The following is a 115,343-nucleotide window of genomic DNA, read 5'->3' as shown; positions in this document are numbered from 1 at the left end:
GCATTCGCCTCCCGCCGCGAGCCGAAGGAGCGAGAACGAGTCGCCCTGGGGGGAATGCAGCAGCTCCTTCGTCCAGGCTCGGGGCACCTGCTCGGCGGCCCCCGAGGTCTTCGCAACCCACCTGACAGGGCCGAAAGTTGACCTGTGGCTGGGCATTCATCTCCCTGCGGTGGTCAGAACATGCGCGGTTGACCGTTGGAAGCACCGAGCCCGCCGTCCACGGGAATGTGGGCGCCGTTGACGAAGCGGGCGTCGGAGCCGGCCAGGAAGGCGATGACATCGGCGACTTCGGACGGTTCGGCGGGGCGCTGCATGGGGATGCGTCGGCGGAATGCGGCGATCACGTCCTCGTTGTCGATGACGGGCGCGGCGATCGGGGTGCGGGTGAGGCTCGGGTGCACGGCGTTGACCCGTACGCCCTCGTGGCCGTGATCGAGAGCCATCGCGTTGGTCAGGTTGACCAGTGCCCCTTTGGCCGTGTTGTACGCAGCCAGGCCCCAGTCCGCGCCGAGACCGGACACCGAGCCGACGTTGACGATGCAGCCGCCGACGCGGCGCAGATGGGGAAGCGCGGCTCTGGAGGCGAAGAAGACACCGTCGACGTCGACTGCCAGGACGTGGCGCCAGGTGGCGGTGTCGGTGTGCTCGACGGTTCCTGCCATGCCGATGGCCGCGTTGTTGACCAGCACGTCCAGCCGGCCGTATTCCTCGGCCACATCCGCGATCAGCGTGCTGATCGCGGACTCGTCGGAGACGTCCGCGACACGTGGGACGATCGTCGAACCGGTGGGCGCGCCGGCGGCCGCCTGTTTGAGTTTGTCTTCGGTCCGCCCGACGGTGATCACCGTGGCGCCTTCGCGCCCGAAGCGGTACGCGGTGGCGGCGCCGATACCGGACCCGCCGCCGGTGACGACGACGACCTTGCCGGTGAAGCGGTTCCCGTCCACGGCAACTCCCCTTGGGTGTGCGAGCTCCGGATGTCTTTGCTCAAGGTAAGCCCGGCAACGGAAGAAGACGCAAGGGTTGTTCCACCCCGGTTCTCGTGAAACCGGAGTGGAGCCGGATGAGTTCAGTCGGTTCCGAAGGCGTGGCGCAGGAAGCCGATGGCCTGGGTGAGGGCGGCTTCGGCGGCCCGGGTGCCGCGCAGCGCGTTGAGCATCACGAAGTCGTGGATGATCGCGGGGTAGCGCGTGCTGGTGACGCGGACGCCGGCCTGGCGCAGCTTCGCCGCGTACGCCTCGCCCTCGTCGCGCAGGACGTCGGCCTCCGCGGTGATGACCAACGCCGGTGGCAGGCCCTGAAGTTGGTCGACGGTGGCGCGCAGCGGACTGGCGGTGATCCGGGCGCGCTGGGCCGGGTCGTTCGTGTACTGGTCCCAGAACCACTGCATGGCGTCGCGGCGCAGGAAGTAGCCGGTGGCGAAGCGGTGGTAGGAGGGTGTGTCGAAGGCGGCGTCGGTGACCGGGTAGAAGAGCACCTGCCCGGCGAGCGGGATGCCGCCGCGCTCCTTCGCCATGAGCGTGAGGGCGGCGGCCATGTTGCCGCCGACCGAGTCGCCGGCGACCACGATACGGGTGGCGTCCAGCTCCTCGGCGGCGCCGTCGGTGACGACCCAGCGGGCGACCGCGAAGTTCTGCTCGACGGCGACCGGGTAGCGGGCCTCGGGGGACAGGTCGTACTCCGGGAACACCACCGCGGCCCCCGCGCCGACGGCGAGTTCGCGCACCAGGCGGTCGTGCGTGTGGGCGTTGCCGAACACCCAGCCCGCGCCGTGCAGGTAGACGATCACCGGCAGCGGGCCGGTGGCGCCCTCGGGCCGGACGATCCGGGTGCGTACCGATCCGGTGGGACCGCCGGGGACGGTGAGCCACTCCTCGTCGACGGCGGGCTTGGCGATGTCCCCGGACTGGACCTGGTCGACGGCCTTGCGGCCCTCGACCGGGCCGAGGTCGAAGAGGAAGGGCGGTTCGGCGGTCGCGGCGGCGAACTCGGCCGCGGCCGGCTCCAGAGCCGGTGCGGCATCGGTGTGGTCGGTCATGACTGAACCTCCATGAGGGCGGGGCTGGTTGACGGCTCCGGTGCGGAGACGTGTCAGGCGGGGGAGAGGGTACGGAGAGTACCGACCGGCAGCGGGCGGGCCGTCAGGGCAGGTCGAAGCCGAGGGAGGACAGGGCGGCCTCCGCGGCCTGCCGGTCCTGCTCGTACGTGCCGCCGGAGATGCCCAGGCCACCGATGCACCGGCCGCCAGCAATGATCGGGTAGCCGCCGCCGACCGCCATCAGGCGGGGGTGGTGGGCCAGCGGCGCGATCTGCTGGTCGGCCAGGTATGCGTTCCACACGTGGGTGGCGGTCCGGAACGACGCGGCGGTCCAGGCCTTGTCGACGGCGACCTCGGCGGTGAGGAACGGGGTGTCGTCGGCGCGGTCGAACGCCTTCAGATGACCTCCGGCATCGGTGACGGCGACAGCTGCCTCGAAGCCGGTCCGGGCCGCGGTCGCGTGCACGGCCGCGATCAACGCGCCGGCCGCGGCCCGGGTGATCGAGGAGTCGGCGGACGACATGGCGGGGGCGGTGTCCGTGGTCATGGGAGCTCCTCTACTGCAAGGGGGAGGCGGGCGTGGGGGTGACGCGGGTGACGACGGACCTCTCCGGTATCAGCAGGCCGTACACCACAGGCCCGATCTCCTTCTTCCACCGGTCGCTCTCGTAGACGGCCGCGTACAGCGTCTCGCGCTGGGCCTCGCTCTCGAAGCGCCGTATCCAGACGTAACCGTCCTCGTCCTCCTCGTCGGCGAAGGACGCGGTGACCGTCATCCCGTTGGCGGTCTGGAAGGGGATGACCACGTCCTCCATGTAGCGGATCCATTCCGTGCGGCGGCCGGGCAGGCTCTGGTAGCGCCGGATCTCGTAGAACATGCGGGCGTTCCTTCCGGGTGGGGGTCAGGCCGTGGCACGGAGGACGAGCTTGCCGCGGGTGCGGCCGTTCTCACCCCGGGTGTGGGCCAGGGCGGCCTGCTCCAGCGGGAAGACGCCTTCGACCTCGACGACGACCTCCGTGGCGTCGATCAGCTCGGCAATGCGGGTCAGGGCCGCACCGTCCGGCTCGACCAGGAACGGGGTGACCCGGACCCCGCGGGCCCGTGCGGCATCCGCCAGTTCGGGGGAGACGCCGGCCGGGATGGCGACCAGCAGACCGTCCGGGCGCAGCACCTCCAGCGAACGCATGCTCGTCCTGTCGTGGATGTCGCCGACCAGGTCGATCACGACGTCGACGTCACGGGCGACATCCTCGAAGCGGACCGCGGTGTAGTCGATGACCTCGTCGGCGCCCAGCTCCTCGAGCCAGGCATGGCGGCCGCCGCTGGCGGTGGCGAGGACGTGCGCGCCCAGGTGCTTGGCGAACTGGACCGCGAAGTGGCCGACGCCACCGGCGGCGGCGTGGATCAGCACCCGCTGCCCTGCCCGGAGTTCTGCGGTGTCCACCAGTGCCTGCCAGGCGGTCAGCGCCGCGAGCGGTACGGCCGCGGCCTCCTCGTGTCCCACGGTGGCGGGCTTGCGTGCGAACTGGCGGGCGGGGGCCGTGACGTACTCGGCGTAGCCGCCGGCCGCGCGCGGGAACCACGGCATCCCGTACACCTCGTCGCCCACCTTCAGGGTGGTGACGCCGAAGCCCACCGCGTCCACCACGCCGGAGACGTCCCAGCCGAGCACGAACGGCGGCTGCCCCAGCACCCCCGCCATGCCGCTGCCGGCCCGGGTCTTCCAGTCCACCGGATTGACACCGGCGGCGTGCACCCGCACCAGCACCTCCGTCGGCAGCGGCTCGGGCCGGGGCACCTGCCGGACCCGGAGCACCTCCGTACCGCCGAAACCGTCCTGGACAACTGCGCGCATCATGTCTGCGGACATGGCCATTTCCTCGAACTCCTCGAATTGCAGCATGCGGAGGGCCTTTGGGTGGCCTCCACCGTCGGCGGGAGGGCCGACGGGAATGAAGCTACGTCCGAGGGTGTAGTTACCAGCAAGGGAGACTGCTTCCCTTTGGAAACCATCCTGGTGAATCAGGTGATCCAGGTGAACCTGGTGAGGAGCGCCCTCAGATGACGACCAGCTGCCCGACCGGCCAGCACTCGCACCACGACGTCTATGCCGCGCAGTGTCCCTGCCGAGCCCTGCTCGACCTGCTGGCCAACAAGTGGTCCGCGCTGGCCATCGGTGCACTCGAGGACGGACCGCAACGTTTCGGCGCGCTGCAGCGCCGGCTCCAGGGCATCAGCCCCAAGGTGCTCACCCAGACCCTGCGCCGCCTGGAGGACTCCGGCCTGGTCGACCGCACCGTCTATCCGGCGGTGCCGCTGCACGTCGAGTACGCGCTCACCGCCCTGGGCAAGAGCGCCGCCGTCCCGCTCAATCTGCTGCGCGCCTGGGTCGAGGAGAACATCGACAACACCGGCGGATCGGAGTCGGCCGACCGGTAGGGGAGCTGAACCCATGCCCTGACAGCCACCGGGCGACGGCCACCCGCCGGGGGTCAGGCCGCCCGGTGGGTGGTGAACTGGTCCAGCAGTCCCTGTGGGGCATCGTCGCGGAAGCAGGTGCGGAGGTTGTCGGCGGACATCGCGGCCGCGGCCTGGCTGCGCGGGAAGAGCGCCTGCTCGTAGGCGGCCAGGGCGGCTTCGATGTCGCCGGAACGGGCGGCGATGGCCTGACCGAGTTCGGCGCCGTCGAGCATGGCGAGGTTGGCGCCTTCGCCGGCGAACGGGGACATCACGTGAGCGGCGTCGCCGAGCAGGGTGACGCCGGGAACGCGGTCCCAGCGATGGCCGACGGGCAGGGCGTGGATGGCTCGCGGCACCAGGAGGCCGTCGGCGTCGGCGACGAGCGCTCGCAGGCTCGGGTCCCAGTCTGCGAAGTGCGCCAGGACGGCCGCCTTGGCTGTGGCGGTGTCGGTGAAGTCGATACGGCCCGCCCACTCTTGATGGATGGTCAGCGCGGTGTAGACGTGCAGGCTGCCGTCGGTCTCGCGGTGGGCGAGGAAGCCCTTGCCGTCACCGAGGGCGAAGAGCATGCCGCCGCCGACGACGGCCGCGCTCGCGGGGTGGCGGGCGTCGGCGTCCAGCAGGTCCGACTCGACGAAGGACACACCCGTGTAGGCGGGCGTGGCGTCGGAGACGAGCGGGCGGATCCGGGACCAGGCGCCGTCCGCGCCGACCAGCAGGTCGGTGGTGAAGGCGGTGCCGTCGGCGAGGACCACCTCGTGGCGTCCGTCGCCGAGCGGGTGCGCGCCGGTCACCTTCGAGTCCCAGCGGACGGTGCCCGGCGGCAGCGAGCCGAGCAGCAGGTCGCGCAGGTGGCCGCGGTCGACCTCGGGGCGGCCGCTGCTGCTGTCGTCCTCCTCGGTGAGGTGGACGGTGGCGTGCCGGTCGAGGATCCGCATGGCCTCGCCGCCGGGGTGGACCAGGGCCCGGAACTCCTTGTGCAGGCCGGCGGTGTGCAGGGCGGCCTGGCCGGAGTCCTCGTGGATGTCGAGCATGCCGCCCTGGGTGCGGGCGGCCGGTGAGGCGTCGAGGTCGAACACGGTGGCCTGGATGCCGTTCACGTGCAGGACGCGGGCCAGGGTGAGGCCGCCGAGGCCGGCGCCCACGATCGCGATCGGGTGATGGGTGGTCATACCGGTACTCCTTGCGAATCGATGAGGCCGCTCGGTCAGGCGTCCGGAGTCGGCGTGTGCGTGATGCCGGTGAGCAGCATCTGGAAGCCCCAGGAGAGCCGTTGCCGCGGAGTCCCGGCGAGTAGCCGGGGGCCGAGCGCGGTGATCTGCGGGTGGGTGCTGGGGGAGGCGTCGCGCAGGGCGCGGGTGAGGGCGTTCCAGTCGGCCTCCGCGTCGGCCGACTGGTCTTGGGTGGCGTGTTCGGCGGCGGTCGCGGTGGCGTGCTGCAGTAGGACGTCCACGCCCCAGGCCGCCTGCGCGGCCGGGACGCCGCCCTCGGCCAGCAGTGCCAGCAGCGTCTCGACCAGGTGCAGGTAGTGTTCGCCGCTCGGGCGGGCCACCAGGGCGGCGCGGGCCAGGGCGGGGTGCTCGAAGAGCATCATGGTGTACCCGGTGAGCAGCGCCTCCAGCCGCTCGCGCCAGGTGCCGTCGGCAGGTGCTGGTCCGACCGTGCCGAGCAGCCGGTCCAGGACGGCCGCGTGCAGTTCGTCGGTGCTGGCGAGGTACACGTACAGCGAGGCCGGGCCGGTGTCCAGCTCCTGCGCCAGGCGGCGCATGGTGACCTTATGCAGGCCTTCGGCCCGCATGATCTCCACGGCGGCCGTGACGATGCCCTCCCGGGTCAGCGCGGGCTTGGCGGGGCGTTCCCGGCGGCTTCTCGGGGTGGCGGAGTGGTCTGTCATACCCACCAGGCTAACGAACATGTTCGTTACGAACAAGGTCGTGACAAACGTGTTCGTCAGCGTGAGACTGGACGCCGGGCCCGTCGGCCGGCTCCTGGCCGACGACGGAGCCCTGGTGCTCTCAAGAATCCCGGCAGAAGGGAACGTTGATGCACACTCACCGTCTTCTCCGGCGCACCGGCGCCGGCACCCGCCCACCGGGCAGAGCCCGGCGATTACGCGGGCTCGTGTCCCTCCTGGCGGCCGTCACGGCGCTCGTCGCGGGCATGCTGACCCTCGGCGTCACACAGGCCCAGGCCAAGGCCCTGGAAGAGCACAACCCGGCGTCCTACAACATGGAAGGCGGCCAGGGCGGGAATGTGACCCCGAAGTGGGACAACGACATTCCCAAGCTGACGCGCAGCCACGATGTGCTCGCGCTGCAGGAGGCCGGACCGATTCCGCCGCTGGTCCGGGACGGGGTGTTCCGGTTCCGGGGCGAGATCACCGTCAATGGCCACGTCATCTACCACTTCGTCCGGAACTTCGGCACTCGCTCCCGGCCGATGGAGCGGAACGTGTACTTCATGGAGACCGACCCGAACGGCCACCGGGTCAACCTGGCCATGGTGACCGAGGCGGTGCCGGACACCCTGTGGGCCACGGTTCACCCCAACATCCCCGGCGCACGCCCGTCGTTCGGGGTGCAGTTCGGCGGGACCGTCTTCAACAACATCCACGCCCTGTCCGGCAGCGGTGCCGACGTCCCCGGCATGGTCACCAGGATCGACGCCGGACAGCGTCGCCCCGGACGGGACTGGGTGGTCATGGGCGACTTCAACCGGGATCCGGAAAACTACGACGGCGCCCGGCTGCCCGCCAACACACACATCTACCGCCCCGGCGTCGCGACCCACATCGGCCGCGGCGAGTTCGACTACATGATGTCGAACCGGAGCGTGCCGCTGTACAGCGCACACGCGATGCCCGGGATCTCCGCCGACCACCTACCGGTCGAATTCCGCGTCCTGCGGCCCCGGGGCGGCGCCCTCTTCGAGTTCGGCAACTACCACTCCTACAACCACCGGTACGGAGAGCGGGTCCTGGAGATCCCGGGCGGGAACCCCGCCAACGGCACGCACATCACCCTGTTCGACAATCACCGGGGCGGCAACCAGGCCTTCGAGTTCGTACCGCTGGCCAATGGCAACTACCAGCTCATGAGCCCGGTGACGAAGAAGTGCCTGGACATGTACCGGGGCCTCAGGACCGGCCCCGGGGACTTCCTCAACGAATGGCCCTGCGACAACCTGCCCACCCAGCAGTGGAGGGTGGAATTCTGGCAAGCTGATCCGGGAGCCGCCGCGATCATCAACGGCTACGCCGGCGACTGCCTGGACGTATCCCGCAACGAGAACCGCAACGGCTCCTGGGCCGTGATCCAGACGTGCAACGGCCACGACAGCCAGAAGTGGACGCTGCAGTACTTCGCATCCTGACCCGCCGATCGCACCCCCGGCCCTGACCGTCGGCGGACGGTCGGGGCCTCCCCCCGACGGCATGCCGATCAGCATGACCTGGTCTGCGGCCAGGGGGTCGCATCGGCTTCGGGGGCATCGCCTGGTCGGCAAGCTGTTCGGCGGTGGCGTGCCCGGCGGCCTGTGACCGTCTTCCGGCGGACGGTGCATCCCGGGCCCTGCCTCGGCTCAAGGGCACCCGGGCGCGATGCGTTGGTGGGACCCGAGGCGTCGGTGATCCGCAAGCTCATCGACTTCTGCGTCGCGACGCACGACCGCGAGCAGCAGAGTGGCGCGGCGGTCGTCGGGGTGGGGTGCGCGGCGCAGCAGGCCGGCTTCCCGACCCAAGAATAGCGTGCGCAGCGCACGCAATCTGTAGTACGGTGCGTATGCGTGCTCGGCGCACGCACTTTCTGTCTGCAACGCGAACTCCAAGGGGACCGTCATGACCACCGTCAGTACTCACACCGACGCCCGCGCCGCCCTCACCGACCTGCTCCTCACCCCGGGCCTCGACCTCGACGAGGCCGCCGACCGGCACTTCGCCCCCGACTACCGTCAGCGCACCGACGGAAGCTGGGCGGACCGCACCGAGTTCCTCGCCCACATCGCCCACCTGCGCACGGTCGTCGCCGGCGGCTCGGTCGAGGTGCACGACGAACTCGCCTCCGGCGACCGCTACGCCGACCGCCACACGATGGAGGTCATCAAGACCGACGGCTCCACCGTCCGCATGGAGGTCTACCTCTTCGGCGAGTTCGCCCCCGACGGCCGTTTCCGCCGCATCGAGGAGACCACCCTCATGCTCGAAGGCGCCGACGCCGACCGGAATCTCGGCAGCGCCCGCTGAGCCGCATTGCCCATCCGACGCCACGAGGCCGCCCCTGTGCCGGCGCACCGGGGCGCCGCCGTCATGGCGCATCGTCCCCATAGTGAGAGGAAGTGGTTGTCATGCTCGACGTGCTCGTCGCCGGGGCCGGCCCGGTGGGGCTCTGGCTCGCCGCGGAGTTGCGCCTGCAGGGGGTGGAGGTGACCGTCGTGGAACGCCGGGCGTCGCCGGACGGACGGTCGCGCGCGGTCGGCATGCAGGCCGGCACGCTGGAAACCTTCGCCACCCGCGGCCTGGCGGAGCGGTTCATCGAACGCGGCACCCCGGTGCCGACCGGCCACTTCGGCGCGGCGACCACCCGGCTGGACTTCTCCACAGTCGGGGCGGTGCACCCGTTCATGCTGGCGCTCGGCCAGTCCGTGACCGAACAGCTCCTGGAGGAGCACGCACTCGCCGTGGGCGCCCGGGTCCTGCGCGGGGAGGAGGTCGTCTCGCTCACCCAGGGGCCGGACGCCGTCGAGGTGGTGATCCGCGCCGGCGCCACCCACCGGACCGTGCAGGCCCGCTGGGTGGTGGGCTGCGACGGTACCCGCAGCGCGGTACGCCAGGCGGCCGGCATCGACTTCCCCGGCCAGGACGCCACGCTGACCGGGTGGCTCGCCGACGTCGAACTCGACGATCCTCCCACCGCGCCGCTCGCCGCCACCGGGCCGGCCGGTTCGTTTCTCGCGGCCCCGATCGGCGACGGTGTCCACCGGCTGGCGGGCCTGTCCACGGCCACCATGCATCACGGCACCGGCGAACCGCTGACCCTGGACGAGGTGCGCGAGCAGACCCGGGCGCTTCTGGGACGGGACCTGGGCATCCGCAACCCCCGGTGGCTCTCGCGCTACGGCAACGCCACCCGGCAGGCCGCGCGGTACCGGGCCGGACGGGTGCTCGTGGCCGGGGATGCGGCGCACATGTTCTTCCCAGCGGGTGGGCAGGGTATGAACCTCGGCATCCAGGACGCCACCAACCTGGGCTGGAAGCTGGCCGCCACCCTCCAGGGCCGGGCACCCGACGGACTGCTCGACAGCTACGACACGGAGCGCCGGCCGGCCGCCCGCGCTGTCATCGACAACACCCGCGCGCAGCTCGCTCTGTTCGCGGCGGCGAGCCCGGAGCAGATCGCACTGCGCGAGGTCTGGTCCGCCGCCCTGGCCGAACCGCGGACCAACCGGCAGTGGGCCCGCCGGATCGCCGGCTTCGACGATCCGCTCCCCGCCGACACCACGCCCGGCGCGCACCCGCTCAACGGCACCCGACTGGCCGGCCTCACACTGGACGCGGCCGGCGCACCCACCCCCCACTCGCTGATGCACCACGGCCGGCCACTGCTGCTGGACCTCGGCGGGACGCACACACCATGTTCCGCGGACGGCCTGGAACAGCGGGCGGCCTCCGTCGACACCGCCACGGCAGACCCGATCTGGTGGGACGTCACCGCAGTCCTCATCCGGCCGGACGCCCGGATCGCCTGGGCCAGCACCGACACCGACCCGCAGCGCCGGGCCGCGGACTGCCTCACCATCCTGCGCACCCAGTGCCGCTGAACGCCGCTCGGCGAGCCCACCCGCCGGCCCCGCTCTGTGGCCCTTGCGCACGGATCACGCCGGATCGGCGCACGGAACCCCAGCCTCCAGGGGGGACTGAACACCGCCGTCGCTGCCGCTGAACCTCGGGTGGACTCGACCTGGTGATCCTCAACGCGGCCGCGCGGCATCGCCCGCAGGGCCCTGCGCGCCACACCACTGCGAGCTGCGCCCGAGAGCGGCTCGACCACTTGCCTCCTGCGGCAGGCGCGCAGGTTCTCGTGGTTCCGGGCCATCCGCACACCGAACGCACCGTCGGTGACGTGCAGCGAAAGGCGCTGGAAGGTGGTCGCGGCGACCTGCATCTCCACGGCGCCGGGACCTCGGCACCGGAGAAGCCGTGGCTGTTGAACCTCTGCCTGGGGGGGGAGATCGCACGGCTCCTGTACTGCACCGTCAGGCCCTGGGGACAACGCAGGCCGGTCGGGGCCGGACCGAACCTCGCACCGGCGCAGGGTCCTTGCGACGGCACTGAAACGGCCACCGGTGGCCTGCCGGGAACGGCCGTTTGTGACAACCGTGCTGCACGTGCGCGGCAACGGTGTGTGGGCGGTCATGAAGGCCGGATCGGTGATGCCGCTGCCCGTAGGCTGCCGGGCTGACGCGATCGCCTCTGACGTGTGTCTGCTGTATCCGGTTCCGTGATGAGCGCCACTGTGTTTTCTCGCGCCTGGTGTCGACCGGATGCCCTGGGCCGGGCGTATGCCCAGTGAAGCGAGAGATCCGGGAGTGGCTGTTGACCGTCGAGGAGTTCGAAGAGTTCTATGCCCAGACGGTCGCACGGCTCACGGGACAGCTGTACGTGATGCTCGGCGACCTGCACGAGGCGCAGGACGTCGTGCAGGAGGCGTTCGTCAAGGGCTGGAGCCGGCGGCGGCAGCTGGAGCGCGACGGTCGGCCTGAAGCCTGGATCCGCACGGTCGCCTGGCGGCTGGCGGTGAGCCGGTGGCGGTTCAGGCGGCGCAGTGCGGAGGCGTGGCGGCGCAGCGGTGCGCCGCCGGATGTCGAGGGCCCAGGGCCGGAGCAGGTGGTGCTGGTGGAGGCGTTGCGTGAGCTGCCGCCGCAGCAGCGGCGCACGCTGGCTCTGCACTACCTGTGTGATCTCACCGTCGAGCAGATCGCGCAGGAGACACATCTGTCCGCCAGCACCGTCAAGACGCATCTGGCGCGCGGGCGCGGTGCGCTCGCGCTTCGCCTGCAGGGCCCGTGCCGTGAGGAGGCTTCCGGTGACTGAGCACCACGATCCGCTGCGGTCGCTGTTCCGGCAGGCCGCCGACTACGGGCAGGCCCGTGCCGGCGCGGCCACCGCCGCGCACATCACGGAGCGGGGAAAGCGGTCCCACCGGCGCCGCGTGGCCGTCGCGGCCGTGGGGGCGTGCCTGGTGCTGGCCGGCGGCAGCGCGGCTGCGGCCGTTCTCCTGCCGGAGAAGCCGGCTTCCGTCGTCCCGGCCACCAGCCCCTCACCGAACGCGCCTGTCCCGCCGACGACCCGGCCGCCCGCGAGCGGTGTGCCCACGCCCGGCGGGACGTCCACCCCGCTTCCCCCAGGGGCGACTTTGACGCATGTGCCGGTGACGCCGGGACCGCCTCCGGCCACCACCTCGCCGCCCCGATCCTGACCCCACTCGCCCCGTGACCCGGCGGGCCGCCACCGGGCAGACCCGCACACCCCAATACGCCCGAAAGATCCCCATATGCCCCTCATATGGCCCGAGCTGCGCCAGCATGCTCCCCTGCCCGGACAACGTCCCACGCGGCACGAACCGGCCCCGCAGCGCTTCCGCACACGAGCCGACCCCCCTCCGAAGCCCTCCGGTCGGCGAGTGTTCCGGCTGCCGCCCGACGACCGTGAGGTGCTGTGGCTGTACCTGCTGACCCGGGCAGGTCTGTGGGTCACCGCGTACTGCGCGCGGTGGCTGTTCCCCGCAGCCCCGGACACCCACGAGGCCGGCTCGGTCCTTGCGCCGTTCCAGCAGTGGGACTGGTACCACTACCTGCACATAGCCCGCGACGGCTACTTCCCCGACGGTGCAGGCCCCTGGCTGAGCCACTGGGACAACCGGGAGGCGTTCTTCCCCGGCTTCCCACTCCTGCTGCGCGCCGTGCACGTCGTCGTCCCCCACTGGACGGTGGCCGGACTGCTCATATCCTTCGTCGCGGGGGGAGTCGCCGTCGTGGCACTGGCCCGCATCGCCCGGCTGTATCTGCCCGGCGCGGACGCGGGCCGGCGCACGGTGCTGTTCTTCCTCCTCTCCCCGTGCGCGGTCTTCCTGGCCGTCGGCTACACCGAGGCGCTCTTCCTCGCCCTCGCCCTGCCCGCCTGGCTCGCCGCCCAGCGCCACAACCGGCCCCTCGCCGCCGCCCTGACCGTCCTGGCCACCGCCGTACGCATCAGCGGCCTCTTCCTTGCCGCCGCCATCGCCGCGCACTTCCTCCTCGCCGCGCGCCGGCACTGGCGCGCGCTGCCCTGGCTGGCCCTGCCCGCCCTCCCGGCAGCCCTCTACGCCTGGTACCTGCACGCGTACACCGGCGACTGGCTGGCGTGGAAACACGCCCAGGAACGCGGCTGGTACCGCGACTTCCACGCCCCCTGGGACGCCTGGTCCCGCACCTGGGCCGGCGCTTTCGGCCGGACCCAGACCACCGGATACGCCTTCATGTTCCAGGCCGAACTGCTCGCCATGCTCGTCGGGCTCCTCCTGCTCGCCCTGCTGCTGAAGCAACGCCGCTGGCCCGAAGCCACCTATACCGGCCTCACCTTGTGGGCGCTGGGCACCTCCTACTGGTACACGTCCATTCCCCGTGCCACCCTCCTGTCGTGGCCCCTGTGGATCACCCTGGCCGCCTGGAGCCTGCGCAGACCACGGATCAAGACCGTCTACCTCTGCCTCGCCGCACCCCTGAGCACGCTCTTCGCCCTCACCTTCCTCACGGGGCGATGGGCCGGCTGACAGATCGTCAGGTGACAAGCGTCGGCTCCGCGCGGCTGTACCGGCCGGCGGCCGGAGGGGACGAGAAGTGGCCGCACCTGGCACCGGTGCTGTCGACCAGGACGATCGACTGGGACCTGATCCGCCACCAGCGCGGACTGGAGCAGATGCGGTGAGATCGTTGACTCGTCCTACGGGGCTGTGAGGGTGTCGAGCCGGGCGGCGAGGTCGGGGTGGGCGGCGGTCAGGTGGGGGCGGGTGGCGGCCAGGGGGGCGATGAGGTCGGCGGGGTCGTCGTGGGCGAGGGCCGCGTGGAGTTCGCTGAGCGGGCGGCGGGCGGCGGCGGGCAGGTCGGTGAGTGCGGTGATCTGGCCGGCGAGGCGGCGCAGGTCGGCGGCGTTGGTGCGGGCCCAGGCGGCGGTGGTGCGGTGGGCGGCACGGGCCTGGCGGGTGGCCGTCACGCGCTGTTCGCCGGTGGTGCCGGCCGGGCCGGGGCGGCCGCGCAGGTAGCGGCGCTCGGCTGCCTGGCGGCTGGCGACGCCGAGGGGCGGGGCGAGGTCGGCCCAGCTGGCTCCCGCGTCACGGGCCGTTTCGATCAGCCCGGTCTCCCATCCGGCGAGCCGCTCGCGGACCTGCCGCAGCAGCGACAACGAGGCCAGGGCCTGCTCCGGGCCCGGCCCGGCATCGAAAGCGTTCGGGGCCTCCTGCTGGGCTTCGCGCAAGGCGTGGTCTATGGCGTTGAGGGCTGCCGCGGCGGCGAGGAACGACGCCGGGCTGTGGGCGTCGGTGCCGGTCGTGGACGGCTGGTCGGCCGGGGTCACGGACACCTCCCTGGGGTTGTCATCGAGCTGACGACATTGTGTTTGTCATCCATTGGATGACATGTTACAACGGTGTCAGTGAGGCGCATTGGCAGCAACTGCCTGAACCTGCTGGAGGTGTTTTCACGATGTTGATGCGCACCGACCCCTTCCGTGAGCTGGACCGGCTGACGCAGCAGCTGCTGGGCCCGGGGACCTGGTCCCGCCCGTCGGCGATGCCGATGGACGCCTACCGCGAGGGCGACGAGTACGTGGTGGCCTTCGACCTCCCCGGTGTCACCGCGGACGCGATCGACATCGACGTCGAGCGGAACATGCTCACCGTCAAGGCCGAGCGCCGGCCGGTGGCGAAGGCCGACGACGTGCAGATGGAACTGTCCGAGCGGCCGCTGGGCGTCTTCTCCCGCCAGATCGTGCTCGCCGACACCCTCGACACCGAGCACATCAAGGCCGACTACGACGCGGGTGTGCTCACCCTGCGCATCCCGATCGCCGAGCGCGCCAAGCCCCGCAAGATCTCCATCGGCGTCGGCTCCGGCCACAAGGAGATCTCCGGCTGACACCGGCCGGACAGGTGCGGAGGACGGGCACCTGATCCCCCCTCCATCCCGCCCTCCGCACCCCGTCGGCAGTTTGAAGAACACGAAGGGGTGGCGGCCGAAATGGCTCTGCGACGCGACGCGTTCCTCGACCACGTCAAGGAACGCGGCAAGTACGGCACTGCAGAGGAAGCCGAACGCGTGGCCCGCGTGGTGCTCGCCCTGCTGGGCGCGCATCTGGTCGGCGACGTCCGCGCCCAGCTCGCGGCACGCCTGCCGGAGGAATTCGCCCTGATCCTGCTCAACCCGCTGCCAAGCGCCGAACCGCTGTCGACGGAGCGGTTCGTGCGGGCAACCGCGGCCTGGATCGAGGGCGCCACCGAGCAGACCGCGACCTGGGACGTCAGTGCCGTGCTGTCCACGGTCGCCGACACCGCCGACGACGACCTCCTCAAGGAGATCCTGCTCCAACTCCCCGCAGGCTACGACCTGCTCTTCGGCCACCCCCAGCCCACCTGACCGCCCGTGCCGCACACCGGCACCATCCAACCCCGGCTTGACGAAAGGCATGCACCGCAGTGATCTCCGACGTGCGCGTACCGCTTGAGCACCAGAAGCCGTACGGGACGGCGTATGAGCAGATGCTGGAGAAGGTCCGCTACGAGGGCGTCTACCCCACCCGCGAGCGAGCAGACGAAGCCGTCCGCCTGGTCCTTTCGGGGCTGGGGCGCCAGCTGACCGGCGACGAACGCGTCGACCTGGCTGCCTGCCTGCCCCTGGAGGCCGCACGTGTCCTGACCGCACAGATCCCCGACCCCCAGCCGCTGACCGGCTGGGCCTTCGTCAAGGACCTCGCCGCCCGCTCCGGCGCCTCCCTGGCCACCACCCGCTGGGACACCGGCTCCGTCTTCGCCGCCGTCGCCGTCCACGCCGGCCCCGACCTCATCACCCGCATCCTCCACCAGCTCCCCACCGGCTACGCCCTGCTGTTCGGCCGAGCCGAACTCAACCCGGCCGCGCTCACTGAGGGCCACCAGGTCCCGTGACCTGCGGCCCAACCGGGAGCGCCGCCGCCGTCCTCGGGGCTCCGATCCGGTCGCGGCGGAACGCGAGTTCGGCCATTCGCCGTTCCGGGCCTCGGCGTCGCAGGAGCAGGTGGCCGGCGAAGGCCGCCGGGCCGAAGAACACCTGGGCCGGGATCAGCGCCGCGGCGTGCCCGGTGACCGCGCCGACGATGTGCAGGGTGGCCACCGGGGCCACGGCGCCGAAGAGCACGACCAGCACGATCCCGGTGCGCAGCCCCGCCTTCCCGTACGCCTTGTAGGCGGCGGTGGTGAAGAGGGCGTAGGCCAGCAGGTCGCCCATGCCGAGCACGGCGCCGAGGTCCTCCCCGATGCGCAGCCCGGCCGCGGGGGCGAAGGGGTAGCCCTGGATCGCGTCGGACAGTTCCTCGGTCAGGGGGACGACCCAGGCGAAGAACGCGTCGTAGGCGGTGAGCGCGAGCAGGAACCACGCGACGTTCTTCAGCCGCATCCCGCCCTGGACGTTGATGTTGGTGGCGGAGACGACGACCAGGCCGACGACGCAGCTGTTGGCGATCCAGTACGGCGCGGCGGTGTCGCCGAAGGCGAGGTGGGCGCCGAGCACGGCCGCGATCAGCGCGGCGATCAGCGCCCAGCGCAGCCTTCCGTCGCCGATGACGGGCTGGTAGCCGACGGACAGCCCGCCCGCGAAGGCCACCGCGAGCACCACCGGCAGGACCGCGCCGGGCAACGCCAGGTAGAGGTACGGCAGCGCCAGGACGAAGCCCATCATCAGGAAGATGTCGGCGCCGTTGAAGACGCCGATCGGCGGCCGGGGGGTGCGGACGGTGCGGAAGTAGCCGACGGCGCCGACGCACACCGCGAGGGCCAGGGCGCAGCTGACCGCGAGTTGGAAGAAGACGGTCATGCATGGCTCCGGGTGAAGGTGTGCTCCAGCAGGTCGCAGCGGAGCGGGAAGCGCAGCGCCGCTTCCGCGTCGTCCAGCGGCAGGACGGTGACGTCGGCGTCTATGCCCTCGGCCCGCAGCCGTTCGGTCACGTCGGCCGCGCCGAGTTCCTTGGAGGCGACCTCTACGTGCAGTCGGCGCCGGGCGGTGACCTCGGCCCGGTGGCGCAGCGGCAGCGGCAGGCCGGGGGTGCCGTCCAGTGCTTCCACGATGTCACGCGGGGTGACGACGGCGTCGGCGGTGCGGTACAGCTGTCCGGCCTTGCCGAGGATGTGGGAGACCGCGGGGACCGAGGCGAGTTCGCAGGCGGGCTCGCCGTCCAGGGTGCGGACCACGTCACCGGTGTTGTACCGCAGGACGGGCATGCATTCCCGGTAGGGGAAGTACGGGGTGACCGTCAGCTCGCCGAGGCGGCCGGGCCCGGCGGGCTCGCCCGTCTCCAGGTCGAGGACCTCCGTGTACCCCATGTTGGGGTCGATGTGCAGGTGATGGTGGGTACAGGTACGGCCGCTGACGGGCAGCAGCTCGGTCATCCCGAAGGAGTCACCGACGGTGCGTGCGCCGAAGGTCTCGCGGAAGGCGGCCGCCAGGTTGCGCGACAGCATCTCCCCTCCCGCGTAGACCGCGCGCAGCCCGAAGTCCTGTGGCCCGTATCCGCGTTCACGGGCGACGCTCACCAGGCGGGCGAGGTAGCTGGGATTGCCGGTGAGCACCGTCGGCCGGGGGCCGGAGCGGCCGAGCAGGTGCTCGACGGACTCCTCGGGCGGGACCTGTCCCACGACGTGACAGGCGGCGTTGGCGAGGCGGCACACCTCGACGTCCTCCTGTACGGCGGCGGTTGCCCGCGAGCTGAGGTTGATCTGCATCCGGTCGCCGGGCCCGAGGTCGCCGCGGAGCACCAGGGACAGTGCGATCAGGGCGGGCCACAGCTCCATCTCGTAGCGGGAGAGCCAGATCTGGACCGGCGCGCCGGTGGTGCCGGTGGTCTGCGTCACCAGGTACGGGTCGCTGCAGAGGAAGTCGGCGGGGCGGGCGATCAGGTCGGCCTTGCGTGTCACCGGGATGCGGGTGAGCGTATCGGTCGTGATCCCGGCCGGGTCCACTCCGGCGAGCCGTTCCCGGTAGAAGGGCGAGCGTGTGGCGAGCCTGCGCACGGTGCGCTGGAGCGCCCGGTTCTGCAGGTCGCGGCGCTCGGCCGGATCGGTGAACGGTCCGTCGGCCAGTTCGTCGACGTCGTCGCCGAGCGAGCCGAACTCCTCCAGCGTGACGAGCGCGTCGGCGACCAGCCGTTCCACGGCCCGTACGTTCAGCCGCCGGCCGAACACCATGGCCGTGGCCACCCGCACCTGCCGGACAGCCGTCTCCAGCACTGATGCCTCCCTCGCACCTCGAACAGGACGAAGGGGTGGGGGCGGCGAGCCGCCCCCACCCCGGGGTTTACGTCAGCTGGCCGAACAAGCGCCGAAGAAGACCGCCGTCAGCGCACCCATGACGTACTTGAACTGCTTCGCGCTCGTCTTGATGGCGCTCATATGTGCCTCCCCTGTTTACTGCGAGTGGACGTCCGCTTGACTCCCGCAGGAGTACCGGCGTTCCGTCCCTTGACGAGAGACACAGTGGCGCGATCACTGCGCACGGGCAATGATCCGGTCCACTCAACGGACCGGTGACGGCACGGCCGTGGCGGGCCTTGGCTCGCTGTGCACTTTGTTACCAGTGGGGGGCGTCACTGTGCAGACGTTAACTATTCAACGAGTAGAGGCTGAAGTAGGTTCACCGCTGCCGGTGTTGAGTCCGACGCCGGCGCTTCGCCGCATACGCGTATCGGGAACCGCGTCGGCGAATGCGCCGATGGAGGGGGTGGAAGCTCAAGAACAAGGCGACACAGCGTTACCTGGACAGTAACTGGAACAAGGATGTGTACCTCTCGGACTGGAACGACGGCCCATACCGGCTTTGGCACTGAAGTACGTTGCCCCGGCTGCCTCATGGGTCTGCCCGCCAAGCCGGACGGGCGGCGTGCCTCGTCGACGACCGCCAGGCCGAAGGGTTCAAACGGGGGAATTGTGGGGCCGTCCGATCGACGGCCCGGCATGAGAGGGGGACCCTCATGGCGAGATCCGGCGCTGAGGGACGCGGCGTGCTGGAAGGCGCGTTCGCACTCATGGAGGTACTCGCGCACGATGACGAGGTGGGGCTGACCCGGCTGGCGAGTGACGCCGCGCTGCCGAAGGCCACCGCCCACCGGCTGCTCGGGCAGCTGGTCGCACTGGGCGCGGTGCAGAGTTGTGAAGGCCGCTACCGGCTGGGCCCGCGGACGTTCCGGCTCGGGCAGGCCTGGCATCCGGCGCGCGCACTGCGAGCCGCCTCGGCCCAGCCGTTACGGGAACTCGCGGCGGTCAGCGGTGGGGTGAGCCTGAGCCTGTCGGTGCCCGAAGCCGGACACATCGTCGTCGTCGGGGGCATGCGGGGCGAGGTGGACGAGGTCTTCCCGCTGCGCTCCGGGGTCGTCCTGCCGCCCGGCAGCGCGGCCGAACTGGTCCTGGCGGCGACCGCCCCGGTGCCGGAGCGGCCCGCGGGGTGGACGGAGGCCGCCTGGGCGCGTGAGGTCGCGGGGGTCCGGGAACGGGGGCTCGCGTTCGACTACGAGCAGTGCGTGGAGTCGCTGTCGTGCGTGGCGGCTCCGGTGCACTCGGCGTCCGGCCAGGTGGTGGCCGCCATCGCAGTGACCGCCCTGGACGCGAAGCTGATCCCCCCGCTGTGCGACGCCGTGAGCCGCGCGGCGTCGGCGATCAGCGGGAGGCTGGCCCGGCTGCCGGAGCCCGCGCCCAGGCCCCGCAGGGCCGGGGCGGCCCCGAACCGGACCGTGAGGGGCTTCGCGGGCGCGGCCGACCCGCGCCGCTGAGCCGGCGGCCGGCGCCCGGACCTTGCGGGGCGGGCGCCGGGCGCCGGCCGGACCTTGCGGGGGGATGCCCTGGACGACCGCGCCGGCGACCCCGAGCGCCGCGCCGACCGCGCGCTCGTGAGCAGGCATGCGCCCCTCGGTGTGATTCCGTCCGGACCGCGTCGTCGTATGCGGACTGATCTCCGCATACGACGACAACAGGCCTTGCCGCGGCGGGATCAGGCCGCGCGGCGCCTGCGGCTCAGGTGGAGGACCGCCGCGCCCGACACCGCCAGGACTGCCGCGCCGGAGGCGACCGGGAGCCAGGGGAAGGAGGAGGCGGGGGAGGACCGGTCCTCGGCGAGGGTGTAGCCGCCCGCGAGGCCCTTGCGGTCGTAGTCCGAGCCGGGGAGCTTGTCACCGTAGCGCTTGGCGACGAGTTGCTGGTACGCCGCGAGGGAGACGCTCGGCTTGCCCTGGAGAGCCGTCCGGGCTTCCTTGTTGAGCGGTTCGACCGAGCCGTTGCCGGTCAGCCGGTACCAGCCGTGGATCTGCGGCTCCATGAAGGTCTGCGCCCGGCCCGTGCCGGCTTCGGCGGCGCTGATGTCCACGTCGCCGTCGCGGATGCCGGCCAGTTGCCAGGAGCGGCCGCCCTGTTCGGGGGCGAGCAGGACGGCGGCCTGGCGGCCGTCGGCGGCCGAGACGCGGGAGGCGAGGTAGGACAGCCGCAGGGCCGAGCGGCCGGTGGGCCTGGCCTTGCCGGTGACGAACTCGGGGGAGAGCTCGTAGAAGGGAACCGGCTTCTTGAGGTCGAAGCCGGTAGCGGGGGCGGGTGCAGCTGCGCCGCCCATGCCGCCGTCCGAGCCGCCGGCCGGGGTGCGGCCCTCGGCGGCCTTCAGGAAGCGGGTGACGGTGTCGTGGACGTCACCGGAGCGCAACACCTGCTGAGCGGCGGCCAAGTCGGTTGCCGCAGGGGCGGCGGGTCCGTCGGCGGCGTGTGCGGAATCGATTCCGCAGAGGGTGGCGACGGCAATGGCCGCACACACGGCGGCGGCGCGTCTGGTCGTACGGTGCATGGTGGTCGTCTCCTCTAGCCCTGAATGCCGATGCGCGTGTGGGTCCACCGGAAGGAGTTGTTGTTGACATAGGTGGAGTAGTTCCACCAGGTGTAGGTCTTCGTGGTGGGCCACGGGTCGCCGACCGCGATCATGTTGCTGTTGTTGTCGTAGCCGTAGACGACGTTCATATGGCCGCCGCCGGAGTTCCAGCCGAAACGGACGGCGAACGGGCGCCCGTTCGCGATCTCGTTCCGGGTCTCGCCGAAGGAAGCATTGCGGTACAGGTCGCTGCCGCTGCTGCGGAAGCCCATGTTGCGCAGGGCGTTGGCCATGTCGCCGAGGGTGGCAGGCTGGTTGTTGCAGCTCAGCCGGTTGTTCTGGGCGGCCAGGCGGCAGAAGTCGGCCTGGCTGTAGCGGTTGTAGCCCCAGTAGTTGGCTATGGTCAGGCCGCTGGCGTCCCAGCACCACTGGGACTGGACCTGTTTCTGCATGCTGATGTCGAGGGCCTTCCGGCCGGAGGGATTGCCGGTCGGATTTCCGGTGGGCTTCGTATCGGGCTTGGTGTCGGGCCTGGTGTCGGGCCGGGGGGAGGTGCAGACCGGCAGCGGCCCGGTGTTCTCCCGGATGAACGCGTCGGCGATGTAGTACTTGCCGGACCAGATCCAGCGGGAGTTGTTCTCGACGACGTCCCCGGTGGTACGGCAGGACATGGTGATGCGGTCACCGACCCGCGAGCTTCCGGTGACGCGGGCCGAAAGGGACGGCTGGGACCGCTGGTTGACGTTGCTGAAATTGCCCCGCCCGCCGGTGACCGTGCCGGTGACGGCGGCCTTGGCCTGGGGGGAGATGCTCAGCAGGAGTCCGCCGGACAGGACGACGGCCGTCGTGGTCAGGAGAACTGCCTTGCGCCGCTTCGGCGCAGGAGCAGAGGGCGTGCGCGTTGATCCACGGAATCCGTGCATGGGGGTTCCTTCTTGTGCTGATCAGTACTGGATCGTGTGGCCGTAGAGGATGCTGCGGGCCTTCGATCCGCTGTCCAGGCCGTACGCGGGCCGGTCGGTGAGGAAGTACTCACGGAAGGTGGACTGGCGCTCGCGGGACATCATGGTGTTGCTCTTCGTCCAGCCGCCGTCGACCTGGTTCCACAGGTCGACCAGCGAGGTGGCGACCCGCGCCTCGACGGCGTCGCCCCAGTCCATGCCGCGCGTGCCGCGGTCGTTGCCGAGGTCCATGGAGCTGCCGTTGCCCCACGTCATGACGGTGTCCTTGAAGGCGCGGAACGCCACGGCATTGGCGTAGCCCTCGGTCCAGCCGCAGGTGGTGGAGGAGGTGCGGTTGACGTAGTGGGGCGAGCAGTTGGTGACGTTCGGCCACCATCCGTTGTAGAGCTTGCCCATGAGGGAGTGCCCGGCCTCGTGGACGGTGGTGTGGCCGGAGTCGGGGTCGCTGTCCGCGAGGTGGACCTTGTCGTCGCGGTTCGTCCAGTACGTACCGTCCTGGGAGCCCGGGTACCACTGGACGGTGATCGGGGTGCAGCGGCCGTCCTGCTGGTTGCTCGTCCAGCAGGTGCTGGTCGAACCCCGGTCCCACCACAGCTTGTTGAGGGTGTCGAACGCGTGCCAGGCGCGGCTCTGGCCGCTGTTGGCGTAGACGGTGCCCAGGCTTCTGTTGCCCGAGACGTTGCCCAGGGCGTTCGAGGTGGTCGAGTAGCGGCGGTTGTACCCGTCGACGACCGACCACATGCTGCCGGCCTGGGTCTCGAACTCCGCCCAGACCTGGGAGGTGACGGACGTGCTCGGCGTGTAGCAGAGCTTGAACGTGCCGTCCCCGTTGCCGGTCAGACCCGCGGCGAGCCTCTGCGTGCCGCTGCCTGCGGTCGCCCTGCCCCAGAGGGTGACGTTGGCGTTGCTGACCGGCAGGTCCCGGTCGGCCTTGCGGTTCCAGCTGCCGCCCTCGGAGGACTGGAAGCGGTTGCGCAGCGTGCCGGTGACGCAGACCGGGGCGTAGGGCCTGCCGGGGGCGGCGGCCCGCGGGGGAGTGCTCGGTGCGGCCGGGGCGGCGGCGCCCGGGCGGGCCGGACGGTCGTGCGCCGTGGGCCCGCCGGCCGTGGGTCCGTCGACCGGGGAGGCCGGGGTCGCGTCGGCCTTGGTGACGGACATGCCCTTGGCGGTGGAGCCCTTGGCCTTGCCGATGGTCAGTTCCACCGAGGCGTGACCGGCGCGGCGCGGGTCGGGGCGGTCGATGTCGCTGATGTCCGCCTGGATCTGGGCCGGGCCTGCGGCGACGGCCTCGACCTTGAGCTTGACGGTGCGGGTGCCCGGGGTGAGGGCCAGCGTCCGGCTGGTGCGCTGGCCGAAGGGGTCCGTCGTGGGCGCGGCGAGGGCCGGGTTCCGGTCGACGATCCGGAGGGCGGGCGGCAGTTGGAGGGCGAGGCCGGCGCGCTTGACGTCGGTCTGCGCCGTGACGGCCACGGTGAGGGTGGTCCGTTCGCCGACGGCGGGGAGGCGGTCGAGGGAGGCGGTGACGCCGAGACAGCTCAGCGGCGCTTCGGAGTTCTTGTCCGCGGTGCGGACCGTGCAGGTGCCTGCCGGGGCGGCGGGGGTGGCCGCGTAGGCGGGCGGTACGGCGACGGTGGCGATACAGGCGCCTATGCCGCCCGCTGCGACCAGCGCAGCGGGTCTCGGCAACCGTATTCGGAACATGGGCATGCCTTTCTGCGGCGTGCACGACCGATCCGGTGCACGCCGATGCGAACCATGGGGGGTGGGCGCTGCCGCGAGCGTTCGTCGCTCGTGAACGGCAGTTCCTTGAGCAACAACTCACCGGAACTTTACGTCACATGGATTGTGTACGTCGCACTGATCGATGTAATGACGCGGCTCGGAAGGTGGATAGAGGTGGTGTCACATGCGGGTTTGCGGTAAACCCGCAAAAATAAAGGGCGTTGGGGCGTGTCCCTTTTCGTCAGGATTTCTTCTCGGCCGCCATGTAGCGCGTCCACAGTTCGATCGGCAGTGAACTGCCCGCCGTGCCCTCGGGTGTTCCGCCGATGCCGTCCAGCGGAAGCAGCTCCTGCGACGTGGGGTCGATACGGGCGAGCGAGACGGCGGTCGACAGGGAATCGCGGTAACCGACGTACCAGGCAGACTTGTTGTCCTGCGCAGTGCCGGTCTTGCCGGCCGTGCCGGGTCCGGCGGCCTGCGCCGGCTGCGCCGTGCCCTTGCGGACCGCCTCGCGCAGCGCGTCGTCCACGGCCCCCGCCACCCGCGGCGGCAGGGCCTGCTCGGTCTCCGGCCTCTCCACGGGCACGTCGTCGCCGTTGCGCCGGAGCCCGGCGACCGAATACGGCTCGGTGTGCCGGCCCTTGGCGGCGAACGTGGCGTAGGCGTCGGCCATGCGGATGGCGCTGGGCGTGGCGGTGCCGAGTGAGAACGCCGGCAGCTTTTCCCCGAGGCTGCTCTCCAGCAGGCCCGCCTGCACACCGACCGCGCCGACCCGGTCCAGCCCCACGTCCATGCCGAGCTGCATCATGGCGGTGTTGACCGACTGCGCGACCGCGTCCTTGAGCGGGATCCTCCCCCAGGACTCGTCGCCCTCGTTGACCGCCCGGACGATCTTCCCCGACCGGTCCCAGTAGGGGCCCTCCGGGGTCTGCAGCGAGACCTTGTCGTCGCCGTCGTAGAGCGTCGCCGGGGTCACGGCCGTGCGGGGCTTGCCGCGCTCGCGCTGCGCCCCGTCGCGCAGGGCCGCCGCGTAGACGAAAGGGGTGAAGGCGCTGCCCGCCGGCACGACGGACGAATTGGCGTCGTTGAAGCCCTGCTTGAGGTAGTCCGGCCCGCCGGACAGGGCGACGATGCGCCCGTCGGTGGTCACCGACGCGGCCCCGATGCGCACATCGCGGTCGGCCGCGCGCCGGTCCGGGTCCAGACCGTTCCGCGCCTGCTCGACCGCCCGGGTGAGCGCTGCCATCCGTTTCTTCTCGAAGGTGGTGCGGATCTGGTAGCCGCCGAGCGCGAACTCCCGCTCGGAGACGTCGGAGTGCGCCAGCAGATAGGCGCGGGCCGTCTCGACGAGGTAGCCGGTCTGGCCGGCCAGACCGGTGACCTTGGGCGGGGCGATCGGCTCGGGGAAGCGTGTGTACTGCGCGCGCTCGCGCTGGGAGAGTTTGCCGGTGGCCACCATCCGGTCCAGGACCCACTTCCAGCGCTCCACCGCGCGCTTGTGGTTCTCGGCGCCGGACGCCGGGTCGTAGAGCGCGGCCCCCTTGAGCAGGGACGCCAGAAAGGCACCCTCGCTCGCGTTCAGCTGCGAGACGTCCTTGCCGTAGTAGGCGCGGGCGGCCCGCTGGATGCCGTAGGTGCCGCGCCCGTACCAGCTGGTGTTGAGGTACTGCTCGAGGATCTCGTCCTTGCTCATCCTGTTGTCGAGCTTGATCGCGATGAACATCTCGGTGAGCTTGCGCGTGAAGGTCTGCTCCTGGTTGAGGTAGGCGTTCTTCACGTACTGCTGAGTGATGGTCGAACCGCCCTGGGTGTCGCCCCCGGTGAGCATCCTGGAGACCGCGCGGACCATGCCGCTGGGGGAGACCCCGCTGTCGGAGTAGAACGTCTCGTTCTCCGCGGCCAGCGTCGCCCAGCGGACCTTCTCGGGCACCTGATGCAGTGGTGTGTCCTGCCGGTCGACCTCGCCGGTGCGGGCCATCTCGCTGCCGTCGGCCCAGTAGTAGACGTTGTCCTGCTGGGTGGCGAAGGCGTTGAGGCCGGCGGGTATCCCGGTGCGCAGGTACATGACGGTCAGCAGCCCGGCCACGACGGTGACGGCGGAGCCGAGCAGCCCCAGCGTCTGGCGCCACGACGGTACCCAGCGCCGCGGCCCCGTCCGGCCCGGGCGGGGATAGGCGGGGCGGAATCGTGACCGGACGGGCCGGGCGTCCCGTGTCCGGGGCAGGAGTTCGTACAGGCGGGGGAGATTGATCACTGGACCGTCCGGCAACAGGGCCAACAGGGCAGGGGCCCGGCCGCCGTGCTGCGGCGGCCGGGCCGGTACGGAGGGCGTCAGGTGTCAGCTGACGGCGGACTTGCAGGTGGTGGGGGTCGCGTGGGCCGGGTCGAGCGCGTTGGCCACCTCGTGGAAGGCGATCGTGTCGATCGTCCCGATCGCGGCGTGCTCGGAGATGTCGAGCTTGCACAGGTCCTGGAGGACGACGTTGCGCACGTCCGGGCCGTCCAGGAACTGGGACGTGTACGGGGTGGCGATCTCGTCGTACTTGGTCGAGATGACCGTGTACTGCACCCCCGGCACGGTGTCCGGCTTGGAGTTCAGCTTCTTCAGGAACTCCGAACCCACCAGCTGGTCCTCCACCCCGGGCAGGGTGAGGGAGAAGACCTTGCGCGCGCCGGGGACGGTGTCCACGAGCTTGGTCATTCCCAAGACGGTGGTCCCGTGGTTGTCGGGGGCGATGCCCACGAGCTTGCCGACCTTGCCGGCGCCGTCCAGGAAGTTGAGGTAGTAGCGCGGCAGGGGGCCGCCGCCCTGGGAGTGGCCGACCAGGTCCACCTTCTCGACGCCGGTCGACTGCCGGACCTTGTCCACGAACGCGGACAGTTGCCCGGCCGACTTCTCGATCGATCCGAGGCCGTTGACGAGCGGCACCCCGGCCTTCTGCCCGTAGTCGAGCGAGTAGACGCAGTAGCCGCGCTTGACCAGGTACGGGGCCAGCACGAGCCAGTTGTCCCAGGAGTTGCCGAAGGTGCCGTGCATCAGGACGACGGGATCGGGGTGGGCGGCGGACGGCTTGCAGGACCAGTCGTTCCAGCCGCTGGTGACGGTCTTCTCGGCCTTGCCCGTCTTCGTATCGGCCGCGGAAGCGGAGGGGGCGCCGAAGGACAGGGCCAGGGCCAGCGCCGAGACGGCACCGGCGAGGACGCGGAGCGTTCTTCTGCGGATGGAGCTTCTGTGTACGGACATGGAGCTACCTCGCAAGTGGGGGATGAGGAAACCGACTTCGTGACGGAAGAAGGGGCCGGCCGGCGGGGTCAGCTGACGGCGGACTTGCAGGTGGTGGGGGTTGCATGCGCAGGGTCGAGCGCGTTCTTCACCTCGTGGAAGGCGATGCGGTCGACCAGACCCAGCGCGATGTGCTCGGAGACGTCGAGCTTGCACAGGTCCTGGACCACGACGTTGCGCACGTTCGGGCCCGAGAGCTGCTGCGACTTGTAGGGCGTGGCGATCTCGTCGTACTTGGTCGAGATGACCGTGTACGCCACTCCGGGCACGGTGTCCGGCTTGGAATTCAGCTTCTTCATGAACTCGGAGCCGACCCTCTGGTCCTCCACGCCGGGGACGGAGAGGGACAGCACCGTGCTCACGCCGGGCACCTTGCGGCCGAGGGTGCTCAGCCCGGAGGCGGTCGCGCCGTGGTTGTCCGGGGCCAGGCCGATGAGCTTGTCGACCTTGGAGGCGCCGTTCATGAACTCCATGTAGTAACGGGGCAGGGGGCCGCCGCCCTGGGAGTGACCGACGATGTCCACCTTCTTCGTGCCCGTGGACGTGAGGACCTTGTCCACGAACGCGGACACCTCTCCGGCCGACTTGACGATCGGTCCCTGGCCGTTGAGCCCCGGCATGTAGGGCAGCTTGCCGTAGTCGAGGGAGTAGACGCAGTAGCCCTGGGCGGCCAGTTCCGGAGCCAGGACGAACCAGGTGTCCAGCTGGTTGGCCCAGGTGCCGTGGAGGAGGACGACGGGGTCGGGGTGGGCGGCGGACGGCTTGCAGGACCAGTTGTTCCAGCCACTGGTGACGGTCTTGCCGGCCTTGCCGGTCTTCGCGTCGGCCGGGCTGGCGGACGCGGAGGCGGCACCGGCGGACACGGTCAGCGCCAGCGCCGAGGCGACGACGGCGACGCCGCGGAACGATCTCTTGTGCGGGGGCATGGGGGTACGTACCTCACAGGGTGGGGGTGGGGCAGGGGATGGGGAGTTACTTGACCAGGGACTTCCAGTCCGGTGACTGCGCCGGGTCCAACCGGCGCATCTTCTCCAGGACCTGGGGATCCTGGACGTCCAGCCAGTCGGCGAGCTGCTTGAAGGTCACGCAGCGCACGCCGTCGCGTCTGCACACCGACTTCACGACGTCCTCGACGGCCTTCATATAGATGCCGCCGTTCCAGTCCTCGAAGTGGTTGCCGATGAACAGCGGGGCTCGGCTGCCGTTGTAGACGCGCTCGAAGCCGTTGAGATAGCTGTCCCGGGTCAGCTTGCGCCACTGCTCGTACTTGGCCGGATCGCCCTTGGTGCTGTCACCGGACTGGTTGTAGAGGAAGTTGAAGTCCATGGAGAGGACCTGCTGCTCGGTCCCGGGGTAAGGAACCAGCTGCAGCGGGAAGTTCCAGATGCCGTCGTTCTTGGACGGCCAGAGCTGGAAGTCGCCGGGTGAGCTCGCGTCGTAGCGCCAGCCGAACGACTTGGCGGCCTTCAGCAGGTTCTTCTGGCCTTCAAGGCAGGGAGCCCGGCCGCCTGCCAGCTCCTTGCGGTAGTCGAAGGGCAGTTGGGGAAGGTCCTTGTATCCGGTATTGGTCTTCCAGTTCTCGACGAAGGAGTAGGACTGCTCGATCTCGCTCTTCCACTCGGCGACGCTCCAGTCGCCGCCGCCCTTGGCGCCGCAGAAGTGCCCGTTGAAGTGCGTGCCGATCTCATTGCCCTCCAGCCAGGCGCCGCGCACCTGTTCCAGGGTGTCCCGGATGTGCTGGTCGGTCGCGTACGAGATGGCCATCTCACCGGGTTTGTGCTGCGGCGGCTTGTACAGCGACGCCTTCGACTTGGGCAGCAGATAAGTGCCGGTGAGGAAGAACGTCATCTGCGCGTTGTTCTCCTTGGCGACCTCACGGAAGTGCGAGAACTGCTCGTCGTCGCCCTGGAGCGCGCCGTCCCAGGAGAACACCACGAACTGCGGCGGCCTCTCGCCCGGTTTGAGCTTCTCCGGCTTGGGCTGGTGCGGCTGCGGGCCGGTGAAGGACGTCGAACCGTCGCCCAGGACCCGTACCTTTCCGTCCCACTTCTCCTCCTTCTTCTCCTTCTCCTCCGGGTCCGCCGTCTTCGACCCCGACGGAGTGGGAGCCGGCGAAACGGACGGGGGAGCGGACGAGGCGCCGGCGGAGGGAGAGAGCGCGGCCCTCTCCCCGTCCCCACCGGATCCGCAGCCCGACAGCAGCCCGAGCATGAGGGCGGTCCCGGTCACCAGGACCACCGCGCCGCGCGCCGTACGCATCAGGTGCGGTACGCGTACCACTTGGTGAACGGCAGCGTCACCGAGAGGCTCAGCATCGACCGCCGGTAGGTGTCGAAGGAGTGGTACGTCAGATACGGGGTGCCGAGAGCGTCGCGGTACGTCACCAGCATCGTGTGGTCCTTGGAGCCGTCACGGTCGAAGTCCGCCTGGAGGACGTCGCCGACCTCCATCTGGTAGACGTACTTCAGCGGCTTCACCCGGCCCGAGTTCTGCGCGAACCAGGACCACTCGTTGACGCCGGTCCAGGAATCCGACTGGGCGTCCGACCCGTACCACCACTTCGTGTAGTCACCGGCCTTGCCGGGGGCGTGCTTCCAGCCGCCCGCCTTCAACGCCTGGCTGACGAAGTTCGTGCAGTCGCCGCCGGTCCCCAGCGGGTAGGCCCGGTAGTCCGGGTTGTAGTTCTTCCAGTACTTCTCGGCGTAGTCGGCCATCGCCTTGTAGTCGAGGCCGGTGTTCGTGTCCTTCGGCAGCCGCTTGGGGAACGGCCAGACACTCGCCTCGGGCGCGTTCGGCATGTCGCTCGCGCCCGCTGCGGCCTTCACCTCGGGCGCCTTCGGTGCGGGGGCGTTGATCTGCGGTATCTCGTCCAGATTCTTGACGTCGGTCAGCTCCCACGCCCCGTTGCCGGCGGCGGCGAAGTCCAGCTCGTGGTGGGCCTGGAAGCCGGTGGTGCCCGGCTCGTCACCGCGGATCTTCCGGTAGGTCAGCTGCGTGGTCTCGGTCACCCGCACCGTGGCCTTCTTGCCGTCGACGGCGGTCCGGTCCACCGAGACCCGGGTGTCGCCTGCGGAGTACGCCTCGCCCAGGGCCTTGAGCTGCGTCCTGCGCTGGTGCAGCGAGGACACGACGGACTTCTCCGAACGCGCCGTCGCGGACGAGACGCGCGCCTTCTTCGTGGACGGCGCAGTGGCGTGCCCGGTCACCTTGCCGTCGACGATCGCCGCCGTCCGGTCGGTGAGCACGACACCCGCTATGCGGCCGAGGGATTCGGCCGTCGTCTTGTCCACGCCCCCGGGCCGGGCCTCCGCCCCCGCGGGGGACGCCGGCACCAGCGCGGCCGAGACCGCCAGGCAGGCGACCGCTCCGGCAGCGGATCTGAGCGTCAATGATTTCACAGGACCCCTTTTCTCCGTCCGGCCCTTTTCGAGCCGGGCGGAAGGAATCTTCGCACAAGGATCCGGAATGGCAACCTCGGGGCGGGGGAAATTTTCCGGCGGAATTCGACTCGGATCTGATGCTCAGTCAATTCACAACGATGATGGCCTGGTTGAGGCTCTCGCCGCAGTTGGTACGGACTTATTCTGCGGCAATTCCGTACCCGCTGCGGGCTTGCCGCAATTCCCTTGCGGGTTTCCCGCAACCAGCATGGATGTGACGTACAACATTCACGGGACAACGCTGAACGGGGTATTCCATTCACACCCTGCCATGCAATGATCCAGCCAGGCCCGCCGGGGAAGTGGGCCGCATTCTCTTCGTGCTCTCTCCGTGACGATCTCTGACCGTCACGCACCTCTCGACCCACCTCACCGGCAACGACGCCGACAGCGGCACCGACAGCGGCGTCCCTCCGGCCTGGGGCGTCCGACGCTCCCGCGTGTCCCCGGTGCTCCCGAACGACCCTCTTGCCTCTCTCCTGCCTCACGGAGTGCTCGTGTCCACAGAAACCATCCTGGGCGTCAGCCCGTTCGGCGAACCCGATCCGCGCCTGGTGGCGGCGGTCTGCCGTGCCGGCGGGCTGGGCGTGCTCGACCTCGGAAGGGGCCGGCGCCGCGTGGCCCGCGCGGCCCTCCAGCTGGTGCGGCAATGGGTGCCGGGCCCCTTCGGGGTGCGGGTCGGGGCGGGGTGCGCGCTCGGGCCGGACGACCTGGCAGCCGATGGAGGCGTCCACACCGTACTGCTCGGCGCGGACGCCGAGTTGGCCCCGGGCGATCTCGCCGCCGGCCGGCACCGCGTCCTGGTCGAGGTCACCGACTACGAGGCGGCCCTGGCGGCCGCGCGCGCCGGGGCGCACGGTCTCGTCGCCCGGGGGAACGAGGCCGGTGGCCGGGTCGGCGAGCTGAGCACCTTCGTCCTCCTCCAGCAGCTGGTGGCGGACCCCGGACCCGGCCTGCCGGTCTGGGCCTGCGGGGGCATCGGGCCGCACACCGCGGCGGCCGCCGTCGTCGGCGGCGCGGCAGGCGTCGTCCTGGACACCCAGCTCGCACTGCTCGACGAATCCGGCGTCCCGGAGGAAGCGGCGGCCGCCGTCCGGACCATGGACGGCTCCGAGACCGTGACGGCCGCCGGATACCGGGTGCTGCGCCGCCGGGGGCCGGACGCGCCGCCCCTGCCGGACGCCCCCGGCGAAGTCGCCCGGCTGCTGGGCACGGACGACCCCCGGACCCGGCTGCTCCCCGTGGGCCAGGACGGCTTCCTGGCCTCCTCGTTCGCGCGGCGCTGGGGCGATGTGGGCGCGGCCGTCCGCGGTGTCACCGCCGCCATCGGGGAGGCCGTGCGCGACGACGCCGCCGCGGACGCACTGCTCCGCGGCTCCCCGATGAGCCGGGCGCTGGGCACTGCGCTGCCCGTCGCCCAGGGGCCCATGACCAGGGTCAGCGACCAGGCGCGGTTCGCGTCCGCCGTCGCCGGCCACGGCGGGATGCCCTTCCTCGCGCTGGCCCTCGCCGGGCCGCTGGAGGCGCGGACCCTGCTGGAGCAGACCCGCGACGAACTGGGCGAACGCCCTTGGGGCGTGGGCATCCTCGGCTTCGCGCCCGCGCACATCAAGGCCGTGCAGCTGGAACTCGTCCGGGAGATCCGGCCCTCCTGCGCCGTCGTCGCGGGCGGCCGTCCCGCGCAGGCGGCCGAGCTGGAGGCGGCAGGCGTCGACGCCTTCCTGCACGTGCCCTCGCCCGGGCTGCTCCGGCAGTTCCTGGACGCGGGCGCGCGCAAGTTCGTCTTCGAGGGCTCGGAGTGCGGCGGCCACGTCGGACCGCGGAGCAGCTTCGCGCTGTGGGAGGCGCAGGCCGAGGTGCTGGAGGAATTCCTGGACACCGCGGAGGGTGCGGACCCCGCGGAGTTGAGGGTCTTCTTCGCCGGGGGCGTGCACGACAAGCGGTCGGCCGCGATGGTGGCCGCGCTCGCCGCGCCGCTGACCGCCCGCGGAGTGGCCGTCGGACTGCTCATGGGCACCGCCTACCTGTTCACCGAGGAGGCGGTGGACCGGGGTGCCGTGCGGCCGCCGTTCCAGCGGCAGGTCCTGGCGGCGCGGCGGACCGAGCTGCTGGAGACCGCACCCGGGCACGCCACGCGCTGCGTGAGCAGCCCGTTCACGGACGAATTCCGCGGCGCCAAGGAGCAGTTGCGGGAGCGGGGCGTCCCGGAGCGGCAGGCGTGGGAGCGGTTGGAACAGCTCAACGTGGGGCGGCTGAGGATCGCCAGCAAGGGCGTGGAGCGGACCGGCGAGTCGCTCACGGAGGTGGACGAGTCCCGGCAGCTGACCGAGGGCATGTTCATGGCCGGCCAGGTGGCCGTGCTGCGGTCCGCGGTCACCACCGTCCCCGCACTGCACGCCGCGGTCAGCGCGGAGGCCGCCGGCTTCTTCGCCGCGCGTGCCCGGCGGCTGCGCGAGGGCTTCCGGCAGGAGGCCCCGGAGCCCGTCCCGGCCCCGCTCGACATCGCCGTGGTCGGCATGGCCTGCATGTTCCCCGGCGCCCCGGACCTGGCCGCCTACTGGGCGAACGTGGTCGCGGGCACCGACGCGGTCGGCGAGGTGCCGCCGGAGCGCTGGGACCCGGAACTGCACTACGCGCCCGAAGCGGACGGCGCCCGCACGGAGTCCGCCCGCACGGAGTCGAAGTGGGGCGGCTTCCTGCCCGACATCCCCTTCGACCCGCTGCGCTACGGCATCCCGCCGTCCTCGCTCGGCAGCATCGAGCCGGTGCAGCTGCTCGCACTGGAGGCCGCGCGGCGCGCGCTGCGCGACGCCGGCTACGAGGAGCGCCCCTTCGACCGCTCCAGGACCTCGGTCGTGTTCGGGGCCGAGGCGGGCAGCGACCTGTCGAACGCCACCACCGTGCGCACCGTGCTCCCCGCCTACCTGGGGAAACTGCCGCCCGGGCTGGACGAGCAACTCCCGCGACTGACGGAGGACTCGTTCCCGGGCATGCTGGCCAACGTCATCGCCGGACGGATCGCCAACCGGCTCGACCTCGGCGGCACGAACTTCACCGTGGACGCGGCCTGCGCCTCCTCGCTCGCCGCCGTGGACGTGGCGTGCAAGGAACTGTCCGCCGGCACCAGCGACCTCGTCCTGTGCGGAGGTGCGGACCTGCACAACGGGATCAACGACTATCTGCTGTTCTCCTCGGTGCACGCGCTGTCCCCGACCGGCCGCTCCCGCACCTTCGACAGCGCGGCGGACGGCATCGCGCTCGGCGAGGGCGTCGCCTGCGTCGTCCTCAAGCGGCTGGCGGACGCCGAGCGGGACGGCGACCGCGTCTACGCGGTCGTCAAGGGCATCGGCAGTTCGAGCGACGGCAGGTCCCTGGGGCTGACGGCCCCCCGCCCGGAGGGCCAGCGCGCCGCGTTGGAACGGGCCTACCGCCACGCCGGGATCCCGCCGGCCGAGGTGGGCCTGCTGGAGGCGCACGGCACCGGGACGGTGGTCGGCGACCGCACCGAACTCGCCACGCTCACCTCGGTGTTCACCGAGGCCGGGGCGGCGCCGGGCGGATGCGCGCTCGGCTCGGTGAAGTCCCAGATCGGGCACACCAAGTGCGCCGCCGGACTCGCCGGCCTGATCAAGACGGCCCTGGCCCTGCACACCGGCGTCAGGCCGCCCACGGCACAGCTGACCCGGCCCGACCCGGCCTGGGAGGCGGAGAGCAGCCCGTTCGCCTTCCACACCGTCGCACGCCCGTGGCCGGCCGCGCCCGGTGAACGGGTCGCCGGGGTCAGCGCGTTCGGCTTCGGCGGCACCAATTTCCACGTGGTGCTGCGCGGGCACGAGGCGGGGCCGCCGCCCCGGCACGGGCTCGACGCCTGGCCGGCGGAGCTGTTCGTCTTCCACGGCGCCGACCGGGCGGAGGCCGCCCGGGAGATCGGCCGGCTGCTGGAACTGGTCGCGGAGAACGACCGGAAGGGCCGTTCCTGGCGGCTGCGCGACCTGGCGCTGAGCGCCGCCCGGCGCGCCGACGCATCCCGGAAACCGGCCTGGGCGGCGGTCGTGGCCCGTGACCTGGACGAGCTGCCCGGGCTGCTGGAACGGGCCCGGGAGGGCGAGCACGATCCCCGGGCGGGGGTCTTCGGCGCGGAGCCGGACGGGTCGGAGGGGCCTGGGGGTGACGTGGCGTTCCTCTTCCCCGGCCAGGGCAGTCAACGGCCGGACATGCTCGCCGAGTTGTTCATCGCCTTCCCGGAGGTCCAGCGGTATCTGCGGACCGGTGACGAGTGGGCGGACATCATCTTCCCGCCGACCGCCTTCGACCCCGCCGCCGAGGAGGCGCGGCGTGCCCGGGTCACCGACACCAGGATTGCCCAGCCCGCGCTGGGCATCATGGGGCTGACCGTGTGCGAACTGCTGGGCCGGGCCGGCGTCCGGCCCGCGACGGTGGCCGGGCACAGCTACGGCGAACTGGTCGCGCTGTGCGCGGCCGGGGCGTTCGACCCGGAGACGCTGCTGGAGCTGAGCACGGCACGCGCGGAGGCGATCCTGGCCGCCGCCGGTGCGGAGCCGGGGACCATGGCCGCCGTGGCGGCCGGGCACGAGGACGTCGTCGAGGAACTGCGGGCGGCCGGACTGGCCGACCGGGTGGTCGTCGCGAACCACAACGCGCCTCGGCAGAGCGTGATTTCCGGTCCCGTAGAGGACGTCGGGGCGGCGGTGCTCCGGCTGCGCGAGCGGGGTCTGGGCGCCACGCCCGTGCCGGTGGCGTGTGCCTTCCACAGCCCCCTGGTGGCCCCGGCCGGCGAACGGTTCGCCGAAGCTCTCGCCGCCCGGCAGGTGACGGCACCGGAGATTCCGGTGTGGGCGAACCGGACGGCTGCCGTCCATACCGGCGAACCGGACGACATCCGGGCCGAGTTGGCGGCCCAGATCGGTTCCCCCGTGCGCTTCGTGCAGCAGATCGAGCGGATGTACGAGGCCGGTGCCCGGGTCTTCGTGGAGGCCGGGCCGGGTGCGGTGCTGACGGGCCTGGTGGGCCGGATCCTCGGCGACCGCCCGCACACCGCGGTGGCGTGCGAGGGGCCCGAAGGCCCGGGGCTGCGCGGCTTCCTGGTCCTGCTCGCCCGGCTCGCCGTCGCCGGCGTTCCCGTCCGTACCGGCTGGACGCACCGGGGGCGCGACAGCGTCGAAGCCGTCCCCGGGACCTGCCCCGCGGCACCCGGCTGGATCGTCAACGGGCAGCTGACCCGCACCCGCGACGGTGGCCTGCTGCCCGGCTCGCTCGCACCCGCCCGACGCATTCCGATGGAGGAGATGACAGTGATACGTGCCCAGGACGGTGGCACGGCGGACGACCGTGACCGGATGGTCCATGAATTCCTGCGCACCAGCAGGGAGTTGGTCGCCGCACAGCGTGACGTGCTGCTGACCTACCTCGGCGGGGCGGCGGACGTGCCGCCGGTCGCGCCTGTGCCTGTGCCTGTGCCGGAAACGTTCCGGTCGGCCGTGCCCGAGCCCGCTCCCGTTGCCGTCCCCGCGGTGTCCCCGGCTGCGCCGCCCGCGGTACCGGCGGACGTGCACGTGCTGGCCGTTGTCCTGGACATCATCAGCGAACGCACCGGCTATCCCCTCGACATGATCGAGCCCGGTCTCGACCTGGAGGCCGACCTGAGCATCGACTCCATCAAGCGGGTCGAGATCGTCGGCGAGCTGGCCGCCCGGCTGGGCTTCGGCACCGACCGGACCTCCCTGCCCCGGCTCGACGACGCGGAGCTGGAGGCGGTCTCCAAGGCCCGCACGGCGTCCGGCATCGCCGAGCTGCTGGAGGCGCGGCTGCCCGGCGGGGGAACGGCCTCCGGGGGAGCGGCTTCCGCGCAGCGAACCCTTGCCCCCGCGGAGGACCCCGGCCCGGCCGTCACCGGCGAGGCGCCGGGCAGGCTCGTCCTGCGCAGTGTCCGTCTCCCGTCCCCCGACGGGGACTTCGCGGTACTGCAGGGAACCCGGTTCGCCCTGATCGGCGGTGCCGGACCGGTGCCGGAGGCGCTGGCCGCCCGGCTGGGCGCCAACGGTGCGGAGGCGGTCGTCCTGCCGCCGGACCACCTGCTCACGGACGAGGACGGCCCGCTGGACGGGGTGTTCCACCTGGAGGCGCTGTCGCAGGACGGCGGCGGGCCGCTCCTGCCCGATTCCTTCCCGGTGTTCCAGGCCGCGCTGCGGCGCGCGCCGCGCTGGCTGCTCGCGGCCGCACCCGCCGCGTCCGCCGATCCCGACGGGCGGGCGGACGGGCTGCGGGGCCTGTTCCGGACCGTCGCGCGGGAGTACCCGGACACCCTCGCCCGGTTCGTCGAGCTGGCCCCGCAGCTGACCGTCGACGAGGTGGCGGCCGCACTGGTGGGCGAGTTGACGGCCGAGGAACCGGCCCCGGTGGTGCTGTGGTCGCCGGACGGCGTTCGGTTCGGCATCGAAACCGCGGCCGCCGGCCTGGGTGCCCTGGGCGACCGCGGCGCGGGCCCGGCCGGGGACGGTACGGCCGAGGCGGCCGCCCTCGGTCTGGACCGGGACGCGGTGGTGCTGCTGATCGGCGGGGCCCGGGGCATCTCCGCGCGGATCGCCGCGACGCTCGCGGCGGCTTCCCGCTGCCGTATCGAACTGGCCGGCCGGACCGCCCTGTCGGACGCTCCCGAAGACGAGGCAATCCTGCGGGCCCCGGACCGGGCCGCGCTGCGGGCCGCCCTGGCCGCAAAGGGCGAACGCTCCCCGGCCGGGATCGAACGGGAGGTCTCGGAGATCCTGGCCCGGCGGGAGGTCCGCCGCACCCTCGACACACTGCGGGACCTGGGCAGCCCGGTGCGCTACCACACGGCGGACGTCCGGGACCCCGAGGCGGTGCGCCGCCTGGTGGCGGACGTCCACGCCGAACACGGCCGGCTGGACGGCGTGCTGTACGCGGCCGGGATCATCGAGGACAAGGTCCTGGCCGAGAAGGACCCCGACTCCTTCCGCCGGGTCTACTCCACCAAGGTCGACGGCGCGCACACCCTGCTGGCGGCGCTGGACGGCCTGCCGCAGGCCCCCAGGTTCGCCGTGTTCTTCGGCAGCATCGCGGCCGTCCTCGGCAACCGCGGCCAGGCCGACTACGCGGCCGCCAACGACGCCCTGCAGTCCCTCGGCGGCCGGTGGGCGGAGCAGTCGAAGTGCCGCACGCTGACGGTGCATTGGGGACCCTGGGCGCCGGACGCGGAGCACGCGGGCATGGTGACCCCCGAGCTCGCCCGGGAGTACGCGCGGCGCGGCATCGGACTCGTCGACCCCGAGGAGGGGGCGCTGTGCCTGCTGCGCGAGCTCGCCTGGGGCGAGGAATCGGCCGACGCCGTGGTCTACACCGCAGCGGGCTGGTGAGGATGAGCACGCTTCACACACCAACGGGCCGTCCCCCCGTCGCCATCGTCGGCATGGCCGTCCTCTTCCCCGGCGCGCCGGACCTCGCGACGTACTGGCGCAACCTGACGGCGGGTCTCGACGCGATCACCGAGGTCCCGTCCGGGCGTTGGGACCCCTCCTTCTACGACCCGGCGGCCGCCGCAGGCCGCGCGGACCGGGTGTACTGCCGCCGCGGCGGATTCGTCGACGAGCTGGCCGAGGTGGAGGCGACCCGGTTCGGGATCATGCCCAGCTCGGTGCCGGGCACCGAACCGGAGCAGCTCATCGCGCTGCACGTGGCCGCCGAGGCGATCGCGGACGCGGGCGGCGAGGCCCGGCTGCCCGACCGGGACCGGATCGGGGTGATCCTGGGCCGGGGCGGCTATCTGTCCCCCGGGATGGCGCGCGGCACCCAGTCCGTCCAGACGTCCAACCAATTGCTGCGCACCCTCACGGAGTTGCTGCCCGAGCTGGACGCCGGGCTGCTGGAGCGGGTCCGGCGGGCGTACACGGAGCAGTTGGGGCCGGACGAGCCCGAGCAGGCGATCAACCTGGTGCCCAACCTGACCGCCTCCCGGGTGGCCAACCGGCTCGACCTGCGCGGCCCCGCGTACACGGTGGACGCCGCCTGCGCGTCCTCGCTCGTCGCGGTCGACCAGGCGGTCGGCGAACTGGCCGCGGGCCGCTGCGATCTGGTGCTGGCGGGCGGGGTCCACCACTGCCACGACATCACGCTGTGGTCCCTGTTCTCCCGGCTGCGTGCGATGTCGCCGAGCCAGCGCATCCGCCCGTTCCACCGGGACGCGGACGGGCTGCTGATCGGCGAGGGCACCGGTGTGGTGGCCCTCAAGCGCCTCTCCGACGCGCTGCGCGACGGCGACCGCGTCTACGCCGTCATTCGCGGCACCGGAGTGGCCGGCGACGGCCGCAGTGGCAGCCTCGTCGCCCCCGACCCCTCGGGCCAGGTGAAGGCGGTACGGGCGGCCTGGCGCGAGGCGGGGCTGGACCCCGCGACACCGGGGTCGGTCGGGCTGCTGGAGGCGCACGGAACCGCCACCCCCACGGGGGACGCGGCCGAACTGGCCACGCTGGCCGAGGTGTTCGGCCCGGGCGGCGAGGGGGACCGGCCGGTGCTCGGGTCCGTGAAGTCGATGATCGGGCACACCATGCCGGCCGCCGGCGTGGCCGGTCTGGTCAAGGCGGCGCTCGCGGTGCACCACGGTGTCCTGCCGCCGACCCTGCACTGCGACGAGCCCCACCCGGCCCTGGCCCGCACCCGCTTCCGGACGATCGCCGCGGCACAGGACTGGGAGAGCGGCGACGGGCGGACCCGGCGGGCGGGCGTCAACGCGTTCGGCTTCGGCGGGATCAACGCCCATGTGGTGCTGGAAGCACCTCCTGGTTCGCACCGTTCACCGGCAACGGTCCGGGAGCCGGAACAGGTGCTGCGGCTGGCCGCCGACACCCCGGAGGAGCTCGCCGCGCTGCTGGATGCCGAGGACGCCGCCGTCCGCGCGCGACGGTCCGTACACGACGGACGCACCCGGCTGGGCGTCGTCGCCCCGACGGCCGAGCGCCTCGCCCTGGCACGGAAAGCTGTGGCCAAGGGCTCGCCCTGGCATGGGCGCGGCGACGTGTGGTTCTCCCCGGAGCCGCTGCTCGGCGGTCCCGCGGGCGGGAAGCTGGCCTTCGTCTTCCCGGGCCTGGAGGCCGAGTTCAGACCCCGGATCGGCGACGTCGTCGAACGGTTCGGCCTCTCGGCCCTGCTGCCCGCGGGGTTCGGCGGGACCGGGGCCGACGTGGCGGACGTCGGACGGCACGGGGCCGGAGTCATCGCCGTGGGGCGGGTGCTGGACGCCGCGCTGCGCCGGACGGGCATCGTGCCCGACGCCGTCGCGGGCCACAGCATCGGCGAGTGGACGGCCATGGCCACCGCCGGGCTGTACGCCGGGGACGCGGTCGACGCGTTCACCCGCTCCTTCGACCCGGACCAGGTGCGGGTGGCCGGGCTGTCCTTCGCCGCGCTGGGCGCACCGGCCGAGCAGGTCTCCGCCGCGCTCGCCGACCGTCCCAGGGTGGTGCTGTCGCACGACAACGCTCCGGAGCAGTCGATGGTCTGCGGTCCGCCCGCCCAAGTGGAGGACCTGGTACGGCACTTCCGGGCGCGCGGCGTCATCGGACGGGTCCTGCCGTTCCGTTCGGGCTTCCACACGCCGATGCTCGCCCCCTACCTCGACCAGATCCGGCACTACGCGGACCTGTTCGCGCTGCACCGGCCGACCGTGCCCGTCTGGTCGGCGACCACGGCCGCGGAGTACCCCGGCGACGAGGCCGAGGTGCGGGACCTCTTCGTGCGCCACCTGCTGGAGCCCGTCCGCTTCCGCCCGCTGATCGAGGCCATGTACGCGGCCGGCTTCCGGGTCTTCGTCCAGGCCGGTACGGGCCAGGTGGGCTCGCTCGTCGAGAGCACCCTGCGCGGCCGCCCGCACCTGGTGGTGGCCGCCGACTCCCCGCACCGGGACGGGACGGCGCAGCTGCTCCGGGTCGCCACGGCGCTGTGGACGGCCGGCGGCGACCCGGACCTCGGGGGCGGTCCGGCCCCCGTGGGCCCGGCCGCCGCCGCTGCCCGCCGGATGCCGCCCTCGCGGCTGGACCTGGGCGGGCGACTGGTGTCCCTGGACCGGGAGACGGTGGCCGCGGTGCGCTCGGCCCTCGCCGTCCGGCAGGGCACGGACCCCGGTGCGGCGCCGCCCGCCCCGGACGCCTCCCCGCTGGACGCCGAGCTGCGGGCCCTGTTGAAGGACACCGCCGACACGGCCGTCGCGGTGTCCCGCGCCGCCGCGGTACGTACGGTCCCCACGGTGAGCACCGTGCTGCGGGTGTCCACGGACACCATGCCGTACCTGCGCGACCACTGCTTCTTCGCGCAGCGCCCCGGCTGGCCGGACGAGGCCGACCGGTGGCCGGTGGTCCCGGCCACGACGCTGCTGCACCACATGATGGAGCACGCCGGACGGGCCCGGCCCGGGACGACCGCGGTGGCGGTGCACGAGCTGCGGCTGAACCGCTGGGTGGCCGCGGCCCCCGCCGTCGATGTCCCCGTGACGGTCGAGGTGCGCGGGGCCGGCCGGGCCGGTGTGACGTTCGGCGCGTACGCGCAGGGCGAGGTGGAACTCGCCGACCGGTACCCGGATGGCGCGCCCCGGCCCTGGCGCTGGACGCCCGCGGAGGAACGGTCCCCTGAGATCACGGCCGGGCAACTGTACGAGGACCGCTGGATGTTCCACGGCCCGGCGTTCCAGGGCGTCACCGAGCTGACGGCGGTCGGCGACGCGCACGTGCGCGGCGTGCTCACCGCCCCGTCCGCGCCGGGTGCCCTGCTCGACAACGTGGGGCAGCTGCTGGGGTATTGGATCCTCGCCACCCTGACCGAGCGGACCCTGGTGTTCCCCGTCCGCGTGCGGCACATCCGGTTCTTCGGCCCGCACCCGGCGCCCGGCACCCGGGTCGAGTGCCTCATCAGGATCGTCTCGGTCACGGACGCCACGGTGGAGGCGGACGTGCAGCTGCTCGTGGACGGTCGCGTCCGGGTGGAGATCGGCGGCTGGCAGGACCACCGGTTCGACAGCCGCACGGACACCAAGGCGCAGGAACGGTTCCCCGGGCGGCACACCCTCTCCGCGGTCCAACCGGGCGGCTGGGTGCTCCTGTTCGACGGGTGCCGCGACCTCGCGTCCCGCGACCTCGTGCTGCGGCGGCACCTCGGCACCGCCGAGCGCGAGGACCACGAGCGGCGCCCGCCGGGCGGCCGCCGCCAGTGGCTGCTCGGCCGGATCGCGGCCAAGGACGCGGTCCGCCGGTGGCTGTGGGAGCACGGCGAAGGGCCGGTCTTCCCCGCCGAGCTCCGGGTGGCCAACGACGCGTCCGGCCGTCCGCGGGTCACCGGCGTGCACGGCCGGGTCCTCCCCGCCCTCGACGTCTCGCTGGCACACCGGGCCGAGGCCGCGGTCGCCCTGGTCCGGCCGCGCGGCACGGACGGGCGCCCGGCGCCGGTCGGCATCGACGTCGAGGAGGTCACCCACCGGCCGCCGGGAACCCTGGCCGCCGCCCTCGGCCAGGCCGAGCGCGAACTCCTCATCGCTGTCTGCTTCCGGACCGGTGAACCGCAACCCCTGTGGTTCACCCGGTTCTGGGCGGCGAAGGAGGCGGTGGCCAAGGCCGAGGGCACCGGGCTGCGGGGCCGCCCGAAGGACTTCGCCGTCGTCGAGGCCCGGCCGGACGACCTGGTGGTGGCCGCGGGCGGCCGCCGGTACCCGGTGCGCTGCCGCACCGTCACCAACCCGCAGGGACTGCCGGAGAGGGAGTACGTGGTCGCGTGGACCACCGGGCCGACGGCCGGGCACCCGGAAGACGATCGACAGGAGAAGCAGCAGTGCTGCGTTTCCCCGGGGGACGCCGCCTCTCACAGCAGCTGCGCTGCGGGCCGGACCCCCGGCCGGAACCACAGGTCCACGGAGTGCGCTGGACCGGCAACCCAAGGAGATTCCAAGTGAGCAGCAGCCAGGCGGCGCCCGCCGCCGAGGCCCGGCAGGCCGTGTTCGAGGAGGCTGTGTTCGAGGAGGTAGGCGGCATGCTCCGCGCCGTCCTCGGCGACTACGGCGACCTGGACGACGTCGGGATCACCATGGGCACCCGGTTCCACGACGACCTGGACCTGGAGAGCATCGACCTGGTCACCCTCGGCGGCCATCTCCAGGCGCGGTACGGCGAGTCGGTGAACTTCGCCGAGTACCTGGCAGGGCTCGGGCTGGAGGAGATCATCGGCCTGACGGTCGGACAGCTCGTCGAGCACATCGCCGGCTGCCTGCGGGCCCCCGGAGAGCGGTGACCCATGGCCATGATCGACGCCAACGGCCTTGCGGTGCACGTGGAACGGATGCCCGCGCGTACGACGAACGGCACGGCACCGCCGCCCACCGTGGTGCTCGTCCACGGGATGCTCATCGACAGCCTCATCAGCTACTACTTCACCCTGGCGCCCAGGTTCGCCGCGGCCGGGCTCGACGTGATCATGTACGACCTGCGGGGGCAGGGCCGCAGCGAACAGCCGCCGGCCGGCTACCGGCTGGACGACCACCTCGACGACCTGGAGGCCCTGCTCGACCGCCTGGCCCCCGCGGGCCCCGTGCACCTGGTGGGCAACTCCTACGGCGGCACCATCGCGTTCGGATACGCGGAGCTGCACCCCGGCCGGGTGGCCAGCGTCTCGCTGATCGAGTCGGAGCCGGCCACCGGCGCCTGGTCCCGCAAGATGGCGGCCAACCTCGCGCGCGGGGCGGAGGAACTCGCCCGCGACGGGCTCTTCGCGGAACTCACCGAGAAGCACGGCAAGCACGTGACCAAACGCATCCGGTCGGCCGCCCGGCTGCTGCACTCCACCACCACGGTGCGGGACGTCCCCGCCAGCCGGGTCCTCGACGAGGACGCCATCCGTGCGGTGGGCTGCCCGGTGCTGGCCCTCTACGGGGCCGAGTCCGAACTCGCCGTACAGGCCGACTGGTTGGGGTCACTGCTGCCGCGCTGCTGCACCGTGGTGGTGCCGGACCAGGAGCACTGGGTCCTGGTCGGCGCCACGGAGCTGACCGGCGACCTGATCCTGGAGTGGATCCGCGCGCACGCGCCCGCGCCGGCGGCCGGGGACGTGAGCCGGTGAGCCGCTTCCTCTTCGTGGTGCCGCCCCTGGCCGGGCACGTCAACCCCACGGTCGGCGTCGCCGCCGAACTGGCCCGGCGCGGGCACCAGGTGGCCTGGGCCGGACTGCCGGAGGTCGTGGGACCGCTGGTGGGCGACGGCGCGACCGTGTTCCGGTGCGCCTCCCCGGACCTGGCCGACCCCGCCCTGCTGCGGCCGCCCTCGCTCCGCGGCCCGGCGGCGCTGAAGTTCCTGTGGGAACGGTTCCTCGGGCCGCTCGCCGAGCACATGGCGCCCGGAGTGCGGTCGGCCGTGGGGGAGTTCCGGCCGGACGTCCTGGTGGCCGACCAACAGGCCGTCGCAGGCGGCCTCGTGGCCGAGCGGCTGGGGCTGGTGTGGGCCACCTCGGCGACCACCACGGCGGGCTTCACCTCGCTGTCCGGCCTGCCGAAGGTCGACGCCTGGATCACCGGGCTGATCGGGGAGCTGCGGCGGCGGATCGGCGACCCCCGGAGCACCGCGGACCCCCGGCTGTCCGACCGGCTGGTGCTGGCCTTCAGCACCGAGGCCCTGGCCGGGCCGGTCCCGTCCATCGGCCAACAGGTCCGGTTCGTCGGCCCGTCGCTCGCCGCCCGCCCGGCCGCGGACGACTTCCCCTGGCACCGGCTCGACCCCCGGACGCCCACCGTGCTGATCACCCTCGGCACGGCCAACGCCGAGGCGGCGCCCCGCTTCCTCGCCGCGTGCGCCGAGGCGCTGCGCGGACGGCCGGACCGGGCGCAGGCGGTGATCGTCGACCCGACGGGCACGGTGCCGGAGTTCGCCGACCGGGTGCTGGTCCGGGCGCACGTTCCCCAACTGGCCCTGCTGGAACGGTGCGACGCGGTGATCTGCCATGCCGGGCACAACACGGTGTGCGAGGCGCTGTGGAACGGCCTCCCGCTGGTCGTCGCGCCCATCCGGGACGACCAGCCCGCCGTCGCCGCCCAGGTGACGGACGCCGGGGCGGGCGTACGGGTCCGGTTCAACCGGGCGACCGCCGACGTGCTGGGCGCGGCGCTGGACACCGTCCTCCGCGAGCCCGGCTGCCGCGAGGCGGCCGGGAGGGTGCGCGCGTCGTTCCGCGCCGCGGGGGGCGCCGCGGCCGCGGCAGGGCACCTCGAAGCCCTGGCGACGGGGGCGAACTGACCCGCCGGCCCTGCCGGTTCTGCCGAACGAGAGGTTCCGCCCATGCCCTGAGGTGACATGTTCCCGCCACCACTCGTGCGGGGAAATCCGACATCCCTCACACCCATCCACGAGGATCCCCTATGCGTAACTTCCGCAGACGAGCGGCACTGACACCAGTGCTGCTCACCTCCTTCTCACTCGCCCTGGCCGGCTGCTCGCCTTTCGGAGACGACTCGACCAACGCCTCGGGCGAGGCACCGAGCAGCATCGAGACCAGTGCCTTCCCCAAGCCCGACCTCAGCCAGGACAAATCCTCTTCCGGGGGATCCGGGCCCAGCGCGGTGTCCATTCCGGCGGGCGGTGGCATCAAGGCGCAGAAGTCGCCGGTGAAGGTCGACTCCATCGAACGGGACAGCGGCCGCGCCGTCATCTCCCGGACCGTCACGCAGCCCACCCCGAGCGCGTCCGCCATGCCGGGGCAGTCGGCGACGCCTGAGACTTCTGCGACTCCGGCAACTCCGGCAGCGGAGAAGCCCGTCGCCGTGGGCGACATCGTCGCCAGCAAGCCCGTGCCCGGCGCGCCCCAGGGCGTCCTGGCCAAGGTCACGAAGGTGGAGAAGAAAACCTCGAAGGGCACGGAGGTCCGTACGGCCCCGGTCGATCTCTCCACGGTGCTGGGCGACACCAAGGTCGAGAACAAGCTGCCCGTCGACCCGTCCGGCTTCACGGCCGATTCGCTCGTTCCAGGGGTGAAGGTCTCCTGGGCCAAGCGCGGCAACGTCCACGCCGGACCCGAGGGCCTCAAACTGCCCTTCGGCAGCCTGCGCGTCGACGTCGACACCGCGCTCGATACGGAGAAGAGCGCGAAGGGGGAAGGGGTGGAAAGCCCCACCAAGGCGTCGCTCAAGGGCTTCGTGCAGCTCGCACCCGAGGTCGACTTCACCTACAACGGCCGCGGTTCCGGCGACGGCCCGTCGGGGGCCGGCCTGCGGCTGAGCGGCGACTGGTCCTCGGGATTCCACTTCAAGGGGCGGACGTCCCCCACGACCAACGGCAAGCCGGTGCGGGTGCCGTTCGTCGTCCTGCACGCCAACCCGACCTTCTACATCGGTGAACTTCCGGTCACCGTCAACATCGACCTCACCTGCTACGCCCTGATCGACGCCGATGGCAGGGCGACCCTGGACATCGAACAGGACCCGGTGAAGGGCGACTTCGCCCTCGGCTCCGCGTTCAGCCTGCGCGAGGGCTGGCAGCCGGAGGCCAAGGCGGACTTCACCCCCGGCACGCTGAAGGCGAGCGCCTCGGCCGCCGTCAACGCGAAGGTCCGCTTCGGCACCGAGGCGAACCTCGGCCTCTACGGCAGCGTGGGCGTGAAGGGCGACGTCGCCGCACCGTACGTGCGCACCGAGGTCAAGGGCGGGGCCCGCGGGTCGACCGAGGGCAAGGCCGCGGCCAACGCCGACTGGAAGCTGTTCGCGGGAGTCGACCTGGAGGGATGGGCCATGCCGTACCTGAAGATCGGCGGAGTGCAGGTGCTCGCGGTGCGCCTGCCGATGCCCAAGGTGCAGCGCGAGGTGCAACTCGCCCACGGCAAGGGATCCATACAGATCCCCCAGCCGCGCACTCCGCAGGACGACACACCACCGGCTGACAAGGACCAGTCCGGCGGCTGGAAGCCCTGGCGCCGCTGACACACCGCCGCTCTGCCCCACCGGGCAACGCCGGGGAGACCGGGCGTCGTCCGTGTGGGGCAGAGCCGTCGAGTGCGGGCTCGTCGTGGCCGACTCCGCCTGGCGGCTCGGCAACAACCTCCTCGGCGCCGCCATCACCCTCCTCTCCGCCACCTTCCTCTGGCCCCACCACACCCAGCGCCGCCCTGCGCGGACCCGCAGTGAGTGACTCCGGCAGCGGAAACCCCGAGTTTCCGGACGCAGGACCACAGGACCAAGGGTTCCCGCTGTTCTGCCGTGCGCATGCCTTCGCTACCATCCGGTAAGTCGATCAACCATGCGCCGTGGAAGGACAGATGATGGGCACTCGCGATCGTCTGCCCCGGGAGCAGGACGAAGCCACGGTTCCGGTTACCGACGCCGGGATCGGCCGTCGGCGGTTCCTCGGCTATGTCCTGGCGGCGCCGACCCTCGCCGTCGCCGCTCGACTGGGCGAAGAGGCGGTCGGTACCACCGAGGCACACGCCGCGCCTGCCGCACCCGCCTCGCTCCCCGGGCTGCCTGAGCTCACCAAGTTGTTCGACTTCAACGACCTGCTCACGGACGCGGCGCTGCCGACGGCAGGCCTCATCACCATCCAGGTGCACGCCGACGGCACGGCCTCGTTCGCCCTGCCGCGCGCCGAGGTGGGCCAGGGCATCACCACCTCCACGGCGATGCTGATCGCCGAGGAACTGGACCTGCCACTGGAGAAGATCCGCGTCACCCTCGCCGACGCGCGCCCCGAACTGCTCTTCAACCAGCTCACCGGCGGCTCCAACGCCACCATCTCCACGTACACTCCGGTCCGTGTCGCCGCGGCGATCGCCAGAAGGCGTCTCCTGGAGGCTGCGGCCGACGTGCTGGACGCCGGGATATCCACCCTGACCGTCAAGGACGGTGTGGTCACCGCCCGGAACGGCCGGAGCGCGACCTACGGTTCGCTCGCGGAGAAGGCCGCGAGCGTGAGGACCGTACGGGTCGCCGCCGACCTCAAACCACGCTCCGCCTTCTCGGTCATCGGCACCCCGCGCAACCGGGTCGACGCGCTGGCGAGCGTGACGGGCCGCAAGCAGTTCGCCATGGACCTGCAGGTGCCGGGTGCATTCCCGGCCATGGTGTGCCGGCCGCCCACGATCAACGGCACCGTGCGGTCCGTGCAGAACCTCGCGGAGACACGGGCGATGCCCGGCGTCACCGATGTCGTGGCCGTCTCGACGGGCGTGGCGGTCCGCGCACGGACCTTCGGCCAGTGCATCGACGCGGTACGCGCGCTCAAGGTGGCCTGGGGCCCCGGGACGGCGGAGGGGGCGTCCGACGACACGGTCCTGCGGGAACTCAAGGCGGCGGAAATCCCCTTGGCCGTACCGCCGTTGAACCATCTGGCCAAGACCGTCGAGGCCACCTTCACCTTCCACTTCGCCAGCAACAGCGCGCTGGAGCCCAACTGTGCGGTGGCCGACGTACGGCCGGACCGGGCCGAGGTCTGGGCGTCCCTGAAGTCCCCGATCGTCGCCAAGGAGAAGATCGCGGCCAAGCTGGGCCTGCCACTGGGCGCGGTCACGGTGCATGTCACCGAAGGCGGCGGCTCGTTCGGCCGCAAGCTGTTCTCCGACGCCGCGCTCGAAGCCGCCGAGATCTCCCGGGCCATGGGCAAGCCCGTCAAGCTCATGTGGCACCGCACCGACGAGTTCCGCCAGGGACGTACGCACCCGATGGCCACCTCGCGCATACGGGCCACGCATGCGCTGGGCAAGGTGCTCACGTACGAACAGCGGCACACCTCCGTGTCCACCGACTTCGGCCACGGCCTCGGAGAGATCATCACCGCGGCGGCCGCCAAGCTGCCGGTCGGCGATCTCACCTTCTCCGAGACCATCTTCACGCTCACCCAGCAGACGCCCTACGACCTCGGGCTCCACACCCAGTTCCTCAACGAGGTGGACAAGGGCTTCAACACCGGCAGCATGCGCGGCATCTACTCGCCCAACGTCCGGTGCGCGCAGGAGCTCGTTCTCGACCGGCTCGCGGACGAGATGGGCAAGGACCGCCTCCAGCTCCGCCGGCAGCTCATGAAGGACGACCGCTCCAGGGCCGTCCTGGACAAGGTCGCGGACATCGGCAACTGGGGACGGGAATTGCCGGCCGGCATGGCGCAGGGCATCGCCGTACACCCCGAATACCACGGAGCCGTCGCCGTACTCGCCGAGATCGACTGCCGCCCGCAGACCACCGGACGGCACGTTCCCGACGCCTGCACCGGACCGCGCGTCACCAAGGTCGTCTGCGCCGTCGACGTCGGCCTCGCCGTCAATCCGAAGGGCCTGGAGGCCCAGATGACGGGCGGCATCATGGACGGCATCGCCCTCACCCTCACCTCGGGTCTGCACCTCAAGGACGGCGCGTTCCTGGAGGGCAGTTGGGACAACTACTTCTACACCCGCCAGTGGAACACCCCGCCCGAGCTGGAGATCGTGGTCATGCCGCCGACCGGCGAAAAGCCCGGCGGTGCGGGGGAGCTGGCGGTCGGCGCCGCCGCGGCCGCGGTCGCCTGCGCCTACGGGGCCGCCACCGGCACCATGCCGACGACGTTTCCCGTCAACCACTCCGGCCCGCTCGGCTTCGAGCCGCTGCCGACCGTCCCCCCGATCCCGCAATCGCCGACCGACGGCCTGGACCGCGCGTACTAGGACGCGTCTACGAGAAACGAGTGACCGTGCCCGAACACACCTTCATCCTCAACGGCAAGCCCGTCACGGCGGACGTCGAGGACGATGTGCGGCTGCTGTGGGTGCTGCGCGACGTCCTGGGCGTCACCGGGCCGAAGTACGGCTGCGGACTCGGCGTCTGCCAGGCGTGCACCAGCCACATCAACGGCAAGGCGTTCAACCCCTGTTCCGTACCGGTCAAGAGCATCCGGCCGGACGACGAGATCACCACCATCGAGGGGCTGCCCGCCACCGTCGGCAAGGACCTGCACCCCATGCAGGAGGCCTGGCTGAACCGCGACGTCGCCCAGTGCGGCTACTGCCAGCCCGGCCAGATCATGGCCGCGGTCGCCAAGGTCAAGCAGGCCCGCGCCGCCGGCCGTGAGATCACCGAGGCCGACCTCGACGAGATCCGCAACGTCTGCCGCTGCGGCACGTACCACCGCATCCGCGAGGCCATCATGGAGGGCGCACAGCACTTCTAGGGCCTGTCCGGCGGATCTTCGCCCGTGGGCGCAGTGCGCCCCGTCAGGGGCGCGGGGAACTGCGCGAGCAACCACCGTCGGCCTGCAGCCGACGCACTACCCAGGGGTCCGGGGCGAAGCCCCGGGAGCTTCGGCTGCGGGAGCGTCGTGGCCGGTCGCGCAGTTCCCCGCGCCCCTGACGGGGCGCTGCGGTGCCGCGCGACGAAGATCCGCCGGACACGGCCTAGGCCCGCTGTTGCCGGATTGCTGCGGGGGCGTCAAGGCTCGGTCAAGCACGTACGCGCATGCGGAAGCGCAGCGCTACGCTCGGCCGTGTCCGCATGCGCGTCCGCGTTCGCGTGCGCTCAGGTCGGGAGGAGGCGAGAGACATGGATTGCGATCCCAGCAGTCCGGGCCACAGTAGGCCGCGCTTCCGCCTGTCCTCGCTCCGTCCCGGCCTGCGGTAGTCACCTCCCCTGCGCATCCACACGGCACCGCCCTGGCCTCCGTGCGGCCCGGTGCCGTTCCGGGGCATTGCCGCGTCCTCGACAAGCGCACCCCACCACCCCGTGCCGGTGATGAGTGGCCGACCGCCCGCCGCCATCCGATCCGTCCGACGACTCTCCATGGAGAAGGGAGGGCGCATGCGCCTTCTCACGCGCCACACCAGGCTCTCCGCGCCGACCCGCCAGTGCCCGCCTGCCGCAGGCTGCAACGCAAGGTGCAACGCAAGCTGCAAGGGCTGCCCCGAATACGCCTGCCCGCACGTGGACTTGGTGCTGGGCGACGGGCCGGAGCGGACCTACCGGCTCGACGACCCCGGCACCTGCCCCCGGCCCTATGCCGCACACGCCGCGTACGACCCGCGGGTGCACCTCGCCTACATCCTGGCCCAGCAGGGGCACGACGCCCACTGGCTCTCCCGCTTCACCGGCCTGCCCCTGCCCGCCGCCCGCCGCATCGCCGGAGCAGCCGCGCTGTCCCACGCCTGACGGCCTTCCGCACCCTGCAAACAGAAAGGAGACTCCGACATGTTCCTTCCAGCCGGCCTTCTGCAGGAAACCGTCGAGCGTCTCATCGACAGTGCCCCGTATGTGACCGTCAACGCCCCCCTGTGCGGCGTCGCACACGTCATGTGCGACATGGCCGACGAACCCCGGGTACGGGACCGGCTCGCCCGCTCCCTGACCGGCCCCGACGTGTGCCTGACGGAGCTGTCCGGCCGGAGCGAGACACCCGGCTCCGTGCTCCTGGAAGCCGGCTTCGTCACGCAGGGCCCGATCACCACCGTCCTGTCGCAACTGCTCTCCCTCGTCTGGCTGGATCCCGCGGTGAGCGACCTGCACTGGCACCTGGACCACCAGTTGTCGTCGGTTGCCGACGACGTGGAGTCTCCGCACGGGCCGGTACACCGCGTGGGCGGCCTTGTCCTCGACCTTGAACACCGCACGGTCTCGGCGGACGGCCGGCCGGTCAAGCTGACCTGTATGGAGTTCGAGCTCCTCGCCCATCTCGCCACGTACCCTCAACGAACCCATCGCCACGAACAGTTGATGGAGCTGGTGTGGCAGCGGTCCGCCGTCGGCGAGACCCGCACGGTCGACCTGCACGTCGCCCGCCTGCGGCGCAAGCTCGGTACCCGATACGGGGCCGTCATCACGGACGCGGGGCAGGCCGGGTACGCGTTCGAGCCGTCGAAGGCGGCATAGCGTGAGGCGAGCGCGCCTCGAACCGTCCACAGGTTTTGGTGAGCCAGGTCTTCCACGCGGTCCGCGCACCCACCGCACTCATCAGGCCGGGCATCGTCTACGGAACCGTCGCCCGCCTCTGCGCCACCGGATCCTGGCCGCCACCGCACGACGCCGCGGTCCGCGAAGCGGTCGGGACGACGTTCCGCCACCACTCACCCCTGGTGGGGTGGCTGCGCAGCACCACCCGCGACGTCGAGTCGTCCGGCACCACCGTGCCCGCAGGCGCACGACTGCTGCTCCTGCTCGCCTCCGCACACCGCGACCCCGACAGGCCGCCCAACGCCCCCTCCCTCTCCTTCGGCGCGGGCATCCACTACTGCCCCGGCGCCGCCTACACCCGCCGGCTCGTCCACCGCGCCGTCGGCGCACTCGCCGCCGCCTGCCCCGGCCTGGCCCTCGCCGACCCCGCCGGGACCGACCCCGCGCGGTGGGCCGCCAACACCGGTGTCGGCGGCCCGACCCGCCTGACCGTCACCTGGTGACCCACCCCTGTTCACCCGTCTGTTCACCCGTCCGGACGCGCGGCGCGCACCCGCCCCGACGAACGTGTGTTGACTGAGGACATGAGTCCCTCTCGCGTCCGCGTCGGCGCGGGCGGGTCCATGACCGCGGACCGGCCTCGCTGGGAGGCGCTGTGCGTGTGTCTGACGGCCTCGTTCATGACGCTGCTCGACGTGTCGATCGTGAACGTGGCGCTGCCGTCCATTCAGCACGGTCTCGGCGCTGCGCCGGCCGACCTGTCCTGGGTGGTGTCCGGGTACGCGCTCACCTTCGGCCTGGTCCTGGTGCCGGCCGGACGCTTCGGTGACCAGCGGGGCCGCAAGAACGCGTTCGTCCTCGGGATCGCGCTGTTCACCCTGGCCTCGGCGTTCTGCGGGCTGGCCCAGTCACCCGGCTGGCTGGTGGCCTCCCGGCTGGTGCAGGGGGCCGCCGCGGGATGGGTCACGCCGCAGGTGTTCGGACTGATCCAGCAGATGTTCGAGGGAGCGCGGCGCGCCCGGGCGTTCGGCATGCTCGGCAGCGTCGTCGGCATCGCCACGGCGGTCGGGCCGGTCGCGGGCGGGCTGCTCATCGAGGCGTTCGGCACCGGGAGCGGCTGGCGGTGGGTGTTCTACGTGAACCTGCCCATCGGCATCGCGGCGACCGCCCTGGCCCCCGGGATCCTGCCCTCGAAGACCACCGACGAGAGACCGGTGCACACCGGATTCGACCGGGCCGGTGTGCTGCTCCTGGGCGCCGGTGTCGTCTGCGTCATGCTGCCCTTCGTCCAGGAACAGCAGTGGCGAGGGCGCGGCAAGTGGCTGCTGATCCCCCTCGGTGCGCTCGTCCTGGCCGCCTTCTGGCGTTGGGAAGGCAGGCAGGAGCAGCGGGGCCGCACACCTGCGCTCGATCTGCGGCTGTTCCGGCTCCGCTCGTTCTCGCTCGGCGCCCTCCTGGCGACGGTGTACTTCGCCGGATTCACCACCGTCTTCTTCATCTACTCGCTCTTCCTGCAGAGCGGGCTCCGGTACAGCGCCCTGCAGGCAGGTCTGGCGGTGGTGCCCTTTGCCGTCGGTTCGGGGTTCGCAGCCGCTGCGGGCGGGCGACTGGTGGTCCGGTACGGGCGCCGCCTGGTCGTCCACGGGCTGCTGGGGGTCGTCCTCGGACTCGTGGGTGCCCTCGTGGCCGTCCGGCTCGTACCCGGCCACGGCGCGCCGTGGGCGACCGCCCTGCCTCTGCTGCTCGCCGGACTCGGCTCCGGCCTCACCATCGCGCCGAACACCGCGCTCACCCTCACCGAGGTCCCGGTGGAGCTGGCCGGGGCAGCCGCCGGTGTTCTCCAGACCGGGCAGCGCATCGGTACGGCAGCAGGCATTGCCGCCGTGGGCGCGGTCTTCTTCGCCCACGTCGCCAACCACCACGACTGGGCCGGCGCCCTGCGACTGGGCTTCGCCACCGTGGTGTTCTTCGTCCTCGCGGCCCTCGTGGTCGCACTCGCCGACCTGCGGGCCTCGCGGCGGACCGCCGCCAGGTGACTCAGACCGGTTTGGGCTGAGGTTCCGGCTGCGGTTCCGGTTGCCACGTCGGTGCGGCCTGCGGCCGACCAGGCTGCGCCGTGTGGATCCAGGGGCGTGCGATCCGGTCCCGTGAACGGAACGCCTCGATCGAGCCGGCGAGCAGGAGCGTCTCCCCGATGGCATCGAGACCGTCGAGCAGCAGGCGGCGGCCGCGCCGGTCGACGTCGAAGCGGTGGACGGGACCGTGGACGGCCTGCACCTGACACCGCTGCAGGTCCACGTGAACCTCCGGCCGGCTCCCGGTGTCGAAGATCTCCGCGACCAGCTCGCGATGTTCCCGGGACGGGAGGGTCAGCGGGAGCAGGCCGTTGCGGAAGCAGTTGGCTTCGAAGATGGCGCCGAAACCGGGCGCGATCACCACGCGGAAACCGGACTGCCGCAAGGCCCACACCGCCGTTTCGCGGGAGCTGCCGCAGCCGAAGTTGGGGCCGGTGACCAGTACGCAGGCCTGCCGGTACGGCTCCTGGTTGAGGACGAAGCCCGGGACTTCGCGTCCCCGCGCGTCGAAGCGCCAGTTGGCGAACAGCGCCTCGGCGTAGCCGCTCTTGCCCAGCGAGGTGATGCGCACGCGGGACGGCGCGATCGCGTCGGTGTCGATGTCGGCCCGCAGCAGCGGGGCGGCGATACCGCGCACGGTGGTCAGGGGATCGGCGGTCACGGCAACTCCCGGGGATCGGCGATGTGGCCCGCGACGGCGGACGCGGCGACGGTCGCAGGGCTGGCGAGGTGGGTCCGCACGCCGGGTCCCTGGCGGCCCTCGAAGTTCCGGTTGGTCGAGCTGATCGTCCTCGCCCCGGCGGGGAACCCCTCGCCCCCGGCGAAGAAGCAGAAGCCGCAGCCGGGCTCCCGCCATGCGAAGCCGGCCTCGGTGAGGACCTTGTCCAGACCCTCGCGTTCCGCGGCGCGCCGGACCGATCCGGAGCCGGGGATGCAGATCGCGCGCACCCCGTCGGCGACCTTCCGGCCCCGCAGGACCCGGGCCGCGACGCGCAGGTCGTCGATCCGGGAGTTGGTGCACGAGCCGAGGAATGCCACGTCCACCGGCACGTCCTGCATCCTTTGGCCCGGTGCCAGGTCCATGTACGCCAGGGCGCGTTGCGCTGCGGCCGGGTCGGGAAGGAGCCCGGGGTCGGGTATCCGCTCGTCCACCCCCACCGCGAACTGCGGACTCGTACCCCAAGTGACCTGCGGGGCCAGGTCGTCCACGGCGATGTCGACCCTGCGGTCGTAGCGGGCGTCGGCGTCGCTGCGCAGGGACAGCCAGGCCGTGGCCGCCTGCTCCCATGAGCTTCCGGCCGGCGGAGCGTACGGGCGGGCCCGTACGTAGTCCAGCAGGATGCCGTCCGGGGCGACCAGGCCGGTCCAGGCTGCGCATTCCACGGCCATGTTGCACAGGGTCATGCGCCCTTCGACGCCCGTCGCGGCGATCGCGGAGCCGGCGAACTCGATCGCGTGGCCCCGGCCGCCCGCGGCACCGATGCGGGCGATCAGCGCGAGGATCAGATCCTTGGCGTGGACGCCGTCGGGGAGCGGGCCGTCGAAGCGGACGAGCATCGTGGGCGGGCGGCGGACCGCCAACGTCTGGGTGCTCAGCGCGTGTTCCATCTCGGTGACGCCCACGCCCCACGCCAGGCCGCCCACTCCGCCGAGGGTGCAGGTGTGGCTGTCGGCGCACACCATGGTCGCCCCGGGGAGGGCGATGCCGAGTTCGGGGAAGACGACGTGCGATATGCCCTGTTCGACGTCGCCGATGTCGAACAGCGTGATGCCGTGGGTGCGGGCCGCGTCCCGGAAGCCGTGGATGAACAGGTCGCCGGAGGGGACCGGGGTCGCGTCGCCGCGGCCCGGGCGGGTGTCGACCACGTGGTCCATCGTGCCGAACACCAGGCTGTGGTCGTAGAGTTGGCGGCCTTCCTCGCGCAGGCTCCGCAGGGCCGGCGCGCCGCTGCGTTCGTGCAGCAGCACGCGGTCGATGTGCAGCAGGGACGTGCCGTCGTCGAGGTCGGCGACGAGGTGCTGGTCCCAGATCTTGTCGATGACGGATCGTCCGTCACCGGACATGGTGGACATGGTGGAGGGCCTCCAACTGCTCGATCTCCCGGGTGCCGACGAGGTCGTGGGCCTCGTGGAAGGGCATGGTCAGGTCGCCCAGATTCCAGGTGCCGTCGTCGGCCCGCACGCGCGACAGTGCTTCACGCATGCCGTGGAGGGCCGACATCAGCAGCACCCCGGGCAGGCTCACCCGGGCGACGCCGAGTTCCTGCAGTTCGGTGAACGTCAGGCCGTGCGGGGACTTTCCGCCTTCGACGATGTTGACGGCGACGGGCCCGTCGATGCCCTCGACCGCGGCCCTGATCGACTCCCGGGAATCGGCACCGTCGACGAAGACCATCGTGGCGCCGGCCTCCAGGTAGGCGTTCCCGCGGCGCAGGACACCGTCGATGCCTTCGACCGGCAGCGCGTCGGTACGGGCGTTGACGACGAAGTCGGGGTCGCGGCGGGCCGCCGCGGCCGCCCGGACCTTCGCCACCGCCTCGTCGAGGCCGATCACCTGCTTGCCGTCGAGGTGGCCGCAGCGCTTGGGCACGACCTGGTCCTCCAGGTTGATACCCGCGGCCCCGGCCCGTTCGAAGGCCTGGACGGTGTAGTGCACATTGACCGCGTTGCCGAAGCCCGTGTCGGCATCGCCCATCACCGGGATGTCCACGCTGCGCGCGATGCGTTCGGTGTACGTGACCATGTCCGTCATCGACAGCATCGAGTAGTCGGGGTACCCGAGGTGTACGGCCGAGATGCCGAGTCCGGTGCACTGGACGGCGGGGAAGCCGGCCCGTTCGGCGAGCTTGGCGCCGAGCGGGTCGAAGACCCCGGGCATGACGAGCAACTCCGGGCCGGTGACGAGTTCTTTGAGGCGAGCTGCTGGAGTGCCGTGCGACAACGGTCGCTCCTTCCGTTCCGTTCCGAACCCTCCGATGGCATGCCATCCTTCGCCCGCCTTCGGAGAAGCGTCAAGGAAGTTGAGAGATTCGGCCTGAATGGCATGCCATGCGAGCGTGCATCTAGGGTGGCCGCATGACGGGTTCCACCACGACGCAGTCGGTGACCGAACAGCTGCGGGTCAAAGTGCTCGACGGCGAGTTCCCTCTGGGCAGCCGGCTGCAGGAGCGCACCCTTGCGCAGCTGCTGTCCGTCTCCCGCACGCCCGTCCGCGATGCGCTGCAGGTGCTGGCCGGCGAGGGGTTGCTGGACTACTCACCGCACAGCGGGTACGTGGTGCGGCGATTCGGCCTCACCGACGTGCTGCACGCCTTCGACATGCGTATCGCGTTGGAGGGCATGGCCTGCCGCACACTCACCGGCCAGGGCATGTCCACCGGGACCATGGAGTTACTGACGGCCAACCTCGACCGCGCCGCCGAGGTCGTGGAGCAGGGGGAGTGGTCCGCCGAGCGGCAGGGCCGATGGCTCGATCTGAACCTCGACTTCCACAACACCATCCTCGCCGCAGCGGGGAACCCGTACCTCGTCCAGGGGGTGGAACAGGCGCGCCGCGCCGCCCGGATCCATGACGCCGCTGTGCACCGCGGCCGCGGCGAACTGGCCCGGTGGTTCACCCACGACGAGGTCCGGCAGGCCCTCGCCGACCACCGGCGCATCGTCCACGCACTCGTCGAAGGCCCGCCCGACCGGGCGGAGTTCCTCATGCGCGAGCACATCCTCACCAACCGGGAGCAGATCCGGCGGCATGGCGCCCGATCTGCTCCCGGTGCCGGGCCGGAGCGTGTGTGAACGTCCCTGGAAACCGAGGAGCACAATGACCGTGCCCGGGCGTTCTACACCCGCCACGGCTTCGTGACCGAGGACAGGGCATGAATGCGGACCGAGCCGCGACCACGCACCGAAGCACCCCGGGCGCGTTCCCGCCCCGCCGGAGGCAGGTCTTCGTGCCCCTGACCGTCCGCATCAATTCCTGCACGCACCTCGCGCAGGCCCTGGCCACCATCACGATGCCGGAATCGACGAGCTTGGGCAGTCAGGCTCAGCGCCGAGCTGAGGACGCTGAGAACGCCGGCAACAACCGAGAGAAATTCCGTCATGGCGGGTCCTTCGGACACGGCAGTCCGAGCCCTGGATACAGACATGGCGAGGGCGCAGACCACCGATAGGCGTACCCCCCGTCCCCCTGCCATGAGCCGATGGTGTGACGGGCCAACGTGGTTCACGTGGCGCGTTCTTGGTGCTCGGTCGGCTGGCCGCCGACGTCAATGGTGACGCCGACAGGGAACAAGAAAGCCGAGGCTCCCTCTGGCAGTCAGTATGCCTTGCCAGTAGCGGCAGCCACGCGCGAAATCTCGCCAGTTCACAGCAGGCCGGTCTTCCGGCCGGTCCCGTGATGCGGCTGCCGACGGGATGGTCCGCGAAGTCGATGACGACGTCGCACCGCTCGCCGGGTGCCATGTCGATCGTGCGGAGCGGCTGGGGTGCGGCCAGCAGGCCGCCGTCGCTGCCGATCTGGACGAACCGATCATCCCCTCCTCCCAGCCGAGCCGGTAGCGGCGGGCGTTCGAGGCGTTGAGGAGGCGGAAGCGGTAACGGGTGGCGGACACCTCCAGGACGGGCCAGGGCGCGCCGTTGACGAGTTGGACGTCGCCGAGCATGCCGTCGGGGAAGGCGTCGTGGCCGTGGCCCCGGGCGGGGTAGCGGAAGGAACCGTGTGCTGGGCCCGTCTGTACGGAGCCGTGGCGGTCGAGGTCTTCGGCCATCTCGACTTCGCCCTGACCGACCCCCGGCCGCTCTTCGACCACACCGTTCGCGAGGTCCTGACGGCACTGGGCGAGCCGCCGGCCGACCGGCGGTCCGCTGCCGCTCCGTGACCCTGGCGGCGAACAGCCGCCGGGCCGTCTCCAGGCCGCCCCCGATAGGGTCCGGCAGTGGAGATCTTTCACCTGCGCTACTTCGTGGCGGTCGCCGAGAACCTCAGCTTCTCCCGTGCCGCGCGGCAACTGCACATGGCCACCTCACCGTTGAGCCAGCGGATACGGGACCTGGAACGCGAACTCGACCAGCGGCTGTTCGACCGGGATTCGCACCATGTCGCGCTGACCCGCGCCGGCGCGGCCCTGCTGCCGGTCGCGAAGGACGTCCTCGGCCGGTTCGACGACATTCCCTGGCAGCTGCGCCGGGCCCTGGGGCCCGAGCGGCGGGCGGCCTACGTGGGCGTGGTGCCGGCCCTGCATCCGCGGCTGCGGGAGCGGCTCGGGCGGCTCGAAGCGCGCTGCGCCGAGGAATTCGACGTCAAGCGCTGGCCCGGGAACAGCGGGAATCTTCTCAACGCCGTGCAGCGCGGCGACCTCGCCATGGCGCTGGTGCATCTGCCCGTGCACGCCGAGGGGATCGAGGTGCTGGAGCTGCTGCACGAGCCGCTGGGCGCGTTGCTGCCGGCCGCCGCGTTCGCCGGCCGGAAGGCGGTTTCGCTGAGCGAGCTCACCGACTACACATATGTGACGTCCGCGCCCGGCACGCTTCCCACGTATTTCGACCAGCTCAAGGTGCGCCTGAAAGCCGCGGGAATTCACAAGGAGGTCAACCTCAATATCGGGGACTATGCGAGCGTGCGCGAAATCGTGGCGAACGGCTCGGTATTCGGCATCACTCTGCTGAGCGCGGAGGGCCCGGAGGGCGAAAACGGTGCGAGCGTCGTCCTGCCGTTCCGGGACTTCTCGCCCTCGCTGGCGACCGGCCTGGTCTGGCGCCGGGACCGGGCCGAGCCGGACGGTGACCTGCACGGTCTGGTGCGGGAGGCGGGGGCGGTGTTCTCCGCCCCGGCCTGAAGGAGCCTCCCGATCAACGGCGTGACCACTGCGGTCACGCCGTTTTTCGTGCATCGGTGTCACTGATCGCTTGGGTTTCCCCACCGCCCCGGACTAGCGTTTTCCATGCGACCCGAGAACCCATGGGAATCCCCCGGGAATTCTCCTGGAAAAGGAGTGGTGATGGAATCCGCAGCAGAAACAGCCGCGTCCGGCGGCCCGTTGGCCGGCGTCCGCGTCATCGACATGGCCACGGTGGTGATGGGCCCGTACGCCGCGCAGATCCTCGGCGACCTCGGCGCCGACGTCATCAAGATCGAGTCCCCGAACGACACCGTGCGCGTCGGCGCGTTGCACCGCACGCCCGGCATGACGCCCCTGAACCTCAACGTCAACCGCAACAAGCGCAGCGTGACGCTCAACCTCAAGGACGAGGGCGAGCGCGCCCAGGCCCTCGAACTGATCGGCACCGCCGACATTCTGATCACCAACATGCGCATCGACGCCCTGCGCCGCCTGGGCATGGACTACGACAGCCTCGCCGCCTCCAGCCCCCGCCTCGTCTACGCCCATGCGCAGGGCTTCCGTTCGGACTCCGACCGGGCCCGGCTGGCCGCGTACGACGAGACGGTGCAGGCGGCCTCCGGGCTGCTGGACCTCGCGCAGCGCGCCGGCGACGTGGGGGCGCCGGTCGTACTGCCGAGCATCTTCGGCGACAAGGTCGCCGCGCTGACGATCGTGTACGCGGCGCTGGCCGCGCTCGTCCACCAGCGCGCGACCGGCCGCGGACAGCACATCGAAGTGCCCATGGTGGACACGCTATTGGCGTTCAACCTGGTCGAGCACCTCCAGGGCCGCACCTTCGAGCCGCCGATGGGCCCGACCGGCTTCCCGCTGTCGATGAACAAGGGGCACCGGGCCCGTCCGACCAAGGACGGCCTGGCGATGGTCATCCCGTACAGCCCGCAGAACTTCCGCGATCTCTTCGCCGCAGCGGGACGCCCCGACCTGGCCGAGGACCCGCGCGTCAACGGCGAGTTCATCGACTCCACGCGCGACGGCGAAGCCCTGGCCGCACTGCTGGAGACCGTGACGCCCCGGCTGACCACGGCGCAGTGGGCGGAGGTGTGCACCAAGCACAGCATCCCCTTCGGCCCCGTGCTGCGGCTCGACGAGGCCGCCGAGGACCCGTACGTCCAGGGCGGCCACCTGCTGGACGTCGCCGAACACCCCAGCGAGGGCGCCTACCGGGTGGTCGGCATCCCGCTCGCGTTCTCCGCCACCCCGGCCTCGGTGCGCCGGCACGCGCCGCTGCCCGGCCAGCACACCGCCGACGTGCTCGGCGAGCTCGCCCGCAGCGAGGTGCGGCGATGAACGACTCGACCCGCACCCATGTCACCGGCACCGTCCTCGTCATCACGATCGACCGCCCGCAGGCCCGCAACGCCGTGAACGCCGAGGTTGCCCAGGGCATCGCCGCCGCCGTCGACCGCCTGGAGACCGACCCCGCCCTGCGGGTGGGCGTCCTCACCGGCGCGGACGGCACCTTCTGCGCGGGCATGGACCTCAAGGCCGCCGCCCGCGGCGAGCAGGTGACCGTCCCCGGCAAGGGCTTCGCCGGGCTCACCGAGGCCCGTACCGCCAAGCCGCTCGTCGCGGCCGTCGAGGGCCACGCCCTGGGCGGCGGCTTCGAACTGGCCCTGGCCTGTGACCTGGTGGTCGCTGCCGAGGGCGCCCGCTTCGCCCTCCCCGAGGTCAAGCGCGGACTGATCGCCGGCGGCGGGGGAGTCGTACGCCTCCCCAAGCGCATCCCGCACCACCTGGCGATGGAACTCCTCCTCACCGGCCGCACGGTCACCGCCCAACGCGCCTGTGACCTCGGCGTCGTGAACCGCATCGCCCCCGACGGCCAAGCCCTTCCGGCAGCCCTGGAACTCGCCGAGGAGATCGCGGCCAACGCTCCACTGGCCCTGGCCGCGGTGAAGCGAACCGTCCGACAGGCGGACGGGGCACCGGAGTCGGAGGCGTTCGCCGCGCAGGCCACCGAGATCGGCGCACTGCTGCGCTCGGCCGACTTCGCCGAAGGGGTCCGCGCCTTCGCCGAGAAGCGCGCGCCGGAGTGGAGCGGACGATGAACCGCGCACAGATCCTGCGGACCCTCGACACACCCGCCACAGCGCCCGCCTACGCCCCCGCCGCCGTCCGCTTCACGGACCGCGAGTACCTCAGCATCGTCTACCGCACCGACCCCGAGGCGCTGCGGGCCGTGGTGCCCGAGCCGCTGACGGTCGACGCCGGCGAACCGCTGGTGCGGTTCGAGGTCATGAAGATGGGCGACGTCACGAGCTACGGCCCGTACGTCGAGGCCGGACAGGCGATCCCCGTGCGGTACGGGGACGAGCGCGGCGAGTACCTGCACGCCATGTACCTGGACAGCTTCGCGGCCACCGCCGCGGGCCGCGAAGTGAGCGCCTACCCGAAGGCGATGGGCACCCCGGCCCTGTACACCGACCACGCCGCACTCGTCGGGACACTGGACTACGGGAGCGTACGGGTGGCCACCGCCACGATGGGCTACAAGCACCACCCGCTCGACCCGGAGCTCGCCCGCGAGCAGATCGCCGTGCCCACGTACATGCTCAAGACCGTTCCGGACTACGACGGTTCGCCGCGCGTCTGCGAGCTCGTCCGCACGCAGATCACCGACCTGGTGGTCAAGGAGGCCCATACCGGGCCCGCGCGGCTCCAGCTCTTCGCGCACGTGCTGGCGCCGCTGGCCGATCTGCCGGTGCGCGAGGTCGTCTCGGCGAGCCACATCGTCACGGATCTCACGCTGGACCGGGCCGTTCCCGTCCACGACTACCTCTCCCTGACCGAGGAGGAACTCTCATGACCACTGCCGTCGTCGGCGCCGGCACCATCGGCCTCGCGTGGGCCGCGCTCTTCGCCGCATACGGAAACGACGTGATCGTCACCGACCCGCGCGACGACCTGGACGCGGCCGTGGACGAGGCCCTGCCCATGCTCGCCGCCGGCCTGCCCGGCACCGACGCGGCGGGTCTGCGCGACCGTATCCGCACCACACACGACCTGGCCGAGGCCGTGGCCGAGGCACAGCTCGTCCAGGAAAACGGCCCGGAGCAGCTGGAGTTCAAGCAGCGGCTGTTCGCCGACATCGCCCGCCACGCCCCGGCCGACGCGCTGCTCGCCACCTCCAGCTCCGGCATCGTCGCCACCCGGATCGCGGAACGGCTGCCGGACGACGCCGCCGCGCGACTGCTGGTCGCGCACCCCTTCAACCCGCCGCACATCGTCCCGCTCGTGGAGATCGTGCCGGGTGAACGCACGGCGGAGACGACTGTCGAGGCAGCCATGGCCCGCTACGCGGCGCTCGGCAGGACACCGGTGCGTCTGCACAGGGAACTCCCCGGGTTCGCGGCCAACCGGTTGCAGAGCGCGGTGCTCCAGGAGGCGATCCACCTCGTCCTCGGCGGCGTGGTCGACGCCGGGGAGCTCGACACGGTGATGAAGGCGTCTCTGGGCGGCCGTTACGCCGCCGTCGGCCCCTTCGAGAGCTTCCACCTCGGCGGCGGCCCCGGCGGCATCCGGCACATGATGCAGCACCTGGGCCCCGGCCTCGCCGAGGGCTGGCAGCGCCTCGGCCACCCGGAGCTGGACGCCGATGCCGTCGCCGTGCTCGTCGGCCAGACGGAGGCCGCGTACGGCAGCGGGCCGGAGGCGTACCGGCAGCGGGCCGTGCTCCGCGACCGCAAACAGCTGGCGCTGAACGCGGCGCTGCGCCAGGCCGACCACGTCTGAATCCCACGTAAGGAGAGACTCATGCCCAAGCCCGCCAACCCCACTCCAGACTTCTTCGGATACGCCGACCTGCTCAGCGATGCCGAACGGGCCGAACTGGCCTCCATCCGCGACTACCTGGAAAGCGAGATCAAGCCGCTGGCCAACGCCGCCTGGGAGCGTGCGGAATTCCCCTTCGAAGTGATCGGGAAGATGGCCAAGCTCCGCCTGGCCGGATACGCCTACCCCGAGTACGGCGACGGCCGCAGCCGCAGTGAGCTGTTCTCCGGATTCCTCAACCTGGAACTCAACCGCATCGACCCGTCGTTCGCGGTCTTCTCCGGCGTCCACACCGGACTGGCCATGGGCAGCATCTACGGCGGCGGCAGCCAGGAACAGCGCGACCGCTGGCTGCCGGACATGGCCGCGATGAAGAAGATCGGCGCCTTCGCCCTGACCGAGCCCGACGGCGGCTCCGACGTCGCGGGCGGCATGCGCACCACCGCCCGGCGCGAGGGCGACACCTGGGTCCTCAACGGCGCCAAGCGGTGGATCGGCAACGGCACCTTCGCCGATCTCGTCGTGGTCTGGGCCCGCGACACGGCCGACGGCAACGTCAAGGGCTTCGTGGTGGAGAAGGGCACCCCCGGTTTCACCGCCACCAGGATCGAAGGCAAGATCGCGCTGCGGACCGTGCAGAACGCCGACATCACCCTCGACGAGGTACGGGTCCCCGAGACCGACCGGCTGCAGCGGGTCGACAGTTTTCGTGACACCGCCGCCGTCCTGGCACGCACGCGCGGCGGGGTGGCCTGGCAGGCGCTGGCGGTCGCGGTACGCGCCTACGAACTCGCCCGCGAGTACGCATCGACCCGCGTGCAGTTCGGCAAGCCCATCGGCTCCTTCCAGCTGATCCAGGACCTGCTGGTGAAGATGCTCGGCAATATCACCGCCATGTTCGGCATGGTCGTCCGCCTCAACCAGCTCGCCGCGGCCGGCCGGGACAGCGCCGAACAGGCCGCCCTCGCCAAGGCGTTCACCACCACGCGCATGCGGGAATGCGTCGCCTGGGCCCGTGAACTCTTCGGCGGCAACGGCATCGTTCTCGAGTACGAGATCGCCAAGTTCTTCGCCGACGCCGAGGCGGTCTACTCGTTCGAGGGCACCCGGGAGATGAACACCCTCATCGTCGGCAAGTCGATCACCGGGCACAGCGCGTTTGCGTGACGGGCGTTTCGTGGCTGCGATGCCGGCATCCGGGTGATATCAACGTGCCACTGTCTCCAAGGGGGTTGATCATGCGCGTCCTGATCATCGGCGCCGGACTGGCAGGCCCGTGCCTCGCGCACGGCCTGCGCCGGCACGGCCACGACGTACAGCTCTTCGAGCGGGATCCCGCCGTCGACGCCCGTGCGCAGGGATACCGGATCCACATCAACGACGACGGGGATGCGGCGCTGCGCACGTGGCTGCCCGCCGAAGCGTACGAGCAGGCCGTCGCCACGTCCTGCATACCCGGCGGCGTCAGCATGGCCGGCCCCGACCTGCGGGACGTCACCGGGATCGAACTCCCCCCGGGTGTCGCGGGCATCACCGTCGACCGGCTCACCCTGCGCCGGATCATGCTGCGGGACCTGATGGACTCGACCCGGTTCGGTGCCGGATTCTCCCGCTACGAGCTGCCGGCCGACGGAACCGTACGGGTCTTCCTCACCGACGGCTCCACCGCCGAGGGCGACCTGCTGATCGCCACCGACGGGGCCAACTCCGGCGTCCGGCGCCAGCTGCTGCCCGACTTCCACGTGACCGTGCAGGGCAGCCGACTGATCTACGGCCGTACGCCGCTGACCGCCCGGGCGCGGGAGTCGACGCCGAGGCCGGCGCTCGAAGGCTTCCTGGGCGTCAACGGTCCGGACGGCCGCGGCCTCGCGCTGGCCGCGCAGCGGTTCCGCCGCAGCCCGGCCGACTTCGGGCTGCCTGCGGCCGACGACTACGTCATGTGGGGCCTGACGGTCCCGTCCCGTGTCTGCGGTCCCCGATTCTTCGAGCTCGGTGCCGCGGACCTGCTGGAGCTGGCGGCGACGACCGTCGCGGACTGGGACCCCTCGCTGAGCACGCTGATCCGGCTGGGGGACGCCGGGTACGTCGTCCCCGCGAGCATCCAGACCTCCGAACGCCCGGATTCGTGGCCGCAGGTGCCGGTGACCCTGGTCGGTGACGCGGCACATCCGATGCCTCCGGTGGGGACCAGTGCCGGAGTCGCGATCCATGACGCGGGCCTGCTGGCTTCCCACTTGGTCTCGGGCGCACCCCTGAGCGACGCCGTCCGGTCGTACGAGACGGCCATGCTCGACCACGGCTTCGCCGCGGTCGCCGCTGCCACGCGGAACCATGCGGGTGACTTCTAGCAAGGGGCTGTACAGAGCCTGTACAGAGTCTGTGCGGAGCGGCTCGCTGTGCACTGCGGCACGGTAGTCGTCCAGCGTGAGCATGCTCCGGCCGCCGGAACCAGGGGAGTTGTCCACCGACATGGCGATCGCTGCATCAGGCCCGTCGGCCGGGGACAAGCCCGCATCCGGCCAGGCGCGGCCGTGGAATATTCGCTGGCGTGCGTTCCGGGGATCTTGTTACGGTGACGGAGACCGCAGATCGCGGATCGTTGACCGGGCCCGTGTGCCCTGGGAAGAGTGTTTGATGCCCCGGACCGCGCCGAGCGCGCCTCGCCGTACCGCGTAACCGTCCGTTTTCTCACGCCGCCGTTCCCGTGCGGCGACCGGACGCGAGTTCCGGTGCCCTGAACCGTCATGCAGCACCATGCCCAACTCATGGGGCGTGGTGTACGCGTGGCTTCCACGTCGAGGATCGCTCGGCCTGCTCTTGCTGCCATCACCAAGCCTTTTCAGCAAGGAGCACCCCGGGTGTCCAGCACCAACAACACTCTCACCATCGACACCTTCGCCTGCGCGTGGTGCGGTCTGACCGTGTCCGCCGTCGCCGCCGACGGCGCGCGGCGCAACCACTGCCCGTCGTGCCTGCACTCCCAGCACGTCACCGACCACGTCGAGGGCGGTCCGAGCCGGTGCCACGGCCGGATGTCCCCGATCGCCATCGCCGTGCTGCGCACCGGTGACTGGATGGTCATCCACCGCTGCGTGCGCTGCGACGAGCTCACCTCCAACTCCGTGTGCACGGACGACAACCAGCTCATCCTGATGCGCATGGCCGTCCGCCCGCTCGCACAGCCGCCGTTCCCGCTCGAAGCGCTCGGCAGCCTCTGACGGCCGGAAGGAGGTAATCGACCATGCCACGACGTAAACACGTGCGCGGCCGGGACCGGTCGGCACGGCGTCCGCAGCGGCACAAGGACGTCCTGCACGGCCACGGCGGCCACCGCGCCAACGACTTCCGGTGCGTCGGCTGCCGTCTGGACGTGTCCTTGGACGCCCCGGGCACCGCCCATCGCAACCACTGCCCGAGCTGTCTGGTCAGCCTGCACGTCGACCGCCGCATCCCCGGCGATCGCGCTGCGGACTGCCGCGGGCGGATGGAGGCGCTGTGCATGTTCACGCGGCCGGACGGGGAGTGGATGATCGTCCATCAATGCCTGACGTGCGGTGAACTCAGTGCGAACCGCATCGCCGGTGACGACAACCCGCTCGCCTTGGTGCGCCTGGCGCTGAAACCGCTCCAGGACACCGCCATGGCCGGCCGGGCCATGCTCACCTTGTAGGCAAGGAAAGGGGGTGCCGGTGCCCGGCACCCCCTTTTCCGATTGTCAACTCCGCGCGGGCGCCCGGCCCTCGGTGTCGATGCGGGGCAGGATCCGGTCGAGCCAACGGGGCGTCCACCAATTGCTGTTGCCGAGCAGGGTCATGGTCGCGGGGACCAGGAGGAGCCGGATGACGGTGGCGTCGATGAGGACGCTGACGGCCAGGCCGAGGCCGAGCATCTTCACGACGATGTTCTGGCTCGCGATGAAGGCGGCGAAGACGCCGGCCATGATGAGCGCCGCGCAGGTGATCACGCGTGCGGTGATCTCCAGGGCGTGGGCGACGCTGTCGCGCGGGTTCGCCGTGCGCAGCCAGGCCTCGCGGACGCGGGAGAGCAGGAAGATCTCGTAGTCCATGCTGAGGCCGAAGACGATGGCGAACATCATCATCGGTACGAAGCTCTCGACGGGCACCTTCCCGTTGACGCCGAGAGCGGGTCCGCCCCAGCCCCACTGGAAGACGGCGACGACGACACCGTAAGAGGCCGCGATCGAGGCGACGTTGAGCACCGCGGCCTTGAGCGCCACCGGCACGCCGCGGAAGACGCAGAGGATGACGACGAACGCCAGGGCGACGACGATGGCGACGATGAGCGGGAGGCGGTCGGAGAGGAGGTCGACGAAGTCGACCTGGACGGCCGTGGTGCCCGTGACGTAGCCGTGGGCGGGGGTGCCGGCGACGGCCTTCGGCAGGACCGTGTCCCTGAGCCGGTCGACCAGGGCCGCGGTGCTCCCGGACTGGGGCGAGGCCACGGGGATGACGGTGGCGGTCAGGACGTCGCCGTCGGGGGTGGTGTGCAAGGGGCTCACGCCGGCTGCTCCGGGCAGGTGGGCGAGGGCTCCGCGGGCCTGTCCGACGAGGGCCGGCCAGTCGGCGGGCCGTACCGCGGTGCCGTCGATGACGATCGTCAGCGGCCCGTTGGAGCCGGGACCGAAGGCCGAGGACATCAGGTCGAAGGCGCGGCGGTCGGTGAAGGACGTCGGGTCCGCCTCGTCGCCGATGTGGCCGATCCGCATGGAGAACAGCGGGATCGCGAGGACGCCGACGATGACGGCGCCGACGGCCAGGAACCACCAGGGGTGCCGCTCCACGCGCCGCGCGTACCGGTGCCAGCCCATGCGGTTCGTTCCGCCGCTGCCGGGGGCCCGTTCGGCGACCGGGGTGCGGACGCGGTAGCGGTCGATGTGCCGTCCGACGAGGCCGAGCAGGGCCGGCACCAGGGTGAGGGCGCTCAGGACGGCGGTGACGACGGTGAGGGCGGCTGCGGTGCCGAGCTTGCCGACGAAGGAGATGCCGCAGGCCCACAGCCCGGCGAGCGCGATGATGACGGTGCAGCCGGAGGCCATCACGGCCCGGCCGCTGGTGGCCACGGCCTGCCCCGCGGCGACGGCGGGGTCCGTGCCGTCCATCACGTTCTGCCGGTGGCGGGTGAGGAGGAACAGGGCGTAGTCGATGCCCACCCCCAGACCGATCATCGTGGCCAGGGTCGGCGAGACGGTGGAGAAGGTGGAGGTGGCGGCCAGCAGGCCCAGGCACGCCAGCCCGGCGACGACGCCGAGGAGCGCGGCCAGGAGCGGCACGACGGCGGCCAGGACGCTGCCGAATCCGGCCAGCAGGATCACGATCGCCGCGCCGAGGCCGATGAGTTCGCCGGCCCGGTCGTCCGGCTGCGGCCGGGCCAGCTCGCCCAGCGGCCCGCCGTACTCCACCTGCACGCCCGCCGAACGCAACGGCGCCACCGCCTGGTTGACACCCTTGAGGTAGTCGGGGCCCAGGAGGAGCGGCGTGATGTCGAACTGCACGGTGATGTAGGCGGTCTTCCCGTCGGCCGACACCGGACCGCCCGTCTTCGCACCGTGGCCGGACGCCGTCGCCAGGGGGCTCGTCACGGAGAGCACGTGCGGCAGGCGGCGCAGGCCTGTCACCGCCTCGTCCACCTGCCCGGAGACTTCGGTGAGCGGCTGCGCGGCGTCGTGCAGCACCACCGGGGCGCCGACCCCGCCGGCTGCCGGTTCGTGCGCCTTGAGGACGTCCATCCCGCGCACGGACTGCGTACCGGGGAGCGTGAAGTTGTCGGAGAACGTCCCGCCGAACGCCTTGTCCAGGCCCTGCAGCGCGCCCAGGGCGACCAGCCACAGGGCGATGACGACGACGAAGTGGCGGGCGCACCATTCCCCCAGCCGCCACAGCCGTCCCGGCCGCCCCGGCGTCGGCGGTGCGGTGTTCGGCTCACCGGGCACGTGCACTCGCCTCCGACGGTCGCCTCCAGGGCCCGAGGCCAGTAAAGGTCCGGTGACGCCGTGCGGCATGTCCGTGCCGGTGAACGAGTGACGGCGGGGGGGATGCAGGGTGGCACACATGTGCGAGACGTGCCCCCCGGGCACCACGGCTGAGGTGCCCGGGCCGGCCTCTCGGGGCCGGGTCACCCCACGTCGAAGGCGTTCCCCAGCCCCAGCCGCCACCGCAGACGGTCCCGCTGCTTGAACCCCTCCAGCTCCCGCGGCCGGTACAGCGACGTCACCGTGCACCGTTCCGCTCCCGAACCGGCCTCCTCCAGCAGGGCGTTGACCGCCTGGCGGGCGGAGGCGTTGGCGCCCTCCATCGTCGCCAGGTCGATGTCGACCTGGACGTAGTCGCCGGAGAGGAAGAAGTTGGGGATGGCGGTACGGGAGGTCGGACGGTTGGGCCAGGTGCCGACGGGGTGGATGAGCAACTGCTCGTCGTTGGTGGCCCGGCCGCCGCCGAGCTGGACGGCCGGATCCAGGAACCAGGACTGCAGGACGGAGTCCTTGAGGACCTCGCGGCCCGTGTCATCGAGGCCCGCCTTCAGCTGGGCCCACACCTCCTTGGCCACCTCCTCGCGGGTGCACTGCTTGGCCGTCTTGCCGTAGAGGATGCCCGGCTTGTCCCACTCGGAGATGTCGCAGGAGAGGCAGTCGGCCGTCGTGCCGTCACCGAAGTCGCGCCGGAAGTCGTGGCCGGACCAGAACTGGGCCTGGGAGATGGAAGTGATCGACCAGGGCGAATCGATGTGGTTGATGTGCCCGTGGACGATCGGGGTGGGCTCGGAGAGGTAGAACTGGATGCCCGTCATCCAGTCCGTGCGCAGCTTGTCGCAGCGGGCCAGCTGCGGATCCGCCGCCCGCACGTCCGCGTTCCACGTCGTCCGGGCGTGCTCGACGGGCATCGCGGAGACGAACCAGTCGGCCTCGGCCGTGTGCCGGGCGCCGTCCGAGTCTTCGAGGACGGCTCCGCTGATCCGCCCGCCCTCCAGCTGCAGGTCCTTCACCGCCCATCCGGTGTGGAACTCCACGCCCAGGGACCGGAGATACGTCACCCACGGGCCGATCCACGCCTCGTTGGTGGGCGCGTTGAGCAGCCGGTCGATGGGGCCGTCCGCACCCAGACCGAGGCCGTTGAAGACGAACGCCTCACCGAGGGTCGCCACCGTCCGGGTGCTCGCCACCTCGGCCTTGGTCGCCACGATGTTGCGGGTCAGGCCGATGCACAGCAGCCGCTGGTAGTCGGCGGACATGCGCGCGGCCCGCGTGAACTCCCACCACGGCACGTTCTCCCAGTCCCGCGTCCGGCGCTCCTCGCAGCTGGTGAGCCAGACCAGGAACCGCTCCGCGAAGTACACGACCTCGTAGGCGGGCACGCGGAAGGAGGTCTCGAAGAAGCCGATGAGCGTCCGCCGCAGATCGTCCAGGGTGAGCGGGGACGGCCTGCGGCTGCCGCCGGGGATGGGGAGGCGGATGTCCTCGCGCCCGGTGCGGGCGACCAGCGTCTCGCTCGGCGCGATCAGGTTGTCCCAGCAGCCGTTCGGGTTGCCGGGGAAGGGTATGCGGCGCAGCGTGTCCGGTAAGTTGTGATAAATACCCGGTATGAAGCGGAAGCCGTGCTCCCCGGGCAGGGCTCTGCGGCCGCCGGCGCCGGTGCCGGGGACGTCCATGCTGCGCGCCTTGCCGCCCAAGGCGTCCTTGCGCTCGTACACCGTCACCTTGAAGCCCCGCTCGGCGAGTTCGTGCGCCGCCGTCAGCCCGGCGACGCCGCCCCCGAGCACGGCGACGGACCGGCCGCCGGCGGAACGGCCCGCGGCCCGCGCCGTCCCGCCCAGCGCCGCCGTGGCGGCCACGGCCGTCGCACCGCCGATGAAACCTCTGCGGGTAGTACTGCCCGTACGTTCCACAGCTCCAGCAACTCCCTGCTGTAAGTAAAGGGTTCGATGGTGCGCTGGAGCATAGGGGTGACTCACGTGGCTCGGTAGAGTGCCGACGCCGCCCTGTGCCACGGTGGGCCACGTCAGCCGGCGGCCGTCGCCGGCTTCCCTCCCCGACCAGGAGCTTGACCATCGCCGACCTGGCCGCCGCCACGAAGCTCGGTGCCGGCGCCGTTCTGGTCGACTCGCCGCGGGCCATGATGCCGGCCTACCCTCGCTGAAGCGGCCGGGCAGCGGGTTCCGTGCGTCGACGGACCCGCTGCCTACATCCAGTTGGAGGCGATGTCGCAGAGCAGGTAGGGGATGCGGATGTTGCACGGCCGGCAGGAATGGGCGGTCCATGAACAGGTTTCGCCCTCACCGTGCCACTGGCGCGAGGCGGTCGTGTTCCGGGGGCCCACGTAGTACATCTCGCTCATGCGCACATATTCGACCGCTCCCCACGCGTCGCCCCGCAGTAGACAGCCGAGCCCCAGCAGGAGTTTCATCGCGGCGCAGGTCTGGTCTATATGAGGGATGGCCTGACCCCCTTCCTGCAGAGGGATGTCCACCTTCTCCCACTTGATGGTTCTCCAGCCGTCACCGGTCCACCTACCGTCATCGATCCTCGGAACGGCCGCCTCTGTGGCCGGAAGTTTCCAGCTTCCCTTGTGGTAGGAGATCTGTCCGAGATACGGCGAGATGTCGATACGTCCACTGCTGCAGGCTGCAAGGTAGTACTCGCGACCGCGTACCTTCGCCTCCAGCACCCCCAGCATGAAGGCCTCTTCCTCGAACTTCCCCTTCGCCAGGATCGCGTCGCGCAGTTCGCCGACGGCACCTCGCAGCTTTTCGCTGTCAACGAGTTCCGGGACGCTGTGCCGCGGCTTCTCCTTGTCCCGCCGGTAATGGCACCTGGGGCAGGTGAGGTCCTTTTTGCCGCCATGCCGGAGGTTCACGACCTCGTTCCGTTTGCTGGAACCCGGCTTCTCGGACGTCGTGTTCGCCATGCTCGGCCTTCTCTGAAGATTGCTGTGGGCGCGGGGAAGCTAGCACGCGGCGATCCCCGACCCGGGGCCGACGTCGAGCGCAGCAGCAAGATTTGGACGTCGCCGAGTGGCAGTCTGTTGCGGAGAACTCACCCTGAGGAGGCGGTCTCCGGGCCCGCTTTCGGATCATGTGGCGCGGACTTGTCGCAGGTCATGGCCGATCCATGACGGACAATAGCGACTCAACTCCCTATATGCCCGTAAAGCGGTCAACAGTCGGATTCTGTCGCAGAGTCCGACGAACATGCCGACCCCCCTCGCCCGCCACTTGGCTGATCACCGCTGCTGCGGATTCCACTGCGGATACCGTGAGCGCGAATTTCGCACCCACTACAGGCGGCCCGTTCCCGGCGCGGCCCATCCGGTCCGGAGGTAATGCGTTGTGGCGATGACCGTCGGCAAGCTCAAGGAATGGCTGCAAGGCCTTTCCCGGGGCGGGAAACTCCCCATCCCCGGTGGGCTCCCCGAAGACCTGGGGGACCTCAAGAGCGCGGTGAATCTCGGAGCGCTCTCCCAATGGTTCGACGTGGAGGGCACCACCCTCACCGCGTTGGCGACGGAGCCGGACAAGCTGTGTGTCACCGGCACCGTCGTCCAGAAAACGCCCCAGGTCTCCCTGCAGTTCTTCAGCGACGACGAGAAGAATCCGGACGACGCCGATATCGCCGGGGTCCGGATCAGCCTCTCGTTGAAGGACCAACCGGTCCTCTCCGCCCTCAGCGCCCTCGGGCTGCAGGACGTCCGGTTGGTGTACGAGATCCGTATGCTCGACGGCGCCGCAGTCCGCAAGCTCTTCGCCCAGGCGGCACTCGCCGTCGACGGCGGGGATCCGTTGCTCATCACCTGCGGGCTCGACTTCGAGGCGGAGCAGACCAGTTACGCATTCGTCGTCGAGCCCGAGGCCGGCACCGAATGGCACATCGCCGAGGCGTTCTTCGGCCTGTTCGGTGCCGCACCGCCGCCCGTTCTGAAGGACATCGTCCTCAAGCGCCTCATGCTGGCGTACGACCGGGGCAAGGACTCCACCGGTTTCCGTATCGAGGTGGACGTCGAGTTCCCGCTCGGCGAGGCCACGGCCGACCTCGACGTCAAGGTGACGCTGTCCAAGGGCGGCGAGGGCCAGGCGTACGACCAGGAGTACGAGGGCAGCCTGGTCCTGGCCGTCCCCGGACCGACCGGCGGTGACGACGATGTCCGTACGCTGACGTTCACCGTCAAGGACGTCCAGCACGCCGAGTTCAGCGCGAGCTGCGAGGACTCCAAGGGCGTCTCCTTCGCGGACCTCGCCCGGCTGCTGGGAGTGCAGGACGAGTCCGCGGCCGAGGTGCTGACCAGGCTGGGGACGGTCACCGGGCTCACGGTCGGGTACGGCTCCGCCCGCAAGTCCATCGTGCTCGCCGCGAAGGAGAAGGCCGGCGGCTCGCTCGTCGTCGTGTCGGACCTGCCCTCGGGCGGCACGCGCGCCTGGGCCGTGCGGGTCGGCGTCGGCCTGGACGCCAAGCTGTCGGACGTGCCGTTGCTGCACGGGCAGATACCCGCGGACCAGGACCTCGGCGTGAGCGGCCTCGGCGTCCTGCTCACCTCCGAGAAGCTCGACGCCGATCGTGTCGCCGAGCTCAACAAGGCGCTCACGGCGAGCGACGGCACGCTGCCGCTGTTACCCGCCGACGGGCTGGGCAAGGGCCTGGCCTTCACCATCGACCTCCGGCTGCACGGCAACTCCGGGACGACCTCCGTCGTGGTCCGGGGCGGCAGCCGCAAGTCCAAGGCCCCTGCCTCTGCCCCCGCGGAGGCTTCCGCACGGCCGAGGGTGATCACGCAGGACGGCGCCCCCGTCCCGGGGGATGCCGCCCCCGTCCCCACCGGTCTGCCCCTCGTCGCCTGGGTCAAGATCCAGCGCAACGTCGGCCCGCTGAACCTGAAGCGCGTCGGTGTGGGCTTCGCCGACGACACCGTGTGGGTGCTCTTCGACGCCTCCCTCGGCATGGCCGGACTCACCGTCGGCGTCGACGGACTGGGCCTGGGCATACCGCTGTCCGACCCGACGGCACCGAAGTTCCGGCTGGACGGCCTGAGCGTCGGCTACTCCCGCCCGCCGCTGTCCATCGAGGGCGCGTTGGTGCTCAAAGCGGACGCCGACTACGACCCGCTGGTCGAGGGTGTGCTGGCCGTCAAGGCCGAGGAGTTCGGCCTCACCGCGATGGGTGCCTACGCGCGCCCCACCGCCCACCCCGACCAGCCGTCGTTCTTCCTCTTCGGCAAGGCCAACGGCGAGTTCGGCGGACCGCCGCCCGTCCAGATCACCGGCATCATGGCCGGGTTCGGCCTCAACACCGACCTGCGGCTGCCCGAGGGCGACCAGGTGCTGGACTTCCCGTTCCTGAAGGACATGTCCTCGCCGGAGACCGACCCGCTCCAGGTCCTGGACACCCTGATGGGCGGCGGCGAAGACGCCTGGGTGCACCCCGCGGCCGGCCAGCTGTGGTTCGCGGCCGGACTGGAATTCAAGGTCTTCGAGTTCCTCAGCGGTCAGGCACTGCTGGTCCTGGAGGTCGGCAACGACTTCGCCGTCGCGGTGCTCGGCACGGCCGAGGCGCAGTTCCCCAAGGACCAGTCCCTGCCCGCGTACGCGAAGGTGCGGCTGGGCCTGTCCGCCAAGTACCGGGCCGGCGAAGGCGTCCTGAAGCTGACCGCGCAGCTCGCGCCCGGCTCGTTCCTGCTGTCCGAGGACTGCGTCCTCACGGGCGGATTCGCGCTGTACACGTGGTTCACGGGCGAGAACGCCGGTGACTTCGTCCTGACACTGGGCGGCTACCACCCCAGTTACAAGGTGCCCGCCCACTACCCGCAGGTGCCCCGGCTCGGCTTCAACTGGCCCGTCACCTTCGAACTGACCATCAGCGGCGGCTCGTACTTCGCCCTCACCCCCGGCGCGATCATGGCCGGCGGTGCGCTGGACGTGAACTTCCGCTCCGGCGACCTGCACGCCTGGCTGACGGCGCATGCCAACATGCTCATCGAGTGGGCGCCGTTCCACTTCGACGCCGAGATCGGCATCAGCATCGGTGTCAGCTACGTGCTCGACCTGTGGCTGGTGCGCGAGACGATCAGCGTCGAGGTCGGCGCCTCCCTGCACCTGTGGGGCCCGCCGACGGGCGGCGAAGTCACCGTCCACCTCTGGTTCATCTCCTTCACCATCGGCTTCGGCGAGGGCAGCGCGGACGGCGACAAGGCCGCACCGTGGTCGGACGTGGTCAAGCAGCTGCCCGCGAAGCAGGACGCCGTCCGGCTCGTGCCCATGAACGGGCTGATGCCGGTGGAGTCCAAGTCCGAGCCGGGGCTGTGGACCGTCGGCATCGGCGACTTCTCCTTCGCCGTCCGCACGGCCGTCCCGGTCGGCACGCTGTACCTCGGCGACGACAAACAGCACACGGTCGACGGCACGGACGTCAACATCCGCCCCCTGCGCAAGGACGGCGAGAGCCTCGACTCGGCGCTCACGGTCACGCTCACCAAGGACGCCACCGCGCAGGACCTGAGCGCGTGGACCGTCACACCGAACAAGGCCAGTCTGCCCGCGGCGCTGTGGGGGCAGTATCAGGGCAAGCTGGCCACCGACAGTCCGCAGCGTGTGGACGGCCAGCTGACGGGCGCCGACCTGCGGCTGCCGCTGCCCACGCCGGGCAGCACACCGGGGCCGATCAAGGCCGGCACGATCGCCCACGACGAGCGGAAGCCGAACGGCCGGCTGCCGTTGGTGCAGCCGGCCGTCATGGAGGCCGTCGTCGAGCGGTCCGCCCTCGCGCAGACCGGGGACACGCCGCAGGTCGCCGTGGAGCTCGTCGCCGACAGCGCGCCGGTTCCCCAGGTACGTGCGAACGTGGGCGCCGTCACCGGCGGCATGACCGGCGGACCGGTCGACCAGTCCCGCGACCGGCTCTTCGCCGCCATGGGCTACCTGGACGTGAGCCCCCTCACCAACGCGCAACTCACCGCCACCGACGGACTGGTGGCGGGCGACATCGACGCCACGCCCGCACCGCCGGTCCCGGGCACGCCGACCGCGAGCGAGCGGCTGTACGTGCTGGGCGCGGGGGCGACCGTCACGCCGGTCGACGCGCAGAGCCTGACGGCGTACGCCGGCATCCCCCTGGAGTTCGCGCAGGGAGCCACCGCACCGCTCCACTTCGCCGTCGGCCCGGACGGCCACCGGCTGTGCGCGGTCGACAACGACCAGAACATCGACGTGCGTGACATCTCGGCGAACCCGCCGGGAACCACCAAGTCCCTGTTCCACGACCGCATATGGGGATACCAGCAGACGCGGGGAGCGGCGGTCTCGCCCGACAACAAGTGGGCGTTCGCCACTGCCACGCAGTCGCAGCAGCTGCTCGTGCTCAACCTGCAGTCGGACGTTCCCGTGAAGAAATGGGACTTCGGCCTTCAGACGGCCATCGGCGACGTCGTCCCCGCAGCGCGGTGGGACGACACGTCGCAGATCGTCTACGTCGCCAGGCCCGAGCTGAACACCGTGGCCCAGGTGGACGTCACCAACGGGAAGTACCCCACGTGCAACACGAGTGATGACCTGCCCGCAGGACCCTCCCCGGCGCGCTTGGCCGCCGACCCCAAGGGCCGCTGGCTCTACGCGCTCAACGCGGGCAAGTCCACGGTGACCGTCATCGACGTCGCCGCCAAGACGATCGCCACCACCCTGCGCACGGGCACGAGCCCCAGCGCCCTGGCCGCCTCGGCCGACGGCACGCGGCTGTACGTGGCGAACTCCGTGACCGGCACGGTCTCGGTCTTCGACACCACCGGCGACCTGCCGAAGGAAGCGGCCGAACCCGTGTGGGTCGGCGCGCAGCCGACCGCGCTCGCGGTCTCCGCCGCGGGTGACCGCCTCTACGTCGCCCGGTCCCAGGTCCGGCAGGTCCAGGTCGTGGACGTCGCGGCGAACCCGCCGGTCCTGCTCCCCGTCACCGTTCCCCTCAAGGACGACCCGGTGGCACTCGCCGTCACCGTACCCCCGAGGGTCACCGACACCCCGGCAGCCTCCCGCGACTCCCGCGACCCCCGAACCACCGAAGGCGGTGCGGCATGAGCCACCCCGAATACGCCCCGGACCCCGACCCGTCGCTGAACGTGCAGTTCGTCGACTCGCTGGTGCCCAAGCTCACCGCGGGCCGGTACACCCTCACCGCGCAGCAGTCCCTCACCAAGGACGGCAACCGGGTCGACACGGACGACTACCTGGACACCAAGCTGACTCAGCAGGTGGAGGTCCGCGCCCCGCGCTTCACCGTGCAGCCGGAGTGGATCCACGGCGCATACCCGCCCCCGGGCGCCACCGGTCTCTACGACGACGTGCTGCCGCACGTCACGCTCGACCGTGCCACGCTGCCGTGGGAGCGGGACGAGGCGACGGCGAAGGACGGTACGCGCCTGCCGTGGCTGGCCCTCCTCGTCCTCGGCGAGGGCGAGTTGCCCGTCACCGACCCGCACTGCCTCGGGCAGACCGACGCGCGGACCGTGGACCAGCTGACCGGTACCGAGGACGGCGTCCTCCTGCCCCCGTTCGACCAGCACGCGGACCCGCTCACCGACGACGACAAGCAGCAGGTCTGCCGCACGGTCAAGGTCCCCAGGACCGTCTTCCGTAGCATCGCCCCCACCCAGGACGAACTGTCCTTCCTGACCCACGTGCGCCGGGTCAACGAACAGCACCAGCACGCGGCGCCGGGCGACGACCTGATCCAGATCGGCGACTACGCGGTCGTGGTCGGCAACCGCCTGCCCAGCGCGAAGGGCGGCCGCTACGTCGCACACCTCGTGTCCCTGGAAGGCTGGCTGCCGTACCTGCCCGGCGGCTCCAAGGAGACGGAGGGCACCGAACAGGACGTGCGGCTCATCTCGCTGTGGTCGTGGGCGTTCGAGACGATCCCCGACCACGCACCCGGATTCGCCGCGCTGACCGAGCACTTCGTCGACACCGAGGGCGAGGACGGCTCCGCACTGCTGCTGCGTGTCCCGCTGCCCGCCGGCCGCCCGCTGTCCGGGGCCGACCAGCAGGAGGTCGCCGACCGGCTCGGCAAGGGCTACCTGCCGGTCTCGTGCCGCACCGAGTCCGGACGCTCCACCTTCGGCTGGTACCGGGGCCCGCTGATCCCGCAGCCCGCCCAGCCGCAGTCCGACCGCCAGCGCCGCCGGTGCGCGACGGAGGCGCTGATCCACCTGCAGCAGTACGGGGTCTTCGACGTCAGCCTCGCGACCGCGTTCACCGCCGGCCGCGGCGTCGCCCTCGCCGACCACCAGTTCGGCGCGGCGCTGCTGCGGCTGCGCGGCAAGGTGCAGCGAGCGGCGGAGAAGAACAGCCGCCCGGCCGCCACCGGGGCGCGGGAGCGCATCGAGCACCTGGCGACGAACGGCCTCGTCGGCCACCTCGGCGAACTCCTGACCACACCGGCCCGCGCCCAGGAGCAGACCGCCGCCGCGCCCGTACAGCGCCCCGGCGTCACCCCCGCACCGACCGCCACCGCACTGCCCGCCACCGCCGGGCTCACCATGGAACGGCTGCGCGCCGACACGGAGTTGCACGCCCGGCTCACCACGGACGGCACACCGCTGGTGGACCCGCACGACGACGACCTCGCCCTCGTCCGCAACCGGCTGCTCGGCCTGCGCAACCTCACCGGCGTCCCGTTCGCGCACCTCGTGCCCGACACCCGGATGCTGCCCGCCGAGAGCCTGCGCTTCTTCTACGTCGACCCCGACTGGACCGCCACCCTGCTGGACGGCGCCCTGAGCGTGGGACTCGCCCACACCTTCGACCTCACCTCGGACGAGCTGGTCTTCGGCCCCGAGGGCCAGGCCCCGCTGCCGCCGTTCAGCGCGCCGGTCACCGGCCTGCTGCTGCGCTCCCAACTCGTCAGCGGCTGGCCCGCGCTGGAGGTCCGCCCGTACGCGAACCCCACGGCCACCGACGGGGAGACGGCGCTTCCGGTGCTGCGCCGCGAGGCGCTCGCCGACGACGTACTGCTCGTCCTCGTCGAGGGCGTACCGGGCCGGGTCGAGCTCGCCGAGCCGCAGCAGGGCGTGCACTTCGGCATCGACGAGCCGGCGGAAGGCGGCAGCGACAACCCCGTCGACGACGGCATCATCCGGCTGCGGTCCCTCTCGGGAGCCGACATCGGCAAGGAGCTCGACCCGAAGCAGCACCCCTTCCCGGCCACACCCGGGCTCGACGACTACCTGCGCGCCCCGGGCGACACGGTGCTGAACGTCACGAAGCTCGCCGGCGGCCTGGCCAACGCCCTGGGCATCACGGACCGGCCGCTCACCCCGAGCGAGTTCGCCATCCAGATGATCAACGCCGCGCAGCGCCGCACCTTCACCACCGCTGCCGCACAGCACACCCTCACCACGACAGGAGACCACCTCAATGGCTGACCGCGACGACACCCTCATCGTCCCGGTGAACGTGGACGCCTTGGTGGTCAACCGGGAGTTGCGCCAACGCGACGGCCAGGGCTTCCGGCGCTGGCGGCCCAACTTCAACCTGCTCCGCCACAGCCTCAGCCCCGAAGTGGCCCCGTTCACCAACGAGGACCAGTGGAACGCCACGCAGGAGGGCGGGACCGACGACGCCTACAAGCAGTACGACGGCGTCTACGTGCGCTGGGAGCTGCCCGACTCGCTGCGCCAGGGCGCCGCGCGGGCCGCGGGCGGGCGTACGCAGTTCCCGCTCGTGCCCAACCGCTGGCTCGTCGTCCGCCAGGTGCCGGACCATCCCGAACTGACCGCCGGCTGGGTGGTGGAGAGCGACTACCTGGACCCCGAGCACGGCACGTCGCGTTTCATGCACCCGGTGCGGCCCGAGGCCGGGGACCCGGCGAACACGCCCTACCGCTCCACGATCATCACGACGCGGATCGGCAAGAAGCAGAGCATCAACGGCAGCAGCACGTGGAACGAGCCCACGGACGCCGCGCGCAAGGAGCTGTTCCTCACCGCGGTCGGCCCCGGCATCATGACCTTCCACGTCTACCAGCCGTACCACGAGGACGTCTTCTCGCTGCACGACGACCTGAAGGACGACAAGGGCCAGGACATCGCTGCCGCAACCGTGAACTACCAGGTCGTGGGCTGGTATTCGGACCCCGCCCAGGAGGAGCTGCGCCGCCGCCTGGACGAAGCGGGTGCGACGGTGAAGTCCGTGCTGGCCGGGCTCGGCTGGGCGGTCGAGGACCTGCCGGAGGGCTGGACGCCCGACAGCACCACCTACTGCGGCCGCGCCCTCAAGGTGCAGTGGAACCGCACCGGCGCCGCACCTGACTCGGACCGGCCGCAGAAGACCGACGTCCGTGACCGGATCGCCGTCGGGAGCAGCGCGGACGAGGCGCACGCCGCGCTGGTCGCCGAGGCCCGCGCGGCCCTGCCCGCCGGCTCCGGCAACGCCGTCGACCACACCATCGACCCCGCCCTCCTGCACGCCCTGGGCAAGGGCCTGCTGAACACCCTCGACGAGCCCGACGGCGACGTCCTCACGGGCCAGGCCCTGCACAAGGGCTGGTTCCAGCAGGTGCCGGGCGGCTACGTGTGGCGGCTCGCCGACACCGCCGGCAAGGGCAACGTCTCCGGCAACCCGAAGTCGGTCACCTGGTCCGGCGTCGCGCCCGAGCAGGAGGCGTGGCTGGCGAAGCTCAACGGCTGCCAGAGCGCCTACGACAAGGCCGAGCGCGAACTGACCGCGCTGCAGCAGCGGTTGTACGCGCTGTGGTGGATGCACAGCCTGCCGCTGATCCCGCCGCAGTACAGCCGCGAGCGGCTGTACGCCGAGATCGACCCGAAGAACGCGGACGGTCTCGCCGCCCGGGTGGCCGCGGCGCAGGACGACCTGAAGAACAAGAAGCAGAAGGACATCGCCGACTGCCTGAGCGGCCACCAGCTGCCCGAGGGCTACGAGTTGCGCAAGGAGACCTTGCCGCCCTTCTACCAGGTCACCGACCCGACCATGGTGCTGGCCGGCTCGAAGAACCACACCGCGCACAAGCCGCTGACGAAGGACGGGGCGCTGCTCTGCCGCATGCCCTCGCAGATCGTCAACGACGGGCGGGCCAACCCCTTCACCTCGCTCCAGCTGACCGGGCTGCCGTTGGTCGCGTCGGCCCTGCTGATCGAGTTCGCGTACGTGATCGACCCGAAGGCCCCGCGGAGCTACACGACCGACATCGAACCGGACGACTGGCGGCAGCCGTGGAAGCCGCTGCTGTTCCAGTGGCGGGTCGACCACTGGCAGGTGCCCTACCACGACGAGCAGAACCAGCCGAACTGGACGTTCGACGGCAGCCGCTACAAGTTGGCGAAGGACTCGGCCGCCTCCGACACCATCGAGGTGACCGGCCGCCGCTTCCTCGTACCGCTGCCGCAGCACACGGCGAGCAGCGGGCTCGAACAGCACGCCGCCGACCACCCCGACGCGGCCACGGCCGAGGCGCTCACCGCGGCGGCGGAGCAGATCAAGGACCTCGATCTGCTCTCGCAGCGGCTGGACGGGCTCACCGACGCCTTCGCCCTGCGCGACCCCGCGCCCGGCGTCAGCCCGCCCGGCAGGATCGGCGAGCTCGTCGGGGACGCGTTCCGCCACCTGCCCAACCCGGGCATGCTGCCCGAGCCGTTCAAGGGCTGGCAGAAGTCCGGCTTCACCCAGATCCGGGCCGGGCAGTTCGCGGTGAAGAGGCTGAGCGTCATCGACGAGTTCGGCCAGAGCCTCGATGTCCTGTTGGACGGTGACGCGCTGACCTTCGAGCCCAAGGTGGGCGACAGCCTGCACCCCGACGGCAAGTTCGTCGAGACCACGGACACGGGACGGTTCGTCCAGCTGCCGCCGCGTCTGCTGCAGCCCGCCCGGCTGCGGTTCGACTTCGTCGCCGAGCACGACGACGCGCAACTGGTCGACCTGACCGCGGGCACCACTCCGGTGGGCGCGTGGATCGTTCCCAACTATGTCGACCGCTCGCTGCTGTGCTACGCGCCGACGGGCGAGCCGCTGGGCGAACTGCGCCTCGAACTCCGTGAGGGCGAGGACGGCAATGTGACGACCGTGGTCGGCTGGGGGCCGCTGCCGGATTCCCAGGTGCGCACGATCGATGACCTGCGGGAGTCCCGGCCGCAGCTCTACGCGTTCGCCCGCGAGCTGTCGGCGAAGGGCGAGGACGCCTTCGCCGATCTGCTGGCCACCGTCGACCACGCGCTCGCGGGGATCGACCCGGGCAACGTGTACGGCGACGAGGTGCTCGGCGCGCTGCTCGGACGCCCGCTCGCCCTGGTCCGCGCCCGGCTCGGCTTCGAGCTGGACGGCCTTCCCGTCGCCGACGAGGGCTGGCAGTACGCGCTGGACTGGAAGACGCAGGCGGAGTGGGCCACGCGCCAGGGCGCCACGGCGCCGGCCGCAATGGCCCACCTCGACTACCGGTGGCCCGTCCGGCTCGGCAACGCCGGGCAGAAGGGCGACGGTCTGATCGGTTACTTCTCCGAGGAGGACTACGGCACGTTCTACTCGGTGGCCACACCGGGCGACCACCCGCACACGGACTACGTGGCGGAGATCGCGGACGCCAACTGGCCGCGGCTCCGGGCGGATTCGACGCAGCAGACACACGTCACGCTGCTGCTCGACCCGCAGGCCACGGTCCACGCGACCACGGACATCCTCCCGGTGACGGGACTTCAGCTCCCGACGCGCTTCACGCGGACGGCCATGGCCGCGATGCAGGTGGCGCTGCGGCTCAGCCCGGTGCTGACCACGACGCGCAAGGTCCCGGCCAAGGACGTCGGCGGGGCCGGTGCGTCGGCCGGCTTCGTCGACGCCCTCGCCATGCCGCACCCCACAGCCCCGCAGGGCACGTGGGACTGGGCCGAACTGGTCGTCCCGGACGCACCCGCCGGGAACGACGCCGCGCCGCAGTGGGCCCACGAGTCGATCGTGCAGATCGACCAGACGGCCCGGCTGGACGAGGACGGCCCGACCGTACGCACCGGTTTCCTGCGCCTCTCCGGCGGCTTCGACACCAAGTGACTTCGTACCCCATCCTGAAAGGAGCCGACTCCGTGAGCGAGCCGGACGCCCCCCTGCCTCTGCTGGACTACGCCATCATCAGCGAACCGTTCCCGCTGTACGCGACGACCGGTACCGACGACCCTGCCACCGCCCTGCACATCGTGGTCTCGAACGGTGGCGGCGAGACCGTCTACTGCCGGGAGATCGTCTTCTCCCTGCCCGAAGGCGACCTCGCCCAGAGCCTGGTCGAGGCCGACGCGGGCGACGGGCAGGCCCCGGACTGGACGGTGCAGCGCATCGAGCCGGGCACGCAGACCATCCTGCCGCCGGGCGACTACGCCCACTTCGTGGCCAAGCCGAAGAAGGCCGATGCGGCCGTCGACGTCTCCGGCATCACCATCACGCTGGAGAACCTGAAGATCAGCTCCCGGCCGGGCACGGCCCGGATCGAGATCCGCGAGGTTGCCACGACGGACACGGACAAGTGGCCCGACAACCCGCGCTTCACCAAGCTGGCGGTCACGAAGTTCCCGGCCCCGAAGATCCCGGCCACGGCGGTGTCCGACTTCACGGCGGACAAGCTGGAGGTGACGACCGGCACGTCGGTCAAGCTCACGTGGAACGGCCCGTCGACGCTGGACTACACGGTCTCGCACGGCGGCGACGCGCACTCGGTCGGCAAGAACCACGAATACAGCACGACGATCGACCGCGACACGACCTTCCAACTCTCGTACGTCACGGGTGGGACCACGCACTGTCTGACGACCACGGTCACGGTGACGAACCCGAAGCTGACGGGGCTGGAGGTGGACGGCGACGTCTCGGTGACCGGTTCCACCGGTGTCAAGGGGTTGACGGTGGACAAGGATCTGACGGCGAACGGCAACGTGACTGCCGTCGGCAACGGAACGATCTTCCGCATCCGAGAACTGCGGGGACCGATCAGCGAGCCGCTCAACGTCAACAGCACGGTCAATGTGCTGGAGGGCAATTCCGTCAACATCGCGGACGGCATGACCGTGAACGGAGACCTGACTGCGAACGGCAACGTCAACGCTGTCGCCGACGGAAAGATCTTCCGTATCCGGGACTTGCGCGGACCGTACGGGAAGTCCCTCGGGATTGACAGCACCGTTGACGTGAAGAGCGGCAACGACATCACCCGCGGGGGCAGCAGCGTCATCACGGACGGTGACAGCATCGGACTCCAGAACAATCAGAAGTCCGGCTGGCTGTACGCAGCGGCCTACAACTACAGCGACGACCGCGGTTACGTGTTCAGGTGGAATCCGGGCAACCGCGTGGGCGGGGACAGCTGGAAGGTGGCGCGCGACTAGCGCCGCCTGGCCGGAGTCACGTGACCGTAGCGCGCAGTGACTTCAGTCGTTTGAGCCGGTATGGCACTTTTGTCAGAAGTGATCGAGCACATCACCGATCGCTGGCAGCGCTACCGGCTGCCGCTCCGAGTGCTCTGATCTGACCGCTCAGCGCCCCGCCTGCCCGATGGGCAGGTGCCGTGGCCCGCGCAGCACGGGACTGTGGCGGTACTCCGGCGGATCCTCCAACAGCCGCAGGCCGCCGGGGCCGTCGAGGCGGTCGAGGAGCGTCGTCAGGGCGATCTGCGTCTCCAGGCGGGCCAGCGGCGCGCCGAAGCAGTTGTGGATGCCGCTGCCGAAGCCGAAGTGCACGTTGTCCCGGCGGGCGGGGTCGAAGCGGTCGGGTTCGGCGAAGCGCAGGGGGTCGCGGCTGCCCGAGGCCAGGACGAGGACCAGCGGGGCGCCCTTGGGGAGGGTGGCCCCGCCGATCTCGATGTCGGCGAGCGGGGTGCGCTGCGGCAGGAACTGCACGGGGGGTTCGTAGCGCAGCAGCTCCTCCACGGCGCTGGGCATCAACTCCGGCTCCGCGCGCAGCCGTTCCAGCGCCTCGGGGTTGCGGAGCAGGGTGAGCATGCCGTTGGTGATGAGGTTGACGGTGGTCTCGTGTCCGGCGATCAGGAGCAGGACGGTGGTGACCATCAACTCCTCCTGGGTGAGCCGTCCGTCGGGGCCATCGTCGTTGGCGAGGGCGGAGAGCATGTCGTCGGCGGGACGGGCGCGCCGCTTCTCGGCGAGCCCGCCGAGGTACAGGCCCATCGCCATCCGGGCCTCCTGGGCGGCGCGCCGACGCGGTTCAGGGTCCTCGCCGGGGGTGAAGTCGAGTCCGCTGACGACCGTGTCGGCCCAGGTGTGGACCTGGGGAATGTCCTCGGCCGGCACGCCGAGCAGGTCGCAGATGACGGTGACGGGAAGCGGGAAGGCGAAGTCGTCGACGAGGTCGAAGCGGTCCTTGTCCCTGAGCCCGTCCGCCAGTTGCCCGGCGATGCGGGCGATGTCGCCGTGCAGGGCGTCGATCCTGCCGGGGGAGTGGGGCGGGCCGAAGGGTCGCATGGCCAGGCGCCGGAGGCGGTCGTGCTCGGGGTCGTCGCGCCCGATGAAGGCGGGCGGCAGGCCTTCCGCCGGCTGGAGGTCGGGGTCGGGCTCGGTGCGGTTGCGCACGTCGGAGCTGACGCGCGGGTCGTGGAGCAGCGCGGTGATCTCGTGGTACGTGCCCACCAGGTACTTGCCGTCCTCCTGCCGAGCCACGCCGTGCTCGCGGAGCTCGGCGTAGAGGGGGTACGGGTCGGCGCGGTTCGCGTAGTCGGTGATCCGGCGGAAGAGGGTCTCGGAGGACATCGGGCGGGCTCCTGGTGTCGTCAGCCTGCGGGCCGGATGAGGGTCAGGCGGCGGTCCGGCAGGTGGCCGGTGAGGGCCACGGTCGGGCCGTGGGTGAGGACCCGGGGGTCCGGGACGTCGGAGGGCACGGGTTCGCGGTCCGCGAGGTGGTCGGCGGCGCCGGGGCCGGGCGGGAACGGGGCCGCGGTCTCGATCAGGCGCTGGTAGTGCTCCAGCCACTTGGCCCGGTTGACGGTCACCGCGGCGGTGATGCGGCCGCGGTAGCCGTAGACCGCGACCAGGCGGCGTTCGTCCGGCGCGCCCTGGGCGAGGACCACCTGGTCGGAGAAGGTCGGTACGCCGACGGACTTGATGTTGAGGCCGAACTGGCTGGACCAGAAGGTCGGTACGGCCAGGTGGGGCCGTCGGCGCGGGCCGGGGCTGATCATGTTGTGGGCGGCCACCTCGGCCTGGGCGACGGCGTTGCCCCAGTGCTCCAGGGCGATCAGCTGGTACTCGAAGAGCGGGTGGGGGAAGCGGGCCACGTCACCGGCGACGAACACGTCGTCGGTGACGATGCCGTACATGGTGAAGACGCGGCAGCCCGCGTCGCAGGCCACGCCCCGGGGGCCGGCCGCGAGGCCGGAGTCGGCCAGCCACTCGGTGTTGCGGACCGCGCCCAGGCAGACCACGGCGACGTCGGCCTCGACCCGGCTCCCGTCGGAGAGCTCGGCACCGGTGAGGCGGCCGTTGCTGCCCTTCAGCGCGGTCACGGTGACCCCGCAGCGCAGGTCGACGCCGTGTGCGCGCTGCAGCTTCGTGGCCCAGTCGCCGACCGTCCCGCCCAGCGCACCGATCAGGGGCGCCCGGCCGCGCTCGGCGACGGTCACCTGCAGGCCCCGTTCCCGGCACGCGGAGGCGACTTCCGAGCCGGTGAACCCGGCGCCGATGACCAGGACCCGGCCGGGCCCGGCGTCCAGGGCCGCGGCGAGGCGCGCGGAGTCGTCGCTCGTGCGGACCGTGAACACCCCATCCAGCGCGCCCTCTTCGGGGTTCGGCCAGGGCCGGGCCCGGGTGCCGGTGGTGATCAGCAGCCGGTCGAAGGGCAGATGCTCGCCGTCGGCCAGCAGTACGTTCTTGCCGAGGGGATCGAGCCCGGTGGCGGCCACGCCGAGCTTCCACGTCGCGTCCAGCTCGCGGCGGCCCGGCAGTCCGCACTGCTCGGCACCCGCCCTGCCGAGCAGCACCTGTTTGGACAGCGGCGGCCGGTCGTAGGGGGGATGCGGCTCGTCCCCGACCAGCGTCAGCTCGCCCTCGAACCCCTCGTCGCGGAGCGTCTCGGCCGCGCGCAGCCCGGCCAGGGACGCTCCGACGATCACGATCCGCCCGTCGCGCATCTCACCGGACACCGGCGTCGTCTCCCGCCTGTTCGCCGACCATGATGGCCTGCACCGGGCAGGCCGCCGCGGCCCGCCGCACCCGCTCGTCCTGGCCCTCCGGTACCGTGGGCACGTACAACAGGGCTTCCTCGCCGTGCAGTTCGAACACCTGCGGAGCGAGGAACACGCACTGGGCGTACCCCTGGCACCGATTGAGATCGACCACGATCTGCATCCCGGACCGCTCCTCCGTTGTCCTCCCGGCGCGACGCCGTACCCCACCCTCCCTTCCTACGCCCGCCCGGGCGGCGGCGCCGGTGGTGCTGCTCCGTCCGGGGCGCCGTACCCGTACGGCCCAGTCCCTGCCGCCGGGGGAGCGCGGGGCGGTGAGGATGAACGGAGCGGAGCGGCCGGCGAGAGGAAGCCACGATGACGGCACAGGCCCCCACCCAGCGCCTCGGCCCCGAGGACGGCCTGGCCCGGGTCTTCGAGCTGGCGCAGCAGCTGCGGGTGGACTCCGTGCGCGCCAGCACCTCGGCCGGGTCCGGGCATCCCACCTCCAGCCTGTCGGCCGCCGACCTGATGGCCGTGCTGATGACCCGTCACCTGCGCTACGACTGGGACGACCCCGGCAACCCGGCCAACGACCACCTGGTCTTCTCCAAGGGGCACGCCTCCCCGCTGCTGTACGCGATGTTCCGGGCCGCGGGCGTCGTCGGCGAGGACGAACTGGTCGACACCTACCGGCGGTTCGGCGCCCGCCTGCAGGGGCACCCCACCCCGGTGCTGCCGTGGGTGGACGTGGCCACCGGCTCCCTGGGGCAGGGCATCGCCTACGCCGTCGGCATCGCCCTGGCCGGGCGCGACCTGGAGGCGCAGCCCTACCGGGTGTGGACGCTGTGCGGGGACAGCGAGATGGCCGAGGGGTCGGTCTGGGAGGCCGTCGACAAGGCCGGCCGGCACCGGCTGGCGAACTTCACCGCCGTCGTCGACGTCAACCGCCTGGGCCAGTGCGGCCCCACCGAGCTGGGCTGGGACATCGCGGCCTACGCCCGCCGCGTCGAGGCCTTCGACTGCCGCGCGATCACGGTGGACGGCCACGACCTGGAGGCCGTCGACCGGGCCCTGACCATCGCGTCCGACGGACAGGCGCCCACCGTCGTCGTCGCCCGGACCGTCAAGGGCCAGGGGGTGACCGAGGTCGCCGACCACGAGGGCTGGCACGGCAAGCCCCTGCCCCCGGAGCTCGCCGAACGGGCCGTCGCCGAACTCGGCGGCGTACGCAACCTGCTGGCCCGAGGCCCCCGGCCACCCGCCGGTACGCGGGTGCAGCGGCAGCCCGCCGGTCCCGTCGAACTGCCCCGCTACGAGGTGGGGGAGGCCGTGGCCACGCGGTCCGCCTTCGGCAAGGCGCTGGCCGCCCTCGGCGCCCGGCCCGACGTCGTCGTCCTCGACGCGGAGGTGGGCAACTCCACCCACACCGAGGACTTCAAGAAGGCGTGCCCCGAACGCTACGTCCAGACCTACATCGCCGAACAGCAGATGATCGCGACTGCCGTCGGCATGGCCGCGCGCGGCTACCGCACCTACGCCGCCACCTTCGCGGCCTTCCTCACCCGCGCCCACGACTTCATCCGCATGGCAGCCGTCTCCCAGGCCACCGTGGCCCTGTGCGGCTCCCACTGCGGCGTCGAGATCGGCGCGGACGGGCCCTCCCAGATGGGCCTGGAAGACCTCGCCATGATGCGCGCCGTCCACGGCTCCACCGTGCTCTACCCCGCCGACGCCACCTCCGCCACGGCCCTGACCGCCGCCATGGCCGACCTGCCCGGCATCTCCTACCTGCGCACCACCCGCGGCGCCTACCCCGTCCTGTACGCCCCCGACGAGACGTTCCCCGTCGGCGGCTCCAAGACCCCGCGCCGCAGCGACCGCGACACGGTCACCCTCGTCGGCGCAGGCGTCACCCTCCACGAATGCCTCGCCGCCGCCGACCGGTTGGCCGACGAGGGGATCCGTGCCCGTGTCGTCGACCTGTACTCCGTCAAACCCCTCGACGGCGAGACGCTCGCCCGCTCCGCCCGTGAGACCGGCGCGCTCGTCGTCGCCGAGGACCACCACCCCGAAGGCGGCATCGGCGAAGCCGTCCAGTCCGCCCTCACCGCCCAGCGCCTGGCCCCCACCCTCACCCACCTCGCCGTCACGGTCCTCCCCGGCTCCGGCACCACCGCCGAACTCCTCGACGAGGCCGGCATCTCCCGCGCCCATATCGCCCGGGCCGCGCGCGAGTTGGTGCAGCGTTAGGGCGTGTCCGATGGGTCAGCACAGGCCCCGCGGCGCTCCCCCAGCTACCGCTGGGGGTGCCCCCAGGAGGTGCCCCCAGCACCAGACGCCGCGGGGCCCGCACTGACCCATCGGACACGCCCTAGGCCTCCGTCGGGTCAGTTCCCGGCGCGGTGCCAGGGGGGCGTCGGGGCGGGTGGTGCGGGCGTCCGCGGCGATGCGCAGGGCGTAGACGGGCCGGTCGCCTCCGCGGACCTCGCCGAGGTAGGCGTGGCCGGTCATGTGGCACCAGGCGGGCAGGTCGAGCGGGGCCGCGGGGTCGGTGGCGATGACGTGGACGATGGTCCCCGGCGCGGCATCGGCGATGCGGGCGCGCAGGCGCAGCAGGAGGGTGACGCAGAGCAGGCCGGTGCCGTCGACGGTGATGTCCGGGGGCTCCATGCCTGTCTGTTCCTCTCGCTTCGTCGTGGCTGGTCGCGCCCACGCGGCGGAGCCGCATATGTCACCGCCCCGCGCCCCTTCGGGGTGCGAGCACGCACCGCGCTTCGCCGAGCCGGCCTGGAGCGCCGGCTCGTGCGCACCGGCCCCGCCCCGGATCATGGTGGTGTGGACGGGTACCCGATGGACGTGCTCGAAGCGGCGCCGACGCCCCGGACCGCGGTGGCGTGGCTGCCGCCGCGGGGGCTCTGGCCCGCGATCCAGGACATCCGGTGGGAGCACGATCCGCAGGTGCGGCGCTGGCCGCCGCACGTGAACCTGCTGTTCGGCTTCGTGCCCGAGGAGGAGTTCGCGCAGGCCGTGCCGCTGCTCTCCGCCGCCGCGGCGGAGAGCGCGGCGTTCACGGCACGGCTGTCCGGCGTGCGGTACTTCCGGCACCGGCACTTCGCGACGGTGTGGCTCGACCCGGCCGCGGCCGGGCCCGCGCCGTGGGCCCGGCTCCACCGCGCGCTGGGGCAGCGGTTCCCGCTCTGCGGCGGCCGCTTCACCCCGCACCTGTCCCTCGGCCGCACGCAGGACCCCGAAAACCTGGCCGCCGAGTGCGCCGCCCGGCTCGGCACCCTCTCGGCCGCGGTCGAGGACGTCGTCCTGCTCTCGCGGCGCGGCGAGGAGCCCATGCGGCCCCGGGCCGTGATCGCGCTCGGCACGGGCAACGTCCGTCGCCTGCCGGCGGATTGACGTCAGCCGGCGGCGGGGCGGAAAGTGCGGCGGTACGCCTGGGGGCTCACGCCGACGGCCGCGTGGAGGTGCTGGCGCAGGGAGGCGCCGGTGCCGAGGCCGGAGCGCCGGGCGACCAGGTCGACGGGCCAGTCGGTGGTCTCCAGGTAGTGGCGGGCCAGGTCGACGCGCTGGCGCACCAGCCACTGGCCGGGGGTGGTGCCGGTCTCCTCGCGGAAGCGGCGGGAGAAGGTGCGCACGCTCATATGGGCGTGCGCGGCGAGGTCGGCCAGCGCCAGCGGTCCGCCCAGGCGTTCCATCGCCCAGGCCTGGGCGGCGGCGGTGCCGGAGGCGCCCGGGTCGGGGACGGGGCGCTGGATGTACTGGGCCTGGCCGCCGTCGCGCCACGGCGGGACGACGCAGGAGCGGGCCACGTCGTTGGCGGTCCGGCTGCCGTGGTCGCGGCGCACCAGGTGCAGGCACAGGTCGATGCCCGCGGCCACCCCGGCGGAGGTGAGGATGTCGCCGTCGTCGACGAACAGCACGTCGGGGTCGATGCGGGCCGTGGTGAACATCCGCTGCAGGCGGTCGGCTTCGCGCCAGTGCGTGGTGGCGCGGCGGTTGTCGAGGAGGCCGGCCGCGGCCAGGACGTAGGTGGCGGTGCAGATGGCGACGATCCGCGTGCCGGGGCGGATCGCGGCCAGCGCCTCGCGCAGGGCGTCCGGCAGGCGGCCCTCCTCGCGGACGGGACCGAGCGAGCGCGAGGGCGGGATGACGACGGTGTCGACGGAGGCCAGCAACGAGGCGTCGTGGGAGACGGCGAGGTCGTAGTCGGCCTCGGAGCGGACCGGGCCGCCGTCCAGGCTGCACGTGGTCACGGTGTAGAGGGGACGGCCCGCCTCGTCGCGGGCGGCGCCGAAGATCCGGGCGGGGATGCCGAGTTCGAAGGGGAAGACGCCGTCCAGGGCCAGAACGCCTACGTGGTGCATGGCCGGATCCTTTCACCCTGTGGCCGGAGCGCCACCACCGGGGGCCGTCCCGTCCCGGCAGTCTGAGGACGTCACCACAAGAGCTGCCGGAAAGAGGGAAACCAGCATGTCCCAGCCCGCCACCCCCGTCACCATGCGCGCCGTCTCCCAGGACACCGCCGGGGAGCCCGGCGTCCTCAAGGTCGTCGAGACGCGGCGCCCGGAGCCGGGCCGGGGCGAGATCCTGGTCCGCGTGCACGCGGCCGGCGTCAACCCGGCCGACTGGAAGACCCGTTCGCGCGGCGAGTTCGCCACCGGGGTCAAGCCCCCGTTCACCCTCGGCTGGGACGTCTCCGGCGTGGTCGAGGCGGTCGGCGACGGCGTGACCGTGTTCCGGCCCGGCGACGAGGTGTACGGGATGCCCCGCTTCCCCCACCCGGCCGGCGCCTACGCCGAGTTCGTCGCCGCGCCCGCCCGCCACTTCGCCCCCCGCCCCGCGGGCCTGACCCACATCGAGTCGGGCGCCCTGCCGCTGGCCGCGCTCACCGCGTGGCAGGCCCTGGTCGACACCGCCGACGTACGGCCCGGACAGCGCGTGCTCGTCCACGCCGCCGCGGGCGGGGTCGGCCACCTGGCCGTCCAGATCGCCAAGGCCCGCGGCGCCCACGTGACCGGCACCGCCAGCGCCGCCAAGCACGAACTGCTGCGCTCGCTCGGCGCGGACGAGGTCGTCGACTACCGCACCCAGGACGTCGCGGAGACGGTCCGCGGCATGGACGTCGTCCTGGACACCCTCGGCGGCGCCAACTGGGCCCGCTCCCTGCGCACCCTGCGCCCCGGCGGCACCCTGGTCTCGATCCTCCCGCTGGACGGGACGTTTCCCCGCGCCGAGGCCGAAGCGGCCGGAGTCCGGGCGGTGTTCATGCTCGTCGAGCCCGACCGGCAGGGCCTGCACGCGATCACGGAGCTGGTCGGGAGCGGCCGTCTGCGCGTGATCGCCGACACCGTGTTCCCTCTTGAGGACGTCGCCGAGGCCCACCGGCTGGGCGAGACGGGCCGCACCACCGGAAAGATCGTCCTCTCGGTGGCGCGCTGACCCTCCTCTACTGGCCGCCGCCATGCCGGAGTTCGTCGCGCCGGGCACGCAGCGCGCTCAGCGACTCCTCCGCGATCTCCGTCAGGGCGACCGGGCACAGCAGGTGCTCCAGCGGGGCGTCCCGGCCTTCCCTGAAGTCCTGTTCGTAGAGGGCGCGCCCGCCGGGGCTGGTCAGCATGACGCCGACCTCCACCGCGGCCGGGCCGCTGCCGGGCGGCTGCACATGCGTGCCGTGCGTGCACGACGCGTCGGCGAAGTGCGGCAGCGCCTCCTCCAGCGCCGAGACGAGCTCGTCGAGCAGGGACGCGTCGTCCACGAAGTCGGAGACGGCGTACCAGGTGACCGCCATGACGATCAGCAGACATCCGGGCCGGTCCTCCGGTCCGGCGATCCGCAGGTCGAACGCCACGGAGGAGATCTCCTCGCCGACCTCCGTCCCCGGTTCCGGGTAGCCGTGCAGGATCGCCGACAGCGTGTCGATGCTGCGCCGGTCCATCAGGGGCAGGCGGGGCGGGATGCCGGTGACCGATCCGGGGTCGACGATGTCCAGGGCGATCCGGGCGAATCCGGCCACGTTGCGCGGGCAGAGCCACTGCTCCCGGGAGTGGTCCTCGTCCCAGTCGGCACTCTCGTCGGCGAGTTGGCACGGGAACTCGGCGAGGTCCAGGTCGTACTCGGCGTCGTGCTCCTGGTACGGGTGGTCGTCGTGGTCGCAGGGCCGGTCGCGCAGCGCGCGGTCGGCGGCCTCCAACGCGGCCTTGACGTGCGGCGCGACGTCGTCGTCCTCTCCCCAGGCGACGTAAGGCGCCGTCAGCACCAGCCCGGTCGTCCACGCGAGGGCCGATTCCCCGCCGGGGTCGGCGGACAGCCGCGCGGCGCAGTCGAGGACCGTCCGGTCGTACGCGTCGTTGTTCAGGTCGTCGTAGTCCTCGTGGATCTCGCTCCAGGAGTCGGTGAGTTCGACGAGTTCGTCGAGGGGAGGCGTGGCGCTGTCGATCATCGGGCGAGCCTACGCGCCCTGAAGGGGCGCGGGGAACTGCGCGACAAGTCCCCACCGGCCCGCAGCCGACGCACAACCCCAGGGGTCCGGGGCGGAGCCCCGGGGACGTCGGCTGCGGGCGCGTCGTGGCTGATCGCGCCCACGCGGCGGAGCCGCAAATCGAATACAGCCCCGCGCCCTTACGGGGCGCCCCGGCGTCACCGGCCCGGCGGTTCCCAGAGCCGGGCGCCGTCGGTGAGCAGGCCGGCCCGCTTGACGTGCCGGAGGACCGGGACGATCTCCAGCTGCTGGACGGTCCTCAGCGCGCCGATGCGCTCGGTCATATAGGTGTAGAGCGCACGGCGGTCGCGGCAGAGGATCGTGCCCACCAGGTTGGTGGTGCCGGTGGCCGCGGCCACCCAGGGGATCTCGGGGTGCCGGGCGAGGGCACGGCCCGCCTCGTCCAGATTGTGCGGGGCCACCGTGGCGAACAGGGCGGCCTGGACGGTCAGTCCGAAGTGCACGGGGAGGATCTCGACGTCGAAGTAGAGGGCGCCCGCCTCCCGCAGGTGTTCCAGCCGGCGGCGGACGGTGGACTCCGACCGGCCGGTCGCCTGGGCGAGTTCGGGGTAGCCGGTGCGGCCGTCCCGGGCGAGGAGCTCCAGCAGGACGCGGTCGGCGGCGTCGAGCCGGATCTCCTCGTCCCCGGCGGGCTGCGGACGCGCCAGCTCCCGGGCCTGCTCCTCGGACAGGCCGCTGCCGTGCATCCACCGGCTGGGGGTCGTGGTGGTGAAGATGTGCAGCAGGCTCTGTGCGGTGACGCCGATGACGTGCTGGGTGCGGGGCAGCTTCTGGAGCAGGAGGGCGTCGCGTTCGTCCGCACTGTAGGAGCGGACCACGCAGGCCACCTCGGACCCGCCTGAGTGGATCTTCACCCAGCCGGTGTCCGGGCGGCGGGCCAGTGCGTCGGCGATCGGCACGGCGGCGCCCGGGGTGCACTGGATGCGCAGCCAGTTCTCCGACATGCCCAGCCGGTCGGTGACCGGGAGCCCGATGACGCGGAGCAGCCGTTCGCCGTGGAGCCGCCGGTAGCGGCGGACGACGGTCTGGTCGGTGACGCCCAGGACGGCCGCCAGGCGGCTGAACGAGGCCCGGCCGTCGAGGGACAGGGCGTGGATCAGCCGGCGGTCCAGCGCGTCCAGCTGCTCTCCGGGGGCGGGAGCGGGGGCAGCGCCGGTCGTGGGTACGGTTTGCATATTTCCATCATGACAGGCACCTTCATCATGGAAATCCACCAGGACCTGGCCGCTGGGTTCGGGATCCAGCCGTGGCGTGTGAGGTTGGCCGGGCTTCTTCGACATTCCCTTCGATCCGGTCAAGACATTCAGGAGTTGCTCTGATGCGCAAGTGGCTGCCGCTCGCTGCGGTGTGCCTGGGGACCTTCATGCTGCTGGTGGACGTCACCATCGTCGTGGTGGCCCTCCCCGACATGGCCAGAAGTCTGCACACGTCGTTCTCCGACCTCCAGTGGGTCATGGACATCTACGCCCTGGCGCTGGCCGCGCTGCTGCTGGGGCTGGGGTCGCTCGCCGACCGGATCGGCCACCGCCGGGTGTACGTGGCCGGGGTGGCGGTCTTCGCCCTGGCCTCGCTGGCCTGCGGCCTGGCCACCGACCCGGCGGTGCTGATCGCCTTCCGCGGCGTCCAGGGCGTGGGCGGCGCGGCCATGCTGGCCACCACGACCGCCCTGGTGGCCCGCCTCTACCACGGCCGGGACCGCGGGGTGGCGTTCGGCGTCTGGGGCGCGGTCAGCGGTGCCGCGTCGGCGGCCGGCCCGATCCTGGGCGGGCTGCTGACCGAGTACCTGGACTGGCGCTGGATCTTCTTCGTCAACCTGCCCATCAGCGTGCTCGCCATCGTCATGACCCTGCGCTACGTGCAGGCGCCGGCCGACGGCGCCGCCCGGGGCCGGGGCATGGACCTGCCGGGCATGGCCGCCTTCACCGTGGCCGCCGGTGCCGTCACCTACGCGCTGATCAAGGGCACCGACTACGGGTGGACCTCCGGCGCCACCCTGGGGCTGTTCGGCCTGGGCGCCCTGGCCCTGCTGGTCTTCCTGCTGATCGAGCCGCGCCGGGCGCAGCCCATGCTGGACCTCGCCCTGTTCCGGCGGGGTTCGTTCACCGGCCTCATGATCACCGCGGTGCTGCTGTCGGTCGCCGCGTTCTCCTACCTCGCCTACACCTCGCTCTGGCTGCAGTCCGTGCGGGGCATGGGCCCGGTGACGGCCGGCCTGGCGTGCCTGCCGATGAGTGCCGCGTCCTTCGTCGTCGCCTCGCTCGGCGGGCGCTTCCTGCACGGGGTCTCGCCGCGGTTCACCCTGGGCGTGGGCATGCTGCTGATCGGCGGCGGTGCGCTGCTGATGACCGTCATCGGTGCCGGGTCCACCTGGACGGTGCTGGTGGCCGGTTTCGCGGTGGCCGGTGTCGGGGTCGGTCTCAGCACCCCGGCGCTCGCGTCCACGGCCATGGCGGCGGTGCCGCCGCAGCGCGCCGGCATGGCCAGCGGCGCGGTCAACACCGCGCGCCAGCTGGGCAACGCGCTGGGCATCGCGGTGCTGGGCGTGGTCTTCCACGCCGGCCTGTCCGCGGCCGTGCGGGACCACGGGGGCGGCGTCTCCGCGGACGCGCTGGCCGGCGGCCAGGCCGGTCCGCTGATCGCGCACACCGCGCCTGCACAGCGGGGCGCTGTGCAGGAGATGGTCCATGTCGCCTTCGCCGACGGCCTGCGGGACGTTTTCTGGGTCTCCGGGGCACTGGGGGTGCTCGGCGGGGTTGTGGCGCTGGCGCTGGTCCGCCGGCCGACGGCTCCTGCCCGGGCGACGCGGGCTGACGTACCGTCAGTTTCCGTGGCCGGTACGAGGGGTTGACCTGAGGTCTGGCCGGTGCGTGATCGCGCCCCGTAGGGGGCGCGGGGAACTGCGCGACCAGCCCCCACCGGCCCGCAGCCGGCACACTACCCCAGGGGTCCGGGGCGAAGCCCCGAGAACCTCGACTGCGGGAGCATCGTGGTTGCTCGCGCAGTTCCCCGCGCCCCTGACGGGGCGCCTGGTCGCGCCCACGCGGCGGAGCCGCTGGGGGAGTCAGCGCCCCGCGCTCCTCACGGGGCGCCCGGCGTGCCGGGTCAGGAGGTCCAGGAGGCGCTGCACGGCCGCGTCCGTGTCGGGGCGGTGCACGGCCCCGACCGTGGTCCGCAGGTGCGGGGACGCGTCGCGCAGCGGCACGAAGGCGATCCCGGGGACGGCGAGGTCGCGCAGGTCCTCCGGCAGGAGGCCGACGCACAGGCCCGCGGCGACGTAGCCGAGGAGGCCGCTGAGGTCGTCGGCCTCGGCCCGGCAGCGCGGGGTGAACCCGGCCTCCCGGCAGGCCAGCCGGCCCTGGGCGGCGAGCCCCGGCAGGGTCGCGGCGCTGGGGAGCGCGAAGTCGTCGTCGCGGAGGTCCGCCAGCGCGAGCGCCTCCGCCCCGGCCAGGCGGTGCTCGTGCGACAGGGCCGCGACGATCCGTTCGGCGGCGAAGTCGCGGACGGCCAGCCCGTCCGGCACGGGCGAGGGATCCCGGACGAACGCGATGTCCAGGGTGCCCGAGCGGACCATCTCCACGAGCGCGGCCGTGGCGTCCTGTCTCAAGTGGATGCGCAGGCCGGGGAGTTCGTCCGCGGCCGCCCGCAGCAGCCGGGGCAGATGACGGTGGCTGAGGATGCTGACGTAGCCCACGCGCACGTCGCCCTCCAGACCGTGCGCCACGCGCCGCACCCGTTCGACGGCGGCGGTACGGGCGTCGAGCAGCCGCTGCGCCTCCACGGCGAAGGCGGCGCCCGCCGGGGTGAGGCGTACGCCGCCCGGCCCGCGGTCCAGGAGCCGCACGCCGAGGCCGCGTTCGAGCCGCTGCATCGCCTGGCTGAGCGGGGGCTGGCTCATCGAGAGGCGCTCCGCGGCCCGGCCGAAGTGCTTCTCCTCGGCCAGCACGAGGAACTGCTCCAGCAGGCGATTCGTGAACTCCATATGCCCCAGCATATCGAGCGCGCAGGAAACATATATTGGACAGACCCGGCTTCCCTGGCGTGGAGTGGTTCCAGGCGCTGAGCGGCGCGTTCCGCTCCCCGCCCCCACAGGCACAGGCGTCATCCGAGGAAGCCACCCATGCACATGCACGACGTCGCCCGGCTGTTCACGACTCCGCTGGACGCACCCGCTTTCGCCCCCACCCGGTACCGGTTCACCGACCGCGAGTACCTCACCATCACCTACCGCACCGACCCGGAGGCCCTGCGCCGGGTCGTCCCCGAACCGCTGTCCCTGCCCGAGCCGCTGGTGCGGTTCGAGGTCATGCGGATGCCGGACGTGACGGGGCTCGGCGACTACACCGAGGCCGGCCAGGTCGTCCCCGTCGAGTACGCGGGGGAGCGCGGCGAGTACAACCTGGCGATGTACCTCGACAGCGTGCCCGCGATCTCCAGCGGCCGGGAGCTGAGCGCCTACCCGAAGAAGGCCGGCAAGCCCCGGCTCTACACCGACTCCGACACCTTGGTCGGCACCCTCGACTACGGCTCGCTGCGCGTGGCCACCGCGACCATGGGCTACAAGCACCAGCCGATGGACCTCGACGAGGCCCGCGCCGAGATCTGCGTGCCCACCTTCATGGTCAAGGCTGTGCCCGGCTACGACGGCCGGCCGCGCATCTGCGAACTCGTACGCACGCAGATCACCGACATCACGGTCAAGAGCGCCTTCCGCGGCCCGGCCCGCCTGGAGCTGTTCGCCCATGCCCTGGCGCCGCTTGCCGACCTGCCGGTCCTTGAGGTCGTCGACGCCGCCCACATCCTCACCGACCTCACCCTCAGCCCGGCCGAGGTCGTCCACGACTACCTCGCCCACTGAGAGGCGCGCCATGAACGCTTCCATGCATGCATCCACCCCGTACCGGCGCGCCGCCGTCATCGGCGGCGGCGTGATCGGGATCTCCTGGACCGGACTGTTCCTCGCCCACGGCCTGGACGTCGTCGTCAGCGACCCGCGCCCCGACGTGCGCGAGCAGGTCCTGGCCGGGCTGGACGGGATCACCCCGGCCCTGGCCGAACTCGGCCTGCCCACCGGTGACCTGACCGCACGCCTCCGCTTCGAGGCCGACCTCGCCACCGCCGTCGCGGACGCCGACGTCGTGCAGGAGAACGGGCCCGAACGGCTGGCCGTGAAGCAGGAGATCTGGCAGGTCGTCGAGCAGGCCGCCCCCGCCCACGCGCTGCTGGCCACCTCGACCTCCGGCATCCCCGCCACCGCGATCGCCGAGGCCATGCGGCAGCCCGAACGGCTCGTCGTCGGCCACCCGTTCAATCCGCCGCACCTCGTGCCGCTGGTCGAGATCGTCCCCGGCGAGCACACCGCACCGCACACCCTGCTGCAGGCCCGCGACTTCTACGCCTCCCTCGGCAAGAAGCCGCAGATCCTGCGCAAGGAGATCCCCGGCTTCGTCGCCAACCGCCTGCAGTCCGCGCTCTTCCGCGAATGCGTGCACCTGGTCGCCGAAGGCGTGGTGACCGAGGCCGAGCTGGACGAGATCGTCACCGCCTCCATCGGCCTGCGCTGGGCCGTCGCCGGCCCGTTCCGCACCTTCCACCTCGGCGGCGGACCCGGCGGCCTGCCGCACTTCCTGCAGCATCTCGGCCGCGCCATGGAGGCCATCTGGCCCGGCCTGGGCAGCCCGACCTTCGACGAACCCACCGTCGCCCTGCTGACCGCCCAGGCCGAAGAGGCCTTCGCCGGCGAGCCGGTTGGCGAACTCGCCGCCCGCCGCGACCGCGCACAGATCGCCCTGATGCGCGCCCTCGCCGCAACCTCTCACGAACCGACAGAAGAGATAGAAGAGACAGAAGAAGAGACAGAAGAAGAGGCAGCAGCATGAACCTCACCGAGAAGATCGAGACCGCACTTGCCAAGCCGGTCACCGGCGAGGCCGACGACCCCTTCGACATCCACGCCGCACTCGACGACGTCCTCGGCGGCGTCGGCATGAGCGCACAGGACGCCGGCGGCACGGTCTCCTTCACCGGCGCCGACCCGGTGGTGCCCTCCACCCTGCGGCTCGCCGCCGCCCCCGCCCTCGGCCTCACCGCCAAGTCCGTGGCCCTGGCGAAGCTGTGGCAGCACCGCGGCGGGCGCGGCCAGGACATCGCCATGGACCTGCGCAAGGCCCCGCACCGGCTGTGCCCCTTCTACGACGCCAAGTGGGAGAAGCTCAACGGCTACCCGGTCGTCGCCCCCGACGACCCCTTCGCCCTCTCCTTCTACCGTGCGGGCGACGGGCGTTGGGTGATGCCGCTGAACGTCTACCCGGCCCTGAAGTCCCGCACCCTGAAGCTGCTCGGCACCCCCGACGACGCCCTGGCGATCTCGAACGCGATAGCCCGCCGGGACGGCGCGGAGCTGGAGCAGGCCGGCGCGGACGCCGGCGTCGTCATGCCGATGCTGCGCAGCACCCGGGAGTTCCTCGGCACCCGCCAGTACCGGGACGTCCTGGCGGACCTGCCCCTGATCGAGATCGAGAAGATCGGCGACAGCGACCCCGAGCCGCTCCCGACCGACGCCGCCCAACCGCTCGACGGCGTACGGGCGCTGGGGCTCGGCCACGTCATCGCCGGTGCCGCCATCGGCCGCACCATGGCCCAGCACGGCGCCGACGCCCTCAACATCTGGCGGCCGGGCCAGTTCGAGAACGACATCCTCTACTACACGGCCCAGGTCGGCGTCCGCTCCGCCACCCTCGACCACGCCCGTGACCCGCAGGCCGCGGCCGTCCTGCGGCAACTGCTGCGCGACTCCGACGTCTTCTACGCCAACCACCGAGCCGGCTACCTCGAACGCATGGGCCTCACCGAGCAGGAAGCCGCCGAGATCCGCCCCGGCATCATCCACACCACCGTCAGCCTGCACGGACAGCACGGCCCCTGGGCCCACCGCGTCGGCTTCGACCAGACCGCCGGCTGCGTGGCCGGCATGATGAACCTCGAAGGCACCGACGACAACCCGGCCCTGCCCCCGATCAAGGTCGTCAACGACTACCTCGTCCCCTGGCTCGCCACCACCGGCATCGTCGCCGCCCTGATGCGGCGCGCCACCGAGGGCGGCAGCTACCGCGTGCACGTCTCGCTCACCCGCGTCGCCCTGTGGATCCTCAGCCTGGGCGTCCTCGACAAGGATTACGCCCGCGCACTGGCCGGAACCGGCGAACGGCACGCCTACCTCGACCCCGACACCTTCACCGCCGACACCCCGTGCGGCCGCTACCAGGGCGTCACCGACCAGGTCGTCATGTCCGAGACCCCCGGCGCCTTCCGCACCGTCCTCATGCCGCGCGGCTCGGGCCGGGCCGCCTGGCTCCCGCGGGGTTGAGGCCCCGCCACCAGCCACGACGTACCCGCAGTGGACGTACCCAGGGGCTTCGCCCCGGCCCCCGGGACGGTGTGTCGACTGCGGGCCGTCCGTGGTTGGTCGCGCAGTTCCCCGCGCCCCTGACGGGGCGCTCCAGCCGACGGCTCAAACCGCCTGCACCGGGCGGTAGTCCGCGCACCACATCGCCGCCCGGACCCGGCTGTCGATCGTGTCGTCCACGACCGCGCCCGCGACCCCGTCGCGCGCCGCGGCCCGGGCGACGGCAGCGGCCACCGCGGCGGAGGTCGAGCGCAACTGCCGTGCCGGCGGCAGGATCGGCGTGCCGGGTTCGGCCGGGTCCACCTGTGCGGCGACGGCGTGGGCCGCGGCGGTGAGCATGCCGTCGGTGATCCGGGCGGCCCGCGACACGATGCTGCCGAGGCTGAGCCCGGGGAAGACGAACGCGTTGTTGGCCTGCCCGACCCGGTGCATCACCCCCTTGTAGGACACGGGGGCGAACGGGCTGCCGGTGGCCACCAGGGCCCGCCCGTCGGTCCATGCGATCAGGTCGGCGGGCACCGCCTCCGCGAGGGGCGTGGGGTTGGACATCGGCAGGATGATGGGCCGCTGTACGGACGCGGCCATCTCCCGGACGACCGGCTCGGTGAAGGCGCCGCCCCGGCCGGACGTGCCGATGAGGACGGTCGGCGCGACCCTGCGCACCACCTCCGCGAGCGGGATCCCGCCGAGGGCCTCGTCACGTGCCCAGCCCGCCGCCTCGCCCGCGGGGCGGGCGTACGGGACCTGGAAGTCGCGCAGGCCGGTCGTGTCGTCGGTGAGCAGGCCGTACCGGTCGACGCACCAGATCCGCCGGGCGGCGTCCTCCGGTTCCAGGCCCTCGTCGGCCAGCGCCCGGCGCAGCTGGTCGGCGACGCCGATGCCCGCCGTGCCGGCGCCGAAGACCACGATCCGGTGCTCGCGCAGCGGCGTGCCGCTCGCCCGCACCCCGCACAGCACCGCCGCCAGGTTCACCGCTCCGGTGCCCTGGATGTCGTCGTTGAAGGTCGGCACCCGGTCGCGGAAGCGGGCCAGCACGCGCCGTGCGTTGCCCGCGCCGAAGTCCTCCCAGTGCAGCAGGACGTGGGGGAAGAGACGGGTCGCCGTCTCCACGTAGGCATCGAGGAAGGAGTCGTAGACGGCGCGTTCCGCCCGCGGATGCCGGTTGCCGAGATAGAGAGGGTCGTCCTGCAGCCGCCGCCGGTCGGTGCCCACGTCCAGCATCACCGGAATGGTGCGGGCCGGGTCGATGCCGCCCGCGGCGGTGTAGACGGCCAGCTTGCCCACGGAGATGTTGATGCCGCCCACGCCCCAGTCGCCGATGCCCAGGATCGCCTCGCCGTCGGTGGCCACGATCAGGTCGACGTCGTCCGGCCCCAACTCCGTGGCGAGCAGCGAGCGTTCGATCTCCTCGGGGGCGTCCACGGACAGGTAGATCCCGCGCGGGCGGCGGTACTCGTAGCTGTAGCGCTCGATGGCCGTGCCGACGGTCGGGGTGTAGACGATGGGCAGCATCTCGTCGAGGTGTTCGCTGATCAGCCGGTAGAACAGCACCTCGTTGCGGTCGTGCAGGGCGGTCAGATAGACGTGCTTGGCCAGGTCGCTGGGCTGGACGCCGTACTGCGTGTAGGCGCGGGCGGTCTGCTGCTCCAGCGTGAGCGCGTGGGGCGGCAGCAGGCCGACGAGACCGAGCGCGTGCCGCTCGTCGTGCGGGAAGGCGGTGCCCTTGTTGAGCCGGGGATCGGTCAGCACGGCACGGCCCCGGGCCGTCGTCTCCCAGCGGCCTTGCTCCGGGTTCCACCTGGTCCGTCCTGGGTTCATGGCGGCTCCCCTCGCCGCAACGTCTTCCTCCCAGCATGGACCCGCTCGCAGACGGGCGCCCGCCGGGCTTCGCGCCCCGTAAGGGGCGCGGGGAACTGCGCGACCAGCCACCGACGGCCTGCAGCCGACGCACTGCCCCTGGGGGTACCTCCTGGGGGCACGCCAGCGGTAGCTGGGGGAACCTCGGCTGCGGGCGCGTCGTGGCCGATCGCGCAGTTCCCCGCGCCCCTTACGGGGCGCTGTGGTGCCGCGCGACGAAGATCCGCCGGACAGGCCCTACCTACAACGTCGCCAGCCGCCCCGCCAGGTCGTCGAGCCCGAGCGCCCCCTGGGACAGCGCGGCCGTGTGCCACGCCCTGAGGCAGAACGCGGCCCCGTGGCGGCGGCGAGCCGCTTCGCGGCCCTGCAGCCAGGCGCGTTCGCCGAGTTTGTAGCCGATGGCCTGGCCGGGCCAGCCGAGATAGCGGTCGATCTCGCCGGTCCGGCGGGCGGCCGGGCTGCCGTGGTGGGCGGCCATGAACGCGGTGGCCAGTTCGGGGGTCCAGCGTGCGCCGGGGTGGAAGCCGGAGCCGGCGGGGACGGTCAGCTCCAGGTGCATGCCGATGTCGACGATCACCCTGATGACGCGGAGCATCTGCTTGTCCAGGTAGCCCAGCCGCCGCGCGGGGTCGGTGAGGAAGCCGAGCTCGTCCATGAGCCGCTCGGCGTACAGCGCCCAGCCCTCGGTGTCGGCGCCGACCGAGCCGAGGGTGACCTGGTAGCGGCTGAGCCGGTCGGCGAGACCGGCCCGCCGGGCGAGCTGGAGGTGGTGGCCGGGCACGCCCTCGTGGTACCAGGTGCTGACGAGCTGCCAGGTCGGGAAGACCGTCCGGCCCAGCGTCGGCAGGTACGTACGCCCCGGCCGGCCGAAGTCGAGGCTGGGGCCGACGTAGTACGGGGCCGGGGACGTGCCCGCGGGCGCGATCCTGGACTCGACCCGGCGGAGCGGGCCGGAGAGGTCGAAGTGCGTGCCGTCGAGGGCGTCGACGGCCTCGTCCATGATCTGCTGCAGCCACACGCGGACCGCCTCCACGCCCTCCACCGCGTGGCCGTGCTCGTCGAGATGGGCCATGGCCGTCAGCACGTCCGCACCCGGCAGCACGCGGCCGGCCTCGCGGCGCATCTCGGCGGCCGTGCGGTGGAACTCCTCCCAGGCCCATGCGTAGGCCTCGGCCGGGTCGAGGTCGGCGCCGGTCGCCCAGCGGGCGGAGCGCAGATAGCGTTCGCGGCCGACGGCGTCCGGGGTGCCGTCCGCCGCGGGCAGATAGACGTCCCCGAGCCAGTCGCGGAACCCGGCGACGGCCGCGGTGGCGTGGCGGGCGGCGGCGTCCAGCTCGGGCCGGAGCCGCTCGGGCCCGTTGGCCACGAACTCCGCGAACCAGCCCGCGGTCCCGGTGTCCTGGCCGGTCCACACACCCAACTGGCCTCTGCACGCCTCTGCTTGGCGGGGCGCCGAGAGCAGACCGCGGGAGATGCCCTCGGTCAGCGTCGCGCGGTAGCCGTCCAGGGCGCGGGGCACGTTGCGCAGCCGCCGGGCCGTCGCCGCCCAGTCGTCCTCGGTGTCGGTGGGCCGCAGGTGGAAGATCCCCCGCACCTTGTGCAGGGGCGAGTTGACGTTGCGCAGCTGCCGGAAGGTGTCCCCGGCGTCGTGCACGGCGAGCTCCGCGGTGAGGCGTTCGCGCAGCAGCCGGGCGCAGGCCTGCTCGACGGGGTCCGGGGTGGGGGATGCGGTGTCGAGAGCGGCGAGTGTGCGGCGCGCCAGGTCGGCGAGGGCATCGAGGCCGTCCGGGGACAGGTCCGGCTGCCGGTCATCCTCCGGGTGCACGCCCAGCCGCGCCGAGATCAGCGGGTCGAGCGCCGCGACCTGCGCGACGTGGGCGTCGGCTATGCGGCGTGGGGTGGTCGGGGCGGTCAACTCGTCTGTCAACTCGTCTGCCATCACCACAGCTTGGTGCAGGCTGCGGGCCGGCTGCCAGGGTGCGGTGCGTCAGGAGGTGTGGAGGACCAGGGCGGCGTTCTGGCCGCCGAAGGCGAAGGAGGTGCTGGCCGCCGCCGTCAGGGCGGCGGTGCGCGGGACCTTCGTCACGATGTCCAGGTCGATGTCCGGGTCCTGCCGGTCGAGATTGGCGGTGGGCGGGATGGTCCCGTGCTGCAGGCTCAGCACCGTGACGGCGGCCTCGATCGCTCCGGCGGCGCCGATGGCGTGGCCCAGGGTGCCCTTGAGCGAGGTGACGGGGGGCGGGGCGGTGAAGACCGAGCGCAGTGCGTGGCATTCGGCCTGGTCGTTGAGGCGCGTGCCGGTGCCGTGGGCGTTGACGTGGCCGATGTCGGCCGGGTCGAGGCCGGCGTCCTGCAGGGCGGCGCGCAGTGCCGCTGCGGCACCGCGCCCTTCGGGGTCGGGGGCCGCGAAGTGGTGGGCGTCGCAGCTCGCGCCGTAGCCGGCCAGGTGGGCGCGGGGCCGGGCGCCGCGTGCCCGCGCGTGCTCAGGACGTTCCAGCACCAGCACCGCCGCACCTTCGGCGAGGACGAATCCGTCGCGCTCGGCGTCGAACGGCCGGGAGGCGGCGTCCGGTTGGCCGATGCGCCGGGACAGGGCCCCCATGCGGTGGAAGCAGGCCGCGGGCATCCGGCAGCGGACGGACTCGGTGCCGCCGGCCAGGACGATGTCGCAGGTTCCGGCGCGCAGCAGGTCGCGGGCGACACCCAGAGCGGTGGTGCCGGAGGCGCAGGCGGTGGAGACCGCGAAGTTGGGGCCGCGCGCGGTCAGGTCCAGGGCGATGTCCGCGGCCGGCATGTTCGGCACGCTGCGGGTGACGGCCAGGGGCGAGACGGACAGGGGGCGGCCTGCGCCGAGTTTGGCGTACTCCGCGTCGTACCGCTCCATGCTGGCGGTCCCGGTGCCGATCACCACGCCGACCCGGGCGGCGTCCCACTCGTCGGGGGAGAGGCCCGCGTCGGCGGTGGCGTGCCGGGCGGCCAGGACGGCCATCGCGCCCGCGCGGTCGAGCCGCCAGGCCAGGTGCCGGCCGATGAGGCGGTGCGCGTCGAATTCGGGCACCTGGCAGGAGATGTCCACGGGGAGCCCGGCGAGTACGGGGTCGCGCTTCGCGGTGGAGCGGGCGGCCAGCAGGCCGTGCCAGGTGGCTTGTTCGCCGATGCCGGCCGGGGTGACCAGGCCGAGCCCGGTGACGGCCACCGGGAGGTGCGTCCGAAGAGCCATCAGACGACGGTGCCGGCAGGGCCGGGCGTGCGGCCGGGCGGCACGGACGGGGTCGCGCCGGCCGCATCGATCAACTGCGCGACGTCGGCCGGCGTGCTGTGCCCGGTGACTTCGGTCACCGGTTTCCCGGTGCGGTCCTCCAGGGCGAGGGCCGGCTCGACCAGGGCCGGCTCGACCAGGGCCAGGGAGTCCCGTTTCAGGCCGTGGAGCGTGGTCCCGGGCGCGAGCGTTGCGGGATGGGTCCCGACGGCCTGGACCAGGGTGGTGCGGACCAGCTCGTAGCTGCTGTGCTCGGTGCTGCCGTGTTGCTTCACGGCCACAGAGCCTTTCGCGCCGGGCCGTCACCGGCAATCACCGAATCGCACCCGGACGAGTGCATTTCCGTGAACCCGGTGGCCCGGCGACGGCGCGTGTGGTCTACGAGACCGGCCCCTGCATGTGCTGGCTGATCCACTGGATCAGTCCGCCGTTCTCCATGGCCGGCACGTAGGTGGCGCCGTTGTGCTCGCCGCCCTGGATGACGTAGTACTTGCTCTTGACCGGGCCCTTGTTGCCGTACGTCGCGACGAACTTGTCGATCGGCGGCTTCACCGGCTCGCTCGACCCCACCTGCAGGCCCAGGTAGACCTCCGGCCCGCCCTTGGCGATCAGGCGCTGGGCCAGGATGTTGGAGTTGTTGTCCTCCTTCTCCTTCTCGTGCCCGGCCCACAGACGGGAGTCGGGGACGATGTCGGGGCCGGAGGCGATGACGGCCTTGAACTTGTCCGGCTTCTGGAGCACGGACTTCAGGCCCGCGGTGCCGCCGGTGGAGGAGCCGAAGAAGGCCCAGCCGTCGCGCGACTTGATCGTGCGGAAGTTCTCCCTGATCAGGTCGGGCACGTCCTCGGTCAGCCAGGTGCCCATCTTCGGCTGGCCGGGGATGTCGCTGCCGTCCCAGTACAGGCCGGCCTTCGGGTCGTTCTTGTCCTTGTCGTGGTTCTCGGGGTTGAGCACCGGCATGGCGAGGATGAACGGCAGACTCTTGCCCTCGTCCGCCCACTTCTGGATGGAGGACTCGAGCTTGAGGTCCGTCCCCATCCAGTAGTTGCTCGGGTAGCCCGCGCCGCCCGGCAGGGCGATCATCACGGGGAAGCCGCTGTCCTTGTACTTCGGGTCGTCGTACTGCTTCGGGGCCCAGACCCAGACCTTGCCCGTGAAGCCGGACTTCTTGCCCTGGTACGTCGTGACGGCGATCTTGCTGCCGTCCTCGGGCACCGTGCCGGAGACCGTGAAGTCGGCCTTCGGCCCGGTGGGCATCAGGGCCTTGGCGGACTGCCCCTTGCCGTCGGACGAGCCGCCGCCGAAGGAGATCGAGTCCCCCTTGTCCGAGAAGACGTCGAAATAGTTCAGGACGGGCCAGGCGATGGCCCCGAGCACGGCTATGCACGCCACGACGATGCCCCAGCGCTTTGCGGGGGAGGACGCGCGGCGCCGGGACCGGTAGGAGGTCGGCGGGGAGTACGTCATCGGTTGAGCTCGCTCCGGATGGCTGGTCGCCCCGAGGGGCGCGTACATGGTCACCTTTAGAGACAGGCGAACCGTGCCAGGGGTTCCGGAATCGGGGGAAAGGTGCTTCTCGGGTCCCTCCGGTGATGACGTGAGCGGGCGTCTTCTACCGCAGCGGGCGCGGTGATCGCAAGACCGATCATCACATCAGGTGTCGGGCGTCCCGGCAATTGCAGAAACGCGCCATCAGCACGTCGGGCAGGCCTACGCTACGCGGTGCCGTGGGCCGCACCGCCGGGTCCTTGCGGGCCGGGCCCCGTCCGTTCCGTCACCGAGGTGGGAGTGGCGGTGTGCGCGGCGCCGCATCTCATCGGGAGGCACAGTGACGGGTCGGGTCGACACGCAGTCTGCACAAGCGCCGGAGACGCGCCCGCGGGACGGGCGGGAGCCTGCGGAGACCCTTGAGCGCGATGCCCAACGGGCTGCGGCGAGGGCGGCGTTGGACAAGCTTGCCGGACGTGCGGCCGCCGAGGGGGCGGGAGAGGGGAAACGGGCGCCCCGTGGCGGACTGCTCAGCTTCGCCGGACCTGCCGGCGTCGGTAAGACCACGCTGCTGGCCGAGGTCCGGCATCTGGCCCGGGAACAGGAGTGCACGACGCTGTTCGCCCGTGGTGGCGAGAACGAGCAGAGCTCGGCCTTCTACGTCCTGCGGCAGCTTCTCCAGCCGCTCCTGGCCTCGTGCACCGAGTCCGAGCGGCACAACGTGCTGGGGGACTGGTACGGCATTGTCGGTCCCGTCCTGGGGCTGTGCCCGGCAGCGGACTCGGCGGAACCCGATCCGCAGGGTGTGCGCGACGGGCTGGACTGGCTGGTCACCAATATGGCTGTGTCCCGCGGCAGTCTGGTCGTGGTGCTGGACGACGCGCACTGGGCGGATCCCGAGTCGCTGACGTGGCTCTCCTCCTTCGCCGGCCGCGTCGACGATCTGCCGGTCCTGGTGGTCGTCGCCTACCGGCCCGACGAAGTGCCCGACATTCCGCGGGCGTTCAGCGACCTGCTGAGCCGGAACCGGATGCGTCCACTGGACCTGGCGCCGCTCAGCCCGGCGGCCGTCACCATGCTCGTGGCGCACGAGCTGGGTCCTGGTGCCGAGGTCGATGAGGAGTTCGGCCGCGAGGTATGGAAGATCACTGGCGGTAATCCCTTCGAGACGGTCGAGCTGGCCGGTGCCGTGCGGGAGGAAGGCCTGGCCCCGACAGGTGCGAACGCGCCGCAGCTCCACGACATGTCCGGCGCCATGTCCGGCGCCGGAGTCCTGGACCGGCTGGAGCGGATGGGCACGTCCGTCGTCCGGATGGCCTGGGCCGTCGCCGTTCTCGGCACGGAGGCGTCGGCACCGCTGGCGGCCTCGGTGGCGGGGCTGAGCCCCACGGAGGCGGGCGAGGCGTTGGACCGGCTGGTGGCCGCGGAGATCGTGCGGGGCGACGAGACACCGGAGTTCGGACATCCGCTGATCGCGACGGCCGTCTATCGGGACATCCCTCCTGCCATGCGGGTGGCCCTGCACGGCAAGGCCGCGTGGGAGCTCATCGAGGCCGGGAAGGGGGCCGCGGCGGCGTCCCGGCACATGCTGGAGACCCACCCGGAGGAGGACGAGTGGGTGGCCGGGCACCTGCAGGCAGCGGCCCGTGAATATCTGCGCACGGGTGCTCCCGACGCCGCCCGGCGCTGTCTGGACCGAGCCCTGCGCGAGCCTCCGCCGGCGGAGATGAAGGCCTCCGTGCTGTACGAGCTCGGCAGCCCTGCCCTGTTGTACGACCCGTCGGTCACGGTCAACCACCTCCGGGCGGCGCTCGAGGAACCGCTGCTGGACAAGGAGATGCGCGTGGACGCCGTCATCCGGCTGGCGCGGTCCCTGGCACACGCCGGCCAAGTTCCGGAAGCGGCCGAGGTGCTGGCGGCGGAGGCGCAGGCGACCACCGACCCGCGGGTCCGGCTGCGGATGCACACCGAGCACTTCCTGCGGGCGGCCTTCACGGCCGAGGAGGATGACGGCCCGGGGCGCTCGCGGTTGCTGACCCAGCTCGCGCAACGGCTGACCGGCCGCGATCTCACCGAGCGGTATGCGCTGGGGCTGCGGGCGTGGGACGCCATGGTCCGCGGAGAGCCGGCGGGGGTCGCTCTGGACCACGCGGAGCGGGCCCTGGGGTCGGGGCTGAGCTGGACCGACCAGCACTGGGGCTCCGAGGTGCCGATGCTGTTGGCACTCACCTTCATGTACTGCGACCGGCCCGAGCGGGCCGAGGAGCTCTTCGCCGAGGGCATCGCCGATTCCGAGCGCAAGGGATGGCGCGGTGGTCAACTGGCCATCGGATATACCTTGTTGGGATACGTTCGGTTCCGCACCGGCCGACTGGCCGATGCCGAGGACTTCGCGCGCGCCGGCCTGCGGGCCGCCGACAGGGTCGGACCCGGCACCCCCGCGCAGTGGTACGCGGTGAGTACCCTCATCGAGATCCTGCTGGCCCGCGGCCAGGTCGATGCCGCCCAGGAGTTGGCAGTCCGGTACGAGTTCGGGAAGCCGTTCCCGCCCGTCGTGACCATTCCGGACGCCCAGGCGGTGCTCGGTGAACTCCGGCTGGCACAGGGCGCATACCAGGAGGCCGTCGAGGAACTCACAGCGGTGGGGCGCCGCCTCGACCGGCGGGGCGTGCACAATCCGGTCTGGTGCCCCTGGCAGCCGCGCCTGGCCCTCGCCACGTACGACTCCAACCCCCAGCGGGCGCGGCACCTGGCGAAGGAGGCGGTGCAGCGTGCCGAGCGCTTCGGCACGGAATCGGCGATCGGGCAGGCCCTGTATGCAGCGGCCCGCGTCCACGACGGGCCCGAGAGTGCCGACATGCTGCAGAAGGCGGTCGGTCACCTGGAAAAGTCGCCTTCGGTCTACGAACTCGCCTGTGCCCTGGTCGACCTCGGTGCTGCGATGCGCCGCACCGGACGCCTGGTGCAGGCGGCCGAGAGCCTGTACCGCGGTGTCGAGGCCGCCAGTTCCTGCGGTGCCGATGCCGTGGTGGCGAAGGCGCGCCAGGAATTGGCGGACGCCGGCCTGAGGCCGCGTCGGCTGGGAATTCACCGTTGACCGGCGAATCGTCGTAAAGCGTCGCTTGTGCAGACCCTGTGAGGAAGGTGGGGCGCGTGCTGGCATATGCGCGCGCCCCGAAAAGATTCGTTGCGTCGGCGCCGGTCTCGGGGTCCACCACACGGTTTGTATGAACGGTGAATGGGAAAGGCTCGGTTGCGTCCATTCGGGAAGAGAAAGCTTTGGCCTTTCCTGAATGGGTCATTCCGGTACGCCGAACGCATTCCTCAGAGTCCTCAAGGATTCTCTGCTGCCGATCCGGTGGCTGTCGTCTCACCAGGTCGGCGCAACGATGCGAAGGGGATCGAGCCGTGGCCATGCTCACCATGTCGGAGGTCCTGACACCGGCACGGATTCGCTGCGAGGTCAGGACAGTTCTGGAGAATTTCTTCGCCGAGCGGATACGTTCGGCGGCCTCTCAGCACGTTGCCGACCTTGTCGCCGTATTGCGGGGCCTGGTGTTTGCGGGGGGCAAGTTGATCCGGCCGACCATGTGCATATGCGGATGGCATGCCGCCCGTGGCAAGGGGGATCTCGGCCCGCTGCTCCGGGTGGCGGCGAGCCTGGAGCTGTTCCATGCCTTCGCCCTCATCCACGACGACGTCATGGACGAAAGCGAGACCCGCCGGGGCCGGTTGAGTGCCCACCGGGCACTGGCGACTCTGCACCGTCGCCGCGGCCTTCCGGGGGACAGCAGCAAATTCGGCCGCAACACGGGCATTCTGCTCGGGGACTTGGCGCTCTCCTGGTCCGACGAAATACTCCAGACCGCCGGCCTCACGGCCGCCCAGTTGCGTGCCGCCCTGCCGGTGCTGCACGCCATGCGCACGGAGGTCATGCTCGGCCAATACCTGGACCTGCTCCTCACCGGCGGGCTGGACGGCGACGTGCAGCAGGCCCTGACCACGATCCGGTTCAAGACGGCCAAGTACACCTTCGAACGTCCCTTGCACCTCGGCGCCGCACTGGCGGGTGCCGACGGATCCGTGACCGACGCCTGTTCCGCATATGCGCTCCCGATCGGAGAAGCCTTCCAGCTCCGGGACGACCTGCTGGGCGTCTTCGGCGACTGCGCGAAGACGGGCAAGCCCACGCTGGACGATCTGCGGGAAGGCAAGCAGACGGTCTTGATGGCCGTCGCCGTCATGCGGGCCACCCCGGCCCAACTCCGTGTTCTGAAGGCTTCGGTGGGCAACCCCGCCCTCGACGCGGTGCAGGCCGGTGCCGTCCGCGTCGTCCTGGAGGAGACCCTGGCCCGCCAGGAAGTGGAACGCCTGATCGCCAGGCGCCGACGGGAGGCGCTGGGCGCGCTGGACCGGGCCCCTTTCCCGCAGGCCGCCGTCGCGATGCTCCGGCGTGTCGCGGACAGCGCGACGGAGCGCACCTCATGAGCTCCCCGACTCCCGAGAAGGAGGCCGCCCGATGCCGATGATCGATCTGTCCGTTCTTGTCGACGGCTTCTACGACCCGCCCTGCCCCATGGTCAACCCGGCCGCGCCGCAGGCCGAGGACGAGGTGATCGCCTGGTTGTGGGAGCTCGGGTTCCTCAAGTGCAAGGCACAGGAACAGCACTTGCGGTCATTCAAGTTCGGTCTGTACCACGGTATTTCGACGCCGGCCGTGGATCTGCAGCAGCTGGTGCTCGGCATCCAGTGGTTCTGCTGGGGTTCCCTGGCCGATGACCAGTACGACAACTACGACTGGGGCGAACGGGAGGAGCGCATGCGTCGCGTCCTGCGCGACATGCGGGCCATCGCCACGAGGTGCCCGGAAGGTCTGCGGCGCGCGCAGGACAACCCCGTGATCGCGGGCTTCGCCGATCTGTGGCCCCGGCTGACTGCAGGGCTCTCGCCGCGGTCACGGCAGCGCATCACCGGACACTTCCTGGACTACATGCAGGCCATCGTGCTGCAGAACCGGTACCACGCGAAGGGCCGGGTCCCCGACGCGGCCACGTTCGTCACCGTGCGCCGGAACACCATCGCGATGCTCTTCCAAGTGGACGTTCTCGGGATCGTCTCGCGCATCCGCATCCCCGATGTGCTGCGCGACAGCCTGCTCTTCCGGGAGCTGACCTTGTGCTTTGCCGACATCCTGGCCTGGCACAACGACGTCTACGGTCTGGAGAAGGACATCGCCGACGGTCAGACCTGCAACGTCGTCCGGGTCGTCGCCGCGAGCGAGGGGTGCACCCTGACGGAGGCCGTGGCCCGGGTGCTGGACCGGGCCAAGCAGCGGCAACAGGTCTTCCTGGACATCGAGGCGCAGCTACCCGGTCTCGCCGACTCGCTCGGCCTGCCTTCCGAAGCGGCCGCCGAGGCGGCGCGTCTTGCCACCGATCTGAGGGCGTACGCCTTCGCAGATCTCGTCTGGATCGGGGAGACCCGTCGGTACGACCTGGATCTCCCGAGGATCAAAGGCACCTTCGACGACGTCCTCATCTCTCACTGAACTCACCGATCTCCACAGGGGAATGAACCACGTGAGCAGCAAGATTCCCGGGGTACCGGCCGCGCCGGGGCGTGTCCCCCTGCTCGGTCACACCGTGGCACTCTGGCGGGACCCCTTGGGTTTCCTGGAGTCACTGCACAGGGCAGGGGACACGGTCCGGGTGGACCTCGGGACATGGCCGGTGTACTTCGTCACCTCTCCCGAACTCGTCCGTGACGTCCTGGTCAATCGTGCGCGGAGTTTCGACAGGGGGCGACACGCCGATCGGGTACGGCAGTTGTTCGGCAACGGTCTCGCCACGTCCGACGGGGAGTTCCACGACCGCCAACGGCGCCTCGTGCGCCCTGCATTCCATCGCAACAGGGTGGCCGGCTGGGTCGAGGTCATGGCCCGCCATGCACGTGACCTGGCGGAGTCGTGGCGGCCCGGGCAGGTCGTCGAGCTGAACCGGGTGATCACCGAACTGGTGCTGGCCACCTTCGCCGAAGCGATGTTCGCCTCCCGCATGGCCCGCCCGGCCGTCGAGGAGATGCAGCGCTCGCTGCCAGTGATCATGCGTGATGCCGTCACCCGGGCCGTGTTGCCGAAATTTCTGGACCACGTGCCCGTCCCCGTCAACCGCCGGTTCGACACCGCAGCCGCGCGGTTGCGGCGGGAGTTCGATGAGGTGATCGCGCGGTACAAGGATGCCGGTGCCGATCACGGCGACCTCCTGTCCCTTCTCCTGGCGGCGCGCGACGCCGATACCGGCGAGGCCATGAGTCCGGAGCAGGTCCGCGACGAACTCGTCACGATCACGGTGGCGGCCACCGAGACCACGTCCGCGGCACTTGCCTGGGCCTTCCACGAACTGGGCCGCGCACCCGAGGCGGACCGGCGGCTGCACGTGGAGATCAGTGAATCGGTCGGCACCGAGGCGGACTACGCCGATCCCGATGCCCTGCCGTACACCTCGGCGGTGCTGAACGAAGTCCTGCGCCTGCATGCGATCCCGTTGTCGATGCGCAGGGCCAGGGAGCCCGTGGAGCTCGGTGGGGTGTGCATCCCCGAGGGCAGCGAGGTCGCCTTCAGCATCTACGCGCTCCACCGCGACCCCCGGCGTTATCCGGACCCGCACCGTTTCACCCCGGACCGCTGGCTCGCCCCGCATGCCGGTCGGCCGGGCCGGGGCGCCTTCATCCCGTTCGGAGCAGGCAACCGGAAGTGCCTGGGCGACTCGTTTGCCTGGGCCGAGATGACGGTGGCCCTGGCCGCGGTCGTGTCCCGCTGGCGTCTGCGGCCCGTGGCCGGGAGCACCCCGCGCGAGGTCCGGTCGGTGAGCATCCCCCGGCCGTCGTCACTGCTGATGACGGCGGTGCCGCGGGGCGCGTAACGGGCCCCTGTCGAGAGACCCCCGCTCACGAGATATCTTGATGTCGAGCAATGTTACAGACGTGAAGCGGAGCACCCGGTGACTGACTCGACGATCATCTATACGCACACTGACGAGGCCCCCGCCCTGGCGACGTACTCGTTCCTGCCGGTGGTCCGGGCGTACGCCGCCACGGCCGGGGTCGCCGTCGAGACCCGTGACATCTCGCTGGCCGGCCGGATCATCGCGACCTTCCCCGAGCACCTGGAGGAGGGGCAGCGCATCGGCGACGCCCTCGCCGAGCTCGGCGAGCTGGCCAAGACGCCCGGGGCCAACATCATCAAGCTGCCGAACATCTCGGCCTCGATCCCGCAGCTGAAGGCCGCGATCGCCGAGCTGCAGCAGCAGGGCTACGCGCTGCCGGACTACCCGGACGACCCGAAGTCGGACGAGGAGCGCGAGATCCGCGCCCGCTACGACAAGATCAAGGGCAGCGCCGTCAACCCGGTCCTGCGCGAGGGCAACTCCGACCGCCGCGCCCCCGCGTCGGTCAAGAACTACGCCAAGACGCACCCGCACCGCATGGGCGCCTGGACCTCCGAGTCCAAGACGAACGTCGCCACGATGGACGCCGACGACTTCCGCTCCACCGAGAAGTCCGTCGTGATCGCCGAGGACGGCGCCCTGCGCATCGAGCTCGTCGGTGACGACGGCTCCACCACCGTGCTGCGCGAGTCGGTGCCCGTGCTCGCGGGCGAGGTCGTGGACGCGTCCGTCATGCGCGTCGGCGCCCTGCGCGAGTTCCTCACGGCCCAGGTCGCCCGGGCCAAGGCCGAGGGCGTGCTGTTCTCCGTGCACCTGAAGGCCACGATGATGAAGGTCTCCGACCCGATCATCTTCGGTCACGTGGTGCGCGCCTTCTTCCCGAAGACCTTCGCCGCCTTCGGCGCGGACCTGGCCGCGGCCGGCCTGACCCCGAACGACGGGCTCGGCGGCATCTTCAAGGGCCTGGAGTCGCTGGCGAACGGCGCCGAGATCAAGGCGTCCTTCGACGCCGAGCTCGCCGAGGGCCCGGCCCTGGCGATGGTCGACTCGGACAAGGGCATCACCAACCTGCACGTGCCGAGCGACGTCAT

The 115,343-nt window shown here is 71.7% G+C and carries 90 protein-coding genes (1 of these 90 only partly in view); 52 read left to right on the top strand and 38 right to left on the bottom strand.

What is annotated here, in order from left to right:
- Positions 1 to 173: 173 nt before the first annotated feature.
- The 5 genes from ACMATS_RS07965 to ACMATS_RS07945 form a co-directional block, all read right to left on the bottom strand.
- Entirely contained in the window at positions 174 to 947 is a 774-nt protein-coding gene (locus tag ACMATS_RS07965; protein ID WP_390779837.1) for an SDR family NAD(P)-dependent oxidoreductase, read from the bottom strand.
- A 122-nt stretch (positions 948 to 1,069) separates the two neighbouring features.
- A complete protein-coding gene (locus tag ACMATS_RS07960) occupies positions 1,070 to 2,038 on the bottom strand; it encodes an alpha/beta hydrolase (protein WP_414167457.1) in 969 nt (322 codons plus the stop codon).
- Between the two features lie 103 nt (positions 2,039 to 2,141).
- Positions 2,142 to 2,585: a GlcG/HbpS family heme-binding protein gene (locus ACMATS_RS07955; protein ID WP_414167456.1), complete on the bottom strand. Its 444-nt coding sequence runs from the start codon at positions 2,583 to 2,585 to the stop codon at positions 2,142 to 2,144.
- A gap of 10 nt (positions 2,586 to 2,595) precedes the next feature.
- A complete protein-coding gene (locus ACMATS_RS07950) occupies positions 2,596 to 2,916 on the bottom strand; it encodes an NIPSNAP family protein (RefSeq protein ID WP_414167455.1) in 321 nt (106 codons plus the stop codon).
- 24 nt (positions 2,917 to 2,940) lie between these two features.
- On the bottom strand, positions 2,941 to 3,909 hold the full coding sequence (locus ACMATS_RS07945; protein ID WP_414170674.1) for an NADP-dependent oxidoreductase: 969 nt from the start codon (positions 3,907 to 3,909) through the stop codon (positions 2,941 to 2,943).
- Between the two features lie 191 nt (positions 3,910 to 4,100).
- Between ACMATS_RS07945 and ACMATS_RS07940 the strand changes: the two genes are divergently transcribed.
- Positions 4,101 to 4,478, top strand: coding sequence for a winged helix-turn-helix transcriptional regulator (locus ACMATS_RS07940; RefSeq protein ID WP_414167454.1), 378 nt, complete (start codon positions 4,101 to 4,103; stop codon positions 4,476 to 4,478).
- 53 nt (positions 4,479 to 4,531) lie between these two features.
- Here ACMATS_RS07940 and ACMATS_RS07935 read toward each other — a convergent pair whose 3' ends face one another.
- On the bottom strand, positions 4,532 to 5,671 hold the full coding sequence (locus tag ACMATS_RS07935) for an FAD-dependent oxidoreductase (RefSeq protein WP_414167453.1): 1,140 nt from the start codon (positions 5,669 to 5,671) through the stop codon (positions 4,532 to 4,534).
- Between the two features lie 35 nt (positions 5,672 to 5,706).
- Positions 5,707 to 6,393, bottom strand: coding sequence for a TetR/AcrR family transcriptional regulator (locus ACMATS_RS07930; RefSeq protein ID WP_414167452.1), 687 nt, complete (start codon positions 6,391 to 6,393; stop codon positions 5,707 to 5,709).
- Between the two features lie 149 nt (positions 6,394 to 6,542).
- Here ACMATS_RS07930 and ACMATS_RS07925 point away from each other — a divergent pair, with 149 nt between their 5' ends.
- From ACMATS_RS07925 to ACMATS_RS07895, 7 genes are all read left to right on the top strand, one after another.
- A complete protein-coding gene (locus tag ACMATS_RS07925) occupies positions 6,543 to 7,871 on the top strand; it encodes an RICIN domain-containing protein (RefSeq protein WP_414167451.1) in 1,329 nt (442 codons plus the stop codon).
- Positions 7,872 to 8,334: 463 nt separating this feature from the next.
- Positions 8,335 to 8,739 (top strand): nuclear transport factor 2 family protein, encoded by a 405-nt coding sequence (locus ACMATS_RS07920; RefSeq protein WP_390779829.1) that lies wholly within the window; start codon positions 8,335 to 8,337, stop codon positions 8,737 to 8,739.
- A gap of 101 nt (positions 8,740 to 8,840) precedes the next feature.
- A complete protein-coding gene (locus ACMATS_RS07915) occupies positions 8,841 to 10,313 on the top strand; it encodes an FAD-dependent monooxygenase (RefSeq protein ID WP_414167450.1) in 1,473 nt (490 codons plus the stop codon).
- A 775-nt stretch (positions 10,314 to 11,088) separates the two neighbouring features.
- Complete coding sequence (locus ACMATS_RS07910) at positions 11,089 to 11,586, top strand: SigE family RNA polymerase sigma factor (RefSeq protein WP_358342821.1); 498 nt, start codon at positions 11,089 to 11,091, stop codon at positions 11,584 to 11,586.
- A complete protein-coding gene (locus ACMATS_RS07905) occupies positions 11,579 to 11,971 on the top strand; it encodes a hypothetical protein (RefSeq protein ID WP_414167449.1) in 393 nt (130 codons plus the stop codon). Before ACMATS_RS07910 ends, ACMATS_RS07905 begins: the two co-directional genes overlap by 8 nt.
- Before the next feature lie 75 nt (positions 11,972 to 12,046).
- Positions 12,047 to 13,303 (top strand): mannosyltransferase family protein, encoded by a 1,257-nt coding sequence (locus ACMATS_RS07900; RefSeq protein ID WP_414167448.1) that lies wholly within the window; start codon positions 12,047 to 12,049, stop codon positions 13,301 to 13,303.
- An 11-nt stretch (positions 13,304 to 13,314) separates the two neighbouring features.
- Complete coding sequence (locus ACMATS_RS07895; protein WP_414167447.1) at positions 13,315 to 13,458, top strand: hypothetical protein; 144 nt, start codon at positions 13,315 to 13,317, stop codon at positions 13,456 to 13,458.
- A gap of 15 nt (positions 13,459 to 13,473) precedes the next feature.
- Here the strand turns inward: ACMATS_RS07895 and ACMATS_RS07890 are convergent, their stop codons facing one another.
- Complete coding sequence (locus ACMATS_RS07890) at positions 13,474 to 14,103, bottom strand: type III effector protein (RefSeq protein WP_414167446.1); 630 nt, start codon at positions 14,101 to 14,103, stop codon at positions 13,474 to 13,476.
- 128 nt (positions 14,104 to 14,231) lie between these two features.
- On the opposite strand from ACMATS_RS07890, the gene ACMATS_RS07885 reads away from it, so the two are divergent.
- The 3 genes from ACMATS_RS07885 (at position 14,232) to ACMATS_RS07875 (ending at position 15,688) form a co-directional block, all read left to right on the top strand.
- Positions 14,232 to 14,663 (top strand): Hsp20/alpha crystallin family protein, encoded by a 432-nt coding sequence (locus ACMATS_RS07885; protein ID WP_053927143.1) that lies wholly within the window; start codon positions 14,232 to 14,234, stop codon positions 14,661 to 14,663.
- Between the two features lie 102 nt (positions 14,664 to 14,765).
- Positions 14,766 to 15,161, top strand: coding sequence for a DUF2267 domain-containing protein (locus ACMATS_RS07880; RefSeq protein WP_414167445.1), 396 nt, complete (start codon positions 14,766 to 14,768; stop codon positions 15,159 to 15,161).
- Between the two features lie 59 nt (positions 15,162 to 15,220).
- Positions 15,221 to 15,688 carry a DUF2267 domain-containing protein gene (locus ACMATS_RS07875; RefSeq protein ID WP_390779823.1) on the top strand — a complete coding sequence of 156 codons (468 nt, stop codon included), beginning with the start codon at positions 15,221 to 15,223 and terminating at the stop codon, positions 15,686 to 15,688.
- Here the strand turns inward: ACMATS_RS07875 and ACMATS_RS07870 are convergent.
- Both ACMATS_RS07870 and ACMATS_RS07865 read right to left on the bottom strand, forming a co-directional pair.
- Complete coding sequence (locus tag ACMATS_RS07870; protein WP_414167444.1) at positions 15,663 to 16,592, bottom strand: hypothetical protein; 930 nt, start codon at positions 16,590 to 16,592, stop codon at positions 15,663 to 15,665. The genes ACMATS_RS07875 and ACMATS_RS07870 overlap by 26 nt on opposite strands.
- Positions 16,589 to 18,001, bottom strand: coding sequence for a phenylacetate--CoA ligase family protein (locus tag ACMATS_RS07865; protein ID WP_414167443.1), 1,413 nt, complete (start codon positions 17,999 to 18,001; stop codon positions 16,589 to 16,591). Before ACMATS_RS07865 ends, ACMATS_RS07870 begins: the two co-directional genes overlap by 4 nt.
- Before the next feature lie 740 nt (positions 18,002 to 18,741).
- Here ACMATS_RS07865 and ACMATS_RS07860 point away from each other — a divergent pair.
- On the top strand, positions 18,742 to 19,536 hold the full coding sequence (locus ACMATS_RS07860) for an IclR family transcriptional regulator (protein ID WP_414167442.1): 795 nt from the start codon (positions 18,742 to 18,744) through the stop codon (positions 19,534 to 19,536).
- A 218-nt stretch (positions 19,537 to 19,754) separates the two neighbouring features.
- Here ACMATS_RS07860 and ACMATS_RS07855 read toward each other — a convergent pair whose 3' ends face one another.
- The 8 genes from ACMATS_RS07855 to ACMATS_RS07820 form a co-directional block, all read right to left on the bottom strand.
- Positions 19,755 to 20,591: a hypothetical protein gene (locus tag ACMATS_RS07855; RefSeq protein ID WP_414167441.1), complete on the bottom strand. Its 837-nt coding sequence runs from the start codon at positions 20,589 to 20,591 to the stop codon at positions 19,755 to 19,757.
- A 14-nt stretch (positions 20,592 to 20,605) separates the two neighbouring features.
- Positions 20,606 to 21,535, bottom strand: coding sequence for a papain-like cysteine protease family protein (locus ACMATS_RS07850; RefSeq protein ID WP_414167440.1), 930 nt, complete (start codon positions 21,533 to 21,535; stop codon positions 20,606 to 20,608).
- 21 nt (positions 21,536 to 21,556) lie between these two features.
- Positions 21,557 to 23,275, bottom strand: a complete 1,719-nt coding sequence (locus ACMATS_RS07845) for a mycolysin (RefSeq protein WP_414167439.1) — start codon at positions 23,273 to 23,275, stop codon at positions 21,557 to 21,559.
- A gap of 262 nt (positions 23,276 to 23,537) precedes the next feature.
- The gene (locus ACMATS_RS07840) at positions 23,538 to 25,520 is read right to left on the bottom strand and encodes a transglycosylase domain-containing protein (RefSeq protein WP_414170673.1); all 1,983 of its coding nucleotides are present in this window, start codon (positions 25,518 to 25,520) and stop codon (positions 23,538 to 23,540) included.
- Positions 25,521 to 25,634: 114 nt separating this feature from the next.
- The gene (locus tag ACMATS_RS07835) at positions 25,635 to 26,540 is read right to left on the bottom strand and encodes an esterase/lipase family protein (RefSeq protein WP_414167438.1); all 906 of its coding nucleotides are present in this window, start codon (positions 26,538 to 26,540) and stop codon (positions 25,635 to 25,637) included.
- Between the two features lie 68 nt (positions 26,541 to 26,608).
- The gene (locus ACMATS_RS07830) at positions 26,609 to 27,505 is read right to left on the bottom strand and encodes an esterase/lipase family protein (protein ID WP_414167437.1); all 897 of its coding nucleotides are present in this window, start codon (positions 27,503 to 27,505) and stop codon (positions 26,609 to 26,611) included.
- A gap of 46 nt (positions 27,506 to 27,551) precedes the next feature.
- The gene (locus ACMATS_RS07825) at positions 27,552 to 28,838 is read right to left on the bottom strand and encodes a hypothetical protein (RefSeq protein WP_414170672.1); all 1,287 of its coding nucleotides are present in this window, start codon (positions 28,836 to 28,838) and stop codon (positions 27,552 to 27,554) included.
- Entirely contained in the window at positions 28,838 to 29,977 is a 1,140-nt protein-coding gene (locus tag ACMATS_RS07820; RefSeq protein ID WP_414167436.1) for an amidase domain-containing protein, read from the bottom strand. Before ACMATS_RS07820 ends, ACMATS_RS07825 begins: the two co-directional genes overlap by 1 nt.
- A gap of 539 nt (positions 29,978 to 30,516) precedes the next feature.
- On the opposite strand from ACMATS_RS07820, the gene ACMATS_RS07815 reads away from it, so the two are divergent.
- From ACMATS_RS07815 to ACMATS_RS07755, 13 genes are all read left to right on the top strand, one after another.
- A complete protein-coding gene (locus ACMATS_RS07815; protein WP_414167435.1) occupies positions 30,517 to 37,410 on the top strand; it encodes an SDR family NAD(P)-dependent oxidoreductase in 6,894 nt (2,297 codons plus the stop codon).
- Between the two features lie 2 nt (positions 37,411 to 37,412).
- Positions 37,413 to 41,984, top strand: coding sequence for a type I polyketide synthase (locus ACMATS_RS07810; RefSeq protein ID WP_414167434.1), 4,572 nt, complete (start codon positions 37,413 to 37,415; stop codon positions 41,982 to 41,984).
- A gap of 77 nt (positions 41,985 to 42,061) precedes the next feature.
- Positions 42,062 to 42,319 carry an acyl carrier protein gene (locus ACMATS_RS07805; RefSeq protein WP_390779875.1) on the top strand — a complete coding sequence of 86 codons (258 nt, stop codon included), beginning with the start codon at positions 42,062 to 42,064 and terminating at the stop codon, positions 42,317 to 42,319.
- Between the two features lie 3 nt (positions 42,320 to 42,322).
- Positions 42,323 to 43,144: an alpha/beta fold hydrolase gene (locus tag ACMATS_RS07800; protein WP_414167433.1), complete on the top strand. Its 822-nt coding sequence runs from the start codon at positions 42,323 to 42,325 to the stop codon at positions 43,142 to 43,144.
- Positions 43,141 to 44,310 (top strand): glycosyltransferase, encoded by a 1,170-nt coding sequence (locus tag ACMATS_RS07795; protein WP_414167432.1) that lies wholly within the window; start codon positions 43,141 to 43,143, stop codon positions 44,308 to 44,310. Before ACMATS_RS07800 ends, ACMATS_RS07795 begins: the two co-directional genes overlap by 4 nt.
- 122 nt (positions 44,311 to 44,432) lie before the next feature.
- Positions 44,433 to 45,986: a hypothetical protein gene (locus ACMATS_RS07790; RefSeq protein ID WP_414167431.1), complete on the top strand. Its 1,554-nt coding sequence runs from the start codon at positions 44,433 to 44,435 to the stop codon at positions 45,984 to 45,986.
- Positions 45,987 to 46,038: 52 nt separating this feature from the next.
- Positions 46,039 to 46,194, top strand: coding sequence for a hypothetical protein (locus ACMATS_RS07785; protein WP_414167430.1), 156 nt, complete (start codon positions 46,039 to 46,041; stop codon positions 46,192 to 46,194).
- A 127-nt stretch (positions 46,195 to 46,321) separates the two neighbouring features.
- A complete protein-coding gene (locus ACMATS_RS07780) occupies positions 46,322 to 48,694 on the top strand; it encodes a molybdopterin cofactor-binding domain-containing protein (RefSeq protein ID WP_414167429.1) in 2,373 nt (790 codons plus the stop codon).
- A gap of 26 nt (positions 48,695 to 48,720) precedes the next feature.
- Positions 48,721 to 49,197 (top strand): (2Fe-2S)-binding protein, encoded by a 477-nt coding sequence (locus ACMATS_RS07775; protein ID WP_414167428.1) that lies wholly within the window; start codon positions 48,721 to 48,723, stop codon positions 49,195 to 49,197.
- A 623-nt stretch (positions 49,198 to 49,820) separates the two neighbouring features.
- Positions 49,821 to 50,168 (top strand): hypothetical protein, encoded by a 348-nt coding sequence (locus tag ACMATS_RS07770; protein WP_414167427.1) that lies wholly within the window; start codon positions 49,821 to 49,823, stop codon positions 50,166 to 50,168.
- Positions 50,169 to 50,207: 39 nt separating this feature from the next.
- A complete protein-coding gene (locus tag ACMATS_RS07765) occupies positions 50,208 to 50,885 on the top strand; it encodes a winged helix-turn-helix domain-containing protein (protein ID WP_390779804.1) in 678 nt (225 codons plus the stop codon).
- Between the two features lie 38 nt (positions 50,886 to 50,923).
- On the top strand, positions 50,924 to 51,409 hold the full coding sequence (locus ACMATS_RS07760; protein ID WP_414167426.1) for a hypothetical protein: 486 nt from the start codon (positions 50,924 to 50,926) through the stop codon (positions 51,407 to 51,409).
- An 81-nt stretch (positions 51,410 to 51,490) separates the two neighbouring features.
- Positions 51,491 to 52,942 (top strand): MFS transporter, encoded by a 1,452-nt coding sequence (locus tag ACMATS_RS07755; RefSeq protein ID WP_414167425.1) that lies wholly within the window; start codon positions 51,491 to 51,493, stop codon positions 52,940 to 52,942.
- Between the two features lies 1 nt (position 52,943).
- Here ACMATS_RS07755 and leuD read toward each other — a convergent pair whose 3' ends face one another.
- Genes leuD through ACMATS_RS07740 form a run of 3 tightly spaced genes read right to left on the bottom strand, consistent with a single transcriptional unit; the run spans position 52,944 to position 55,922 of the window.
- The gene (leuD, locus tag ACMATS_RS07750; RefSeq protein ID WP_414167424.1) at positions 52,944 to 53,642 is read right to left on the bottom strand and encodes a 3-isopropylmalate dehydratase small subunit; all 699 of its coding nucleotides are present in this window, start codon (positions 53,640 to 53,642) and stop codon (positions 52,944 to 52,946) included.
- Entirely contained in the window at positions 53,639 to 55,045 is a 1,407-nt protein-coding gene (locus ACMATS_RS07745; RefSeq protein ID WP_414167423.1) for a 3-isopropylmalate dehydratase large subunit, read from the bottom strand. The genes leuD and ACMATS_RS07745 overlap by 4 nt, the downstream gene beginning before the upstream one ends.
- The gene (locus tag ACMATS_RS07740; protein WP_414167422.1) at positions 55,035 to 55,922 is read right to left on the bottom strand and encodes an isocitrate lyase/PEP mutase family protein; all 888 of its coding nucleotides are present in this window, start codon (positions 55,920 to 55,922) and stop codon (positions 55,035 to 55,037) included. The genes ACMATS_RS07745 and ACMATS_RS07740 overlap by 11 nt, the downstream gene beginning before the upstream one ends.
- Before the next feature lie 134 nt (positions 55,923 to 56,056).
- Between ACMATS_RS07740 and ACMATS_RS07735 the strand changes: the two genes are divergently transcribed.
- Entirely contained in the window at positions 56,057 to 56,773 is a 717-nt protein-coding gene (locus tag ACMATS_RS07735) for a GntR family transcriptional regulator (RefSeq protein WP_414167421.1), read from the top strand.
- Between the two features lie 44 nt (positions 56,774 to 56,817).
- On the opposite strand, the gene ACMATS_RS07730 is transcribed toward ACMATS_RS07735, so the two are convergent.
- Entirely contained in the window at positions 56,818 to 57,081 is a 264-nt protein-coding gene (locus tag ACMATS_RS07730; protein ID WP_391154788.1) for a hypothetical protein, read from the bottom strand.
- Between the two features lie 543 nt (positions 57,082 to 57,624).
- Here ACMATS_RS07730 and ACMATS_RS07725 point away from each other — a divergent pair.
- The 10 genes from ACMATS_RS07725 to ACMATS_RS07680 all read left to right on the top strand — a co-directional run bounded on the left by ACMATS_RS07725 (position 57,625) and on the right by ACMATS_RS07680 (position 66,322).
- Complete coding sequence (locus ACMATS_RS07725; protein ID WP_414167420.1) at positions 57,625 to 57,858, top strand: WHG domain-containing protein; 234 nt, start codon at positions 57,625 to 57,627, stop codon at positions 57,856 to 57,858.
- 57 nt (positions 57,859 to 57,915) lie between these two features.
- Positions 57,916 to 58,815 carry a LysR family transcriptional regulator gene (locus ACMATS_RS07720; RefSeq protein WP_414167419.1) on the top strand — a complete coding sequence of 300 codons (900 nt, stop codon included), beginning with the start codon at positions 57,916 to 57,918 and terminating at the stop codon, positions 58,813 to 58,815.
- 162 nt (positions 58,816 to 58,977) lie between these two features.
- A complete protein-coding gene (locus ACMATS_RS07715; RefSeq protein WP_390779794.1) occupies positions 58,978 to 60,168 on the top strand; it encodes a CaiB/BaiF CoA transferase family protein in 1,191 nt (396 codons plus the stop codon).
- A complete protein-coding gene (locus ACMATS_RS07710) occupies positions 60,165 to 60,929 on the top strand; it encodes a crotonase/enoyl-CoA hydratase family protein (RefSeq protein ID WP_414167418.1) in 765 nt (254 codons plus the stop codon). The genes ACMATS_RS07715 and ACMATS_RS07710 overlap by 4 nt, the downstream gene beginning before the upstream one ends.
- On the top strand, positions 60,926 to 61,687 hold the full coding sequence (locus tag ACMATS_RS07705; protein ID WP_414167417.1) for an acetoacetate decarboxylase: 762 nt from the start codon (positions 60,926 to 60,928) through the stop codon (positions 61,685 to 61,687). The genes ACMATS_RS07710 and ACMATS_RS07705 overlap by 4 nt, the downstream gene beginning before the upstream one ends.
- Positions 61,684 to 62,613, top strand: coding sequence for a 3-hydroxyacyl-CoA dehydrogenase NAD-binding domain-containing protein (locus ACMATS_RS07700; protein ID WP_390779791.1), 930 nt, complete (start codon positions 61,684 to 61,686; stop codon positions 62,611 to 62,613). The genes ACMATS_RS07705 and ACMATS_RS07700 overlap by 4 nt, the downstream gene beginning before the upstream one ends.
- 21 nt (positions 62,614 to 62,634) lie before the next feature.
- Positions 62,635 to 63,819, top strand: coding sequence for an acyl-CoA dehydrogenase family protein (locus tag ACMATS_RS07695; RefSeq protein ID WP_414167416.1), 1,185 nt, complete (start codon positions 62,635 to 62,637; stop codon positions 63,817 to 63,819).
- 71 nt (positions 63,820 to 63,890) lie between these two features.
- Complete coding sequence (locus tag ACMATS_RS07690) at positions 63,891 to 65,000, top strand: FAD-dependent oxidoreductase (RefSeq protein ID WP_414167415.1); 1,110 nt, start codon at positions 63,891 to 63,893, stop codon at positions 64,998 to 65,000.
- A gap of 510 nt (positions 65,001 to 65,510) precedes the next feature.
- On the top strand, positions 65,511 to 65,870 hold the full coding sequence (locus ACMATS_RS07685) for an RNHCP domain-containing protein (RefSeq protein ID WP_390779788.1): 360 nt from the start codon (positions 65,511 to 65,513) through the stop codon (positions 65,868 to 65,870).
- Positions 65,871 to 65,893: 23 nt separating this feature from the next.
- A complete protein-coding gene (locus tag ACMATS_RS07680) occupies positions 65,894 to 66,322 on the top strand; it encodes an RNHCP domain-containing protein (RefSeq protein WP_391154799.1) in 429 nt (142 codons plus the stop codon).
- A gap of 45 nt (positions 66,323 to 66,367) precedes the next feature.
- Here ACMATS_RS07680 and ACMATS_RS07675 read toward each other — a convergent pair whose 3' ends face one another.
- From ACMATS_RS07675 to ACMATS_RS07665, 3 genes are all read right to left on the bottom strand, one after another.
- Entirely contained in the window at positions 66,368 to 68,608 is a 2,241-nt protein-coding gene (locus ACMATS_RS07675) for an MMPL family transporter (protein WP_414167414.1), read from the bottom strand.
- A gap of 176 nt (positions 68,609 to 68,784) precedes the next feature.
- Positions 68,785 to 70,551: an FAD-dependent oxidoreductase gene (locus ACMATS_RS07670; RefSeq protein WP_414167413.1), complete on the bottom strand. Its 1,767-nt coding sequence runs from the start codon at positions 70,549 to 70,551 to the stop codon at positions 68,785 to 68,787.
- 293 nt (positions 70,552 to 70,844) lie between these two features.
- Complete coding sequence (locus ACMATS_RS07665; protein ID WP_414167412.1) at positions 70,845 to 71,570, bottom strand: hypothetical protein; 726 nt, start codon at positions 71,568 to 71,570, stop codon at positions 70,845 to 70,847.
- 427 nt (positions 71,571 to 71,997) lie between these two features.
- Between ACMATS_RS07665 and ACMATS_RS07660 the strand changes: the two genes are divergently transcribed.
- The 4 genes from ACMATS_RS07660 to ACMATS_RS07645 are packed head-to-tail and all read left to right on the top strand — an operon-like array spanning position 71,998 to position 84,008.
- Positions 71,998 to 76,713, top strand: coding sequence for a DUF6603 domain-containing protein (locus ACMATS_RS07660; RefSeq protein WP_414170671.1), 4,716 nt, complete (start codon positions 71,998 to 72,000; stop codon positions 76,711 to 76,713).
- Complete coding sequence (locus tag ACMATS_RS07655; RefSeq protein ID WP_414167411.1) at positions 76,710 to 79,058, top strand: hypothetical protein; 2,349 nt, start codon at positions 76,710 to 76,712, stop codon at positions 79,056 to 79,058. Before ACMATS_RS07660 ends, ACMATS_RS07655 begins: the two co-directional genes overlap by 4 nt.
- Positions 79,051 to 82,686, top strand: coding sequence for a hypothetical protein (locus ACMATS_RS07650; protein ID WP_414167410.1), 3,636 nt, complete (start codon positions 79,051 to 79,053; stop codon positions 82,684 to 82,686). Before ACMATS_RS07655 ends, ACMATS_RS07650 begins: the two co-directional genes overlap by 8 nt.
- 32 nt (positions 82,687 to 82,718) lie before the next feature.
- On the top strand, positions 82,719 to 84,008 hold the full coding sequence (locus ACMATS_RS07645; protein WP_414167409.1) for a hypothetical protein: 1,290 nt from the start codon (positions 82,719 to 82,721) through the stop codon (positions 84,006 to 84,008).
- A 147-nt stretch (positions 84,009 to 84,155) separates the two neighbouring features.
- Here ACMATS_RS07645 and ACMATS_RS07640 read toward each other — a convergent pair whose 3' ends face one another.
- From ACMATS_RS07640 to ACMATS_RS07630, 3 genes are read right to left on the bottom strand one after another with little or no spacing between them, the layout of a single operon-like run.
- Positions 84,156 to 85,382 (bottom strand): cytochrome P450, encoded by a 1,227-nt coding sequence (locus tag ACMATS_RS07640; RefSeq protein ID WP_390779781.1) that lies wholly within the window; start codon positions 85,380 to 85,382, stop codon positions 84,156 to 84,158.
- Between the two features lie 20 nt (positions 85,383 to 85,402).
- Positions 85,403 to 86,770 carry an NAD(P)/FAD-dependent oxidoreductase gene (locus tag ACMATS_RS07635; RefSeq protein WP_414167408.1) on the bottom strand — a complete coding sequence of 456 codons (1,368 nt, stop codon included), beginning with the start codon at positions 86,768 to 86,770 and terminating at the stop codon, positions 85,403 to 85,405.
- Positions 86,760 to 86,975 (bottom strand): ferredoxin, encoded by a 216-nt coding sequence (locus ACMATS_RS07630; protein ID WP_390779779.1) that lies wholly within the window; start codon positions 86,973 to 86,975, stop codon positions 86,760 to 86,762. The genes ACMATS_RS07635 and ACMATS_RS07630 overlap by 11 nt, the downstream gene beginning before the upstream one ends.
- Before the next feature lie 194 nt (positions 86,976 to 87,169).
- Between ACMATS_RS07630 and ACMATS_RS07625 the strand changes: the two genes are divergently transcribed.
- Entirely contained in the window at positions 87,170 to 89,044 is a 1,875-nt protein-coding gene (locus ACMATS_RS07625) for a transketolase (protein ID WP_414167407.1), read from the top strand.
- A gap of 15 nt (positions 89,045 to 89,059) precedes the next feature.
- Here ACMATS_RS07625 and ACMATS_RS07620 read toward each other — a convergent pair whose 3' ends face one another.
- Positions 89,060 to 89,464: a sulfurtransferase TusA family protein gene (locus ACMATS_RS07620; protein ID WP_414167406.1), complete on the bottom strand. Its 405-nt coding sequence runs from the start codon at positions 89,462 to 89,464 to the stop codon at positions 89,060 to 89,062.
- Between the two features lie 165 nt (positions 89,465 to 89,629).
- Here ACMATS_RS07620 and ACMATS_RS07615 point away from each other — a divergent pair, with 165 nt between their 5' ends.
- Positions 89,630 to 90,199 (top strand): 2'-5' RNA ligase family protein, encoded by a 570-nt coding sequence (locus ACMATS_RS07615; protein WP_414167405.1) that lies wholly within the window; start codon positions 89,630 to 89,632, stop codon positions 90,197 to 90,199.
- 2 nt (positions 90,200 to 90,201) lie between these two features.
- Here ACMATS_RS07615 and ACMATS_RS07610 read toward each other — a convergent pair whose 3' ends face one another.
- The gene (locus tag ACMATS_RS07610) at positions 90,202 to 91,167 is read right to left on the bottom strand and encodes a GlxA family transcriptional regulator (protein ID WP_390779775.1); all 966 of its coding nucleotides are present in this window, start codon (positions 91,165 to 91,167) and stop codon (positions 90,202 to 90,204) included.
- 106 nt (positions 91,168 to 91,273) lie between these two features.
- Here ACMATS_RS07610 and ACMATS_RS07605 point away from each other — a divergent pair, with 106 nt between their 5' ends.
- Complete coding sequence (locus tag ACMATS_RS07605) at positions 91,274 to 92,242, top strand: NADP-dependent oxidoreductase (protein ID WP_390779774.1); 969 nt, start codon at positions 91,274 to 91,276, stop codon at positions 92,240 to 92,242.
- Positions 92,243 to 92,249: 7 nt separating this feature from the next.
- Here the strand turns inward: ACMATS_RS07605 and ACMATS_RS07600 are convergent, their stop codons facing one another.
- Positions 92,250 to 93,242, bottom strand: a complete 993-nt coding sequence (locus ACMATS_RS07600; RefSeq protein ID WP_414167404.1) for a hypothetical protein — start codon at positions 93,240 to 93,242, stop codon at positions 92,250 to 92,252.
- Positions 93,243 to 93,439: 197 nt separating this feature from the next.
- Positions 93,440 to 94,477: an Lrp/AsnC family transcriptional regulator gene (locus ACMATS_RS07595; RefSeq protein WP_414167403.1), complete on the bottom strand. Its 1,038-nt coding sequence runs from the start codon at positions 94,475 to 94,477 to the stop codon at positions 93,440 to 93,442.
- Between the two features lie 143 nt (positions 94,478 to 94,620).
- On the opposite strand from ACMATS_RS07595, the gene ACMATS_RS07590 reads away from it, so the two are divergent.
- Positions 94,621 to 96,150: an MFS transporter gene (locus tag ACMATS_RS07590; protein WP_390779771.1), complete on the top strand. Its 1,530-nt coding sequence runs from the start codon at positions 94,621 to 94,623 to the stop codon at positions 96,148 to 96,150.
- Positions 96,151 to 96,363: 213 nt separating this feature from the next.
- On the opposite strand, the gene ACMATS_RS07585 is transcribed toward ACMATS_RS07590, so the two are convergent.
- The gene (locus ACMATS_RS07585; RefSeq protein ID WP_414167402.1) at positions 96,364 to 97,281 is read right to left on the bottom strand and encodes a LysR family transcriptional regulator; all 918 of its coding nucleotides are present in this window, start codon (positions 97,279 to 97,281) and stop codon (positions 96,364 to 96,366) included.
- A 138-nt stretch (positions 97,282 to 97,419) separates the two neighbouring features.
- Between ACMATS_RS07585 and ACMATS_RS07580 the strand changes: the two genes are divergently transcribed.
- The 3 genes from ACMATS_RS07580 to ACMATS_RS07570 are packed head-to-tail and all read left to right on the top strand — an operon-like array spanning position 97,420 to position 100,665.
- On the top strand, positions 97,420 to 98,157 hold the full coding sequence (locus ACMATS_RS07580) for an acetoacetate decarboxylase (RefSeq protein ID WP_414167401.1): 738 nt from the start codon (positions 97,420 to 97,422) through the stop codon (positions 98,155 to 98,157).
- Positions 98,158 to 98,179: 22 nt separating this feature from the next.
- Positions 98,180 to 99,178 carry a 3-hydroxyacyl-CoA dehydrogenase NAD-binding domain-containing protein gene (locus ACMATS_RS07575; RefSeq protein WP_414167400.1) on the top strand — a complete coding sequence of 333 codons (999 nt, stop codon included), beginning with the start codon at positions 98,180 to 98,182 and terminating at the stop codon, positions 99,176 to 99,178.
- A complete protein-coding gene (locus ACMATS_RS07570) occupies positions 99,175 to 100,665 on the top strand; it encodes a CoA transferase (protein WP_414167399.1) in 1,491 nt (496 codons plus the stop codon). The genes ACMATS_RS07575 and ACMATS_RS07570 overlap by 4 nt, the downstream gene beginning before the upstream one ends.
- Positions 100,666 to 100,809: 144 nt before the next feature.
- On the opposite strand, the gene ACMATS_RS07565 is transcribed toward ACMATS_RS07570, so the two are convergent.
- The 5 genes from ACMATS_RS07565 to ACMATS_RS07545 form a co-directional block, all read right to left on the bottom strand.
- Positions 100,810 to 102,522, bottom strand: coding sequence for an NAD-dependent malic enzyme (locus ACMATS_RS07565; RefSeq protein ID WP_414167398.1), 1,713 nt, complete (start codon positions 102,520 to 102,522; stop codon positions 100,810 to 100,812).
- Between the two features lie 280 nt (positions 102,523 to 102,802).
- Positions 102,803 to 104,500 carry a DUF885 domain-containing protein gene (locus ACMATS_RS07560; RefSeq protein ID WP_414167397.1) on the bottom strand — a complete coding sequence of 566 codons (1,698 nt, stop codon included), beginning with the start codon at positions 104,498 to 104,500 and terminating at the stop codon, positions 102,803 to 102,805.
- Between the two features lie 48 nt (positions 104,501 to 104,548).
- Positions 104,549 to 105,781, bottom strand: a complete 1,233-nt coding sequence (locus ACMATS_RS07555) for a beta-ketoacyl-[acyl-carrier-protein] synthase family protein (protein ID WP_391154824.1) — start codon at positions 105,779 to 105,781, stop codon at positions 104,549 to 104,551.
- Positions 105,781 to 106,095 carry a hypothetical protein gene (locus ACMATS_RS07550; RefSeq protein ID WP_414167396.1) on the bottom strand — a complete coding sequence of 105 codons (315 nt, stop codon included), beginning with the start codon at positions 106,093 to 106,095 and terminating at the stop codon, positions 105,781 to 105,783. The genes ACMATS_RS07555 and ACMATS_RS07550 overlap by 1 nt, the downstream gene beginning before the upstream one ends.
- A 103-nt stretch (positions 106,096 to 106,198) precedes the next feature.
- The gene (locus tag ACMATS_RS07545) at positions 106,199 to 107,287 is read right to left on the bottom strand and encodes an alpha/beta hydrolase (RefSeq protein ID WP_414167395.1); all 1,089 of its coding nucleotides are present in this window, start codon (positions 107,285 to 107,287) and stop codon (positions 106,199 to 106,201) included.
- Positions 107,288 to 107,765: 478 nt separating this feature from the next.
- Here ACMATS_RS07545 and ACMATS_RS07540 point away from each other — a divergent pair, with 478 nt between their 5' ends.
- The 5 genes from ACMATS_RS07540 to ACMATS_RS07520 all read left to right on the top strand — a co-directional run.
- The gene (locus ACMATS_RS07540) at positions 107,766 to 110,405 is read left to right on the top strand and encodes an ATP-binding protein (protein WP_391154828.1); all 2,640 of its coding nucleotides are present in this window, start codon (positions 107,766 to 107,768) and stop codon (positions 110,403 to 110,405) included.
- Between the two features lie 317 nt (positions 110,406 to 110,722).
- Complete coding sequence (locus tag ACMATS_RS07535) at positions 110,723 to 111,796, top strand: polyprenyl synthetase family protein (RefSeq protein ID WP_390779872.1); 1,074 nt, start codon at positions 110,723 to 110,725, stop codon at positions 111,794 to 111,796.
- Positions 111,797 to 111,827: 31 nt separating this feature from the next.
- On the top strand, positions 111,828 to 112,856 hold the full coding sequence (locus ACMATS_RS07530) for a terpene synthase family protein (RefSeq protein WP_390779760.1): 1,029 nt from the start codon (positions 111,828 to 111,830) through the stop codon (positions 112,854 to 112,856).
- A 31-nt stretch (positions 112,857 to 112,887) separates the two neighbouring features.
- Positions 112,888 to 114,228 carry a cytochrome P450 gene (locus tag ACMATS_RS07525; RefSeq protein WP_414167394.1) on the top strand — a complete coding sequence of 447 codons (1,341 nt, stop codon included), beginning with the start codon at positions 112,888 to 112,890 and terminating at the stop codon, positions 114,226 to 114,228.
- 78 nt (positions 114,229 to 114,306) lie between these two features.
- On the top strand, positions 114,307 to 115,343 hold the 5' portion of the coding sequence (locus ACMATS_RS07520) for an NADP-dependent isocitrate dehydrogenase (protein ID WP_414167393.1). 1,183 nt of this gene lie beyond the right edge of the window; only the first 1,037 of its 2,220 coding nucleotides appear in the window; it begins with the start codon at positions 114,307 to 114,309; its stop codon lies off the right edge, out of view.

This window comes from Streptoverticillium reticulum, from assembly GCF_047456005.1.
GTDB classification, from domain to species: domain Bacteria; phylum Actinomycetota; class Actinomycetes; order Streptomycetales; family Streptomycetaceae; genus Streptomyces; species Streptomyces reticulum.
The sequence above is the reverse complement of the archived record's forward strand: the minus strand, read 5'-3'. Positions and strand labels throughout refer to the sequence as shown.

What these genes read in the sequence shown, in the direction of transcription:
- ACMATS_RS07960 (WP_414167457.1), bottom strand. Translation starts at nt 2,038, where the DNA reads ATGACCGACCACACCGATGCCGCACCGGCTCTGGAGCCGGCCGCGGCC.
- ACMATS_RS07955 (WP_414167456.1), bottom strand. Translation starts at nt 2,585, where the DNA reads ATGACCACGGACACCGCCCCCGCCATGTCGTCCGCCGACTCCTCGATC.
- ACMATS_RS07950 (WP_414167455.1), bottom strand. Translation starts at nt 2,916, where the DNA reads ATGTTCTACGAGATCCGGCGCTACCAGAGCCTGCCCGGCCGCCGCACG.
- ACMATS_RS07945 (WP_414170674.1), bottom strand. Translation starts at nt 3,909, where the DNA reads ATGTCCGCAGACATGATGCGCGCAGTTGTCCAGGACGGTTTCGGCGGT.
- ACMATS_RS07940 (WP_414167454.1), top strand. Translation starts at nt 4,101, where the DNA reads ATGACGACCAGCTGCCCGACCGGCCAGCACTCGCACCACGACGTCTAT.
- ACMATS_RS07935 (WP_414167453.1), bottom strand. Translation starts at nt 5,671, where the DNA reads ATGACCACCCATCACCCGATCGCGATCGTGGGCGCCGGCCTCGGCGGC.
- ACMATS_RS07930 (WP_414167452.1), bottom strand. Translation starts at nt 6,393, where the DNA reads ATGACAGACCACTCCGCCACCCCGAGAAGCCGCCGGGAACGCCCCGCC.
- ACMATS_RS07925 (WP_414167451.1), top strand. Translation starts at nt 6,543, where the DNA reads ATGCACACTCACCGTCTTCTCCGGCGCACCGGCGCCGGCACCCGCCCA.
- ACMATS_RS07920 (WP_390779829.1), top strand. Translation starts at nt 8,335, where the DNA reads ATGACCACCGTCAGTACTCACACCGACGCCCGCGCCGCCCTCACCGAC.
- ACMATS_RS07915 (WP_414167450.1), top strand. Translation starts at nt 8,841, where the DNA reads ATGCTCGACGTGCTCGTCGCCGGGGCCGGCCCGGTGGGGCTCTGGCTC.
- ACMATS_RS07900 (WP_414167448.1), top strand. Translation starts at nt 12,047, where the DNA reads ATGCCCCTCATATGGCCCGAGCTGCGCCAGCATGCTCCCCTGCCCGGA.
- ACMATS_RS07885 (WP_053927143.1), top strand. Translation starts at nt 14,232, where the DNA reads ATGTTGATGCGCACCGACCCCTTCCGTGAGCTGGACCGGCTGACGCAG.
- ACMATS_RS07880 (WP_414167445.1), top strand. Translation starts at nt 14,766, where the DNA reads ATGGCTCTGCGACGCGACGCGTTCCTCGACCACGTCAAGGAACGCGGC.
- ACMATS_RS07870 (WP_414167444.1), bottom strand. Translation starts at nt 16,592, where the DNA reads ATGACCGTCTTCTTCCAACTCGCGGTCAGCTGCGCCCTGGCCCTCGCG.
- ACMATS_RS07860 (WP_414167442.1), top strand. Translation starts at nt 18,742, where the DNA reads ATGGCGAGATCCGGCGCTGAGGGACGCGGCGTGCTGGAAGGCGCGTTC.
- ACMATS_RS07855 (WP_414167441.1), bottom strand. Translation starts at nt 20,591, where the DNA reads ATGCACCGTACGACCAGACGCGCCGCCGCCGTGTGTGCGGCCATTGCC.
- ACMATS_RS07850 (WP_414167440.1), bottom strand. Translation starts at nt 21,535, where the DNA reads ATGCACGGATTCCGTGGATCAACGCGCACGCCCTCTGCTCCTGCGCCG.
- ACMATS_RS07845 (WP_414167439.1), bottom strand. Translation starts at nt 23,275, where the DNA reads ATGTTCCGAATACGGTTGCCGAGACCCGCTGCGCTGGTCGCAGCGGGC.
- ACMATS_RS07835 (WP_414167438.1), bottom strand. Translation starts at nt 26,540, where the DNA reads ATGTCCGTACACAGAAGCTCCATCCGCAGAAGAACGCTCCGCGTCCTC.
- ACMATS_RS07830 (WP_414167437.1), bottom strand. Translation starts at nt 27,505, where the DNA reads ATGCCCCCGCACAAGAGATCGTTCCGCGGCGTCGCCGTCGTCGCCTCG.
- ACMATS_RS07825 (WP_414170672.1), bottom strand. Translation starts at nt 28,838, where the DNA reads ATGCGTACGGCGCGCGGCGCGGTGGTCCTGGTGACCGGGACCGCCCTC.
- ACMATS_RS07810 (WP_414167434.1), top strand. Translation starts at nt 37,413, where the DNA reads ATGAGCACGCTTCACACACCAACGGGCCGTCCCCCCGTCGCCATCGTC.
- ACMATS_RS07805 (WP_390779875.1), top strand. Translation starts at nt 42,062, where the DNA reads ATGCTCCGCGCCGTCCTCGGCGACTACGGCGACCTGGACGACGTCGGG.
- ACMATS_RS07800 (WP_414167433.1), top strand. Translation starts at nt 42,323, where the DNA reads ATGGCCATGATCGACGCCAACGGCCTTGCGGTGCACGTGGAACGGATG.
- ACMATS_RS07790 (WP_414167431.1), top strand. Translation starts at nt 44,433, where the DNA reads ATGCGTAACTTCCGCAGACGAGCGGCACTGACACCAGTGCTGCTCACC.
- ACMATS_RS07780 (WP_414167429.1), top strand. Translation starts at nt 46,322, where the DNA reads ATGATGGGCACTCGCGATCGTCTGCCCCGGGAGCAGGACGAAGCCACG.
- ACMATS_RS07770 (WP_414167427.1), top strand. Translation starts at nt 49,821, where the DNA reads ATGCGCCTTCTCACGCGCCACACCAGGCTCTCCGCGCCGACCCGCCAG.
- ACMATS_RS07765 (WP_390779804.1), top strand. Translation starts at nt 50,208, where the DNA reads ATGTTCCTTCCAGCCGGCCTTCTGCAGGAAACCGTCGAGCGTCTCATC.
- ACMATS_RS07755 (WP_414167425.1), top strand. Translation starts at nt 51,491, where the DNA reads ATGAGTCCCTCTCGCGTCCGCGTCGGCGCGGGCGGGTCCATGACCGCG.
- ACMATS_RS07745 (WP_414167423.1), bottom strand. Translation starts at nt 55,045, where the DNA reads ATGTCCGGTGACGGACGATCCGTCATCGACAAGATCTGGGACCAGCAC.
- ACMATS_RS07735 (WP_414167421.1), top strand. Translation starts at nt 56,057, where the DNA reads ATGACGGGTTCCACCACGACGCAGTCGGTGACCGAACAGCTGCGGGTC.
- ACMATS_RS07730 (WP_391154788.1), bottom strand. Translation starts at nt 57,081, where the DNA reads ATGACGGAATTTCTCTCGGTTGTTGCCGGCGTTCTCAGCGTCCTCAGC.
- ACMATS_RS07715 (WP_390779794.1), top strand. Translation starts at nt 58,978, where the DNA reads ATGGAATCCGCAGCAGAAACAGCCGCGTCCGGCGGCCCGTTGGCCGGC.
- ACMATS_RS07710 (WP_414167418.1), top strand. Translation starts at nt 60,165, where the DNA reads ATGAACGACTCGACCCGCACCCATGTCACCGGCACCGTCCTCGTCATC.
- ACMATS_RS07705 (WP_414167417.1), top strand. Translation starts at nt 60,926, where the DNA reads ATGAACCGCGCACAGATCCTGCGGACCCTCGACACACCCGCCACAGCG.
- ACMATS_RS07700 (WP_390779791.1), top strand. Translation starts at nt 61,684, where the DNA reads ATGACCACTGCCGTCGTCGGCGCCGGCACCATCGGCCTCGCGTGGGCC.
- ACMATS_RS07695 (WP_414167416.1), top strand. Translation starts at nt 62,635, where the DNA reads ATGCCCAAGCCCGCCAACCCCACTCCAGACTTCTTCGGATACGCCGAC.
- ACMATS_RS07690 (WP_414167415.1), top strand. Translation starts at nt 63,891, where the DNA reads ATGCGCGTCCTGATCATCGGCGCCGGACTGGCAGGCCCGTGCCTCGCG.
- ACMATS_RS07680 (WP_391154799.1), top strand. Translation starts at nt 65,894, where the DNA reads ATGCCACGACGTAAACACGTGCGCGGCCGGGACCGGTCGGCACGGCGT.
- ACMATS_RS07665 (WP_414167412.1), bottom strand. Translation starts at nt 71,570, where the DNA reads ATGGCGAACACGACGTCCGAGAAGCCGGGTTCCAGCAAACGGAACGAG.
- ACMATS_RS07660 (WP_414170671.1), top strand. Translation starts at nt 71,998, where the DNA reads ATGACCGTCGGCAAGCTCAAGGAATGGCTGCAAGGCCTTTCCCGGGGC.
- ACMATS_RS07655 (WP_414167411.1), top strand. Translation starts at nt 76,710, where the DNA reads ATGAGCCACCCCGAATACGCCCCGGACCCCGACCCGTCGCTGAACGTG.
- ACMATS_RS07650 (WP_414167410.1), top strand. Translation starts at nt 79,051, where the DNA reads ATGGCTGACCGCGACGACACCCTCATCGTCCCGGTGAACGTGGACGCC.
- ACMATS_RS07640 (WP_390779781.1), bottom strand. Translation starts at nt 85,382, where the DNA reads ATGTCCTCCGAGACCCTCTTCCGCCGGATCACCGACTACGCGAACCGC.
- ACMATS_RS07630 (WP_390779779.1), bottom strand. Translation starts at nt 86,975, where the DNA reads ATGCAGATCGTGGTCGATCTCAATCGGTGCCAGGGGTACGCCCAGTGC.
- ACMATS_RS07625 (WP_414167407.1), top strand. Translation starts at nt 87,170, where the DNA reads ATGACGGCACAGGCCCCCACCCAGCGCCTCGGCCCCGAGGACGGCCTG.
- ACMATS_RS07620 (WP_414167406.1), bottom strand. Translation starts at nt 89,464, where the DNA reads ATGGAGCCCCCGGACATCACCGTCGACGGCACCGGCCTGCTCTGCGTC.
- ACMATS_RS07610 (WP_390779775.1), bottom strand. Translation starts at nt 91,167, where the DNA reads ATGCACCACGTAGGCGTTCTGGCCCTGGACGGCGTCTTCCCCTTCGAA.
- ACMATS_RS07605 (WP_390779774.1), top strand. Translation starts at nt 91,274, where the DNA reads ATGTCCCAGCCCGCCACCCCCGTCACCATGCGCGCCGTCTCCCAGGAC.
- ACMATS_RS07600 (WP_414167404.1), bottom strand. Translation starts at nt 93,242, where the DNA reads ATGATCGACAGCGCCACGCCTCCCCTCGACGAACTCGTCGAACTCACC.
- ACMATS_RS07595 (WP_414167403.1), bottom strand. Translation starts at nt 94,477, where the DNA reads ATGCAAACCGTACCCACGACCGGCGCTGCCCCCGCTCCCGCCCCCGGA.
- ACMATS_RS07590 (WP_390779771.1), top strand. Translation starts at nt 94,621, where the DNA reads ATGCGCAAGTGGCTGCCGCTCGCTGCGGTGTGCCTGGGGACCTTCATG.
- ACMATS_RS07585 (WP_414167402.1), bottom strand. Translation starts at nt 97,281, where the DNA reads ATGGAGTTCACGAATCGCCTGCTGGAGCAGTTCCTCGTGCTGGCCGAG.
- ACMATS_RS07580 (WP_414167401.1), top strand. Translation starts at nt 97,420, where the DNA reads ATGCACATGCACGACGTCGCCCGGCTGTTCACGACTCCGCTGGACGCA.
- ACMATS_RS07575 (WP_414167400.1), top strand. Translation starts at nt 98,180, where the DNA reads ATGCATGCATCCACCCCGTACCGGCGCGCCGCCGTCATCGGCGGCGGC.
- ACMATS_RS07570 (WP_414167399.1), top strand. Translation starts at nt 99,175, where the DNA reads ATGAACCTCACCGAGAAGATCGAGACCGCACTTGCCAAGCCGGTCACC.
- ACMATS_RS07565 (WP_414167398.1), bottom strand. Translation starts at nt 102,522, where the DNA reads ATGAACCCAGGACGGACCAGGTGGAACCCGGAGCAAGGCCGCTGGGAG.
- ACMATS_RS07560 (WP_414167397.1), bottom strand. Translation starts at nt 104,500, where the DNA reads ATGGCAGACGAGTTGACAGACGAGTTGACCGCCCCGACCACCCCACGC.
- ACMATS_RS07555 (WP_391154824.1), bottom strand. Translation starts at nt 105,781, where the DNA reads ATGGCTCTTCGGACGCACCTCCCGGTGGCCGTCACCGGGCTCGGCCTG.
- ACMATS_RS07545 (WP_414167395.1), bottom strand. Translation starts at nt 107,287, where the DNA reads ATGACGTACTCCCCGCCGACCTCCTACCGGTCCCGGCGCCGCGCGTCC.
- ACMATS_RS07535 (WP_390779872.1), top strand. Translation starts at nt 110,723, where the DNA reads ATGCTCACCATGTCGGAGGTCCTGACACCGGCACGGATTCGCTGCGAG.
- ACMATS_RS07530 (WP_390779760.1), top strand. Translation starts at nt 111,828, where the DNA reads ATGCCGATGATCGATCTGTCCGTTCTTGTCGACGGCTTCTACGACCCG.